Raw genomic sequence first — 115,343 nt, forward strand, 5'->3', positions numbered from 1 at the left:
AAGGCCATGTTGCTGCGGTTTCTGTCGGTATGCTTGGTCAAGATGTATTGTGTGACCTAGAGTACGTTGAAGACTCTGCTGCTGATACTGATATGAATGTGGTGATGACAGAAGATGGCCGCATGATTGAGGTACAAGGCACCGCAGAAGGCGAACCTTTCAGCCATGATGACTTGATGAAATTACTCGAGTCGGCAAAAACGGGGATTTGCGATATTGTCGCCGCGCAAAAAGCGGCATTAGAGCAATGATTTTTAAATAGCTTCCAACCTAGGAAGCTATTTTTTTATCTTTTGGAAGATGGCCATAGGCATTATTAACTTAGAGAGAGAGCAATGAAAGCATACCAGCGTGAATTTATTGAGTTTGCATTAGAGAAACAAGTACTAAAGTTTGGTGAGTTTACTTTAAAATCCGGCCGTAAGAGTCCTTATTTTTTTAACGCTGGTCTTTTTAATACAGGGCGAGATCTTGCTCGCTTAGGCCGTTATTATGCAGCCGCTCTGGCAGATTCTGGGATTGAGTTTGATGTGCTGTTTGGCCCTGCCTATAAAGGTATACCAATTGCTACCACAACAGCAGTCGCCTTAGCCGATCATCATAACCTAGATACACCCTATTGCTTTAACCGCAAAGAAGCAAAGGATCACGGCGAAGGTGGCAACTTAGTTGGCAGTGCACTCGAAGGGCGCATCATGTTGGTGGATGATGTGATCACTGCTGGCACAGCCATTCGTGAATCCATGCAGATTATCCAATCCAATGGCGCTGATTTAGCCGGCGTTTTAGTTGCTATTGACCGTCAGGAAAAAGGTAAGGGTGATTTATCTGCGATTCAGGAAGTTGAGCGTGATTTTGGTTGTGCGGTGATTTCTATCGTTAGCTTGGGTGACTTGGTGAGTTATTTAGAAGAGCAAGGTGATGCAACAGAGTATCTAGCGGCGGTGAAAGCCTACCGAGCTGAATTCGGCATCTAGATGGTAATCTGGCTCAGAAAAAAGGTTGACCTATGAGTCAACCTTTTTGCTTTTCAGTGTGCTTCTCTTGCTTTAGTTATCATAAATCGCGCGACCATCTCGCTGAGTTTTGAGTAAAGAGAGATTCCACATATATTGTTCAGGGTGAGGTCTTAACAGATCTTCAATGGCTTGATTCATTGCGCGCGCGTCTGACTCTTCATCGCCAGTGGGAAAGTTTTCTAACGCTGGCAGAATATGCACTTCATATTTACCTGTCTTATCGTTGTAAGCTGGTAAAACAGGCACGACTCTAGCTTTGGATAAACGCGCCATTTTGCCAAAGCCTTTGAGTGTGGCTTTTTCCGTACCAAAGAAGGGAACGAAGACGGAATTTTCAGCGCCAAAATCTTCATCTGGTAACCAGTAACCCAGGTAGCCATCTTTAATCGAGCGCACAAATGGTTTTACTCCTGCATCTCTTGCAAAAATACGCCCACCATATTGCATGCGCTGGACTTGCATTAACCAATCACCGATTGGGTTACGCTGAGGCTTCATAATAGTAGTGACTTTATAGCCTTTAGCCGCAAGCATGACAGCAGGATAGTCAACCGCCCAGGCGTGGGGAGCGAGAATTATCACCTTTTCACCTGCATCGAGCAGAGGGAGGATGTTATCCTCGCCTATCATTACGCCGCGATTTTGGTTGTGCTTGGTTGAGCGAACCAAAAACTCCGAATAGCCCAAAAGATACTGAGCGGCTTTTACAAAGGTCTCTTCTAATATCCGCTGACGTTCTGATTCGGATTTTTCAGGAAAGCAATACGCCAAGTTTACACGGGCACGGCGCACAACTCGGCCATTTTTTCTTACAATAAATACTGACAACTTACGAGCCAAAGTGTCACGCCAACGAAATGGAATAAAGGCGACAAGAGCCGCAAAGGCTATACCTAGCCATGTTCCCCAATGTTTAGGGTGCAAAAAAGCCCATTCAAACTTTGGGTTATGCAGATGTTTTTCGATGCTATTTTTATCTGGGTTGCTCATTGAAACTTATTGATATCTTGAATTGGTGAGTGAGTGATCGGGTAAAGATTTAAAGCGTTTATGTAACCACATCCATTGCTCGGGCGCGCGCATGATAATTTCTTCGACAAATTTATTCATATAGGCAGCGGCGGCATCTTCATCTTTGTGCGGAAAGTCTTGTTCAATCGACTTGTCCGCAATGATCTCGTATTTGCCTTGCGGGTTGCGAAAGCCTGAACCGGGCACAATGGCACTCTTGCTGGTTGAGGCAAGAATCCGCGTTCCCGTTGTTGTACAGGCTTCTTTAACCGCAAAAAATGGTACAAATACGGATTTGTTGTGCCCATAGTCTTGGTCTGGTAAGTAGAACAGTCTATGGCCTTGGCGTAGTACGCGTACCATTTGTTTTAAATCACGGCGATAAATCAACTGATTACCGTTGCGAGTACGGCCTCTGTACTGGATGAATTCATAGGCAGGATTACTGTGTGGCCGGTAAGCACCGTATCCAGGAAGGCCCAATACAGCAAAGGCTCGGGCGGTGATTTCAAGGTTGAGCGCGTGCACGCAGCAAAGCAGCACACCTTTTCCTGCGTCTTGGTGTTTTTGCAATTCATCAATATCTTTGGCAATCAGAATACGTTTAAAGCGCCATGTTGGCCAAAACCAAGTAATACCGGTTTCAATCAGAGCCATACCAGTATTTTTAAAGTTTTCCTCTACCATGTCGTCAATCTCTTGCGCTGACATGCTAGGGAAGGCTAGCTCAAGATTACGCTTAGCAATGTTTGCTCGTGACTTACCTATTTTGATGCCCAGAGAGCCAATCCCTCGTCCAATCTTGAGAAGTACAGTATAGGGAAGTATGTTCACAATAAGGGCGAGAAAGCCAAATCCTAGCCATACGCCCCAGTATTTTGGATGAAGTAAGCCTGCAGAAAACTCTGGTTTATCAAGGGTATTTTTTTTGCTCATGTTACAAACTACTTAATTTGTGCGCTCAGTAAAGCCCAATATTGTTCGAAATTGGCTGTTGGCTGATATTTAAAATCACTGCGGACAAAGCGATTTAAGCTACCTTCTACTTGACCTAGCAATTGCGCCGCTAGGGTTAGTTCATCGACAGGAAATGCTTTTCCTTCTCTTAATTGACGCTCACGCAGAATTTGGCGGATTGAAGTTTCGATACGTTCAAATAGCTGATTAATGCGTTCACGCAGGCGCTCATTTTCAAACATCAGAGCATGACCGGATAAAATTCGCGTTAAGCCAGGATTACGTTCGGCAAAGGCTAACACTAACTGAAGCACCAGGCGAATGCGCGTTAATGTGTCTTTTTCCTCATCGAGAATACGATTGATGCGTGACATCAGAGACTCTTCAATAAACTCGATTAGGCCCTCGAACATACGTGCCTTGCTCGGAAAGTGGCGATATAAGGCTGCCTCAGACACACCAACGTGCTTTGCAAGCTTAGCGGTTGTGATTCGGGAAGCTCCATCGTGAGATTCCAGCATCTGTGCCAGTGCTTGTAGTATTTCTTCCCGGCGGTTGCTTTTTTTTGTTCCGGCCATGAATGAGTTCCTTTTGTATCTCCACTGTTAATGCCAATAAACACAGGCATTCGCCCAGACTAGCAAACTAGGGTGAGCGGAATAGACAACGTTCTGAATATAAGGTTAGGGTCTGCTTATTTTTCTGAGTAAGCGTATACGACTAGGTTGCAGTCCCGTGATTTAGCTACTTATTTTTTCTGCAATGCACATGAGTATTTGCTGCGCAATTTTTTGCTTTGATGCAAGGGTAAGTGACTGCTCACCCTCTTTCCAGTATAGAGTAATTGCATTGTTGTTGCTGTTAAAGCCTTGCCCCTCTATTGAGACATCATTGGCACAAATCATATCTAAGTTTTTATTGCTGAGCTTACTGCGTGCGTAGTGAGCGACATCCTGCGTTTCTGCAGCGAAACCTACCGTGTATGGTCGAGCGTCGGTCATGTTGGCAACAGAAGCCACAATATCCGGATTTTTGACCATAGTAATGGTCATATGCTCGTTGCCGTCTTTTTTCTTAATTTTTTGCTCGGCAATCGATTCAGGGCGGTAATCTGCCACAGCAGCGCAACTGATAAAAATATCATGAGAAGGGGCATATTGCATAACGGTATTGTGCATTTCTAGGGCGCTTGCTACATCAATTCTGTTTGCGCCTACAGGTGTGTCTAGTGAAACTGGGCCTGCAACTAAGTTTGTTGAGGCGCCCAATTGCACGGCAGCTTGTGCCAGTGCAAACCCCATTTTGCCTGAGCTGTGATTAGAAATATAACGCACAGGGTCAATCGATTCTCGTGTAGGTCCTGCGGTAATGAGTACAGACAACCCTTTAAGTGGTTTGTCTGCCCAAAATTGCTCACATTCCTCGACTAATTGCATCGGCTCGAGCATGCGGCCTGGGCCAATGTCACCGCAAGCTTGCTCACCAGAGGCAGGTCCCCAAATATGTATGCCTCGTCTTTGCAGTGTGGCGATGTTTTCTTGGGTTGCCTGATTACGATACATTTGTTGATTCATGGCAGGGGAGACAGCAATAGGGGCGTCGCTTGCTAACACTAGCGTGGTAAGCAGGTCATTTCCCATACCTGATGCAATGCGAGCGATGAGATCTGCCGTGGCTGGTGCGAGCAGTATCAAGTCAGCCCATTTCGCCAATTCAATATGGCCCATTGACGCCTCTGCCGCAGGATCAAGAAGGCTATCGGAGACAGGCTTTCCTGACACGGCTTGCATGGTTAAGGGGGTAATAAATTCTTTTGCGGCTCTGGTCATTACAACTTGTACTTCTGCGCCTCTTTCGATTAAGCGTCGAGTCAAATCTGCACATTTATAAGCAGCTATACCACCACCGATACCAAGTAGGATCTTTTTGCCTGCGAGTGTTTGCATTATGTCATCCTTAAAAAATTCTGTGGCAAGATTACCATGCAGCAGTTTGAGACTCTAGAAATGGTGTCGTAAGTTTTACATCCCACCATGCTTTGGCTGCTTATTTATATACCTATTATTTACGCAAAATCTTTCACTTGCTCTAAGACAGCGTTGATTTGTGTGATTCAGTGCATAGCTATGATTATGCTAGTGTGGCGTTGTTCAAATTTAAGGTTTCGTTATGTTTTTACCTCCTGAGTCCATGCCAAGGGAAAAGTTGATTGCGCGAGGAGCACAATCCCTGACTGACGCTGAGTTGCTGGCAATCTTTTTGCGTACAGGCACTAAAGATATGAATGTATTGCAATTGGCGGACAAGCTACTTAAAGAGATGGGTTCGCTGCGCGGTTTGTTCTCAGCTGATAAAGTAGAACTATGCCAATATAAGGGCTTGGGAGAGGCAAAATACGTTCAATTACAGGCAGCATTAGAAATGACGCAACGTTACCTCCATGAGGCTTTGGTTCGCGGAGAAGCGTTAACCAGTCCAGAACAAACCAAGTTGTATTTGGTAAGCAGGCTGCGTGATAAAACTCGTGAAGCTTTCTATATCTTATTTTTGGATAATCAACACAGGGTGATTAAAGGAGAGGTTTTATTTGAAGGGACTATAGATAGCGCCTCAGTTTATCCAAGAGAAGTGGTCAAACGTGCGCTTGATCACAATGCTGCTGCACTGATACTGGCTCATAATCATCCTTCTGGGGTTGCAGAGCCTAGTCAAGCTGACCGTCGAATCACCCGTCGTATTGGGGATGCACTGGCTTTAGTTGATATTCGTGTGCTTGATCATTTTGTGGTTGGCGACGGAGAGGTGGTTTCCTTTGCAGAGCGTGGATGGATTTAAATCACATTACTAGTTGTGAGTTGCGTGAATTCTGCTACAATCCCCCGACATTTTTTGAACTATTATCAGCTCTGCCTAAAAAAGATCACGAAAACCTTGAAAAAGGATCTGTTCGGGTCTTGAGCAATGCTAGTCAAGTTAGTATAATGCGCGACCTTTGATAGCCTTGTATGGGTTTCCATAACGGTATAAGACCTCTAAATTCTTCTATGAGAAATAGAGAGGTTCGGCCACCAAGGTTGATATCGAGCTGAAACGATTTTGGAGAAGACATTCATGTCACGAGTATGCCAAGTAACTGGTAAGCGTCCAGTAACGGGTAACAACCGTTCACACGCACGTAATGCTACTAAGCGTCGTTTTCTGCCGAACCTACAAACTCATCGTTTCTGGGTAGAGAGCGAAAAACGTTTTGTTAAACTACGTCTATCTGCTAAAGGTATGCGTATCATCGACAAGAAGGGCATTGATGCTGTTCTTGCTGACATTCGCGCAAACGGCGAAAACGTTTAAGAGGAAATAGGCAATGGCAAAGAAAGGCGTACGTGAGAAAATCCGTCTAGTATCTTCTGCAGGTACTGGTCACTTCTACACTACTGATAAGAACAAGCGTAATATGCCAGGCAAATTTGAGATCAAAAAGTTTGATCCAGTTGTTCGCCAGCACGTTATGTACAAAGAAGCGAAAATCAAGTAATTGATTTCTCTTCTCAGCTTCTTTAACGGAAGTTCATACTAGAAACCCAGCATATTTGCTGGGTTTTTTGTTTTTCTAAAGCTATCAATATACTCTGGCCTGCGCAGTGTGTTTGATCTCCGTTTCCCTCCATTCTGTTTTCTGCTACCTTTTATTACAGTCACTTAAATGGAAAACTCAACTCATGCGTGTTTCTACATCCAGACGTCGCCGCTGGAATAACATCATGATTCTGGGCATTATTGCCTTTATTATGATCCTTAACCTGCCAACGATTATTAAGACTTATCTTATAGAAGATGACTCGGCAGTGATGAGTGGTGATTACCCTTATTTGCTCGATCCATCATCTGAGTTGCGGGCCTTGTATTTCTCTAACTGGTCATTAGAGTTCCAAGGTGGGCAGTGGAGTATGACTAGGCAAGGTAGCGTATCTGCCGCTGAGTTAGCCAAGCGCTGGGGAAGCTTGGTGGGTACTAGAGTCGACGTTCAGACGTTTGATAGCCTTAAACCTCAACTCAGCTCACCCAGCACTATAGAAGTTTGGTATCAAGATCAGGAAGAGCCACAAAGGATCACTTTCTATCAAGCCCCGAAATTTTGGCTGTTAAAAAACTGGCAAGATCAATGGATCGCGATTTCAGTTGAACCTGAATATTTGTTACCTTAACCAACCTTATCCAATCTGGAATAAAAGAGCATAATGCCTGAGTTACCTGAAGTTGAAGTGAGTCGTCTGGGCATCACACCACATCTCATCGGACAAACAGTTGCCAAACTGACCTTTCGTACACCCAAATTGCGCTGGGATATTCCAAAGGCACTAAAAAATATCGAAGGCCAAGTAATACGTAATATTTCTCGCCGAGCTAAATATTTGCTGATTGAAACCAATGCAGGTAGTGCTATTGTCCATTTGGGGATGTCTGGATCGCTGCGTGTGTTAGACGCAGAAATCGCACCAAGCAAGCATGATCACGTAGATTTGAAGCTCACTAATGGCAAAGTGCTGCGCTATAACGACCCAAGACGCTTTGGTGCTTGGCTGTGGACAGAAAATGGAGAGCACCAAGTACTGGATCGCATGGGGCCAGAGCCATTAACCAATGAGTTCGATGCAGCTTACATTGCGGCTAAAGCTGTCAATAAGAGAGTGGCCGTAAAACAGTTCATCATGGACAATAAGATAGTGGTCGGTGTGGGTAACATATACGCGAATGAATCCTTGTTTAGCGCTCAAATTCATCCAACTCGACCTGCTGGCTCATTAACCGATAATGAATGGTTAGGGCTAGTCAAAGAAATTAAGCAAGTTCTTGATACCGCGATTAAGCAAGGTGGGACAACGCTTAAGGATTTTGCTCAAGCTGATGGTAAGCCTGGATACTTTGCTCAAGAGCTACAAGTATATGGTCGTGCGGGCGAGCCCTGTCCGAGCTGCGCTGAGGCCATCCAAGAGCAGAAAATTGGTCAACGTAACACATTTTTCTGTGACACCTGCCAGCACTGATCTCAGCGGCGTTTGCCGCTGAATTTATACGTGCGCCTTACTTTTAAGGGCTTTTGCGACTATCTCAGGGACAAAGTTAGTCACATCACCACCGTGAATTGCAACTTCTCGAACTATGGTAGAGGAGATAAACGCATGCTCTTCTGCTGGTGTTAGAAAGACGCTTTCAAGTCCAGGCATTAATCTGCGATACATATTGGTTAAACCAAATTCATACTCAAAGTCGACAGTGGTGCGCAAACCGCGTATCAGAACGTTGGCATTTTCTTGCTTAGCAAAGTCGACCATCAAACCAGCAAAACCTTTTGAGCTGACATTATCCAAATGCTCGGTAACTTGCTGAGTAAAAGCAACGCGCTCTTCAAGTGTAAACATGGTGTTTTTACTTGGGCTGGCAGCGACGGCGATCGTGACTTGGTCAAACATATCCGCCGCCCTTTCTATTAAATCTAAGTGGCCGTTGGTAATAGGATCAAAGGTTCCTGGGTATATCACTCTGGAGAGACGCTTTTTACTCACTGTTAAGTACTCGATGGATTTATTTATCTCGCTTAATGGTAACAAAAAGGCTCACATTTACCCAACTTAGCCGTTATCATTGAGACAAAAGATCGAACGCTGGAAATGTAATGAAAAAAATACTGGTTGTCCGAAACGATAAAATTGGCGACTTTATGCTGGCTTGGCCAAGTTTTGCCATGCTCAAAAACTCTCTCACTCATTGTCAGATCACGGCGCTAGTTCCCAACTATACAGTGGCTCTTGCCAAACTTTGCCCTTGGATTGATGAGGTTCTGGTTGATCCGACAAGCAAAGGTTCCAAGCAAGCCCGGTCAGCTTTGGTCGAAATACTAAAGTCGGAACACTTTGATGCATCGATCAATCTATTTTCGACAACCTACAATGCCAAATTAGTCTGGAAAGCAAAGATTCCGTATCGTTTGGCGCCTGCTACCAAGCTAGCACAAATCTTTTATAACAAGCGTATAAAACAGAAACGCTCGCAATCAGCCAAACCTGAATATGAATACAATCTTGATTTAGTGAGGGCTTTCCTCACCGATCTCGGTAAAGACATAGTTGAACCTAAGGCGCCTTATTTATCTTTTTCATCCCAAGATATTGATAGTCAGAAGCAAAAACTCGCGCAGCAACTTGGCATTAGTATACATAAGCCTTGGTTTTTTGTTCATGCAGGCAGCGGCGGCTCTGCAAACAACCTTTCACTTACGCAATACACCCAGTTAATTTGTAGCTTGTCAGGAGAGTTTGAGGTGGTGTTAACCGCAGGTCCTGGCGAAGAGCAAAAAGCGGCAGAGCTGAATACCCTAGTGCAGCAGCAAGGCAGAAGCTGTGTGGTGTATGACAAGAATCAAGGCTTAATCGATTTTTCTCTTGCAATTGCATGCGCTGACTTGTTTATCGCAGGTTCTACAGGGCCACTGCATATTGCCGCGGCTATTGATGTGCCAACGGTGGGTTTTTTCCCTAGCAAGCGCTCGGCGACGCCTCTGCGTTGGCAGCCGATTAACTCTGTCAATAATCACATTGCATTTTGTCCACCACCAGCAAATGATCAAGCTAGTCAGGAAGATATGGCCAGAATTGATATCAGCTCGGTTGTTAACGACCTACAGCCATGGTTAGACGGTAAGGTTAAATAAAGGGCCAAAGGCGCCCATTTTTGCCTTTGGCTGCCAAGCAAAATGCACTTAAAACGTGTTTGGCATCTTGTCTGTTTCGCTTCTAATCCAGAGATCGGCATATTTAACAAAGGTCGAGTGTGCTGATAGCAAAGAAAGCAGCAAGCCTTGCTTACCGTCAAGAAATCCTGCTTTTAGGACATACATTTTCAAAAAGCAGCCAAGAGCATGCAATATACCTTGTAAGATGCTGCTCTTTTTGCCTTTTTTCTCTCTCTGCTCGGCCCATGCTTTGGCATAACCTGCCGATTTGACTAGGTAATGGTTCATATCATTGTACGTGAAGTGAATCAGGTCGCCTTTGAGTGTTTCCACCTTCATTGATTTGGATACTTCGACTTTTTCATGCACCAGCGCATCATTGTAGCGTGTGAGTTTGGTTGGGTATAAGCGCAAAACCTTGTCTGGATACCAGCCACAGTGTCGGATATAACGGCCGAACACCCAACTGAGACGTGCGGTTTGGTATATGGTGTCTGGTTGGTTAGCACTTACTGCCGATATGATGCTGTTTTTAAGTTCTGGCGTGACGCGCTCATCGGCATCAAGCCACAGGACGTAATCAGATTCTATATGAGATTGTGCCAATTGGCGCTGCGGCCCAAAACCAGGCCAATCGGGATTAACAAAAAATTTATCGGTGAAGCTGCGGGCGATAGCTTCGGTATTATCTGTGCTACCAGAGTCTAGCACCACAATTTCGTCAACCCAGCTATGTACGGTTTCAAGACAGGCTTTCAGATGCTGGGCTTCATTTTTTACGATCAAGGCGACCGCAATACTTGGTTTACTCATACGGGCACCTTATTGGTTTATACTTTGGAGCGATTCGTTAGTCAGGTTAAGCTCGTTAGTGACATTATCAAACATGGCAATGACCTGTTGTGGCTTGATGCGCTGCATCGCTGTTTTATCTTTCACGCGAGATCGCCAGCTTAGCTTGTTTGCAGATTTTCCTGTCTCAGCCAAGATGGCTTCTTCATAGACTGAAACCACATACTGACGATATTGATAGGGCCCTGTTCGCTCTGGGTTATGGTGAGCATAGAGTCCTATCACTGGGGTATTTACAGCATTGGCCATATGAGCAGGCCCAGTGTCAGGCGCAATAACTAAATCAGCGCAGTCAATCAGAGCAAGCATTTGTTTGAGTGAGCTTTGGCCCACTTGATTATTGAGCTTAGATTTTGTTTTGCTTTCAATTTCAGCGGCCAAATCCACTTCTATTTGGGCTGGGCTTCCTGCCAAGATGATTTGCCAGCCTTGCAGATCAACATGCTCGATTAAAGCTAAGTAGCCTTGCAGCGTCCAGTTTTTATATGCTTTGCTTGCCGCAGGAACCAGAACTAGGTTTCTTTTTTCAGTTGAAAGCTGGTCTCTTGCCCACTTTTTATCTTGGTCAGAATAATCGAGCGACCAAGAGGGTGTCATATCACGAATTCCCAGTGTATGACCAAATGCCAGCAAGCCATCGAGTACATGCATCGAATCTGGAGAAGGAACTTTGATGTTAGTAAACCAGGTTTGCAAATCTTGACTTCTTAGCTTGTCAAAACCGAGTTTATATGTGGCTTTAATACCCAAAGTGGCAAGACTGGCTCTAAAGGCATATTGCATATGCAAGAGAGCGTCAAACCTGCGTCCCTGCAATGCTCGCCATAGTTTTTGATATCCTTGCCAGCCGCCCTTTTTATCAAATACGATAACTTCTATATCTTTTATTCCTTCAAGTAGCTTGGCTTCAAGTTGACCTGTAATCCAGACAATGTGAGTGTTGGGCCACTGCCTCTGAATCGCCTGTACTGCGGATACGGTGTTACACACATCACCAATGGCAGATAAACGCAGAATGCAGAGAGAATTGGGCGGAGATAGAAAAAGAGCCATATTATGTGGTGTGTGGTGAAAGATGATCAAAATTATGCAGATGAGTAGATGAAATGTAAATTATTTCCGTGCTGCCGGATGGCTTTTATGGTATTTGATTTATCCATCTAACAGTGACAAATAGAAAAGTGATAATATGAAAGTTTTTGTAATCAATCTGCCATCATCGCTAGAACGTAGGGAAAAAATATCTCAATCTTTTAATGATATAGGTATAGATTTTGAGTTTTTTACCGCTATTGATGGACATCAAGGATTACCACCGGAACTCGTTAATTTACCAGATGACAAGCATAGAATTTTTTTTAGAAGTAGACCTTTATCTCCTGGTGAAAAAGGGTGTTATGCTAGTCATTACAAACTTTGGCAAAAATGTCTTGAAATAGACGAACCTATTCTGATATTGGAAGATGATGGCATACCAACTGAAAACTTTAGTGAGGTATTGACCAGTCTTCCAGAACTACACCAAAAAGGCTATGAGTACCTTAGAGTTGAAAAACAAGAACGAGGCTGTAAGCAAATTGATAGTTACGGTGATTTAAATATAGTACTGTGGGCAGATAATCGTTCGGGTGCTCGTGGTTATAGTATAAGTCCTAGTGGTGCTAAAAGACTGCTTAAGTATAGTAATAGATGGGTATGTGCGGTGGATAACTACATAGGCGAGTCTTATCGGACAGGGCTAATATGTGCTGGTGTTCAACCCTATGCTATTCGAGACGATGGTGCAGATCAGGTAAGCACAATTCGGCGATGCAATGATAAATCTCGAGTTCCTCTATATTTTAAGTTGCTACGTGAACTCTATCGTTTCTATCGATTTAGTAGAATGACGTTAAATTTTCTTCAATATAAGAGCAATGAAAAATTTCAATAAAGTAAAATATTTGATGCCTGAGGTATAGTTTGTATAAAAAGCTATCAATTAACAATGAGACTATTTGGTACGACCCCGTTCTTCTTGTAGAAGATCCTGCAGATGTTTTTGAGCATAACTTCTGGAAGGTCAACAATAATATTATCGGTAAAGCGCATGGTCGAGGCACCACTTGGTTTGTGCAAACACGTTCGGTACAAGCAGCTTTAAGGCACTACCGCCGAGGAGGCTTGGTTGGGAAATTAATTGCTGATAGTTACTGGTTTTCTGGTTGGGAAAAAACACGTAGCTATCAAGAGTATGCACTGCTTACTAGTTTACATAAAGCCGGTGTAAATGTACCCAAACCTCTGGCTGCTAGAGCCATTCGTAAAGGATTAACATATAAAGCAGATCTTCTGACTGAGAAAATACCAAATGCTCGGGATTTGGTTTCTATCCTAGCCGAAGGTTCTTTAGCTACAACAATGTATCAAAAGATTGGTCAAGAAATAGGAAAAATGCATCATGCCCAAGTTAACCATACTGACCTCAATATTCACAATATCTTGATAGACAATAGTGACAAAGTGTGGTTGATTGACTTTGATAAATGCTTTCAACAGACAGGCGATAGGTGGAAGCAGGCTAATCTTGATAGACTTAAGCGTTCCTTCAAGAAGGAAGTGGCTCGCCATCAAATCCATTGGCATGATGCAGAGTTAAAAGTGTTATTGGAAGGGTATGAGAGTGTGACTTAATGTTACCCAAAGAGATTGGGTTAGAGTATCATCTCGACATCAACATATTACTAGCGCCTTTTTGTCCCCCATTTTTAGACGAAGAACTTATGAAAAAAACACCCGTAGAGTTTATTTTTCTCGCATTTGGAGAAAAAACACAGTATCACAGTCAGTTAGTATACTCGATGACGAGTATAGCGGCACATATGCCTACTGATAGAGATTATAATTTTACTATTGTTACTGATAGAACTGAATTTTATCAGTGGCTGGGTGATAGGTTCGATGTGGTTGGAGTCGACAGTAATACTCTACAGTACTGGCGTGGTGATGTTGATTTCTTTTGGCGGATTAAAATCAAGGCAATATTATCCATTGCTGACAGTAAACCTGAATGTCATTGTGTGTATCTGGATACTGATACCATTGCCGATAAGTCGCTTGATAAGATGATGGAAGAGCTGGATAGTGGCAATAACCTAATGCATATCCGAGAATTTGATTTTCATGCTCCGTTAGGGAGAACCGGAAAAAAGATGCAAAGCCATGGTATAGGTAAGACTTATGGCGAATTTGTTATGACGCTTGATAGTGCCATGTGGAATGCTGGTGTTGTTGCAATATCTAAGTTAAGGGATCCATCGAAGGTATTATCATCAGCTTTGGTGGCATGTGATGCCATGTGTAAAGATGGAATGGAGCGTAGGCTCGTTGAGCAGTTTTCCTTGTCGCTTGCACTACAATCAACCTCCATTTGTGAAGCAAAACATTGGATACGACACTATTGGGGTAATAAGCCTCAGTGGGATGCATTGATCTCCTCTTTCTTCGCTAAAGTGCTACTTCAGGGGAAAAATTTCGATCAAGCTGTAGAGATGTTTAAAGTTCAGCAGCATGATATAGCAGATGTCATAAAAGATACTAAGGTACAGAAGTTCAGAAATAGTGTTGTAAAACGTTATAAACGATTGACTGGTGCCTAGGGAATCCTCCCTACTAACTTATGTATGCTAGTGTTCTCGCAACTGCACCACTGTTTAACTTGACAAACTTCTTACTAGCTTCACCAGCTTCTTTTAAGTGCATTTGATCATTTAGTGCTTCACTAATTGCAGTTGCTATTTCTGTAGAGTTGTTGACTACTTTGCATCCACCAATTTCGATAAGGGAGTTGGTCACATCTTTAAAATTATAATAACTTGGGCCTGTGAGGGTTGGAAGCCCAAGCGCTGCGGGTTCAAGTAGATTGTGGCCTCCTACTTTCTTTCCTAAGAGGCTTCCCCCCATAAAACAAATATCAGCCGTACCTAAGAGCAGCATCATTTCACCCATAGAGTCACCTACGTATACCTGGGTGCTCAAGGAAACTTTTTCTCCGCTGCTGCGTGTAATGGTGGTGAATTTTCCAGCACAAAGTTTGGTTACATCGACAAACCGTTCGGGATGCCTTGGTACCACGATTAGGAGTGTGTCTGGGCGGGATTCTAATATTGTGGAGTGGGCTGATAATAGTAACTCGTCTTCACCAGCATGAGTGCTTGCTGCTATCCAAATCGGCCTAGACCCGCCTAAAGTATCTCGAAGTTTATTGCTAGCTAAGATACTCTCATTAGTGATGGTGATATCAAACTTTATTGACCCGGTAATCAGTACGTTGGCAGTTGGAACTCCCAGTTTGATAAATCGCTCGGCGTCATCTTCAAACTGACATAAAACTCGAGATAGCTTTTGAGCCATTGAGCTAAAGATAGGAAGAACTCTCTTGTAACCAAGGTAGGACTTTTCGGAGAGCCTTGCATTAAGTATAGTAATTGGTATTCCTGCCTGGTGGGTATAGTGGATTAAGTTCGGCCACAGCTCGGTCTCGACAATTAAAAGTTTTTTGGGATTGAACCTCTTTAAAAAGCCTTTTATTGCAAAGGGAAGGTCAACTGGAGCGTATCTGTGTTCAACCAACTCGGATAGGCTTTCTGCTTGCTTAGCACCGGTTGGGGTTGTAGTAGTAAGAAGTATAGTTTGTTTGGGGTTTTGCTTCTTAAACTCGCGTATAAACTGCGTAACAGCGATTATTTCACCAACTGACGAGGCGTGAATCCACACAGGCTCATTACCATGACTTAATTTGGCAGAGTATCCAAAGTGTTCTTTCCACCTCTTTCCGACATTTGGCTTTCCTGGCTTTGTTCGAAATAATCCATACAACAAAAAAGGGGCAGCTAAACTGAGTAAAACAGTGTATAGAGTTCGAATAATCATTTCTTTTTAACAAGTTCGTTGAGATTTATGTGGGTCCATTTACCGCGTGGTTTATCTATATATTGAAAATGCTCGTTAGTAAAAGTGCCTTGAATACAAACATACTTCCTATCTTTCGAATTAATATCTTTCCTATCAATTAGAAGGTTGTGCAAGACAGTTGGGCCAGTGCAATGATAAACCCCCATAGAAGGCTCATAGTGATTCACATTATAAACGACTTGATCAATTGCCCGTTCTAGGTCTAGGTTATTGGGCGAAGAAGCCAGAAAATAGTTAGTAAATCGAGTATTTTTACCAATTTTTATATACAAAGATTCATGTTGATTACCAAGAAGTTTATCCAAAGGCCAAACAAGAGTTGCATCAATATCCATGTAAACCCCCCCTTTATGGTTTAGCACAAACAAGCGCCATAAATCAGCTTGAGCTGCTCCATTCGTGAGTCTAGAGTATGCATCGTAAACTTCTTCAGATGCATGCTTTTTTAAGTATTCTCCGCGAGCTTCGGTACTTACATAGTTGTAATTACAGTTCAAGCTGAGCAAGCGATTGAAAAGATAATTTAGGTAAACAGGAAGCGCTACTTGATTGGTGAAATTGGTTTGCCAGATCTCTCTAGGAATCCTCCTAGATCCCGAGAGTCTTACCTTTGCAGCAGACCGTTCTGGGATCGTAAAACGTTTATTTGGCATTAGATAATGAAACGGATATGACAATATTTTAAAAATATTGCCAGTCAAGCGAATCAGACGATTGGCAATTAAGGTTGATAGGTTGCTCATTTTATAGTTCCCAATATATCAACCGAGAAAGTATGGATTAGCTTTGCAGTGATTGTTTAATCGCCGATGTAATCTGCTCGGTTGAAGGTATATCTCCATTAGCGTTCATAACGATTGTATGACGCTCATATAAAGGAGTGTACCTGAATGGCACGGTCGCATAAAATATGCCAACCGTAGGAGTGTGAGTTGAGATCGCAACATTTCGTACTCCTGTGTCAGGTGCCACCATTAATGTTGCCTTTGCTGTTAATTCAATAAGCTCTTCCAGTGGTAAGCAAGCTTGAATTTTAAAGTTGGGATATTCGAGAAGCTTTTTGAAAAAATCTCCTTTTTCAAAGTCGTTTTTCCCTTCCAGATACACATGGGTATGGTTTGGGTTTTCTTGAATCGCTTGCTCAAGCACAGCATACATCTGTTTTTTGGATAAAATTTTTCTTAGCTGAGATGCACCGTTAAAATACAGAACAAATGGGGTTTGAGTATCTTTGAGAGATCGGTGATCAGGGTATCCAAAATCCAGAGGGCGCTGCGGTGAATGGCCAAGTAATTTGAGCATATCCAACATGCACTCAACTTCAGGCTGAAAGTCTGAGCGAAATACGGCCATATTAAATAACGTACCGCGTAAGTAGGGCTTGTATGGGAAGCCCATTTTTATTTTTGCTTTACTGAGAGCTACCATCCAGTGTGATCGATTCGTGCTGGCTAAATCAAAAATAATATCTTGCTCGCCTAGTTGTCTTATGTTGTCAATTTTGTCTTTAAATGAGGTTTGTGATCTTTTGTCTCTTCCTGGCATGACCAGTGTTTTGTCTACTAAGTCGTTTGGCATACCATAGGTATAGTTAGATACACCTACCAGGGTTATTTGGGCGTTGGGGAAAAACTTACGCGCTTCGATTAAGAAAGGGCGAACAATAACTTGGTCGCCAAGTGCAGCATGGCGGATAACCGCTATTTTGGTGACTTTTTCGGGAGAGAATTCGGTTTCGATATAATGGCGGGCTTTTTTGGAAGCATACGCGCCTCGTTCAAACCAGAGGTGTTTCATACAGTGTTACTCAAAAATCGTTTTAATTTAGAAATCACGCGCTCGGGTGTGAGCTTGTTTAGACAGTCCTGATGACCCAGCGGGCACTCACGTTTGAAACATGGCCTACACTCGATATCAGTATGTACCATTTCTAATTCTGTTGTCAGAGGTGGCGTGTATTTCGGTGAGCTGGAACCATAAATAGCTACAATGTTACAGCCTACAGCTGCAGATACGTGCATTAGCCCAGAATCATTAGACACCACAGTATGGCAAGCAGCTAGTAAATCAACGGCTTCAATTAGTGATGTTTTACCAGCTAAATCAAAACAGTATTGCTGCTCTTCTGCTGTGAGAGCTGATCTGATTGCTTGTGTGACTAGTTTGTCCTTTTCAGAACCAAATAGCCAAATTTGCTGACCTTGACCAATAAGATATTTTGCTAGCGTGGCATAGTGCTTATCTGGCCAGCGCTTAGCCGGTCCAAATTCAGCTCCAGGACATAGTCCTATAATCGGGCGAGACTTATCTAAACCTAATCTTAATAAAGCAGAATTTTGGCTGTTACTGTCGACAAGTAGTTTCGGTTTGGGGCTGTTGTGTAAAGATACTTGAGTTTGCATCTCGGCTTTACTGGAGGCCAATGCAACATACCTTTCTACCATGTACTGAAAAATATGCTTGTCTGGGCGAAGATCTGTTAAAAGGCCATAGCGGAGCTCACCTTTCCAACCTATCCGGTTGGGGATCTTTGCAAACCAAGGAATTAAGGCAGATTTGGCTGAGTTTGGTAACACATAAGCGTGAGTGTAGTTGTTTTTGCTCAATAAACGTCCAAGGGCACGCCTGCCTAAAATATTTAACTCACCGTGCCCAATAGGCATTTCAATTGCTTGGTTGACTTCTGGCATGCGCTGCAAAATTGGTTTGCACCAAGCAGGAGCAAGAACATCAATCTCGCTTTCTGGGTAATTTGCTTTCAAAGTAGTATACAAGCTTTGCGACATAACCATATCGCCTACCCAAGATGGGCCAATGATGAGGGATTTCATTTAGGGAATAATAGTCAATCAGTAAGTAAGTTCATCTCGCCATGATACTTCATTGTGTACCACTTTGGCAGGGTTGCCGACAGCAATAACATTTGCGCCTATGGATTTAGTTACAGTTGAATTTATCCCAATAACAGAGTGCCCTCCAACATTAACGCCTTTTAATACTGTGACGTTGTCTGCAAGCCAGACACCACTACCGATATGTATGCTTCGAGCAGCATTGATTCGCTGGCCATTTCGAATTATATCATGGCCATCGCTTGTCATTATCTTCACATTTCGAGAGAGCATGCTTCCCTCTCCGATGATAAGTTCCGTATTGGTTTCTCGTGAAGATATATAAGAGTTATGGCCAATCACAGTACTGTCACCAATAAGCAAGGTGCAGTTGTTTCCATCAAGTTCAAGCTCACAGTCTCTTAACTTGACGTTGGCGCCTATGTGCAATCTGTTATTTTTCCCTTTTACTACAATCTTGCATCCTCTTAGTTTTGCTGTTGGGTCTATAGATATGGCGTGAGTTCCTCTGATCTTGAATCTATTTCTAACCCTGAGAGCGAATCTGACCATTGTCCACCTCTTTATGGTTTTTAATTTCTTGTTGTGTTACAGCAAAAAATAAAGCTAGCATAAAGCCATAGAATGTGCTGATAAGGTTTTGTTGTAAGGGGGCTTCAGTGAGACAACATATAGAAACGGCAAGGACGAAAAATACCCCCACATACGCAGCGTTGGACCGATTTCTGTGTCGGAAGAAATAAATCAGTGGAATAAGAAGCATACAGGCTAGTGCAATAACACCAAGGATACCTCCTGATGCTAATTGTTCAAAGTATTGACTGTGGGCATGCCCCCTTTGAACGGTTGCAGTCCAACTATTAACGATACCTTTTTTATATAGCTCTTTATTTAAGCTTTCTCGCTCAGAATATGTAAGTCCGGTTATAGGGCTAACTTTTATGGCCTCTACAGAGGCTTTCCAAAGCATTAATCTCCCTCCAGATGATACAGCAGATGATACATGTCCGGTTAGAATATTGTGAGCTTCTTTAATGGTAAAACTTATTCTATTCTGGAAACTAGTTGAGCTATGATATATGAGCGTCAATGCAGATAAGCATGTAACTACGATGATAGTGATTTTTCTCAAGCCCAGAGCCTTATACTCAAAAATAAAATACAAAAGGAGCGCTATTGGGATGACAATAATAGCTCCCCTTGTCAATGTCATTAGAGTGGCTGAAGATGCGAGAATTATACTTAAAATTAAGAGCCAACGATGTCTCTTTAGTTTCAATAGCGCGATACATAAAACGGCTAATAGACTGGCCAAGTAACCAAAGTTTATACTAAAAAGAAAACCTCCAGCTCTTCCTACTTCTTCAATGAAAAACTGATAGGATGCGATTAGAAACGCGCCTAAAGACCCTACTGTCGCCCCCCAAATTACGGTCGAAGCATAATTTTTTTTTATTGAAATACAATGTTTTAAAAAAATATATATAGGAATACATAATATAATACGAGATGCCCCTTTAAAGTATCTGAAATTCCAATCATCAATAACAAACAAAGGAACATTTGACAACAAATATGCACTTAAACATATAACAACAAGAGTGTCCTGTTTATCCCATTTTATGTTGTTTCTTTCTTTTATAATAGAATAAATTGACACTAGCAATAATAAGCAGACAATAGCGACAGAGAAATTTTTAGTTATTAGTAGTAAACTTAAAACTAAAAATGCAGACAAAGCTGCTATTTTTTCATTGCTTACTTTGAAATTTTGTAAGTTCATATTCTTCAGTGTAATGAGTTTCTAGGTTGGTAACGTGCTTATCCATAGAAAATAGCTCGAGAGCTCTTTGATATGCTAAAGTGGATTTTCTCTGTATTAAGTCTGGTAATGTCAGGTATTTTTCAATTTCTTGTGAAATATTATTGGGGTCAAAAGGATTACAAAGTAGCGCTGCGTTCCCCAAGACCTCTGGTAGAGAGCCTGTGTTTGCACCGACGATGGCCTTTTTAGCCGCCATAGCTTCAATAGCCGTAAGGCCAAAAGCTTCGTTATGGTTCGGTAAGCATACGATATCCATAACGCTAAGCATGCGTGCAGTATCTTTTCTAAATCCAGCTAGGTGGACACGGTTATTGAGATTAAGGTCTTTAATTCTCTCTTTGATAGATGCAACAAAACTGTTTTCAGACCCTTCTGATGCATCCATTCCACCAACGAGCAAGAGATGGCTATTGGGAAAAATAGCGCTGATCCTAGAAAAGGCTTCAAGTAGTTCAGCTTGCCCCTTTCCTACACAAATTCTCCCCACATTGCCAATTACAATACTATCTTCAGGAATGTTAAGTTCACTCTTTATCTTGGGGATATCAAATGTGGATAACGATGATTGCAAAGGCACATCAGTCCCTAACCACAGTTGGTTGATCTTATTTGCCTCAACAGGTAGAGCTTTTAGGTTGCGACGATAGGTTTCGTTACTGATCGAGAAAACTCGATATAAATGAGAGTAAACCCACTGATGAAAGAGGTCTTTTTTCGGTCTGGTCACTCCCATATGCTCAGTGAAAAAAGAATAACGCTTTGAGAGTAAATGCAGCAATGCGGAGACAAAGACATCTCCGGATTTATGACTATGTACGATGTGAACGTCACGCTTTTTAAGCCAATGGTTCAACAGGAGGATTTGATGTGAGAATAGAGATTTTTTGTTATTCACCTCGAAGGTTTCAATGCCATTCTCCTGCATATCTTTGGCTACTCTACTCCCTTTTATACATAAACCATATACTTGGTAATCACGTTTTAAAAACTCTGAGCCTATTCTTATTGGATACATCTCGAGTCCTCCCCAACCTTGAGAAAGACAAATATGCAAAATTGAGGGTTTGCTCACACTTACGTTACCGTCCTTAATGAAAGAACATTAGTTTATCAGAGACATGTACTCAGCAACACCTTCTGCAACTGTTTTGAAACTATACTTACAGCCAACGGAACGAAGTTTAGTTAAATCGGCCTCTGTATATTCTTGATATGCACCTTTTAAATGCTCGGGAAACGGGATAGTTTCGATAGTGCCTTTTCCGTGGTATTTGATTACTGCTTTGGCGACTTCTTCAAACGACTCAGCGTTACCAGAGCCTAAATTGAAAATGCCTGAAACGCCACTTGTCATAAACCAAAGGTTAACAGCTGCAACGTCACCTACATAAACGAAATCACGTTTGAAGCTTTCGCTGCCTGCAAACAATTTCGGATTTTCACCTGCGTTCATTTGATTATTTAAGTGGAAGGCTACGGAAGCCATAGAGCCTTTATGCTGCTCTCGAGGGCCATAAACATTGAAGTAGCGAAAGCCTGTGATTTGAGATAGTTTCTCTCCGTGCTTTTCCGCATCCTGCCAAATACGACGAACATAATTATCAAATAGCTGTTTAGAATAGCCGTAGACGTTAAGCGCACCTTCATATTTTTTTTCTTCTATGAATTTATCTGTTTCACCATAGGTAGCAGCAGAAGATGCGTATAAAAAGGGGATTTCACGCTCAAGGCAATAATGAAGCAGTTCTTTTGAATATTCATAATTGTTAAGCATCATGTATTTGCCGTCCCACTCTGTAGTGGCAGAGCATGCGCCTTCGTGGAAAATAGCTTCGATGGGGCCGAAGTCATCGCCGGCCATAACTTGGGCTAAGAAGTCATCACGATCCATGTAATCAGCAATATCAAGGTCGACCAGATTTTGAAACTTTTTTCCATTTTTAAGGTTGTCAACGACTAGTATGTCGTTAACTCCTTGTTCATTAAGTGCTTTTATGATGTTACTGCCAATCATGCCAGCGCCGCCAGTTACGATGAACATATTTTACTTCCTCAAAGATGGTTCATTGCGATTATATCAGTAAAGATTGCCCTATCCTAGGTGTTGAAGCTACCTGTTATACGATCATTCATCGACAAATATAATCTACCTCTCACATGAAGACATCAAACATAATTGCAAGGTGTTCTAGTTCGTAACTTAGAGTAGTATGTGATAAAAGTAGTTTCATATCGTGCTTGTGTTTTAGTAGTTTTAGTCTGCACAAGTCGGTTTGATGTTACTCGAAGCATTCAAAAAGGATTTGTAAAAATGGAAAGGAAAGAATCCTTATCATATTCCAATATTTCAGAGGAAATCTATAGAACTTCTGAACGGTCTGGTGATATTGATCTTGTGGAGTTTTTCAAACAACTATGGAGAGAGAAGTGGCTCGTAATCACGGTAGTAGCATTATCAACAATAGGTGCATTTATATACGCCAATAGTCAGACTGTTACATGGACCACGACAGCTAAGGTTAATCAGGCTCAAGATAAAGATTTATCCGCGTTTTTGCTTGAAGTTAACAGGTACAAAGCATTTTTTGAGCAGTCTAGTCAACCAAATGGGGTTCGAATGATCCGTGATATAGATATGGTTATCGATAAAGAAACCCTTTTTAAATCTTTTATCGCATCATTTAACTCCCAATCAAATAAGTTAAAATTCATTGAAAATTATGATTTTTCGGACAAGTCAATAGTATTGAATTATTTAGCTGCCGAGCCAGTGAATAAGCGAAAAAAAGATATCTATCTACTCAGATTTCGAAGCGATACCAAGCAAAAAAGTTTTCAAGTACTAAATGAATACATAAACTTTGTTACTAAAACCGTATCCAACCAGGCATTAGGTAACTTGAAAGCTATAGTTGCATCGCGAGTTATGGAACTAGCAAAGGAGAAAAAAGTACTTGTAAGCCAAGCAAAAAACAAACTGAATAGTGAACTGATCAGAATAAAACTTGCTCATAAAGTTGCCAGTAATGCAGCTGTCATCAATCCAATTAAAAATCTTGATAAGGGAAATACCCTATTTGATTTTCAGGTAGGTACTCAAATTCTGGATGCCAAGCTGAAGGCTCTGAATGAAATCAAAGATATTGAAATTTTTGAACCTAGGTTGAGCGTTGTCAACGCTATGCTTGATACCCTAAAGAGTGAACCAGTTAATCAAGATATTACTTTTCAAACCTATCACTTCATTATCGAACCTGTAGAGCCGATGGAAAATGACAATCTAGATAGATTCAGGATTCAAATAATGTTGGGTTTTACTATGGGACTTTTTGTAGGAATTGTTGTTGTATTGGCGCGATTTATTTTTTTGCGTTAAGACAAAAAAATTATTTATTTTAAACAGAAAAATTCATGAATGAAATATTCCACTCATTGACACTGTTATATTTTGTTGGTGAAAATTTTGTGATTAAAGGGTTAATTTAATGTTGAAATTTGCACTAGTAGGATGTGGAAGAATTGCTATAAGACATAGCGAGCTATTAGGTTATAACAATATAAGCAACGCGACTTTATCAGCAGTTTGCGACATTGACGAAGCAAAAGCTAAAGCAATAGCAGAACGATTTAACGTTCCCTATTTCACCGATATGGATGAAATGATGCAAAAAGAAGATATCGATGTTGTGTCAGTGTTAACTGAAAGTGGAAATCACGCCAGACATGTAATCAACTTGGCCAAGTATGGTAAGCCAATTGTGGTAGAAAAGCCAATTGCTTTAACTCTGATAGAAGCAGATGACATGATTAGAGCATGCGATCAAAACGGCTGTAAACTCTTTGTTGTTAAGCAGAACAGATTTAATGTACCGGTAGTGAAACTGAGAGAAGCTATTGATAAAAAAAGGTTTGGCAAACTGGTGCTGGGTACGATTAGAGTAAGATGGTCTAGGAGTCAAGATTATTATGATCAAGCATGGTGGAGAGGGCGTTGGGATATGGATGGCGGGGTCCTGACCAATCAAGCAAGCCATCATGTTGATCTCCTCGAGTGGATGATGGGAGACGTAGAGTCTGTTTTTGCAAAAAGTACGACCGCACTGGTAGATATTGAAGCAGAAGATACAGCAATTGTTACACTTAAATTTAAAAATGGAGCTCTTGGGATTATAGAGGCTACTACAGCAGTTAGACCAAAAGATCTAGAGGGCTCGATATCGATTTTAGGGGAAACTGGAACTGTAGAAATTGGTGGGTTTGCGGTAAACAAAATGTTGCACTGGAATTTCACATTACCCGAAGATGGAGATAAAGAGGTGATGGAGAAGTATTCAGTAAATCCCCCCAATGTATATGGTTTTGGGCATAAAGCATATTATGAACATGTTGTTGATAGTGTGATTAATAACAAAGTTCAGCTTGTTGATGGTCTTGAAGGAAGAAGAAGCCTAGAGCTTATATCTGCAATTTATGAATCAATCGAAACCGGTAAAGAAGTATATTTACGCTTCAAACCAGAAAAGTGCAAGCTAGGTATATCAAATGAATAATAGGCCGAAACTAGATAAATCGAGAATTAAGGATGTTTCGTTTGGCTGTAATGTTAGGGTCATAAAACCTTCCAACATATACGGTTGCTCTATCGGTAATAATACTTTTGTAGGCCCATTTGTAGAGATTCAAAAAGGTGTTGTGATTGGTGAAAACTGTAAAATACAGTCCCACAGTTTTATTTGTGAATTGGTCAATATAGGTGACGATGTGTTTATTGGGCATGGCGTTATGTTTATAAATGACCTTTTCTCTCAAGGTTTCCCAGCAAATGGTAATAAAGATTTTTGGTTAGAAACCAAGATAGAAAATAAAGTTTCAGTTGGATCAAATGCAACAATTCTTCCGGTTAGAATATGTAGCAATGTTGTTATTGGGGCTGGTGCAGTCGTGACAAAAGACATAAATGAACCAGGAGTTTATGTTGGGAATCCAGCAAAGAAAATTAGGGGATTATAGTCAATGGTTAAGTTTTTAGATTTGCAAGCTCAATATGATTCTTTGAAAAAAGAAATTGATAATGCAATTAGTAATGTCGTGGCGGACGCTGCCTTCGTTGGTGGTAAATATGTAGATTTATTCGAGAAAGAGTTTGCAGAGTATCAATCTGCAAAATACTGTGTAGGCGTCGGCAATGGTACAGACGCGTTGGAGATTGCTATTGAGGCACTGGCTTTTCCTTGTGGCAGTGAAATTATTGTCCCAGCTAATAGTTTTATCGCATCATCAGAAGCAGTCACTAGATCTGGTCATAAGGTAGTATTTTGCGATTGTGACGATGAAAACTATACAATATGCTTGACCAGTCTGGAATCTAAAATCACCCCTAAAACTAAGGCCGTCATGGCCGTGCATTTATATGGCCACCCATGTGATATGGATGGTTTACTAGACTTGGCTGAAAAACATGATTTGAGAGTTATCGAAGATTGTGCACAGGCTCATGGAGCAAAGTATAAAGGCAGAGATGTTGGCTCAATAGGTGATGTGGGTACGTTTAGTTTTTATCCGGGAAAAAACCTAGGGGCATATGGTGATGGTGGTGCTATTACGACCAACGATAAAGAGTTAGCTAATAAGTGTAGGATGATTGCAAATCATGGACGTATAAAAAAGTATGAACATGATTTTGAAGGACGTAACTCTCGATTGGATGGAATTCAGGCTGCTATTCTATCAGTCAAGCTTAAACATTTAAATGATTGGACAAATAAAAGGATTGAAGTTGCAAACTATTATTTGGAAAGCTTAAAAGATATAGATGGAATATTCCTACCCAAGCGAGAGATATGGGCTATGCAAGTTTATCATCTATTTGTAATAAGAGCTGGGAACAGAGAATCTTTAAATAAACATTTGATAGAAGATGGTATTCAAACAGGCATACATTATCCGATATCATTGCCTAAATTATCAGCATATAAGTATCTAAATCAATTTGATGAATCATTTAATGCTAATAAAAATGATAAATTTATTCTAAGTCTTCCTATTGGTGAACATTTAACTCTCGAAGAAATTGAAAAAGTGGCTAATTCCATTAAGAGTTTTTACAATAGGAAAAAAAATGATTTACTTTGAGATTCGGAAAAAATTAATATTAGACCCTAAAATATGGTTGGTCACAGGATGCGCGGGTTTTATTGGTTCCAATCTTGTTGAAGAACTTTTGAAGTTAAACCAAAAAGTCATTGGACTTGATAATTTTTCTACTGGTTATCAGCACAACCTTGAGCAAATAAAAAGAACTGTTTCTCTTGAACAATGGAGGAAGTTTGAGTTTATTGAGGGCGACATTACAGATTATGAGGTTTGTGCTCAGGTCACTAGGGGGGTTGATGTCGTCCTGCATCAAGCTGCCTTGGGATCTGTTCCTCGCTCATTAGAACGTCCAGTGGATTCAAATGCTGCCAATGTTAGCGGTTTTTTAAATATGTTAACTGCAGCGAAGGATAATGACGTCGGTAGGTTTGTGTTTGCTTCTAGTTCCTCTGTTTATGGTGATAGTCAAGAGCTGCCTAAGTTAGAGAAGAACATTGGTCGTTTACTGTCTCCATATGCAGTGACTAAGTACGTTAATGAACTTTATATGGATGTTTTCTACAAATCGTATCGTTTTGAGTCCATTGGTCTAAGGTATTTTAACGTATTTGGAAAAAGACAGTCTGCGCTTGGTGCATATGCTGCTGTTATGCCCAAATGGATAGCATCAATGATAAAAAACCAGCCTGTCTTTATTTATGGTGATGGAGAAACAAGTCGTGATTTTACCTATATAGACAATGTAGTTCAGGCTAATATCTTGGCAGGCACTACGAAGAACCCTAAAGCCATGTCACAATCTTTTAATATTGCAGCTGGTGGAAGAGAGACGCTAAATAACTTATATTCTTCGATCAGAAGCCATCTGAATACTTCTCAGTCTGAACTGATATATAAAGATTTTAGGCAAGGTGATATTCGGCATTCCAATGCTAATATTGATAAGGCCAAAGAACTATTGGGATATATGCCTACTCATAACTTGGAACAAGGGTTAATAGAGTCTATTGACTGGTATGTAGGCAACCTTTCTGAGACATATTATGAAAAGCAATAGAATATGTATAATCGGGCTAGGCTATGTCGGCTTACCATTAGCCCATGCATTTAGTTTTAAGTACGATGTTATTGGTTACGATATCGATAAGAATAGAATTGAACAACTTCGAAATGGTATTGACTGCACACTCGAGTTAGAGTCCGTACAAGTTAATGAAGCGATATCAAATAATATTGTTTTTACTCATGTTTTGGATGAAATAAGTAGCTGTGATATATATATTGTCACAGTACCTACGCCAATTGACAAAAACAATCAGCCATATCTAGAGCCTCTGATAAATGCGAGTAGAGATGTTGGTAAAGTTTTAAATAAAGGTAATATTGTAATATACGAATCAACAGTCTATCCAGGTGCAACTGAAGAGGATTGTGTACCTATTATAGAAAAATATAGTGGATTAAAATTTAACACTGATTTCTTTTGTGGCTATTCTCCTGAAAGAATTAATCCAGGTGATAAAGAGCACACAGTTACAAAAATATTAAAAATAACCTCTGGTAGTACGCCTGAGATTGGAGTCTATATAGATGAACTATATAGAAGTATTATAACTGCAGGTACTCATTTAGCACCATCTATTAAAGTCGCAGAAGCAGCTAAAGTTATTGAAAACTCCCAGAGAGATATTAATATAGCTTTTGTAAATGAGTTGGCAATTATATTCAATAGGTTAGGTATAGACACCAGAGATGTTCTAAAAGCTGCAGGGACGAAGTGGAACTTTTTACCATTTAAACCTGGATTAGTTGGTGGGCATTGTATTGGTGTCGATCCCTATTACCTTACTCATAAAGCTCAGCAGGTAGGATATAATCCTGAAATCATTTTGTCTGGGCGAAAACTGAATGACAATATGGGTGTTTATGTAGCAAATCAAGTGATTAAACTGATGATAAAGCATGGTTATCAAATAGATAAGTCAAATGTTTTAATTCTAGGTATGACTTTTAAAGAAAACTGCCCTGATATTAGAAACTCTAAGGTAATCGATATCATTAAAGAGCTAGAAGAGTTTGGTTGTAATGTTGACGTTTCGGACCCTTGGGCAGATAAAGATGAAGTAAAAAGAGAATATAATATTAATTTGGTAGATGAAATAAAAAATGTCAAATATCAGGCTGTAGTAATGGCAGTAGCTCATGATGAGTATAGGGATTTTAAACCACTAAATGATGGTCAAATTACTTATGATATTAAGTCTTTTCTAGAGAGTAGCGATGGTAGATTATAAGATTTAGGAATGCTGTTTAAATATAAATATCTAAAGATTAACATTGGCTTTATTATAAATTCATAGGAACTATTAATAATGTTTTCATCTGATAAAAAGGTAGCTTTAATTACAGGAATTACAGGACAGGATGGATCTTACCTCGCGGAGTTTCTTTTAAAAAAAGGATATATAGTTCACGGAATAAAGCGTCGTAGCTCACTATTCAATACTGATAGAATTGATCATTTATATCAAAATCCACATGTGGAAAACCGAGACTTCATACTTCACTATGGTGATATGACCGATTCAATGAATATAACCCGTATTATTCAAGAGACTCAGCCAGATGAAATATATAATTTAGCAGCAATGTCTCATGTTGCAGTATCATTCAATACGCCAGAATATGTTGCTAATGCTGATGGTACTGGAACTTTGAGAATTTTAGAGGCAATCCGCCTACTTGGATTACAACATAAGACTAAAATATATCAGGCTTCGACGTCAGAGCTGTATGGAAAAGTTCAAGAAACGCCACAAACAGAAGCTACACCATTTTACCCTAGAAGCCCTTACGCAGTTGCTAAAATGTATGCATATTGGATCACGGTGAACTATCGGGAAGCATATGATATTTTTGCTTGTAACGGCATTTTGTTTAACCATGAAAGTCCTGTGCGGGGAGAGACTTTCGTGACAAGAAAGATTACGAGAGCTGCAGCTAAAATTGTACTGGGATTACAAGACAAACTGTACCTTGGTAACCTCGATGCTAAAAGGGATTGGGGGCACGCTAAAGATTATGTGCGAATGATGTGGATGATTCTTCAACACGATAATGCTGAGGATTGGGTTATTGCAACTGGCCAGACGACCACGGTAAGAGATTTTGTTAAGCTTGCCTTCGCATATGTAGGGGTAGACTTACGCTTTGAGGGCTCGGGAGTTAATGAACGTGGCCTAATTGCGTCTATTGATGACAGCAAAGCAGAACAGTGTGATATGGACTTAGGTACTCTTGCTATTGGACAGGAGGTAGTGTGCGTTGACCCTCGATATTTTAGGCCTACAGAGGTGGATTTGCTATTGGGTGATCCAACCAAGGCTGAGAAAAAATTGGGTTGGAATCGAGAGTACGATTTAAAAGATCTCGTTGAAGATATGATGAGTAGCGATCTTAAATTGATGTTAAAGGACCAATACCTGAAAGAAGGTGGCTATAAAACGATGAACTACTTCGAATAGGTTCGCGCATGAGAAAGGATAGTAAGATCTTCATAGCTGGACATAAAGGCTTAGTTGGCAGTGCCATTTTAAAAAGACTAGAAATTTGTGGCTACAAAAATATTATAACTCGAAATCGAGATAAATTGAATTTACTGGATCAGAATGCAGTAGAAGAGTTTTTTAAAGAAGTTCGGCCTGAATATGTAGTGTTGGCTGCGGCAAAAGTTGGCGGAATTATCGCAAACAACACTTATAGGGCCGATTTTATTTATGAAAACCTACAAATACAAAATAATATAATTCATCAAAGTTACGTATATGGTGTTGAGAAGCTACTTTTTCTAGGTAGTACATGCATCTATCCAAAGAATGCCCCACAGCCGATGAAGGAAGATTGCCTGTTGTCATCGCCGCTGGAGTATACCAATGAACCGTATGCAATAGCTAAAATTGCAGGGCTCAAGATGTGTGAAAGTTATAACTTACAGCATGGTACAAACTTTATTTCTGTTATGCCGACCAACCTCTATGGGCCAAACGATAATTTTGATCTTCATACTTCTCATGTTCTTCCCGCTTTAGTCAGGAAAATACATCTCTCTAAGCTTTTAAAAAATCGCGACTATGACTCGGTGATACATGATTTAAAGGTTGATAGTAGAGAAGAAGCACTTAAATGCTTATCTCAAATGGGCATCACACAAGAAAAAGTAACGATATGGGGCTCTGGTAATCCCAGAAGAGAGTTCATTCATTCAAGCGACATGGCTGAAGCTTGCATCTTTTTATTGGAAAATATCGACTTTTCAGACATCTTAGCGCTTGGGAATCATGATTGCTATCAAGAGGCTTCTCACCATCCACATATCAATATCGGTAGTGGGGTCGATATATCAATTGGTAACTTGGCTGAATTAATAAAACAGATCGTAGGTTATGATGGTGAGTTAGTGTTTGACTTAAGTAAACCTGATGGGACATATAGAAAATTAACAGACCCGACTCGCCTTAATAAATTAGGTTGGAAACCAACTATTGGGTTAGAGGAAGGCATACAGCAAGTATATAGTTGGTACTGTTCACAAAACTATACAACTTAAACTTTAATCGAGAGCCTTAAGCACTACACTCATTATACAGTCAGTTTATAGGTAACTACTTAATGAAATTTAATAAAGAGATTTTTATCGGTGATAAAGTTATATCCACTTCTTCTGCTACATTTGTTATTGCTGAAGCAGGTGTAAATCATGGTGGTGATTTGGCTGTAGCTAAAAAGCTTATCGATTTAGCTAGTGAATCAGGCGCGGATGCTGTCAAGTTTCAAACATTTAGTGCTGATGACTTGATTTTAGATAATGTCGAGAAAGCTCCTTATCAAAAGAAAACAACCGCTGTATCAGAAAGCCAAATGGATATGCTCCGTAAACTCGAAGTAACAAAGGAACAGAATGTTGAGTTAAAGAGTTATAGTCAAGAAAAAGGAATTATTTTCTTAACTACCCCTTTCGATGAAAATAGTCTCGAGCAAATAGATTCATTAGACTTACTAGCTTATAAAGTCGCCTCAACGGATACTACTAACCTTCCTTTCCTAAAGAAAATTGCAAAAAAAGGAAAGCCAATTTTTCTCTCTACTGGGATGACTTATCTATCGGAAATTGAATTAGCTTTAAGAACCATTTATAAATTTAATCAGAATGTTGTATTGCTACAATGTACTGCTAATTACCCGATAAGAGATGAAGAGGCGAATCTTAAGGTTATAGATACATTCAAAGAAAATTTTGATGTATTAGTTGGGTATAGCGACCATTCAGTGGGAGTAGGTGCGGCGCCATTTGCCATTCCGATGGGTGCTAAGGTTGTTGAGAAACATTTTACTCTTGATAAATCACTTGAGGGCCCAGACCATGAAGCATCTTTGTCTCCCGAAGAGTTGAAAGACTTTGTATCCTTAGTAAGGAGGGTTGATTCATATATGGGGACCGCAGTAAAGACTCCAAATCTCTCAGAAACTAGAACACGTGCATCTTTACAAAAGTGTTTAGTTGCGGCTTGTGATATTAAACAAGGTGACCTGTTCACTGAAGAAAATATTGTTGCTAAGAGAACAGGTGGTATTGGAATCTCTCCTATTTATAGTATTGATATTCTTGGCCAGATTGCTACAAGAGATTTCAATACAAATGATATTATAGAAATCATATGAAAATAATTTACTGTGGATTTGGTAGAGCTGGACTTGAATGTTTATATCAGCTATTAAATATTGTTAACATAAAAATAGAGGATATTGTCGTGTTCACTCACGACAGTCCTGAAAATAATACATTCATAGAGCATGTTAATAATATGAATATTACTTTTCATTATACTAGCATTAATGAACATGATGATTTTCTGAGAGGGTTTAATCCTGATTTTTTAATATCTGTCTACTATAGGTACATTATAAAGCCAAGAGTTTTGGAAATTGTTGGTTATAAAGCTATGAACCTTCATCCTTCTTTATTACCTGCTTATAGAGGGACCAAGTCTAGCGTGTGGGCAATTTTAAATAATGAAAAGAAAACAGGTATATCATTTCATTATATAAATGAAAAAATAGATGATGGAAATATTATTCTCCAAGATGAAATTGATATATCAAAACATGACACCGCATATAGTTTATATAATAAGTTGATATCTCTTTTTGTCTCAAATTTTAGAGTGGCTTTTAATAGGTTGATTGATAAATATAATGGAGAAGCTCAATGTGGGGAAGCCTCTTATTATAAGAGAGAGCTACCATATGGTGGAGTAAGGGAAGTAAGTAATTGTACTTTTTCCGAAGCTCAGCGGTTCGTTAGGGCCATGTACTTTCCACCTTTTAAAGGAGCTATTTTTACCGATAATGATGGTTTTACTATCGAGGCTAACAGTATCTATGATTTAGAGAAAATTAAACATAAGTTTAAGGTAGGGTAATGATTTATATATCTTCATCATGTGTAAAAAATGATAGTATCAAAAATTCAGTCAGTCAGTTAGCTAATGCTGGATTTAAGAACATTGAGTTATCAGGTGGAACTGAGCTTTATGATGGGTTTGAACTTGATTTACTAGAGTTAAGAGATAAGTATAAATTGAATTACTTATGTCATAACTACTTTCCTCCACCGAAAGAGCACTTCGTTCTAAACTTGGCTTCCTTGAGTGATGAGATATTTGATAAGTCAATTGAGCATCTGACTAAGTCGATACAATTATCTCAGAGGCTAGGAGCAAAAAAATTTGGTTTTCATGCTGGATTTTTTATCGACATAAAAGTTAAAGAAATTGGTAAGAAAATATCTAAAGATAAGCTATTTGACAAAGAACAATCGATAATGCGCTTTAAGCAAGGTTACAAAAGACTACTGGAGTATTCTGACGGAGTTGATTTATATATAGAAAATAATGTTTTTTCATCTACTAATCATATTACATATAAAGGTGAAAACATATTTATGCTTACAGAGTCAAAAGAGTTTAATGTTTTAAACTCTGAGATGAAATTTAACCTATTGCTTGATGTCGCTCATTTAAAAGTCAGCGCCAAAACTCTTGGTTTAAACTTCGAAGAGGAATTTTCTTTATTATTTCCTAAAAGCTCATATATCCATTTAAGTGATAATGATGGCTTTCATGATTTAAACTTGGCTATTAAGAAAGACTCGGACTTATCGTGTCTTTTGAAGAAATTTGATACAAAAAATAAAGATTTTACATTAGAAGTTTATGAAAGCATTGATAAAATAAAAGAAACCTATGACTTAATACAAGGAGTTGTAGAATGATTAAGAAACTAGTGTGTAATTTGAACTATAGCTTGATCGAGGTGATGAAGGTTATTAATGAAAATGCAATGAATATAGCATTTGTTGTTGATGAAGACCTTATCATGCATGGAGTTGTGACAGATGGCGATATTCGCAGGGCTCTTCTAAATGACACTGGGTTGCAAGAACCTGTTCGAAAAATACTTTCTCCAAGCTTTTCATATGGTTATACGACTGATAGTCATGAGAAATTGTTAAGTAAGGTTAATGAAGCCATAAGAGTGATTCCGATTGTTGATGAAGATTTTCATCTTGTGGACTTTTTCGAGTGTAAACGAGGTTCACAGTTTCCTGTGGCAATACCCAATTTAAGTGGTAACGAGTTTAAGTATCTCACCGATGCATTTATGAGTAGCTGGATCTCAAGTAGTGGTGAGTATATTGCAAGATTTGAGGGAAAATTTTCAGGGTATTCAGATTGTGAGTTCGGTGTTGCTGTTTCAAACGGAACAGCCGCTATCCATTTAGCATTGCTAGCGCTTGATATTGGAGAAGACGATGAAGTTATTGTCCCCGATTTAACGTTTGCTGCAAGCATTAATGCTGTTCTACATGCTAATGCTACTCCAGTCATTGTGGATGTGGAAGAGGAGAGTTGGTGTATTGACCCAATTAAGATTGCAGAAGCAATCACTCCTAAAACCAAAGCAATAATTCCAGTGCATTTATACGGCCAAGCTTGCGATATGGAAAGTATAATCACGTTAGCCAATCAGTATGACTTAAAAGTAATTGAAGATTGTGCTGAAGCTCATGGTGCTATGTATCAAGGCAAAAAAGTGGGTAGTTTTGGTGAAATAGGGTGTTTCTCTTTCTTTGGCAATAAGGTCATTACTACTGGTGAAGGTGGTATGTGTGTAACAAATGATGTTGTGCTTGATCAGAAAATGAGAGTTTTACGAGATCATGGTATGAGTAAAACGAAAAGATACTGGCACGAAGTAGTAGGCTATAACTACAGAATGACCAACTTGCAAGCAGCAATTGGCCTTGCACAGCTAGAGCGAATAGATGACATTCATAATAATAGAAACCTCTACGAACAAGCATATAGAAGTGTATTAGATAGTAAAAGTTTTACATTTCAAAATGATATTAATGGCAGAACCAAAATTACTTGGCTAGTAAGCGTTTTACTAAAAGATAATATCAGTAGAAATGCTTTTATAAGTATATTAAAAGATAGGGGAATTGATGCTCGACCATTTTTTTATCCTTTAAGTGCTATGGATATATATAAAAAATATTGTAAATTTGAAACTCCGGTTGCTCATAAGATTTCAAAAATTGGGCTGAACTTACCTACATATGAAAGCTTGAAAGATGTTAATGAAATTAGAGGTATTATGGTCGATGTACAAAAATAAGTCTTTTTTGGCCATAATTCCTGCTAGAGGTGGAAGCAAAAGGTTACCTGGCAAAAATATAAAGGATTTAAAAGGGAAGCCCCTTATAGCTTGGACTATTGAATCCGCATTAAGCAGTATATATTTAGACGAAGTTATGGTTAGCACCGATGACTCTGAAATAGCTAAAGTTTCGACTCAGTTTGGTGCCGAGCTACCGTTTATACGTCCGGCAGAACTGGCTGATGATTTTTCCACTCGAACGGATGTTATTAAACATACAATTACTTTTTATCGCGAGAAGTTAGGCAAAAATTTTGATTATCTAGTTTACTTACAGCCTACATCCCCTCTTAGAACAAAGTGCCATATAGATGAAGCTATTGAATATCTATTTTGTAAGAGCGCTGATGCTGTAGTCTCCGTTTGTGAAGTGGAGCATCCGATTCAGTGGAGTGGAATCCTTCCTGAAGATAACCAAATGTCTAATTTTCTTGAGAAGGTATCTATAGCTTCTAGAAGTCAAGACTTAAAGACTGGTTATAGACTTAATGGTGCGATATATATCTGCGATGTTGAAAAGTTTCTAGAGCATAATTGTATTTTTATTAATGAGAATATATATGCATATAAAATGAGTCAAGAAAGTTCAGTTGATATTGACAGTAAACTAGACTTTAAATTCTCAGAGGTCTTAATTACAGAAAGAAATAATGAAAATTAAAGTGTTAATAGTGTCAGGTCAGCCTCAAAGATTTCTTGATGAACTTGATCTTGCGCGTAGTTTAGTAAAACATTCAAGCAGTATGTCTGTTTGTTTTTTTATTAGTGATAATGTCTATCATAAATACTATGACATCATAGAAAATATGGAGTTCAATGTTGTTAATAATTTAAATATTAAATGTAAAACTAGAAGAAAAAACATTAACCTAAATTTAAATATGAAAAAAATATTTTTTTCATTAGTACCGTTTGGATTAAAAAATAAGATAATAGATTTAATTAAATATATTAGATCATCAAAGTTTTACACCAAAAAACTTTTTTCACAAGAAGACGAAATCATAAGTAAATTATATGATTCCTACCTTTTTGCAAAAGATATAGTTTCAAAACATGATTTTAATGTAATGTTTGTCAATGGTGATAGGCACCTTGGTATTGAACCTGTATTTTTGAAAATATCTAAGGAACTAAATATTACATCTATTATTCCTTATTTAGTAGATTACTCTGATGAGGAGAGGATCTTCTTTAATAACCCAGAAACAAAATATGTCACTCCTGATCTGTTTATATCGAATTATGTTAAAAAATCGCAGAAAGAATTTATTCATACGTCTGCAAGAGGTTACTATTACTATCGTCACCCTGTGGCTAGCGCGTTGAAAAAATTTGGAGTGCTCACTTCTGACCCATTTGTAATGGGAAAGGGTAAAAGTGATATATTATGCTTAAATAATAATTATTATGCTGATCAGTATATTGAAAAAGGTGTAGACGAAAGAAAAATAAAGGTTGTAGGAGATATATCCTATGATACTTTATATCAAGCTTATATTAAAAAGAACGATATAGTTAGCATGGTCATTAGTAAATATCATCTAGACCGCAAGAAAAAAACTGTCATCATTGCCTTACCACAGCTCGGTGAACATCATATACTTCCCTGGGATAGGCACTGGGAGGAGGTTAGGTTCATACTCTCATCGGTAAGTAAACTAGAGGTAAATGTACTAGTTTCTTTGCACCCCAGAATGATCAGAAGTGACTATCAATTTATAGAGTTAGAGTTTGGGTGTCATATTCTCGAAGAACGACTGGCTAATGTTATTGTTGTTGCCGATTTGTTCGTTGCTACATACTCATCCACCGTAGTTTGGGCAGTTCTCTGTGGGATAAACTCCGCTGTCCTAGATTTTTATGATCTAGGCTACAACATGTATGATTTTTTAAATAGCATTATTAAGATAAAAGATAAACAATATCTAATAAAGGGTTTGAAATCTGGATTGATTGATCATAGAGATTTTTCTGAGGATTGGTTCAACCTTTCTAAGGAAGACGTTTTTGATGGTAATACGATAAGTCGCTATGTTAACTTAATTAGTGAGGTTTCATCAAAGTGAGTAGTAAGGTATTTAAGAACTCATATTACTATATGTTAGCTGCATTTTTGCCAACATTAGTAGGTTTCTTGATGTTACCAGTGTATACCCAATATTTAACACCTGAAGATTATGGTATTATCGCATTAGTAATGAGTTTACAAGGTTTTTTGCCATTGCTAATGACCTTACAAATACCCTCATCTTTAACTCGTTTTTATTTTGAATACCATAATGATATTAGATCTTTAAAGGTATTTATATCTACAATTCTATTTTTTTTGTTTTTTATATCAACAGTAGTCACGTTACTTTTGATATTATATTTGTCTGATATAGTATATTTTGTTTTTCCTAGTTTGATTGACCATGAGAAACTTTTCTTTATTGGCGTATTATCTTCTTATTTTGGGATATTTACTTCATTATTTTCTAGCCTTATAAGAGTTCAACAAAAAGCAAAGCTGATCATGAAAATATCTCTTGGTTTATTTTTGTTTTCTTTGCTAGTTAATATTATGGAGGTTATAGTACTAAAAAGAGGAGCTTATGGAGTGATTGAAGGTACATTTATATCGTCAATAGTAACATTTCTTACATATTATATCGTCACTCGTAAATTTATTATATTGAGTTTTAACTACAAACTACTTATAGAGCCACTGAAATTTTCGATTCCACTTATACCCTACAGTATTTCCGGGTTGATTTTTTTATACTCAGATCGAATCATTATGGAGAAGTATGTTTCCATTAGTATTGTTGGACTATATATGTTTTCTGATAAGATATCTAGTATATTTAAGATGATGGCCAATGAGTTTAATAGTGCATTTTTGCCATACTTTAATAGTGTAAGTAAGAAGTCTAAGGATCAAGCTATCATCGAAACTAGAAATATTGCTTTAGTTTTTTTGTATATTATTTCTATGTTTATAACTATTCTATCCTTATTTTCTTATGAGATGGTTTTTCTATTGTTTAATGATGACTATTTGGAAGCATGGCAATATATACCATTTCTTAGTTTTGCTTATATTTTTCGTGCTCTATATAATTTCTCTAGTTGTGCTTTATTTTACGATAAAAAAACTGGTAGGATTGCATTTGTAAATATATTTTCAGGAATTGTAAATATCTCATTGAATCTTTGGTTAATCCCAATTTATGGAATTAACGCCGCTGTCTTAAGCACTTTAATATCTTTCATTTTTAATTATATTATCTCTGAATTTATTTCTTATAATTCCTATGGGGTTATACTTTTTCATAAGCAGTTGTTCATGGTTATTACTTATTCTTTTTCCACTCTGATATTATCATATTGGATAAATTCAAACTTTATAAATATAACTATAATTGATTACGTTTATAAACTGATATTGGTGTTTTTGGGATTATTTATTGGTTATAAAATGAATATAATGAAATTATCTATTTTCAAATATAAGGCTTAATTTGATGAAGGAAACCTATATTATTGCTGAATTAGGCAATACCCACGAAGGCAGTTTAGGACTTGCTAAATGTTTCATAAAGGCAGCTGCACAGACTGGTGTTGATGCTGTAAAAATGCAAACTCATATATTTGAAGCAGAAAGCTTACCTGATGCCCCCAACCCACCCTACTTTAAGGATGAGTCTAGAAAAGAGTACTTTGAACGCACGGCGTTTTCTCTTGAAGATTGGCGTGAACTCAAGCGATATAGTCAAGAGGAACTTCATATAGACTTCTTTAGTTCACCTTTTTCTCTAGAAGCTGTTGAGCTGTTGGAAGCCGTAGGAGTTAGCACATACAAAATAGCTTCCGGTGAGGTCAATAATTTGCCATTGCTAGAAAGAGTAGCGAGAACGGGTAAGCGTGTTCTCTTATCTAGTGGAATGAGTAGTTGGCTAGAGCTCGACCAAGCTGTTGAAACGCTCAAAGAGAATGGGTGTAATGATCTGGTTGTTCTCCAATGCACATCTGAATATCCATGCCCACCAGAATCGGCTGGCTTGAATATTTTAGAGGAACTCAAGAATAGATATGATGATATAGAGGTTGGCTATAGTGACCATACACTAGGTGTGGCTGTACCCCTAGCAGCTGTCATTAAGGGCGCCACTGTAGTAGAGAAACATTTTACTTTATCAAAAAAAATGTATGGCAGTGATGCGATGAATTCTACAGAGCCTGATGAATTTAAGCGTTTAGTGCAGGAAATTCGTCAAGTGGATATCGCTCTGAACTGTGACGTAAACAAAGATCAAAAGGTTGCATCATTAGGTGGTATGAAGATAACCTTTGAAAAGTCTATCGTTGCTGAAAAAGATTTGGATCCTTCGCACAAGTTAAGTATTGAAGACTTGGCTTTTAAGAAGCCGGGGGATGGTATACCGGCGAAAGAATATAAGAGCCTTCTTGGTAAAAAGCTAAAGTGTAAAGTCCATAAGAACCATAAATTTAATTGGGATGATGTCTGTTAAATGTATATGGTCTAAAACTAATTTTAATTTTGAGGTTAAGGTTTACCATGCGGAAAATATGTGTTTTTGTAGGTGGCAGAGCTAACTATAGCAGTATCAAATCAGTTATGAGCGCTATAGATTGCCATCCTAGGCTCAAATTGCAAATAGTTCTGGGTGCATCCGCGGTTTTGGAGCGTTTTGGTAGGGTGGAAGCTCTGATCCGAAGAGACGGATTTGAACCTGATTATGTTTTTCACAACATCGTAGAAGGTGAAAACCCAGCTACTATGGCTAAATCTACAGGATTAGGCCTTATGGACGCGGCAATGGTATTCGATAACCTACAACCCGATATGTTAGTGGTGGTCGGTGATAGATATGAGATGATGTCGGTTACTTTAGCTGCAGCCTATATGAACATAAGAGTTGTTCATACTATGGGGGGGGAAGTCACTGGAACAATTGATGAATCAATTCGACACGCGATTACAAAATTCGCACATATTCATTTTCCTGCTAATGAGGACTCCAGAGAAAGAATCATAAAAATGGGGGAAGATGAAAAGTATGTATTTAACGTCGGTTGCCCCAGGATGGACTTAGTTGCCGAAGAGCTAACGAATGATAGTTATTCTGCACTAAAGGATTTGTTTGTGAATTACGGTGGAGTCGGTGAAGTTCTCGACTTGAGTATGCCTTTTTTAGTGGTTTCACAACATGCTGTTACTACTGAGTTTGGAAATAATAGGCAACAAATTGAACAAACGCTTAAAGCGTTGGAAGAACTCCACCTGCCTACAATAATGTTGTGGCCGAATTCTGATGCTGGAAGCGATGATATTAGTAAAGGAATAAGAACTTATCGTGAGAAGCACAATCCATCTTGGTTGCACTTATTTAAGAATTTGCCTACAAAAATGTACATACATTTAATGAACACAACTTCATGTTTAGTTGGAAACAGTAGTTCTGGTATTCGTGAGTGTGCTTTTATCGGAACTCCTGTTGTTAATATTGGCACTCGTCAAAACAAACGTTTACATGCTAATAATGTTTTACAGGTCGACTATGACTATAGAAAAATAAAAGATGCTATAATTAGCCAGCTTGAACATGGAAGGTACGAGCGTAGTAATATATATGGAGATGGTACTGCTGGTAAAAAAATTGCTAATATTTTAGCTGATTGTTCACCACCTGTACAAAAGACGATTACATACTAATATGGATATACTTGGTATCATCCCTGCGCGTGGTGGAAGCAAAGGGATCCCGAAAAAAAATATAAAGCTCCTAAAAGGTAAGCCTCTAATATTTTACACAATAGAGGCGGCGAAAAATTCTAATCTCAGCCGTGTCGTTGTGTCTACTGACTGCAATGAAATAGCGGAAGTTTCTGCTAATTATGGTGTGGAAGTAATAAAACGTCCAGCGGAGCTTGCTAAAGATGAAACACCAACTTTACCAGTTTTACAGCATGCAGTCAATAAAATGGCAGATAACTTTGATGCAGTAATGACTTTGCAGCCAACTTCTCCCCTTAGAGACCAAGCAGATATTAACGAAGCAATAGCGACTTATTCTGCAGATATTGAAGTAGATTCTTTAGTTAGTGTAGTGGAAGTGCCCCATATTTACATGCCTGAAAAATTGATGGAATTAGATGGAAATTACCTAAAGATAAACGAGAAAATAAAAAGAAGACAAGAGGTATCAACTAAATACGCAAGAAATGGTGCGGCTATTTATATAACTCGTAAAGAAAGATTGAATGACTATATTTTGGGCGGGAAGATCCTTCCATATTTTATGACCAAGCTAAATAGTTTTGATATTGATGATTACGAAGATTGGGAAATTATTGAAAGGCTTATAAGATGAAAAAGCTACATATTGGTGCCGGTAGTGACATTAAACCAGGATGGATAAATCATGATGTCGCTGCTTTGGAGGGTATAGACATTGTTCATGATCTCGGCAATTATCCTTGGCCTTGGCAAGATAGTAGTATTGATGAAATATTCATGAAAGATGTATTAGAGCATTTGCCAGATACAATCAAGGTAATGGAGGAACTACATAGGATTTGTAAACCAGGAGCAAAGATTTACATTGCTGTTCCATTCTGGAACAGTTATGAAGCTATTACGGATCCTACCCATACAAGTCAGTTTAATGAGTTTACATTTGATTTTTTTGATCCAAGTAAAGATCGTTGTAAAAATCGACCTTATTATACATCAGCTAGATTTAAGATAAAAAAGATTGGATTTGGCGTGAGTTTTCTTAGACCTTATTTACAAATTAGGCTATTAAGTCGATACTTTGTCATTTATAACCCTATAGGAAAATGGGTTCTAGGATTTATGGCATCATTATTAAACAACATAATAACTGGCTTGGAAATACATCTTGAAAAATGAAAGTCTATTAATACCTATTTTTATGGGTATGAGCTATAGAAATATTATTACATCCGGTGTTATCGATGAGGTAGAAGATAATTATGATGTGACATATATTACTCTTAAAGATTCCCAAATAGATTATATTCTAAGAAATAAAAATAAAAAGGTTGTTTCATTTAAAATAGGAATTTTTCAAAAAATATTAAGGAAGATATTCTTACCTCTGGAGAAATTACAGCTATACTCATTCTATCAAAAGCATAAAACTAAAACACTTGATAAATATATAAAGAGGGATCGTCAACTATTTCTATTTGTTTTATATTTTAATCTCTCTAAAATACTGGGTAAGTTCTATGGGAAGTATGATTTTTTCTCTTCACACTATCCCTTATTTTTACCTAGAAAAATAAGAAGTCTAATCGCTTTGTCAAACTATATACTTGTACTTAGTTCTGACGATCCTATTGATAAGGCCATTCTGAAAACAGCGTACAATAAATCAACCTATTCTACATTACTAATACATAGTTGGGACAATTTGCCTGCACGTGGTTTTTTTTCTGCTAGTCCGAATCGAGTTCTTGTTTGGAACGAGGTAATGAAACAGCAGGCTGTTGAGCTACATGGTATATCGAGCGACTCAATCAGTATTATAGGTGTCCCTCAATTTTTCGGGTACAAGAAATTTGCCGATATGGTAGATAGAAAGTTTTTCTATGAGACATATGGTTTAGAGAAAGGTTATAAGGTCATCACATACACTTGTTCCGCCAGTAGAGTTTTTCCAGATGAACCTCTGTTTATTGAATATCTTATTGATATTATGAGAAACGAAGATGTATATATTATTATTCGTCTACATCCTACTGAAAGAATATCACAATATATTAGTTTTTTCTCTGGAATAGAAAAAGTAATAATTGACGAACCCAGTGGAAATTTTGCCGCAAAAGTAAATGATAAAATTTCTGATAGTAAAGAAGATATTTATAAATTCATTTCGTTAATGAAATATTCAGATGTTGTTATTAATTTGGCATCAACAATATCTCTTGATGCTATAATATTCGATTCTCCCGTAATATGTATAGCATTTAATATAGATAGCTCTATATCCAAATCCTCATGGAATAATGCAAATGAATGGTATAAAAGTACACATTATGATTTCATAGTAAAATCTGGCGCAATTTCTATTGTGACTGATAAGAAGCAACTATATGAATGCATTAGTAGACATATAGAGAACCCAGATTTTGGTCACAAGCAACGATGTGATTTGAGTCGTTTTTTCTGTAACTATGAATTTAATGTCAAACACAAGTTGGTTAACTCACTCCATGACTAGAATACTTATATCAGGTTATACAGGTCTAGGTAATTTTATCCTAAAGACCCCCGTAATTAAGGCGTTAAAGGTATACTTTCCAAATTCTGATATTGATATAATCGCAGGTAATGGGTATGGAACAGAGTTTGTACTGGATAACTCTAATCTCGTGAACAAAATTTATCTGCTAAAGGAGAGTAGCTCTATCATAGAAAAGTTAAAATTTTTCTACAAGATAAGAAAAAATAGCTATGACGTTTTATTATTACCTTTTGATTCAAACAAGAGATTTTTATTTTTTGGCTCTTATTTATCGGGTATAAAGCAAAGGTTGATTCATGTAAATGTACAAAGCTTAAAAAAAATATTTTTCTTTTCTATGATGCCAAATAATTTACTAGTTCCATTGTTGCCAGGAAGGCATGAAATTGATTTAAACTTTGATCTATTAGAGGCATTGGTCGACGGCCCAATTATTCGTAATAAAACGACATTCATTAGTATAGAAAATGATATTACTTTGTTAGATAGATTTAAATTAACCCCACATGATTATGTGGTGCTTCAAATTGGTGCGGCAAATGGCTCTGTTAGTGCAAAAAAATGGCCAGCATCCAACTTCGTTAGCCTTATAGAAAAACTTTCGTTTCGTTTCCCGCAACTTAAGATAGTAACAGTTGGAGATACAGGTGATTACGAAAACGATATAAAACCTATCCTAGAGCTAGGGTTACCTATAGTTAACACAGCTGGTCATACCTCGATTGGAGAGGTGGCGAGTTTGTTAAGCTACTCAAGGTTAGTAATTGCACATGACAGCGGCATAATGCACATGGCCAACGCATTAAGTTGCACTTTAATTGCTCTTTATGGACCAACAGACTTCACAAGAACTAGACCTCTAGGAACAAACTCTACTGTACTGTACTCAAAAACTGAATGTTTTTGTAAAATGTATAACTTTAAAGGTAACGAACAAGAGCTTCAAAAGTTATATCCAGGTTGCATGGATGGTATCACTGTAGATGGAGTCTTCGAAGAGGTAAAAAGGATTTTGCATGGTGAATAATAAACAGCGCTATAGGGAGTTTTGCGAATCTAAAAATGATATACCTATATTTAGTCAGCACTGGTGGCTTGATATAGTATGTGAAAACGGGTATTGGGACGTTGCTTTATTCGAAGTCGGAGGAAAGATAGTCGCCAGTATGCCCTATTATCTAAAGAAGAGATGGCCTTTTGAAATTATAACTATGCCAAGGCTCACACATACTTTGGGCCCTTACATTAGGTATCCTAGTAAGCAAAAAAGCTTTAAGCGTCTATCTTTTGAAAAAAGTGTGTATCGTAATTTGATATCTCAAATACCCAAAAATGATTACTTTCAGCAAAATTTCACCACGACAGTAAAGAATATCTTACCTTTTTTCTGGTCCGGTTATAATTCAACCATCACTTATACTTATATTGTAAATGCTACTTCTTCCGAAGAATTAGAGAATATGTTGGACCCTGACATTAAAAGGCGAAGAAAAAAAGCGCTGGCAAAAGGTGTTGTAGTTAGTGAAAGTTGTGACGTAGAACAATTCTATGAGTTGAATAGAGAAACTTACACTAGGCATAATAAAAAAATTCCCTATAGTTTAGAATTGGTTAAACGGCTTTATAATGCTTGTAGTGAAAGAGCTTCAGTCAAGTTACTTATTGCTAATTATAATGATAGATTTGTTGCTGGAGGTTTCTTTGTATTTGACTCAAATAAAGTTTATTATTTGATGGGTGGCGTTGATACTGAGTGTAAAGGTATTGGAGGTATGGATTTAATTTTGCTTGAAGCCATCAGTTTTGCAATTAAAACTGGAAGAAAATTTGATTTTGAAGGTACAATGGTAGAATCAATTGAAAGTTATTTCAGAGGGTTTGCTACTATACAGACGCCTATGTTTCAAGTAAGAAAAATTCAGTCTTTTGCTTTGAGATTAAGAGATTTTGTTAAGAATGATTAACATTTATATCGGTAGTGATATAAACTTAAACTCTGCTGTTTATACATTTGAAGAGCTCTTTAGATATATAGATATTAACTTTAGAATTGTTAATAGCACAGATGATGCTCACATTATATATGATATTTCAATCAGTAAAACTCAATCCAAAAAAATAATCATAGAGGCCAATTTTAGTTTTTGGAAAAATTATTTAAAAGAAGAATCCATGCCTCGTTCACCTTTGGGAAAGGACGAGTCTAATAATACATATGCAATTTCAAATGATATAATTGCAAGTGCATTTTTTTTACTATCTGGTTATGAAGAATATATTAATACTAGAAGAGATAGATTTGATCGTTTTCTTTATCAATATTCTCTTTATAAAGATGATAATTTGTATAATAATCCTCTTGTAGATACTTATAGGGATAGTATCGTATTGCTATTAAATGATAATGGAATTAAATGTAGCAAGGTTAATATTTGGAGTGATAAAGCGGGAATATTTTTAACTCATGACGTTGATGGTATTTATAAATATAGATATATTATTCCTTCAATAATTAAATCTATTCTTAAACCAAGTAAATTTAACATAATAGAGCTTGTTCAAAGTAAGAGTGACATTGAAAAAGATCCCTATTACCATGGATTCTATAAAATTATTCAAACTTCTTTGAATCTAGGTTTTAAATCAACATTCTTTTTTATAACCAATCCTACATGTAAATTAGATAATTTTTATCATATCCATGATAAAAATATTGTTAATGCTATCAATTTAATACTTAACTATGACTTTGAAGTTGGAATACATGGTTCTCTCAAATCATATGATAACGATAAACAATTTCTGTTTGAGAAGTCTCTGCTAGGTAAGAATGTGCTAGGGGGAAGGCAACATTACCTAAAGTATACTTGTTCTAGAACATCTAAAATTCATGGTGAACACCTTTGTTATGATTCTACTCTTGGGTTTCCTGACATGATAGGCTTTAGAAGAGGGACTTGTATGCCATTCAAAGTTTTTGATCTAGAAAATAATACAACCATCGATATTTTTGAATTTCCACTATTAGTAATGGATCAGACACTTAAGGGTTATATGAATTTAAATACTAGCGTGGCTTATCAAATGGTTTTTGAAATACTCCAAAAAGTTGAGAAATATCACGGGTTATTTACATTCCTTTGGCATCCTGGTAACTGTAGTGATGAGTGGGATGAATGGTTCAATGATGTCTATATACCTATTTTGAAATCAGCTAAGTCAATGGGTTTTCAAAGTGTTACAGGTGCTGATTTACTATCTAAAATCATCAATGAATCGATATAGCTTGTTATTATGAATATACAGAATAAAATAATACAAGAAGTACTTCATACTGCTGTTATATCTAGTAGTATTCTAATATATTTTTCATCTAGAGTAGACCCTAATTTTTTCAAGTTAGTATTTATATTCTTCTTTTCTATAGTCTTGATCTTTAAAGTAAGAGATGGTTTTAACTTTTCTTCTGGCTTCGTTTTTTTTAATTTTTTCGTATTGTTTAATGTTATATTTATTTCAGATCAATATTTAAGCAATATTAAGACGTTAGCATATTTTTCTATTATTTATTGCTCATATTACTATTATTTCGAAAAACAAGATTTAGTCGCAATCATTAACTGTTACTTCAACATTGCCTACTTCGTGTCTCTTGTTGGTATTGCTCAGGAATTGTTATTTCTGATTGATAGCGAATTTTTATTTTATTTGTCGAAAGGCAAAAACCCAGATTTTTGGCATTTTCAAGATCTAAAGATTCTCAGAATCGCATCACTATTAGATGAGCCTTCCAGACTTGGCATGTATATACTTCCGGCTATTCTTTTAGGGTTCGCTAAACATTACTTTAGAGGAATGTTATATAAGGCAAATTTTTTTAAACTTATTATAATTTTTGCTGCTTTTATCCTGACTTTTTCTGCACATGCATTTCTTTCTTTAATTATTTCTATTCTTATAGTTATTACGTTTTCTAATAAAGTAAGTAAACTTAAAAAGTATGTAGCTTTTACTATATTTATGTCAGTTTTTCCATTTATTCTCTCTCAAGATGCAGTGTCTGAAAAGTTGATAAATTCAGGGTTATTCTTTAATGAACTTGATTTAAGTAGTAGTACTATTGCAACCAGCTCTTTATTTTACATTGGAGCTAAAAGTATAGCTGAAACAATCTATGATTTTAATGTATTTGGCGTAGGAATGGGAAATTACAGTGACATTGCCGAGAGTCATTGGTTAAAAATAGGTATGATTGTTGATGATGATGGAAGTACAATAGGATTCGCTCGTATCATGGTAGAGTTTGGATTAATAGGTATTGGATTATTTTTTTATTTTCTTTGGTATTGCATTATTAAATCTAGTATAAATCATGATACGTCAAGCTATATTAAGACAATTGTTGTTATAAATCATATATCAGCTTTGTTTATATTCACTAATTTATTTAGAATGGGGTTTTATATTAACCCTCCCACAATATTATTCTTAGCATTATTGTCAGCATCGATATTGCAGTATCATAAATTGATAAAAATATAAAAATATGAAAATATTACACGTAATTAGTTATTATCAGGAAGGAATGGGTTATCAAGAGAATTGGTTGCCCTACTTTCAAAAAAAACTTGGTCATGAAGTACTAGTTGTTACGTCTGACCGGTATTTTCCATTTCCAGATTATGATAAAAATGTAGGTAAAATATTGGGAATCAGGTTGAAGGAGCCAGGCCTTTATTACTGTAAAGGAGTTAAAATATTGAGATTGAAATCCATATTTGAAATTGAATCTAAAGCATCTGTGGTTTTTAATTCTAAAAAAGTAATTATCGATTTTTCTCCAGATATAGTTCATTTACATGGAATTACGAACCTGAATTTTTTTCAGTTCATACTATATTCATTACACAAAAAATATAAATTATTTATCGACTCTCATTCAGACTATCAAGTATCAAACTATCAGAGTTTGACAAATAAAGTTTATTATAAAATTTGGAGTTTTTTTTATAGATTATCTAAAAATCGAATAGCTTGTTTTTTGCCAACAACAAGTGAAGCTAAAGAGTTTCTTAGAAACGAATTTTCTATCATAGATAGAGATGCTAAGATCAACCATTTAGGAGTTAATACTGATAGGTTTTATTTCGATGAATCAGCTAGTAGAAGAGTAAGAGAGCAGTTCAACTTAAATCAAGGTATTGTGTTTGTCAATGCTGGAAAACAGAATGAGTCAAAGAAAATAGTATTCATTTTAAAAGTTATTAAAGAGCTTATTATTAAATTTTCTCATGATGATATATTTATCATTCTTATCGGTGATGCAGATGATGATTATAATAAATTGTTGTCAAATGAATCATCCGATATATCAGAGCACGTGATTAGGGTCCCTTTTCAAAAAAATGAAAAATTGAGAGACTTTTATTCTGCAGCTGATATTGGTATTTGGCCAGGGGTACCATCAAATACCATTCAGGAAGCTATGGCTTGTGAAGTCGCAATGATTCTTCCTAACAATAAAACTATCGATCATCTTATTGATGAAAACGGAATTATAATGCCTGAGTTATGCTTTGAAACTGTGGCAGAACATATTCATAAGATTATTAAAAGCAACTGCCTAGAAAAATACAAAAAAAAATCTCGTGAAATAGCTCTAAACTACTCTTGGGAAAATATTGCGAAAAAATCGGTAAGTATATATGAAGAAAAGTAAGGATATTTTATTTGTTGGTCCTATTTCTCCTCCAGTGACAGGGCAGTCAATAGCATTTTCTACTCTTTTACATGAATTAAAAATTAGTAACAAAGATATTATTAATACTAATATTGATACTAGATATAGTATTTTTAAGGCAATGATATACATTTTAAATATTTTTAAAATAATTTTTTTTCTATTGTCAAGAAATTATGATGTTGTGTACTTTACTTGCAGTCGATCATTTATGGGCAGTATTAAAGATGTTATTCTTATTAATGTTTGCTCTCTCTTAGGTGTAAAGTTAATTAACCATTTACATGGTTCAGACTTTTATGATTTTGTTAGATCATCTTCATTTTTTTATCGAAAGATACTGATCAAATCTTATCATAAGGTTCACACTTCAATTGTGTTACTTGACGTTATGGTAGAGCAATTCCGAGATTTTCCTAGTATGAATATAGAGGTGGTTACTAATTTCTATGATAGCGAAATAGATGATAAATTTAATAAAAATAATCAAGATAGATTTGAAAATATTAGATTAATATATCTGTCAAATATTATTGCTACAAAAGGTATATTCGAGTTGATGGAAGCGTTTAATATTATTTGTCAAAAGTTCGATAATGTAGATCTTTTCATTGCTGGAGAATTTATGTCAGATGAAAAAATGAGTGCTGATGAAGTTGAGAAAAAGTTTGACATATTGTTGGAATCTAACGTTCGTATTAAATACCTGAGAGGAGTCTATGGCGAAGATAAAATTGAACTGTTACTCAACTCTGACATATTTGTTTTGCCCAGTTACTATAAGTCGGAGGCATTCCCGATCTCTATTATTGAGGCAATGGCTACAAAAAATGCTATCGTAACTTCAAATTATCGTTATCTACCGTATATTGTTAATTCAAGTAACGGAGCTTTGGTCATCCCCGGTTCTTCTCAAAAGCTTGCGGAAGCGCTTGAAGAGTTAATTGTGGACCGTGATAAATTAGAATCGATACAAGTTTTTAATCGATACCACGCTCGGAATCATTATAGTTTACACAACTATATAAACAAATTGTCAAAAATCATTTTAAGCTAGCAGCTAGCTTGTTTTAGCATAGGATTTACTGTGCCGGATATACTTGGTAGCAATGTATCATGTAATTTGCTCATTGCATTTTAAAATCACAAAATTGTAGGTAAGAAAAATGGTTTTACCTGTCATTATGGCTGGCGGTTCTGGAACGCGATTGTGGCCGTTATCACGAGATTCTCACCCTAAACAGTTTATCAGTTTGGCTAGCGACAAATCAATGTTGCAAGACACGCTCCTTCGGATTCAAGGTATTGACCATCAGCCACCAGTCATTATTTGTAATGAAGAGCATCGATTTCTTGTTTCTGAGCAACTGCGGCGCATTGATATCAATCATAGTGGCATACTGTTAGAGCCTATAGGGCGTAATACTGCCCCAGCTATTGCTCTAGCAGCAAAATTTGCGCTGTCTGGCGGTGAGGATACCTTGATGTTGGTTCTCGCTGCTGATCATTTGATTAAGGATACTGAATCTTTTCATCAATCTGTGCAAGCAGCGATTCCTTATGCTCAGCGTGGGGATATGGTAACTTTTGGTATAAAAGCTAGCACACCAGAGACAGGCTACGGATATATTAAGGCTGGCGATATGGTTACAGCCGATGATGAAAGCCGCGGTTTTGTTGTTGATGATTTTATTGAAAAGCCTAACCTGAAAACGGCAAAGCAGTATCTAGCGGATGGAAGGTATTTTTGGAACAGCGGGATGTTTTTATTTAAAGCGTCTACCTATCTCGAAGAGTTGGCTAAGTTTCGGCTTGATATTTTCAACGCGTGCGAGAGTTCTTATGAAAGTCACTTTAAAGACCTAGACTTTATTCGCATGTCATCCGAGTTATTCTCTCAGATTCCCGATGAATCAATAGATTTCGCGGTAATGGAAAAAACAGAAAAAGCCATTGTTGTGCCAATGGATGCTAATTGGAGTGATGTTGGTTCTTGGTCTGCACTGTGGGAGGCTAGCCATAAGGATGAGGGCGATAATGCTATTCGTGGTGATGTACTAACTGAGAAGACTAGTAACAGCTATATTTATTCACAACATAAGCTTGTAGCTACTGTTGGCGTGGAAAATCTTATCATCGTAGAAACAAAAGACGCGGTACTTGTGGCAGATAAAGATAAAGTTCAAGACGTAAAATCGATAGTAAATCAGTTAAAGCAACAGAACCGAGCAGAGTGCCAACAGCATCAAGAAGTATACCGACCATGGGGTTCTCATGAGACAGTATCTCAAGGTGAGCGTTACCATGTTAAGCAAGTATTAGTGAAGCCGAAACAAAAAACAGCGCTACAGATGCATCATCATAGAGCTGAGCACTGGGTTGTGTTATCAGGTACGGCGAAGGTGACAAAAGGTAATGAAACTTTCCTTCTTACTGAAAATCAGTCAACTTATATTCCAGTTGGGACTCCTCATTCTGTAGAAAATCCAGGGCAGGTACCTTTAGAGATTATAGAAGTCCGCTCTGGGTCTTACTTAGAAGAAGATGATGTTATTCGCTTTGATGAGCAAGCATCGAAGTTTGGCGGTGACTACTAACTACATATTGAGATAAGAAATGACGGAAACAAGATTAATTAGTAGCGAGGTGCTTAATGCTTCAGGCGTTCAATTTGGTACTAGTGGGGCACGGGGTTTAGTTACTCAGTTTACATCGGATGTATGTGCCGCATTTACTCATGCATTCATTGCTTCAATCCGTAAGGCTTTCACCTTTACTCAAGTGGCCGTTGCGATCGATAATCGCCCAAGCAGTCCAGTTATGGCTCGTTCAATCATTCAAGCGCTTATCGACGCAGGGATTGAGCCAATTTACTACGGGGTTGTTCCTACACCGGCTTTGGCTTATACCGCCATGCAAGATAATATGCCTTGTATTATGATCACTGGATCTCATATTCCATTTGATCGCAATGGAATCAAGTTTTATCGCCCTGACGGAGAGGTCACAAAATGTGATGAACATGAAATTCTATGTGAAAAAGTTGAATTTAGTACCATCAAAGCTCAGCCTGAGCTAGTGGTTAATGTTAGGGCAGCTGAGTTATATAAAAATCGTTACACTAGTTTATTTGATGCTGATTTTCTGATTGGAAAACGTATTGGAATTTATGAGCATTCTAGTGCAGGTAGAGACATATACCAAGAACTGTTCGAGTCACTTGGAGCTGAAGTCATCTCATTGGATCGCACCAGTAAGTTTGTACCCATTGATACTGAAGCTGTTGCTGAGTCAGACAAAGAGAAAGCACGTTTATGGTCTAAGCAGTATAAATTGGATTATATTTTCTCGACGGATGGAGACGGAGATCGTCCTCTAATTGCCGATGAAAACGGTGAATGGTTGAGAGGTGATATCCTAGGCTTACTTTGTTCGAAAGCTCTTCAAATAGAAGCCTTAGCAGTGCCTGTAAGTTGCAACACTATTATTGCTGAGAGTTCTGAATTTAAAGCTGTTGCTAGAACTCGTATTGGCTCTCCTTATGTTATTGCTGAAATTTCTAAGTTAGCAAAAACTTATAGTAAGATTGCAGGTTTTGAGGCAAATGGGGGATATTTGTTAGGAAGTGATATCTCGATCAATGGGAGGGTTTTAAAATCTTTGCCGACACGGGATGCAGTTTTGCCTGCACTAATGTTGCTTTTCCTCGCGAAAAAATCATCTGTTGAAAGTTTAGTCAGTAATTTGCCACCTCGCTTCACACATAGCGATCGAGTTCAAAATTTTTCTACAGAAAAGAGCCTTAGAATATTGGAATATGGTCGTCAAAATGCTCAAGAACTAATAGAGCTTCTGGGTTTTGATAACCTAAGTGTAGTCAAGGTTGATCATCTTGATGGTTTAAGGTTAGAGCTGTCGGATAATAATATTATTCATGTACGTCCATCAGGTAATGCGCCTGAGCTTCGTTGCTATGCGGAAGCAGGACACCATGAACAAGCCGTGACCCTAGTTAAACGAGTGTTGGGTAATGTCCGAATGATTTAGACACTATATGTAAGAAACACTGCATGGTGTAGTTTCACTAACTTGCTGAGCTTCAATTTCTATGATTTATACGTTAAAAAATCCAATAAAGAACTTTCCTTGGGGAAGCCGCACGGCAATTAGTGACCACTTTAGTATTGCTAACCCAAACCTAGAGCATCAAGCTGAGCTTTGGATGGGAGCTCACCCTAGTGCTAGTTCGAGAATCACTCTAGAAGGTGTTGATGTTCCTCTTTGCGATGCTATTACAAACAATCCAAGCTATTGGTTGGGCAATTGTTTGCAGTCGAGTACACCATCACTTCCCTTTCTTATGAAGATTCTAGCGGCAGAGGAACCACTATCCATACAAGTCCATCCTTCAAAAATCGCAGCTGAAATAGGTTTTACTACGGAGAATGAGCAAGGTATACCCTTATACGCTGGAAATCGCAATTATAAAGACGCCAACCATAAACCGGAGTTCATCTATGCTATTACACCCTATCTGGCCATGAATGGCTTCAGAGAGTTTTGCCAGATCATAGATAACTTTGACTTTCTTGAACTCTCTACACTAAAAGACATTTTTCAACCTTTTAAACAAGATCCGACTCCATTGACATTGGCCTCCTTTTTTTCTTCTGTACTCGCGTTAAAAGGGGATCTTAAAGTACTAGCAATTAATGAGCTTATTTCTTCGATAAAGACAGTAGATAAGGAACATTTTTTGTATCAAGCTTCTGAACTTATTTCTCGTCTCTATATTTTGTACCCAGAAGATGTCGGGATATTTTCGCCGCTGTTGTTAAACGTAATTGAGCTTCAGCCCGGGCAAGCCATGTTTCTGCATTCTGAAACTCCACACGCATATATCCACGGCTTGGGAATTGAGGTAATGGCAAATTCAGACAATGTTTTGAGAGCTGGTTTAACGCCGAAAAATATTGATGCTGATGAGTTAGTCAAAAATACTCTATTTCAACCGATTGCTTTCGAAAAATTGCTTTTGCAGCCTTGTAATAATGATTTGGAGCGGAAAGTTTATCCGATCCCTGTGGAAGACTTTAATTTTGACATGTTGAACCCACAGTACTCAATGACACTCAATACATCTTCACCAGAGATATTACTTTGTTTATCCGAGCAAGTTACAATTACGACAGGCACAGAGACGAGAGAGTTATCGAAAGGTGAGTCAGTAATTCTCCCTGCTACGTTAGGTAGGTACCATATTTTAGGAAAAGGCTCAGTAGCAAGAGCTTATTGTTAGGTGGCTATGAAAGTTTCAATTATTACCGTTTGTTATAATTCCGAACGAACAATTAAAGATACGATCGAGTCGGTTGCAAGCCAAATCCATGATGACATTGAGTATATTGTTATAGATGGTAATTCATCCGACAAAACTATGGAAATCGTGAATCAGTATAGGGATATTATTGATGTTATTGTCTGCGAAAAAGATAATGGCCTCTATGACGCTATGAATAAAGGTCTATTGTGTGCTTCTGGAGACTTGATCGGAATATTAAACTCAGATGATATATTAGCTAGAAAAAGCACAATTGCGAATATTGTTCATCATATAGGAGATGTAGGAGATGTAGATGGTGTATATGGTGATGTCGGGTTCTATAATTTTTTATTCACAAAAAAAACAAGGCACTATTCATCCAAAGGATTCTACAAATCAAAGTTTTCTAGAGGGTTTATGCCTGCCCATCCCTCATGCTACTTTAGGAAGGAGCTTATTGATAGTATTGGATTATATAGCTTAGACTTTAAAATCGCCGCAGATTTTGATTACTTGGTTCGAGCATTCTCTTTCCCTGACGCTAACATATCATACTTACAAGAGGAAATCGTTAGGATGAGAGAAGGTGGCGTTAGTACCTCTGGCATATCGGCAAGTATATTACTCAATAAAGAAATAATACAGTCGTGCAGAAATAATGGCTTGCCTTGTTCTTGGTTATCTGTGCTTAGTAAGTACCCAGAAAAAATAATGGGGTTGATATTTAAATGATTTTGATTACTGGCTCCAATGGATTCCTCGGCTCTCGTATAGTTGAGTTATGTGAAAACCGAGAATTATCGCTGCTTGATCGAGGAGAAGAAAACAAACATAAGGCTCACCGATTTCAACGCGCAGAAATAAACCCTCATGATGATTACTCATTGGCTTTAAGTGGCTGTTCAACGGTAATTCATTGTGCTGCGCGCGTCCATTCCATGAAGGATAAAGCTTGTGATTCGCTAAAGGAATATAGAGATGTCAATACAAAAGGGACTATTAACCTTGCTAAACAAGCGATTAAGGCCGGAGTTAAACGGTTTATTTTTATCAGCAGTATCAAGGTCAATGGAGGGAAAACAAAGCATAATCATCCTTTTCGGATGGATGATGACCATGATCCAGTTGATAATTATGGATTATCCAAATCAGAAGCAGAGCTTGAACTGAGGCTCTTGGCTAAACGTTCAGAAATGGATATTGTTATTATTAGGCCTACATTAATATATGGCCCGGGTGTTAAGGCTAATTTCGCTTCTTTGATGAATTTAGTGTCGAAAGGCGTTCCTCTGCCTTTTGGTTGCATTACGGGAAACAGTCGCAGCTTGGTTTCTCTTGATAATCTTGTTGACCTTATTGTCACCTGTGTCGATAGCGAAAAGGCTGCGAATCAAGTTTTTCTAGTTTCCGATGACCATGATATTTCTACGTCGAGAATGGTTCGAGAAATGGCGCGAGCTCTAGGTAAATCAGAAAGACAACTCCCTCTTCCTGTTTGGTGCTACATTCTTATTGGTAAGCTGTTCAATAGAATGGATATCATTGATAGATTGACGGGCTCTTTGCAAGTGGATATTAAACATACAAAAGATACGTTAGGATGGACCCCTCCACAAACATTACAAGAAGGCTTTGCAAAAGCAGCTAAAGCTCTCCTACATACTAAAAAGTGGTAAGAAATGATTCGTTATATTGATTTTTTTGCAGCTCTGCTAGGGTTGATCTTTTTATTACCTATACTATTCATTGTTACTATGATTGGTTTTTTCGATACAGGTTCACCCATTTTTGTTCAAGAGAGAATGGGACGTTATAAGAAACCCTTTAAGTTAGTAAAGTTTAGAACTATGCCTGTGGAAACTAAATCGGTAGCTAGCCATCTTCTCGGTGGCACTTCTATTACTAAGTTTGGACGTTTTTTACGTAGAACTAAGATCGACGAACTCCCACAACTAATTAATGTATTCAAAGGAGAGATGAGCCTAGTCGGACCTCGCCCCAACTTAGTTAATCAGCAGGAATTAATTATTAAGCGGGATGCACTTGGTGTTTACGATGTATTACCTGGTATTACTGGCTTAGCCCAAATTCAAAATATCGATATGTCAACACCTGATTTGTTGGCAAAGGTTGATAAACAGATGATCGAGACACTTAGTCTAAGAGAGTATTTTAAGTATATATTAAAGACAGCTACAGGAAGTGGCGGTGGAGATTCGGTTAAATAGTAATATCCCCGCACATATGGATCTTATACAGGGAAAGCACTAAAAAGAGTATTAGTATGGCTAGTCTAAACCACATTTGGAATTTACCTAGAGTTTATAAACACATCATTAGTATCGCGATTGATGCTTTTTTTGTTGTAGTTTCTTTCTTTGCCGCTTATTGGAGTCGGATCGGTAACGTAAAACCGTTTGAAAGTTATTTGACCTGGTATGTAGTAATTGGAACCTTGCTAGTAACAGTTCTTTCTTTTAGCAGGCTTGGGCTATATCGAGCAATTCTTAGGTTTCTTACATTTCACGCTCTAGCCGTTGTTAGCATAGGTACTGTTATTTCCGCAGCTTCTATATCCGTTTTAGCTTTTTACTTTGATGCTCCTGTTCCTCGCTCTGTACCAATCATTTATGGTGCTTTTTTATGCTTATTGTGTGGCGGTTCTCGCTTAATCATTCGGGTTTTAGTTGCACAAGCTAACGATAAAAGTATGAAGCGAGTACTGATATATGGTGCAGGGGCTGCAGGTCGTCAGTTGGCTTTAGCGTTACGATCTTCAGACACTCACCGAGTTATAGGTTTTATCGATGAGGATAAAGCTATACATAATTCCATTATTATGGGGCTTAAAGTAAAAAACTTGAGTGATGTGGAAAGGTTAGTATCTAAACACTCAGTGGGACAAATACTACTTGCAATTCCAAGCGCTTCTCGTTCTAAACGAAAGCAAATACTTGAATCTCTGATGTATCTTCCAGCTGAGGTACTGACAGTACCAGATATGAAAGATATAGTTGAAGGTAAAGCCAATATTGATGAACTTAAAGATGTTCAAATCGAGGATCTTCTAGGGAGGGATTCAGTAGTACCTAACAAGACTCTTTTGGAATCAAATATAAAAGGCAAAGTAGTGATGGTTACTGGTGCTGGGGGTTCAATTGGTTCTGAGCTTTGCAGGCAAATTATTTTCCAGCAACCTAAGACTCTTGTTTTATTTGAACTATCGGAGTTTGCCCTTTACCAGATAGATAGAGAGCTTAAAGGGTTGTTAGTTAACCATGATATAGACCTACAAATAATTCCTTTACTCGGTTCTGTACAGACTGTTAATCGACTGCGTACAGTAATGGAAGGCTTCTGTGTTAACACTGTATATCACGCTGCAGCATACAAGCATGTCCCCTTGGTGGAGTATAATGTGGTTGAGGGGGTACGTAATAATGTGTTTGGAACGTATTATACTGCTAAAGCTGCGATTGAATCAGGTGTTGAGTCATTTGTTTTAATTTCAACAGATAAGGCTGTCAGACCAACCAACATCATGGGGACGACTAAGCGGATGGCAGAACTGGGTTTGCAGGCTTTAGCCGAGCAAGAAGGTAATAAAGAAAATGGCACTCGATTCTGTATGGTGCGCTTTGGAAATGTTTTAGGCTCGTCTGGCTCAGTGATACCTTTGTTTAAAAAGCAAATTGCATGTGGTGGTCCTGTGACAGTGACGCACCCAGAAATTATTCGCTACTTTATGACCATTCCTGAAGCTGCACAATTAGTTATTCAAGCTGGTGCTATGGGTAAAGGCGGGGATGTTTTTGTGCTTGATATGGGAGAGCCAGTAAAAATAGCAGATTTAGCGGTAAACTTAATTCAGCTATCTGGGTTAGAGGTTAAAGATGCATCTAACCCCTATGGAGATATAGAGATTCAATTTTCTGGCCTTCGTCCAGGAGAGAAACTTTTTGAGGAGCTTCTGATTGGTGATAATGTATCTCGTACTGAACATCCAAGAATTATGACCGCCAACGAAAGGCACTTGACTATTAATGAATATAGTGAATTACTCAACTCACTAGACAGTGCTTGCCACAGCTTTGAACATGAAAAGATTAGAAAACTGTTGATTGAAGCACCTACGGACTTTAGCCCTACAGATGGTATTAGTGATCTTGTTTGGAAAAAGTTACACGCTCTTAAAGATGAATCTTTAGATAGTGTTATCCACTGAGTACAGTTGCTAACTTCGTGTTACAAAATCTGCTTCAATACTCTATCCGCTTTAACACGGGTAATCTGTCGGATAAGTTTTTGAGCGGCTTCTGGGTAATCCTCAGCTTTCTCTAACTGTCTGTAGGTACAAATGAGTTGAGTATGCTGCAGGATGTTTTCTACTTCTTTTTCAAATTGTGTGTCTAGATGTTGGTGTTTATCTTGGATGAGAATGGCATTTTCTAAATCCAAGCTCCAAGCTCTTGGGTTTAAGTTGCTGCCAGTGATCAGCATATAGCGTTTATCAACCCAAACTCCTTTGAGATGAAAGCTGTTATTATCGTGCTTCCACAAATGGATAGAGAGTTTACGACTCGCAATGTGTGCTTCATTTGCTTTGGCAAATAGGCGCAGATTTCGTTCATACAGGTAAGGTAATCCACCTATTGTTTTGAACTCTTCTTCGGGAGAGATATAAAAGTCATTCGCTGTCTTATCGCCCACCACTATGGTTACTTTTACTCCGCGTCTAATCGCTTTTTTTACTTCTCTGGCAACGCTGCGAGGAAAATTAAAATAGGGAGTACAGATGAAGATCTCTTCTTTTGCTTGCGCGAGTAGTTGATTAACCGTTTGGTTAAGTTTGTTGCGCTTTTTACCCACGCCCACAAGAGGGGTGAGTGCAACTTGGTCTTGAGAAATAGTTTGTGGTTCGTATTGATAGCTGGCTTTTGCCAATGAAGCTCTTAACTGCCGGATCTGAGTTCTGATTTGTTTTGTGTTAGGTTGGTTTGGAGAAGAAAGGTCATGAACCGCAGGATGTTCGATCATTTCTGTTTCAATAAAACGGACCATGCTATCGGCAAGAGATTTATTATTCAGTACCTGATAGCGGTCAAAGCGGTAGCGTTCATTATAATTAAGGTAAATATTATTCAAACTTGCGCCGCTATAGATGACTTGATCGTCAATAATGAAACCTTTTAGATGCAATACACCAAAGACTTCTCGACCTCTGACTGGAACGCCAAATATAGGGATTTGATGAGTGTATTGCGTGGCGAAATTCTTATACATAGTAGCATTGGTTTCGCCAGGCTCTGCGCCAATTAAGCCTCTTTGTGCTCTGTGCCAGTCAACACACACTTTGATGTCGAGCCCTGGATTGTTTTGTTTTGCTTGGTAAAGCTCGGTTAAGATCTCTCTTCCCGCTTCATCATCTTCTAGGTAAAGAGCGACGAGGTATATTCTTTTACTTGCCTGACGAATCGCTTCAATTAAGCGAATTCGAAAGTCTTTGGCTGTAAACAGTGTTTCTAACTGTGTTGGGTCTTGGGCCAAAGTAGGAAGTTGGTCGAATAAGTTCCTGCGAGTCATCATGTTGGACTAAATGCCTTTACTGAAAATGGACAAGGATAGTAGCAAAATGTGTTAGTGGTTCCTAGCGGTCAGCTCTTAGTTCTCGCTGCACAATTGTAAAACTTGTTCTAGCGGTGAGGACGTAAGCTAATTTCACCACCGATGAAGGTTTCAATCCCGCATTCGGTTTCAAGTAGTACTGCGCCCTGTTCATTTATACCGCGTGATATACCCATGATTTCCCTTTGACCCATGATAAGCTTTATTGGGCGATGAATAAAATTGTCTAAACGATTCCATCTATCAACGAAGCCTTGCATGCCTTGTTGCTCGTAGTCTAATAACGCCCGATTTAACGTTTGAATCATAGTGATTGCAAGTTGATTGCGGTCAATATCCTTATGACCTGCGACCTCAGATAAACTTGCCCAGGGTTGGGTGATTCCTTCCGTTTGCTCTGTCATCATAAGATTAAGACCCATGCCTATAACAAGGTTAGCAGCGCCTCCTGCCTGTCCAGACATTTCGACCAGAATACCCGCTAACTTTCGATCTTGGTAGTACAGATCGTTTGGCCACTTTAGCTTCACTTCTTTGAGATTTAGCTGCTCTAAAGCTTCAACTATCGCAACGCCAACAACCAAGCTTAACCCCATTGCCGCCGCCATACCGGCATCGAGTCGCCAGTACATAGACAGATATAAGTTCGTCCCAAACGGAGAGATCCATTCTCTGCCTCTTCGGCCGCGGCCTTTCAGTTGATACTCAGATAAACACACAGAACCTGAGTCCAACCTATTGATATTATCGAGTAAGTACTGGTTGGTGGAGTCAATAATGGGTATAAGATCTACATGATTATTTGTTTGGGCTTGTATGATATCTTGATTAAGCAGTTGCATGGGATTTGCTAATTGATAGCCTTTACCTTGGACTCGAAAAACATCGACCCCCCATGCTTGTATACCCTTGATATGCTTGCTGATAGCGGCTCTTGATATGCCAAACTTCTCGCCAAGGTCTTCACCAGAATGAAATCCTCCTTGAGATAATGACTTTAATATCGAAAGTTTAATAGAATGCTCTTTCATTATAATGTCTCTATCAAGTTAGCTAAGTGTGTTTCTGAGTGAGAGCCAATAAAGCGCACTTCATGCTCAAGTTGAATTTGGAATTTTTTAAACACTTCGCAATAAACTTTAGCGGCAAGTTTTACTACATCATCACTGCTAGCTTTGCCTTTATTCACCAGAACAAGTGCCTGATTTTGGTGGACTTCAGCCCCTCCCACAGCTACACCTTTGAGTTGGCATTGATCGATTAACCATCCAGCGGCAATTTTTACCCCTTGTGGGGTAGAGTAGGCGACAATCTCTGGGTATGTTTGTTGAAGTTCTAGAAAATGTCGCTGAGAAATAATGGGATTTTTAAAAAAGCTTCCAGCGTTGCCAAGCTTTGCAGGGTTGGGAAGCTTTTCACTGCGAACTTGGCATACTCGCTCAAAGACTTGTTTCGCGGTGAGCCCATTATTATCTAGGGTTTGAAGAGGGCCGTACCCGGTATTGGGCTGCCAATTTTTAGCGAGCCTAATGCCTATTGCAACTATTACAACTTGCTGGTGGAGATCATGTTTAAACACTGAATCTCTATAACCAAACTCGCATTTCTCCGCACTAAGCCTTTTAACCTCGAAATTTTTCAAGCACAAAACATCAACATATTCACATAAGTCTTTAAATTCAACACCATAAGCGCCAATGTTTTGAATGGGCGCTGTACCAGCACAGCCAGGAATGAGGGCAAGATTTTCTAATCCCAAGTAGCCTTGCTTAATACTCCATTTGACCAAGTCTGGCCAGTTTTCGCCACCTGCTATGTGTAAATGCCACGAGTCAGCAGTTTCGGTAACTGTTTTCCCAAGTAATTGGTTGATTATAACGACGCCTTGATATGGCTGAGTAAAAAGCACATTACTGCCTTTGCCAAGCATTAATTTGGGTAAGTTTAACCATTTCGGGTTCTGGTAGACGTCTTTAATATGGTCAAGGGTTTTCACTTTCACTAAGTATTGACAGCTTTGTTCTATCGAGAATGTATGAAAGCGACTAAGGTCTGCATTGGCTAAAATTTGCATTGGATTTATCGAGTAATCTAAACTGCCTTCATTCTACCCCAATTTGCAGTTTGGTGATAATGAGTCCTATCCAGATAGAAGTGTTAGATCCTGTAAAACTCCCACTCGTATCTCGCTTGTATAAATCCTATTACCGATCCGGTAAAGCGAAAAAAGACGAATTGACAATTGTCGGAACCGTAGACAAGCAGATGATAGCCGTAGTTCGTTTTAAAAGTGTTGAAGAGAGCCGACTATTGACAGGCATGCTTGTTGTGCCTGAGTTTAGGAGCCAAGGCCTGGCTCATCGACTGATGTCATATTGTGAGCAGCATGTGCTTCAAAGTGGGGACTTTTGTTTTGCCTATTCAGAGCTGGAAAGCTTTTATCAGCAGCATGGGTTTGTCACGCTTGGTTCCGATTCTTTGCCAAATACTCTCAGGGGACTGTTTGAGCGCTACAGTCAGAAAAAATCACTAGTTGCAATGAAATACGGCTGATGTATGAACATCAGCCGTAGTCTATGCATCTTCCTAGTTAACTGAACTTGGTCTTTGGAACCAAGGTGAGCGGGCATCTGTTTCGTCAAATAGGTTATGCTTCTTGCGTAGCATCTGGCCACCATCCCTAGTTAAAGGCTCCCAGCTTATTACCGCGCGATTGGTACTTGGCTTAACCGTGAGTATGTCGAATGGAATCGAGATATAGAAACCTTTATTATAACTACCTTCACCATACTCTTCGGCGGTTAGATCTGTTTTTGTTGCATAGACACCAACTATGATTCCAGTGTCGAATTGTTTAGACACATCAACTCTCGCACCTACGTCACCTCCCAAGAATTTACCTGCACTGACTTTAATCAAGGTACTATCAAGGAATGACCAAGTCGGCATATAGTAGCCAGTCACATGCCCTGTTGTACCTCGGCTCAAGACATAGGCTTGGCATGAAGGAACTCGAGCGTCACATTTTGCCTCATCATAAAAGAAATAGTCATCTTGATATACGCCGAACCAAGAATCAGGGTCTCTTTGGCTAACGACATTAAAGTCCACTCCAAGCGCCCAGTTGGTGTTGAGAGGGCGGTAGAGAACTTCACTACCCACACCAGCAAACATCATTTCTAGATAGCCGCCATACATTTGGGTGTAGACTTCTTCCATTGGCTGTTCAAACCAAGTTAGCTGGAGGTTTTGTAGTCTTACTGGGTTGTCATCGACATAGGCACGGAACATGGTTCTAACCCTAGGTGTCGAGTAATTTCTAACGTGAGGAGAGTTTTCGACATAGTTAAACTTATCGTAGTTATCGACAAGATTGAAATATAATGAGCCGCCTAATTCTAAGTTGTCAGTTAGCCAGTAGTTGGACTTAGCGCTTAATCCTATGCTGTATAGATAAAATGATTCAGGTCCACCAATGCTTTGCTGCAAGACTGGATCGATGCCGTAATCCCAGTTGTTTTTACTGGTGGCGACTCTTACTTTTGAAGACTGATCAGGCTCTGAATATGACAGGCTGTCTGCTATATTGGCATCTGGGGATTGATAGTTAGATGCATCAACAAAGGCTTTCCTATCAACACTTGTTTGAGTTAGATCCATACCGTTCTTTTGTTCAACAATGTTAATGACTTTAATTGATTCATTGGCATGGTGAGTCAGTATGGTTGCCGCTCTATCAACTGCTTGCTCTCTATCTCTGTATTTGACCTGCTCACCTTTAAGTGTCACCACGTCTTTATCTACGGAAATGGAGTTATTGCTATAGCCAGCATTTTTCTCGATTTGCTCAGCTACTTGCTGCCAATCTGTGTCGTCTACTGTTGGTCGCAATTGGCCTTGAGAGTAAAGCTTATCTTCATCTCGCCAGTTCGGCTTGATGTCATTAAAGTTAGCGTATAAATTTAGGCCAAACACTACCGTGTTTCCGCGCTGATAGCTTAGCTTGGCATCCCCCCAATCTCCCAGTCGATAGTTCACGCCAAAGTTCCACGGCGTACTTTGTACCATGGGTTTAGATGCATTTCGTGTGTTGGGAAAATCTTCAGAGTAGTCGTTACCTTCATATTCAACTTTAAGACGCAGTGGCTCGTAAGGTGTTTGATATTCTATGCCACCAAACAGTGCCGATGGACCTTTAAACCAACGCTGAGTATCGAATTCACCGCCACTGCCGTTAAAATCGCTTGGCCTTGTGCAATAGCTATCGCTCAGTTTACAGGCTGGGTTTGAAATATTTCCGCTTTGTCCTAAGTATCCCCAGCCTAAACCCAACGTGAAATCTAAACTGCCAAATCGCTTAGTCGCAGCAATATACTCGCCATCAAACAGGCCTGTGCCAGCAAAATCTCTCACACCAATGGAGGTTTCAGGGAGATAATAACTTTCTTCCAATAGCCTAATTTTAAAGTCAACACCCCTATCCGTGTATAGGTTGTCACCACTATAACTAGGATCGCTACTGAAAGGAACGTCGGGTACGCGGGTATAGCGAAGCGTAGTTTCTAACCATTCCATCAGTTGTAGAGATACCATATAGTGCTGGTAATCATTACTCATGGTGAGGCCGACATTAAATTCCCCTTCTTTTGCCATTCGCCCTGTCGGTGTTTGCATCAGGCCTGTACCACCAAAATCGGATTGGGAGACTTTCCAATCTGCAGAGGTGTCAGACCATGTTGCACCAGATAACAATAGGCATAGAGGGGTAACAAAACTCAGAGTACTACGTGTGTTCATTAGATACTTCTTCTCATGCTGATGAGTTTGATAATGTCTTTTTCAAGGGAACGGATGAATTGAGACCCAGAGTCAAAACCGACAAAGATAACTGTGCTTGGTGGTAAATGTGTCTGACTATTATTCCAATAGGCATAACCACTTTTTGTCGTGTGGCCGTCAGGATAGATCAGCCATACAAAGCTCTTGTCTGCGCCAGCCAATGGCTGAGCAATACTGATTGAATCAGAAAGTGATGGAGTGTCAGAAACATCGATCTCTGAAGGTTTCTCAACCAAGCCTTCTATATAAGAGAAGTGGTTGCGCTTTGGAAAGGCTAACTCATACTCTCCTGATAATTTCGGGTCTAAATTGTTTTTGATACGGATTTCATCGTAATCTAAGGGAATGAATAATCGATAGCCAACTTGCCAGCTTTCAATTTGTTTGATTAACGCACTCGCGAGCACGGCATTTTCGCCCTCTAACTGGCTAAGCCGTTTTATGACACTTTCTTTTAACTCAATAGCTTTGTCTAATTGAGCTTTATCAAAGATTTGGTTAGCGATAAAGTAGGAATCACTGTAGCTATTGGTATTCTCTTTGACATCTTGAATAACTTGGCTGAGCCGTGCAGGATTCTTGTATTCAAACAGCACACTCTGCTGTGGGACTTGAACTATCAGCTTGTTTGCGAAAGCATTGATAGATAGAAATAAAGCTAGCAAGGCTAGGATACGTGAGAGCATAGAATTTTAGCCTATGTAGGGTTTTAGAATTTCGAGTTCAATCATGAGACGTTCAGGGATGGCCCACTGAATGCTCTTTACGACCTTGCCTTGTTCATCTACCCAGAATGTATTTTGATAACTCTGGTTGTTTTTATCTGGAGTTATAATTTCGGTAACTTTCTTAGTATTTTTTTGCCAGATGAGGGAGGTGAGAAACTCTTTACCTACCACAGAAGATTGAACACTTGCTTCTTGCTGTAAGTGATACCCTGGTTGCCAGTCGTAAGAGATTTTCCAAGAGTCCGACTCTGCTTTGGGTTGATAATAGGACTCTGAGGTGGTGACATTGAGCAGGTTATAATTGGGCAAATGGAGCGTTTTTACTACACGACCATTTTCTGTGGCTATCATCGCGCCATCAGAAGAGAGCCATTTTAATCTTGTGTTACCAGTGTCTGTATTAATTTCTGCAAAGGCTAAGACCATGAAAACTCGCGGTCCATTGTTTACTCGTGCATAAATACTGGCATAAGGCAGCGCTTCCACTTCATCTTTAGTCATATGAGTATCGGGTAAGCCTGAATATGCTTCTTTAATGGTTGCGCCAGTATCTTTTATATACTGGCTACAGCCTGCAATGGCAAAAAAAAGCAGAATGGTTAGAACTCTGAAATTATTCATGGTAACAGCATTAACTTCTAATTGAGTGTTCCGAGGAATTGTCGTGAGGGTATGGAAAACACCCTGAAATTACGTTCAGGGTGCAAATGCAGGAGTACTATTTTGTTGTTCCGTCAGTACCACTTGTTCCATCGTTATTGTTAGCAGCAGCGACAGCTACCGCCGTGATCGCAACTGCACCTACAGTTACGGCCGTTGCTGTTACGGTGCCAGTAGCTGCAGTTGTGGCTGATGACGCGCCAGCAGCACCACCAGTTGAAGTTGCTGAAGCAGTAGTTGCTTCTTCACCGGCAGCTAAAACGTTTGTAGACATACCAAGAGTACAAAGAATTGCAAGAGCGGCATTTCTCATTGTTGAATTTCCTCCAAAAGTAAATATTAAAGCGCTTGTGGAGCGTATAAAGAAACACGCTCTATGTAATTCTATGAGATACTTAGCAGGATGTAAAAAGAATTACGCCTACAATAAGATCATTTCTAAATAAAGATCACCTAATAGTTGATGTGCGGGTATCTTTATAATTTTAAAAAGTACTACACTCCCATGATTTAAAGCGTATATTGTGTTGTGTAATCCCTAGATTAATAGAAATAATGTCAATCTTTTATGTTTTAATGCATGATTTGGTTGTTATTTTGAAGCTCCTTTTGGTATATGCTGCCTGTAGATAATTTCTCAATTACTTTCATATTATCATGTACTTATGGTTTTTTTGTTTGTCTTGTACTAATGTCCCTTCATTTACATTCTTACTTTTAAGAACTCAACAATAAACCTATAATTTAAGTTGACACTAATATTAACTAAGGAATGCAAAGGATTATGGTGAACGCTTTTGTAAGTGATAAAGAATAAAATCCTTATCTATATACATATTATTTGTTATTTTTTGTCAATAAAGTTAGTATACTGTATTCAAACTATCCTTAGGCAAAAATTAAGCAAGATCTACTAGGTCCTGGATCTAGCCTAAGGTTGTTTTAAAGTTTATTTTGTAACGTTTATGTTACATTTTTGGGTGTCCGTTATTTGAGCTTATCATAAGCTCGATAAATATTTTTGTGCTTGCTTATTCAATTTGGCCCGTAATGAAGATCAATATAAACCGTTGTTTAATTGCATTGCTACCTGTAATGCTAGCTGGATGTGCTGTGCCAGGCTCGCATTTATCGACCAGCGATAAAAACTTAGTGCCAGTCTCAGCAGATAACCAAAGTGACAACATATCTGATATGGTTAATCTTTACCCTATCTCTGCACAGACTGTATCTAGTTACCAAACAAAAGAACGTTTGACTCCGCAGTCTAACCCGGATCTTGACCTAAAAATTGCCAATTACCAATACAAAGTGGGAATCGGAGATATACTAAACATCACTATTTGGGACCACCCTGAGTTAACCATACCAGCTGGCTCTTACCGTAGTGCTTCAGAAGCGGGTAACTGGGTCCATGCAGATGGTACGATTTTTTACCCTTATATAGGCGTTGTTCAGGTTGCCGGTAAAACCGTAGGAGAGATCCGCGTAGATTTGGCTGAGCGTTTGGCTAAATACATAGAAAGCCCGCAAGTTGATGTCAATGTTGCCGCATTTCGCTCTAAAAAAACTTATGTAACTGGTGAGGTTTCAAAACCCGGCCAACAAGCTATCACCAACATACCGCTGACCTTACTCGATGCAATAAACCGTTCTGGTGGTCTTTCAGAGAATGCAGACTGGCGAAATGTCACCTTGACAAGAAATGGCGTTGAAGAACATGTTTCTCTTTATGGATTGATGCAGAAAGGGGATCTTACTCAAAATAAGCTTTTGCAACCTGGCGATATTATTCATGTTCCCCGTAATGACGGACAAAAAGTATTCGTGATGGGTGAAGTTAATGAACCTAAGCTGCTCAGAATTGATAGAGCAGGTATGACCTTAACAGAGGCGTTAAGTAGTTCAGGTGGTATTAATGAGTTGTCTGCTGATGCAACCGGTGTATTTGTCATAAGAACATCAGATAACAAATCAGAGCGTATGGCAGATGTGTATCAACTTAATGTGAAGGATGCATCTGCATTAGTTGTCGGCACGGAATTTGACCTTCAGCCATATGATATTGTGTATGTAACGGCTGCACCAATTAGTCGCTGGAACCGTGTTCTAAGACAGTTCCTACCTACAATTACTGGCTTTAATGACTTGAGTGAAGGGGTTCTTCGCATCCGTAATTGGCCTTAAATTTTAAATCTAGACTTTATTTTAGAGGCTAGGGCTAGCCTCTAAAGCTTAGCTGAGGACTCGTAAGTGTTTAACAATATTCTGGTAGTATGTGTGGCTAATATATGCCGTTCTCCTCTTGGTGAGGCGCTTCTTCAGAATCTATTACCTGATATCAGAGTCTCATCAGCAGGATTGGCAGCAGAAAAGAGCAAATTTGTAGGTAAACCAGCCTATGATAAATCTATTCTAGTCGCGCAGGAAAATGGTATTGACATATCAAATCATCGCTCTAAGCAGGTAAGTTCGAGTCTTTGCTCAGAGTTTGATTTGATATTGGTAATGGAACAAGAACATATTGAAGCGATAACCAATATTGCTCCAGAAGTTCGTGGTAAGACCATGCTATTTGGACAGTGGATAGGTCAGAAAGACATCCCCGATCCTTACAAACAAAGCAAAGAAGCATTTGACTATGCCTATCAGCTTATTGACCAAGCAGCGCAGGCTTGGGCGAAGAAATTACAGTAATTCATCCTTAATTGGGTATTTAGGACTTTATAGACAATGGCCACACAGCAGATTAAGCAGCGCATTGAAAGTGCTTCTGATGAGATTGACTTAGCAAGGCTTTTTGCCCTTATTATCGACGGTAAGTGGATAATTATTACCGCAACCATGCTTTTTGCAATTTTTGGTATCGCTTTTGCGCTTCTATCAACACCTATTTATAAAGCCGATGCTCTGATTCAAATTGAGCAAAAAAGCTCGGGTGGTATATCGGCTATGGTTGGCGATATGGGAGAGCTTTTTGCACAAGAGTCCTCCGCAACCACTGAAATAGAGATCATTAAATCTCGAATGATATTAAGTGACACCGTAGATAAATTTAACTTAACCACTGTTGTGGTACCCGAATACTTCCCTCTAGTAGGCAAAGGTTTTTCTCGTCTTATGGGGGTTCAACCGAGTATTCATGTTGCCAAGTTTGAGGTACCATCGCACATTCAAGCATTGCCGCATCAAATCGTAGTTACTGCCCATGATAAGCAGTCATACCAACTTGTTGATCAGGATGGAGGAGTTATTCTTTCTGGCTATGTAGGAAAATGGGCGAAGTCAGATGGATATAAATTATTCGTATCTGAGTTGGATGCTGAAACTGGTGCGACTTTTAAGATTAGCAAGCGCAGTTCTTTGGAAGCTATTAAATGGCTGAAAGACAATTTATCGATAAGCGAGCGCGGTAAGCAAACAGGTATTGTTGAGTTGTCTTTTGTCGGTGAAGACCGAGCGAAAATCCAATCGATATTAAATGATATTAGCCAAAACTACTTTTTACAAAATGTAAAACGCAACTCAGCAGAAGCGGAGAAAAGTTTGGCATTTTTGAAAGATCATCTGCCTTCAGTCAAAAGCGATTTGAATAGTGCTGAAAATAAGTTAAATACCTATCGCCAAGATAATGAGTCAATTGATTTAAGCTTGGAAGCTAAATCAACGTTAGAAGTGATGGTAAAACTTGAAGCGCAGCTTAATGAGCTGACATTTAAAGAAAGCGAAATTAGCCAAAGATTTACAACAGATCATCCGGCTTATAAATCTCTTTTGGATAAGCGGCAAGTTTTGCTTGAAGAGAAGCAGCGTTTAAACGGTCAAGTGCAAAAGTTACCTAAAACTCAACGTGAAATTCTGCGTATGACTCGTGATGTTGAAGTTAACCAACAAATCTATATTCAGCTTCTGAATAAGGTTCAAGAGTTAAACATTATTAAAGCTGGCACTGTAGGTAACGTTAGGATACTAGACAAAGCGCAAGCTTTCGATCGAGCGGTCAAACCTAAAAAAGCGCTTATTGTAGTGCTTGCTACTATGCTTGGTGGAATGTTGAGTGTTGCGTATGTACTACTCAAAGCCGCCTTTCATAAAGGTATTGAAAATCCGAGCGATATTGAGGAGATTGGGTTATCAGTATATGCAAGTGTTCCAAAGTCTGCACTGCAGGCTGAGTTTATTACGAAACAAATTGGAAGACTTAAAAAGAGAGATAGTTCGGCTAAAATGCTGTTAGCAGAAAGCAATCCATTAGATCTATCAATTGAAGCATTGAGAGGTCTACGTACTAGCTTACACTTTGCCATGTTGGAAGCGAAAAATAACGTTTTGATGATCTCAGGTCCTGCTCCCAATGTTGGTAAAACTTTTGTATCGACTAATTTTGCAGCGGTTGTTGCTAAAGCAGGGCAGAAAGTACTGTTAGTTGATGCAGATATGCGCAAAGGGTACTTACAACAGCCATTTGGTCTGAAAGCTGAAGACGGTTTATCTGATTACTTGATCGGTAATCTTGAATGCTCGTCGGTAATAAAAAGTACAGACATGGATAACCTTAACATTATTACTCGTGGCGTGATTCCCCCAAACCCTTCTGAGCTACTGATGCACCAAAGGTTTACAGAGTTAGTTGAATGGGCATCTGATAAATACGACTTAGTGATTATTGATACTCCTCCTGTTCTCGCTGTTACCGATCCAAGCATAGTAGGGATGCATGCGGGAACCACTCTGATGGTGACACGTTTTGGTGTAAATTCAATCAAAGAGATTGACGCAGCCAGATGCCGCTTCGAGCATGCAGGGATAAATGTTAAAGGTGTGATTTTTAATGCTGTAGAACAGAAAGCTTCTACAGACTATGGCTATTACAGTTATGCTTATACGAATGACAAATAATATCTCTTATTCTATTTAATAATGTAGATTTATATTGGTTTAGATTTAAATCTGAGTAATAAGGTTTTATCAAATATATAGCGAGTAAAATTCGGCGAAGATATAAGCTTTTGGGGGCTGCAACCCAAGGGCGGTAGCGTTCTTTTTTATTATGCTATATATTCTATTTAGGTTGTTATTAATATGCCTAATATCATAGGTGGTAATTTTTTTATGAATGATATTCAGAGCAAAAATCAAAGTAAAGAATGGTTTCTAGTTAAATGCAAGGCTAGACAAGAGCAGCGCGCCAGTTTGAACTTTGCTAACCAATCAATTCCCTCTTACTATCCGCTTGTTGATGTGGTTAAAGTGCGACGCGGTAAGAAAGAAGTTGTTCGCGAAGCACTTTTCCCAGGCTATATTTTTGTTTATTTAGATTCTTCATCTATTCTAGCTTCCAAAGTAAAAAACACCATTGGAGTATACGACTATGTTAGGTTTGCCGGAAAACCACAAGTTGTTCCTGATGCTTTAATAACAGACTTAAAGCAAAGAACTCACCTAGTGGTGGATGAATCAATTCAGTCTGGTGAAAAGGTGTTGGTTAATAATGGCGTATATAAAGATACTAAAGGGATCTTTGTAGAAGCTGATGGTGACAAACGCAGTATTATATTAATCGATATGTTAAGCCAACCGATCAAGCTCACCGTTGATAATAAAAGTATTTTAGCTTTGGAATGTTGATGTATTTCTGCAAGCTATCTAAGTTGCAAATTGAATAACTTTTTAAAGCTAGAATAATTTTATATTTTGATGATAGCTAAATTGGTTTTTATGACGCCTATTGGGACGGTGTTAAAAAGGCAAGTAAAATCTATGATTTGTAAAGGATGAGCTAGATTCGTCTATCTCAAAATGAATAATATATATCTCAGGTTGCTAATTTAGTGATATTTTTCATGAAGTTGAACCTAGAGAACTCTACACATCTCCAAGTTCGTGAGTTGTTCTAAAAAATATACTACAAGAGAAAACTATGAAGATCCTCGTCACTGGTGGTGCTGGTTTTATCGGCTCTGCAGTCATTCGTCATATTATTAATAATACATCTGATAGCGTTGTAAACGTTGATAAGCTCACTTACGCAGGTAATTTAGAATCTCTTCGCGAAGTGGATTCGTCTGAACGTTATGCATTTGAGCAAGTCGATATTTGTAATCGTGCAGAACTTAATCGTGTTTTTCTTGAGCACCGACCAGATGCGGTGATGCACTTGGCAGCCGAATCGCATGTCGACCGTTCAATAACAGGGCCTGCCGCGTTTATTGAAACCAATATCCTTGGTACTTATACCTTGTTAGAAGCGATTCGAGAATACTGGAATACACTTGAAGAAAGCACAAAGGCTAAGTTTCGTTTCCATCATATCTCTACTGATGAAGTGTATGGCGATCTTCCTCATCCTAATGACGTTCCCGAGGGAGCAGACTTACCGATGTTTTTAGAGACAACCTCATATGAGCCATCTAGCCCATACTCTGCATCGAAAGCATCGAGTGATCATTTAGTGCGTGCATGGTTACGCACTTACGGTCTACCAAGCATAGTAACCAACTGCTCGAATAATTACGGTCCGTATCACTTCCCTGAAAAGCTGATTCCACTAGTGATCCTCAATGCGCTTGAAGGAAAAGATTTACCTATTTATGGCAAGGGCGATCAAATTCGCGATTGGTTGTTTGTTGAGGATCATGCTCGTGCACTATACAAAGTGGTAACCGAAGGCAAGGTTGGTGAAACCTATAATATTGGCGGCCACAACGAAAAGAAAAACAGTGAAGTTGTGAACACGATTTGTAACATCTTGGATACGCTAGTGCCGAAGGACACCAAATACGCAGAGCAAATTACTTATGTTCAAGATCGCCCTGGCCATGATCGACGATACGCCATTGATTCATCTAAAATGCAGCGCGAACTGAATTGGACGCCAGAAGAAACCTTTGAAACTGGTCTTCGCAAAACAGTGCAATGGTATCTAGATAACTCAGCATGGTGCCAAAACGTGCAAGATGGTAGTTACCAACGTGAGCGTTTAGGTATAGAAACAACAGAAGCAAAGGTGAGCAAATAATGAAAGGTATTGTTCTCGCTGGTGGATCAGGTACACGTCTATACCCATTGACACGCGGGGTATCTAAGCAACTCTTACCTATTTACGATAAGCCAATGGTGTTTTACCCAATCTCTACATTAATGCTTGCTGGTATTAGAGATATTTTGATTATTACCACACCTGAAGATAAGGCGGGTTTCCAATGTTTGCTGGGTGATGGCTCTGATTTTGGTATTAAACTAGAATACGCGATTCAACCAAGCCCTGATGGCCTAGCGCAAGCGTTTATCATTGGTGAAGAGTTTATTGGTGATGACAGCGTGTGCTTAGTGTTGGGTGATAACATTTTCTATGGCCAATCTTTTAGCCGTCAATTGACGAGAGCTCGAGAGCTTACATCAAAAGGGCTATCGACAGTATTTGGTTACCAAGTCAAAGACCCAGAACGCTTTGGTGTCGTCGAGTTTGATAAAAACATGAAAGCGGTATCTATCGAAGAGAAGCCAGAAACACCAAAGTCTAATTATGCGGTTACAGGTTTGTATTTTTACGACAATCGTGTGGTTGAAATGGCCAAGCAAGTGAAGCCATCTCACCGTGGGGAACTAGAAATTACCACAGTTAATGAAATGTACCTAAATGATGGTTCATTGAATGTAGAGCTATTAGGTCGCGGTTTTGCGTGGTTGGATACTGGAACTCACGAAAGCCTTCATGAGGCATCTTCGTTTGTACAAACTATCGAGCATGTACAAGGCTTAAAAGTCGCATGCCTAGAAGAGATTGCTTGGCGTAACGGTTGGCTATCAAATGATGAGTTAACAAAGATTGCATCTCCAATGATGAAGAATGATTACGGCCAGTATTTGACAAACCTTGTCCGAAATGTCTGTTAGTGGAGAAATGTAAGCGTGGAAGTAATTCAAACAAAGTTAGCAGGTTGTGTAATTATAAAACCTAAAGTCTTTGGTGATGACAGAGGCTTTTTTCTGGAGTCATTTCATGCAGAAAGATATAAAAAAGTAGCTGGTATAAAAGAGATATTTGTTCAAGATAATCGCTCTCGATCAATTAAGAACGTACTTCGAGGACTTCATTTTCAAAAAACAAAACCTCAAGGTAAATTAGTAACAGTAACCTCAGGTGAAGTTTTTGATGTAGCAGTTGATCTACGTCCAAATTCACAAACTTTCGGTCAATATGAATCGGTTGTATTGAGTGGCGACAATAAACTGCAGTTTTATGTCCCACCAGGATTTGCACATGGGTTTTGTGTGTTGAGTGAGTCGGCCGATTTTCAGTACAAATGTACTGATTATTATGACCCTAATGATGAAAGTGGTTTGTTGTGGAATGATCCGGTCATCAATATTCAATGGCCTCTAAAAGCACCTGTCTTATCGGAAAAAGATAAAATTCAACCACTATTGAGTGAGATTGAAGCTAAAATTAAACAAGGCTGGGTATAGCATGAGTAAGTTTACTGTCTTTGGTGGACGAGGCTTTATTGGTTCTGCGTTTGTAAAAGACCTTAAAACACAGGGGCATGATGTTTTTGTTCCTGAGAGAGAAGACTTAAGTATTTTTGAGGAAAACTTAGGAACGATCATTTATAGTGCTGGATATGGTGATTGCCAAAAAGATCCATTTAACGTTCTCCATGCCAATATAACATTATTAAGTTCATTGTTGGAAAAAGCTAGATTTAACAAATTAGTTTACATATCTTCAACAAGAGTATATATGAACCAATATGATTCTTCTGAGAGCTGTGATTTAAAAGTTAGTTATGATGATGACCGAAGGCTTTTCAATTTAACAAAATTGGTATCAGAGGAGCTATGTCTAAAAAGCAATAGGGATTGTTTGATCATTCGTCCTAGTAATGTATATGGATTAGCGAAAAATAGTCCTCTTTTCTTACCATCAATAGTAAGAAGTGCCATTACTAATGGTAGCATAAATATGTATGTTACTCGTGATTACTCTAAAGACTATGTTTTTGTTGGTGATGTAGTTAGATATACTTTGGATTTGCTAAATAAAAACGCTCAAGGGTTATTTAATTTGGCTTCTGGAACTAATACATCGGCAAAAGAAATAGCAGACATAATAGTTGATAAAACAGGTTGCAATGTTAACTGGTTAGTTGAAGAAGATATTGATTTTTTCCATGAGATTGATATTACAAAAGTTGTGAATACTCTGGACTACAAACCAAATAATGTTATTGATGACCTGAAGAAAATGATTGAAGATTTTGAAAATTTTTTCAAAAAACACAAAGGGTAAAAATTGGCCATAGTCAAAAAAGAAAGAAAGATGGGAGTTGTCCTAACTTACTTGAACATCTTTATTAATACAGGGGTGATGCTTGCATATACACCGTTTGTTTTAAGATATTTGGGGCAAGAGGAATATGGTCTATATGCATTAGCCATGAGTATATTAACATATATTGCTCTTTTAGATTTCGGTTTTGGTAATGCAATTGTAGTTTTTACATCTAAGTACTTGGTTAATGGGGATAATGAAAAACTAGTAAAATTATATAGTACCATTTTATCATGTTATTTTGCAATTAGTTTAGCCTCAGTGCTCTTAATGGTACTATTTTATTACAATGTAGAATGTTTTTTTGTAAATAGTATGACTGCTAGCGAGATTGAAACATTTAAAAAAATGATCATTATTATCGCAATAAATATCGCATTATCTGTCCCTGGTAATATGTTTAGGTCAATTCTTACTGCTTATGAAAAATTTATTCTTCTAAACATTGTCAATATAGTAAGAACACTATCAATACCTTTACTAATTGCGATTTCTATCATCTTTGATCAAAGTGTCATTACAATGATAACTATAGTTACGCTTGTAAACCTCGCTGCGATATTAACTTTAATCATTTATTATGTTTTAAATATTAAGGTTCAAATAAAACTATTTAAATTTGAGTCTGATGTTTTTCTAAGATCTTTTAAGTTCTCAATATTTGTCTTTATCGCTACTATTGTTGATCAAGTTAATTGGAACTTCGGGCAATTAATGATCGGTTCATATTTGGGAACTAAAGATATAGCAGTGTTTTCAATAGCTATTTTATTCAGTACTACATTCATAATGCTTTCGTCTGGGGTTAGTCGTGTACTTCTTCCTAAGGTATCAAAGATGGTTACAGCGGGTGCTTCAAACAAAGAACTAACTAATGAAATGACAAAAATTGGTCGTTTGCAGGCATATGTAATATTCTTAGTTCTTCTTGGTTTTACAATATTTGGTGACTATTTTATCATTTATTGGGCTGGCAAAGAGTATTATGATGCATATAAATTAACTTTGATTATTATGACACCTTTATCAATACCATTAATACAAAACTTAGGATTGACAATTCTAAAAGCGAGAAATAAATTTCATTTTAGAGCAATAGCTGCACTTATTATGTCTATCTTAACTGTTGTACTATCTATTATGTTAGTTGAAGAATATGGATATTGGGGCGTTGCAATTTCAATCTCAGTGACTTTTACTATACTGAATGGCATAGTAATGAACATTTACTATTGGTATATAGGTGTTGATATATTATCTTTTTGGAAGCAAATATTGAAAGTTTTTATCCCGATGCTTCTTGTTTTTATATTTTCTTATGGAGTAAAAGGAATTGCAGGAATTGATGATTTATTTGATCTAGTGGTAGGCTGCATTATTTTTTCTGTCTTAACATTTTCTTTTTCATTCTTGTTAACAATGAATGATTATGAAAAGGGATTAATCAGACGTCTTATTTAAATACTCGAATATTAATATTTAAACTAATAATGTTTACAAATACATCCTTTAGGTTAACTTATTAATTAGTTAATTGTAGTATCAAAAAATTACTTCTTGATTTTATCAGGATATAATAATCATATCACGGCTTATAGTAATCTTTTACTATAACTTTAACGTCGATAGCATATTTTAAATTGTTATTTAATGTCGGTGTTAAATATCATTGTTCTTATTTTATAAAATTACGAGATTTAAATGAAAGTAGAAGAATTCAATTCAAAAAAAATTTATAGTGATGTCAGTGGTGTTTCATCTTATATTGATAAAAGAATAAAGATTGAACTAAATTCATATGGCTTATATGAAGAAATAGTCGATGCTGATATTAGTGGAGATATAAGCCCTTTAGTCAGAAAAGTTTCCCCCTATTTAAATAGTAAACTAAGCGTTTGTGATGTCGCGAGAACCTTGTTTTCTAGATATGAGAATATAAAAAATGATGTTCGTATTGGTTACTATCAATCATTATTTGTAGGGTATGTAAAAGAAGGTGAATACAGGGTAAATGCAAGTTCTGGGGGCATGGGTACTTGGATTTTTAAAGAGTTATTTGAGAAAGGACTGATTGATGGTGTAATTCATGTTAAAGAAAACCCCGATAAAAAATCATCAACTTTATTTAAATATGGGATTTCAAAAACTATTGAGGAAATAAAATCCGGAGCAAAGACTAAATATTATCCTGTTGAACTATCTGAAGTGCTTGATCTAGTAAAGAATTGTAAAGGTAAATATGCTATAGTTGGTATTCCTAGCTTTATTGAATCAATTCGTTTACTTGCTTTAAATGACACCATAATTAAAGATAGGATTATTTTTACAGTAGGTTTAATTTGCGGGCACCAAAAAAGCTCTAAGTTTGCTGATTACATGGCTTGGCAAGTCGGTATTAAACCAGGTGATTTAAAAAATATTGATTTTAGACATAAGCTTGATGATGCTAGAGCCGACTCATATGCAATTAAAATGACAGGTATTATTGATGGTAAAACAAAAACTATTATTAAATCGAAAAATAGTCTTAGTGGTCAAAATTGGGGCCTTGGATATTTTAAACCATTAGCTTCTGACTTCACAGACGACGTCTTCAATGAAACAGCTGACATTGTTGTTGGTGATGCTTGGCTACCCGAGTATCAAAATGATAGTAATGGTAATAATATAGTGATTATCCGTAACCCGATCATTAATGATATAGTCACAGAAGCGATTAGCGAAGGTAGACTTATTATGAATGATGTTGATTCAGATACTATTTTTAAATCACAAGCTGCGCACTTTAGACATACTTTCGATGAACTATCCTATAGAAAATACAAAAAAGACAATAACAACCTGTGGTATCCAATAAATAGAGTTAATGCTGAAAACGAAATAAGTTTTTTTAGAGGGAAGGTTCAAGATATAAGGATGGAAATATCTTCAAAATCTCATGAGTATTTTAAAATGGCTGTAGATAGGGATGATTTGTCATTTTTTGAAAATAAAATGAAAATTCTAAATAATAAATATAAAATTATATACTATCTTATGGCTATACAAGGTAAAGGTTTAGCTGGTATTATTAAAATTATTATAGGTAAATTAAAGAAATAATCGATTTATGAAAGAAAATAACTTTAAAAAAAATATAGCCGTTATTACTTTTCCTCTTATAAATAATTATGGTGGTATAATTCAAGCTTATGCTCTTATGTCAGTGCTAACTCAATTGGGCCATAATCCTACTCTAATTAATCTTAAAAGCGAAAAACGATATATATCTGTTGCTAAATATATATTTAAAAAATATTTTTTGTTTTTCTTAAAGAAATATCGTCTAGTTACTTTAACAGTAAAAGATCGTAAGTTAGAAGAATTTGTCAATAAGTACATTGAATCTAAGTCAGCTAGTATTTGGAATAGCAAGCAATTACATAGACATTTCATGTCCAAAAAGTACGATGTATGCATTGTAGGAAGTGATCAAGTTTTTGCAAAGATGGGTTATCCGAAATTCGAAAATGACTATTCACTTGGGTTTGTTGATGATGAAACAAAAAAGCTGTCTTATGCTGCATCTTTTGGAGGGAGTGATTTTTTGGGTGATATAAGCTCAGTTAACTATCATAAGGAAAATTTAAGTCGGTTTGCTGGAGTATCTGTAAGAGAGAAAAGCGCAGTTCAAGTATGTTTTGAACGTTTTAATGTAAATGCGAAACATGTATTAGATCCCACTATGTTGATTGATAAGAAGCACTATATATCTATCATTAATAGCCCTCTTGAACAATTGGAAGAAAAAAAGCTTTTTGCGTACGTGCTAGATTCTGACTGGGAAAAAAATGACCAAATGTCTCAGTTTGCTGATCGAAAAGGAATGACTATTAATCAAGTTAATGATGGAAATAGTTCAAAAAATATTATTTCTATGCAACAGTGGTTAGGCTCAATCTATTTTTCAGAGCATGTGATTACGGACTCGTTTCATGGGTGTGTGTTTTGTATCATTTTCAATAAGACTTTTAATTGTTTTGTTAATAAAAAAAGAGGTGCTGATCGTTTTTACTCATTGCTTGGCATGTTTGGGCTTGAAAATAGAATAATCAATTCTGATATTAATGACGACCCGATCGACTGGGTTAGTGTTAATTCAAAATTAGAAAAATATAAGAAAGATTCATTAAATTTCTTGGATTTAAATTTATAATCTTTTTTCTTTTACATAGCGTCTTTAATTTTATGACATTCCATAATCTCTATTACTTAATTTAAAAACTAAGTAAAATTATTATAAGTAAATAAAATGATATATTTATTAGTTCTTGATATTGAATTGAATGGCGGCATAGAAAAATCCACGTTGAACTTAAAAGATAATTTGGTTAGTTTTTATGGTGAGGATAACGTTAAAATTGTATCCATAAGAAATGATAATAAAGATAGTATTTTTTCAAATATCTCCTTCCTAAAGCAGTTGTCAAGAACTTTTAAAAGTGGTGATGTTGTTATTTCAATGTATGACAGAATATCAATATTATTGTCTATTATTTTTGGTATTGGCTTTCGTAATAATAAAAAGCCCAAGCTGATTTCTTTTCAGCATGCAGATTATTATGCTCATTCTTTATCAGTTCGCTTATTGAGGATATTATCTTATAAATTTGTTGATAAGATAGTGACTCTGACTAAAAAAGATGCTTCTCTTTATCATAATAAGAAAGCAGTGTGTACGATTCCCAACAGTATTCCAGATATAACTATGGAGACTCCCCACTGGCCGGATAGAAACATTGATTTTATTTCTGTAGGTCGCTTAGTTGAAGTTAAGCAATTTAATTATGTAGTAGATCTTATTCCAATCATCAACGATGAAGTATCGTATAGATTTAATATTTACGGTGATGGTCCTGAAAGGACAAATCTGGAAAAGAAAGTTGTGAATCTTGGGCTAGAAGTAGATGAAGTTTTAAAGGGTAATATTGATAATGTCTTTTTGCCAATGAAAAATTCAAAGGTTTTATTAGTTACTTCTCAAAGAGAAAGTTTTTCAATGGTAATAATAGAAGCAATGTTATGTGGTTGTATTGTTATATCATTCGACTGTGAAACGGGACCGAGAGAAATTATAACAGACAACCATGACGGCTTTCTAGTTAGACCGAATGATCTTAACGCTATTAAAGAGATTTTTGATTTCCTAATAAGAAATGTAGATGAAGCAGAACGGATATCTGCCAACGCTAAATTGACAGCTGAAAAATATAAGAATAGTAATGTCTTAAAAAACTGGATAGAAATAATTTAAATGTTTATTTATATATTATTCTTTCTGGCATTTGTTCTAGTGAGCTTATGTGAATGGATAAATAAAAATAAGATTGCTACAAATCTGCTATGTATATTTCTCATTATAGGTCTTTCTCTTCTAGTTGCACTTAGAGTCGATGTTGGTACTGATTACTCATCATATGTTCGTATCTTTGAAAAAGTAACATCATTTTATTCTTCCGATTATTCAGGTCTTGAAGCTGGTTTTATTTCCTCCATATCTCTGTTTAAGAGTATAGGACTTAATGTAAATTCTTATTTTGGATTCTTTTCATTCCTTCCTCTTATGATGATTTGTTATGTATCTACAAAGGAAACTAAATATTTAGCTATTGTTATGCTGATATATTTTTCTGATCTGTTTTTTTATTACAACCTAAGTGGGTTCAGACAATCAATTGCAATGGGGTTTGTTTTTTTATCTTTTATTTTTATTCGAGATAAAAATCCTTGGAGTTTTATTTTCACAATATTAGTTTCAGCACTATTTCACAAACCAGCGATTGTGTCTTTAATATTGTACCCTATGGTTTGTAGGTTAAGTCATCGATTCTTCTATTTTACTTGTTTACTTATTCCAATTGTTATACAAGTTATAATTGGTTTTGGATTTTTTGATTTTATTGATTCTCTAAGTTATTTTAGAAATACTTCTCTTTATGTAAGTGATGAATATAATAACTCAGACATTATGAATATGCTAAAAGGAACGATTAAAAGGTCGTTTCCAATTATACTTTTGTTTATAATGATGATAATGAAATTAGAGTATAAAAATGTATTTAAGTCTAGTGTCTTTAAGATTTATTTTTTAGCATTAGTGACGTATTGTTCATTATATTTCAGCTATCCGGATTTAACTGTAAGGCTAACTAGTTATTGGTTTGTTTTCATGCCATTAACGATCGCTATAATATTTGAATATGTCAAACAAAAATTTCAGTTATTTTTCTTATTATTGATACTTTCTTATTCTTTCTTATCACTCTATGTGTATTTATGTTTGGATGTGTATCAATATAAAACTATAGGGATTTTCTAAGTGATAAAGAAATTTTCAAGTCTATATGAGTGTTATGGTTTCATTGGTGTTTTTTATCTTTTTATTTGTATTATTTATACTAAGCTAAGTTTTAGACAGGCGCGTTTAATTAGATTACCATTTGATATAAGGAATCGAAGCTATATTAAAATAGGTAAGAACTTGACCACAGGGCGAAATTGTAGGCTGGAAACATATAATAAAAATAAGGTAGGCCTGATACTAGGTGATAATTGTGAGCTTAATGATAATGTCCACATAGCATGTGCGGAAAGCATTGTTATCATGGATAATGTTCTTATTGCTAGCCGTGTGTTTATTACCGATCTAAATCATGGTTGTTATAGTAATTCTTCCCCTTCTTTGCCTGAATCCATTGTTTCTAAAAGGCCTCTAGATTCATCTAAAGTTGTTATTGGAGATAATTGCTGGCTAGGTGAAGGTGTGGTTATTACTAAAGGTGTTCAACTGGGTAAAAACTGCATAGTGGCTGCAAATTCAGTTGTGACTAAATCTTTTCCTAAAAATAGTATAGTAGGTGGTGTCCCTGCTAAAGTTATTAAATTTTATGATGAGGATTCACAAGAGTGGAAAACAGCGAACTAGCTAACAAAAAAGTACTGCTTATATCTCCTTCTTTTTTTGGCTATTCTAATAATATAATGAAGGAATTGGAGAGAAAAGGAGCGATTGTATCTCTTTATGATGAAAGACCATCAAATCATGTATTTTTAAAGTTTATCTTTAGAATAAGAATTTTAAATGATTTTTTCGCTAGAAGAGTTATAAATAATTACTTTGATAGCATTTTTTCAGATTTCTTAGAAGATAGTTTTGACTATTTATTGATAATTAACCCAGAATGCACACCCGTTGAGTTTTTGTCTAGGGTGAAAAAAGCCAACCCTAAGTGTAAAACTATTGTTTATATGTGGGATTCGGTTTTGAATAAACCATCAAGTCAGAATTACATTGAAATTGTAGATTCTTTCTTCTCTTTTGATAAGCGAGATTGTTCTGATAGAGTTAAATTTCAGCCATTGTTTTATACTAATAAACCTATCGATGGTGAGAATGAGTCTGTCAATAAATATCAATTTTCATTCGTTGGTACTCTTCATGGGAATCGAGAGAAAATATTGGTTAGGATAGTATCTCAGACGTTGGGTAATAAATATTATATTTATGGCTTTTATCATAGTAAAATTTTACGTATAATTAAGAAAATATTGACTTTTGATTTTTTTACTAACCCTCCATTTAAAGTTGAATTTAAGTCTTTATCCTATCCTAACTATCTTAAATCTCTTTCTGAATCTAATGTTGTTATAGACTTACCCAGTCAAAATCAGACAGGGCTTACAATGAGAAGTATAGAAGTTCTTGGCTTTAAAAAGAAGCTTATAACAACAAATCAAGATATAGTAAATTACGACTTTTACAACCCGAATAACATTTTTATAATAAGTGGCGATAATTTTTTAATTCCAGATGACTTTTTTTATTCAGCCTATGAAGATATAGATTGTGACATTTATGAGCAGTACAGTATTAGTTCATGGGTTGATTCGATTTTTGGTGTAAATAATGTCCAGTAATAAATTTTCAATAATAATTCCTGTATTTAACTCAGAATGTGTAATTAAAAAGACTATAGCTAGTATAACATCACAGAACCATTCATACTATGAAGTCATTATTGTGGACGACGGTTCTACTGATTCATCATTGGAAATCTGTCGAGAGTTGGAGTTAGAAAACAAAAGAATCAAGGTTTTTTCTCAAGAAAATAGCGGGCCGAATGCTGCAAGAAACTTAGGTATTGAAAATGCTGTTGGTGATTATATTCTTTTCTTAGACTCAGATGATAATCTTACTAACAACGCACTATCTAATTTAAGTGATTTGATTGATTCGTCTATAGATGTTGACTACTTTAACTGCTCCGTATCATTTTATTATGATAATAAAAGTGAAAATCAGCTATGTTTTGAAGAAAAGATACTACTTAAGAATGAAATAATAAACGAAAGTTTCATGGGGAACTCTCTTAAAGGCATCTGTTGGAATAAGTGTTATTCTCTAAATTTTTTGATGGAAAATAACATTAGATTTAAGGAAGATAAGTTACATGGCAGAGATATTCTTTTTTCAAGGTTGTGTGCCTATCATGCAAAAAAGGTAGTAGTATCAAATATTTGTATTGTCAATTCACATGTTAGGGAAGGAAGCTTTTCACGTAGTTTTTCTTTGAAGAATTTGGAATCTGCTTTAGATTTAATATCACAACATGAAATTTATTTTATCAATAAAGTGCCAAAATCATTTTTAGAAAATTTTGCTTATAAACATTTGTCCTATATTTTAATTGTGGCTATTTTTCGATGTGATACTAAAGAACAATTTTTTGAGTTTCACAAAGTAGTAAAAGATAGTTTAGAGCATAATCAGTTTTATAAACTATTTTTTAAACCCAATGTGAAATTATTTATATTTAACTTTATAATATTTTTCAAGCGTCCCTCATGGTATCTTGCTCGTTTAGTTTCATTGTTTGGGATAAAACCATATTAATATTTGGCGGTTAAGTTTATAGTTAAATACTAAAGTATTACTAATAAACCTGAATAATACTTTCCATTTCATTTGCACGATTTATTAAAAGTTATTCTGTTTTATAGTATCGATCTCTTATTTCCATATTAGTTCCTTAAAGGGCATTATTTATGAATACTGTTAGAAGGCTATTGAAAAATAGTCAGTTTCTTTATTTATTAGTTAGAAAAGCAAGATTGTTCGTAAGAGGTGTAAAGCTAAAGCTAGTTAACGAATCAAACGCAAGAACGTTTAATGAGAAACTTCTGTTGCGTATAAAAATGACCGAAAACGATGAAATTGCAAAGAAAATGAGCTTTTATGCGGATAAATTTCTTGTTAAATCCTATGTTGAAAGTCAAGTTGGGGCTAAATATGTAATCCCTTTACTTGGTGTTTGTGATGAATTAAATAAAGCTCTCTGGGATGAGCTTCCAGAAAGGTTCGTAATAAAAACAAATTTCGGTACTGGAGAACTCCACTATCATATCGTTTTAAATAAACATATGGAAAATTTTGAAGATGTTAAAGCCAAGTTTGATATAGCTTTAAGAGATGATTGGTATAATGTTACTAACGAACATACTTATAAACATATAGATCGAAAAATAATTTTAGAGGAATACATGCCAGGGGGAGATGGTAAAACTTCACCTGATGATTTTAAATTACATATGTTTCGGAATGAAGATGACTCCTTCGATGTTGTGATTCAAGTAGACACAGGTAGGTTTGAGAGGTTAGCAAGAAATTTCTACGATAAAAAATTTAATCTTTTGGATATTAGTTATACAGGCTCTTCAAATTTCGATTTTGATTTTCCGAAACAAAAAGCCCAAGAAATGATAGATTTATCAGAAGTTCTCATGGGTGACCTAACCTACGCAAGAATCGATTGGTACTATGTCAATAATACTATTTACTTTGGCGAAATAACACATACACATGTAGCCGGAAACGCAATATTTAGTCCTATGAGTGCAGACCGTTTCTTGGGAGATAAAGTCAAGTTTAACAGTATATTTTGCAAATAAGCTCATTAGGTTTATTTATTACGCAATGTAGTGCAAATGAAAAGTAAGTATATTTAATGTTTTACTAATAACCAGTAACAACTTACGTTCCTACTTGAGATAAAGGTCTCTAGTCCTAAAAGTCACATCATTCTTTAAGTTAAATATTTTCTCTTTTTTTTTCAGTTATGGTAAACGCTATGTATTAAGCTGGTACGTCTGATAAATTTGATAATTACCCACTAAATATTACCTAGTTTTATTATCTTTCAATATTAATTATGGTTAATATATGGAGATTGCAATTCCGGTACCGATTATGTAGGCATTGTCAAATGCTATGCCATAGGCCCAGCATCATGAGGTTATCGCGGTCGATATTATCGAAGAAAAAGTAAACTTACTGAACGGTAGTTTATCGCCAATTGTTGACGCAGAAATAGAAGACTTTCTGATTAATAAGCCATTAAACTTTGCCGCACCCCTCAATAAAGAATCGGCGTATTCATATGTTGATTATGTGGAGATTGCTACACCGATTGACTACGATGTAGAAATCCACTACTTCAACACCTCTTCTGTTGAAGCGGTGATTAAAGATGTAATGGCGATTAACCCAAATGGGGTGATGGTGATCAAACCTATCGTTACTGTGGGTTATACCGAGCGTATTAAACAAGAGTTAGAGTATGAAAACCAGATATTCTCGCCAGAGTTCTTACGTAAACGTAAAGCGTTATATGATAACCTGAACCCATCTCGCATTGTTGTGGGTGAGAGTTCTGAGTGTGTGAAGGTATTTGGGAGCTTGTTGTTAAAAGGCGCGGTGAAAAAAGACGTTGAAATTCTGCATACCGATTCAACAAAAGCGGAGGTGGTAAATCTATTTTCAAACAACTGCGCATGATCTATTTGGTATAGATTAAGGAATAAGTGATGAAATATTTGGTAACAGGCGCTGCGGGCTTTATCGGTAGTACTGTGGTTGAGCAGTTAACCGTCAAAGATCATCAGGTGATTGGTGTTGACAACCTGAATGACTATTATGATGTCGATTTGAAGCAAGCAAGTTTAACGCGTGTTCAACGCGATAACTTTAGATTGGTTGACTTAGACATCGCTGATCGCTTGTTTTCAGAGGAGCAACTTGATCAAGTGATCCATTTAGCCGCACAAGTAGGTGTTCGCTACTCACTAGAGAACCCGCATGCGCATGCAGATTCAAACCTAGTGGGCCACTTAAACATCCTAGAAGGATGCCGCCATAATAAAGTGCAGCACTTGGTGTATGCCTCTTCAAGCTCGGTGTACGGATTGATTGCGAAGACTCCGTTTTCAACGTCAGATACAGTCGAGCATCCAGTGTCACTGTATGCGGCGACAAATAAGTCGAACGAGCTAATGGCCCATTCTTATTCGCCTCTTTATGATATCCCTACTATAGGTCTTCGTTTCTTTACTGTCTATGGACGATGGGGCCGCCCAGATATGGCACCATTTATCTTCACTAAAAAGATATTGGATGGTGAAACAATAGACATTAATAACAACGGTGATATGTGGCGTGATTTCACTTACATCGATGATATTGTAGAGGGTGTAGTTCGAATTTCCGATGTGATTCCACAGCCAAATAAGAGTTGGACTGTCGAAGGAGGGACTCCAGCAAGCAGCTCCGCTCCTTATGCGGTATACAATATTGGTCATTGTAGTCCGATCAATCTTATGGACTTTATTAAAGCTATAGAAGATGGACTCGGCGTAGAGGCATCGAAGAACTTTAGAGAGATGCAACCCGGTGATGTTTATCAAACCTATGCAGATACCGATGATTTATTTTCTGCTACGGGTTATAAGTCTATGGCTGGCGCAAAAGAAGGCGTTCAAAAGTTTATTGATTGGTAAAAAAAATATTATCAAAAATAAAACTAAATTATTTAGTGGTTGGAGCTCATGAAAATAGCAGTTGCCGGAACAGGTTATGTAGGCTTGTCAAATGCGATGTTGTTGGCACAGCATCATGAAGTTATTGCGATTGATATCATTGAAGAAAAAGTCAAGCTTCTCAATGAAGGTTGTTCGCCTATTGTTGACCCGGAGATCGAGGACTTTCTTACAAATAAGTCGCTCAATTTTGTTGCAACATTGGACAAAGAGTTAGCGTACAAAGATGCAGACTTTGTTATTATCGCCACCCCGACAGATTATGATGTCGAAACTAATTACTTTAATACTTCATCGGTAGAAGCAGTAATTAAGGACGTTATGGTTATTAATCCACAGGCCGTTATGGTAATAAAGTCTACAATACCAGTAGGGTATACTGTGGGTATTAAGAAGAAACTTGGCTGTGATAACGTGCTGTTCTCTCCTGAGTTTTTACGTGAGGGAAGAGCTTTATATGACAACTTGCATCCTTCTCGTATTATCGTGGGCGAAAGAAGTGAGCGTGCTAAAGTTTTTGCAAGTCTACTCGCTGAAGGAGCAGTTAAGCTAGATATTGAAGTCCTATATACAGACTCGACAGAAGCTGAAGCAGTTAAACTGTTCTCAAATACCTATCTAGCACTTCGAGTGGCTTATTTTAATGAGCTAGATACCTATGCAGAAACTCATGCTCTTAATGCTCGTCAAATCATCGAGGGCGTTTGCTTAGACCCGCGGATTGGTAATCATTATAACAATCCTTCATTTGGTTATGGAGGTTATTGTTTGCCCAAGGATACCAAACAGTTACGAGCCAATTATGCAGATGTGCCGAATAATATTATTGGCGCAATTGTCGATGCCAATACAACGCGTAAGGACTTTATTGCAGACTCGATTTTGAAGCAAAATCCCAAAAGAGTTGGTATCTATCGTTTGGTGATGAAGTCTGGTTCCGATAATTTCAGAGCTTCTTCTATTCAAGGTGTGATGAAGCGGATTAAAGCTAAAGGTGTAGAAGTGGTCATTTACGAGCCCGCACTAGAAGAAAAAGAGTTCTTTCATTCTATTGTGCTAACTGATCTTGAGCAGTTTAAATCCGCGTGTGACATTATTGTGTCTAACCGTATGGTCGAAGAAATTCAAGATGTCGCAGATAAAGTCTATACACGTGACTTATTTGGTTCTGATTAGTCTTCATTCAGTCTAGAGTAGCTTTCTGGTTGCAAATCTATAGCAGCCAGAAATTTGTATTAAATTATCTTATCCTCTTTATATCCAGATAGTCTCACTAGTTAAGATCCCTTTAATGCTTAAAATATGAGTTCCATTATTTAGCTATTGTCAAGTGTTTTATTTTTTGTATTTATGTATAAATTTCGTCCATTCTTGCGTTGTAATTATGATAGATTCTTATAGATCGACCACTTTGGCGGTATAATTAAATCTCATTTTTGATAATTCTGACAGAATGTCTTATTTTTATAGATATATTGCTCAAATCCATATAGATAATATGATAGATTAGGTGTCAAATTTTGATTATCTCCACCTAATGTAGTAGTTATATGTTCTCAGAAATATTAGTAGTGAGCTTTTGCTCACTATTTTGTCTTTTTTTAATGCGACGAGTTGCGCTGGTTATTAACTTGGTTGATAAACCAAACGCGAGAAAACTCCATTCTGGTGCAATTCCTTTGGTTGGTGGGGTTTCAATCTGCTTCGCTGTGGTTCAGTTTATCTTATTTAATCCTGAGCTATTTCCTCATAGTTCATTATTTATTGTTTGTATTTCAACACTGATTATACTTGGTGTTTTCGATGATAAATATGATATTAGCTTTAAGGTTAGACTTTTAGTTCAAGCTATATTGTCCGCTTTGATGATATATGTTCCGCATATTCAGCTGAGTAATGTCGGTGATATCTTTGGCTTCGGTAGTATTGATTTAGGTGTGCTGAGCCCACTTATTACCGTGCTCGCTGTAATTGGAGCCATTAATGCTTTTAATATGATGGATGGTATTGATGGTCTGCTAGGAAGTCAGGCTATTATTACATTATCTGGGGTAGGTTTGTTGGCCATGCAAAATAACACGGCGGGTTTAGCTTACTTAAGTGTTGCTTTTATTGCGGCTTTGCTCCCTTATGTATTAATGAATCTTGGTGTATTTGGAATAAAACGAAAAGTCTTTATGGGTGATGCAGGTAGTATGATGATTGGCTTCACCGTCATTTGGCTTCTGCTGGAAACGAGCCAAGTAACCGCTGAACATTCTCTGCGTCCAATCACCGCACTTTGGTTAGTTGCGTTGCCATTGATGGATATGGTGACTGTTATGTGCAAGCGCGTACTCCGCGGTGATTCGCCATTTAAACCCGATAGAGAGCACTTACACCATATATTGCAGCGTATTGGTTTAAGCTCTCGTCAGACTCTTATTGTAATTTCTTTGCTTGCAACATCTTTTGTCGGTTTTGGCGTTTTTGGTGAGTTCACAAGTATGCCAGAGCCAGTCATGTTTGCTGCCTTCTTGGTATGTTTTGTACTGTATAAAGCAGTAACTGATTACATTTCTAAAGCGAGCACAGAAACCTCGTATTCACATCAATTAGATATGCAATAAAGTAGCTTTGCAGAAACATTAGGTTATTTCTTAATGACAGCCTAGTTATAAACAGGTTCTAGGCTGTCTCGCTACATTAGATATAATCAGCTCATTCTTCCCTCTGGTTGCACTCACATTCCTTTTTTAACTAGTATTTGGTGAGAATGCTCTCTTTGCCCACCTCCTAAAACTCTTCTTTCATTTGCGTCAAAACCGAATTCGCACAACCCCAGCAAACCGTCTATATTTTAATTGATAGATTTGTTACTTTGTTTTGGGGGCTTTATGAACTCACCGTTAATTAATCAAACTCTTCCTTCCTTTGATGAGCTAATCGACCTTGCAGAAAACAACCCTGAAGGGTTTGCTCAATTCAAACATGACATGTGTAAAGAGATGATTATGTCGGCATCTGAAGAGATGCAAGGTAGACTCTGGGCTCAGCAAAGTCATATAGATAGAGTGGTTGATAACTGCAAAAATCCTAATCATGCAAACGTCGTTCTCATGCGTGAGCTTGTTTCTCAAATGGTTAAATTTCAAGATGTACTCGAAGGTGATTCGGCCGAGACCGAGGAATACAGTAGTGCACAAATCATTCCTCTTGCTGACTGGCGCTAACACATCGAGTTAGCGCTAAGCTTTCCAAAGCCGCATTTCAAAGTTCTTCTCTGAACTCGATCACAAAAATCTTTCATATCCCCCTTGGGTTTCAGCAAAACGTCCCACATATAGATAACACAAGACTTTAACGCCTTGTGCTATTGCGCTAGGTAATTATCCAACAACATGGAAATTTTCAGGAGAGACGACCGATGAACATTCGTCCATTACACGACCGAGTTATCGTAGAACGCCAAGAAGTTGAGTCAAAATCAGCGGGTGGTATTGTTTTGACTGGTTCTGCTGCCGAGAAGTCAACTCGCGGTGTAGTTTTGGCTATTGGTAAAGGCCGCATTCTAGAGAATGGCACTGTGATGCCTCTAGATGTCAATGTTGGCGACACAGTGATTTTTGCTGAAGGCTACGGTACGAAAACTGAAAAAATCGACGGTAAAGAAGTTCTAGTGATGTCTGAAAGTGACATCATGGCTATCGTTGAGCAATAAGCTAGCAATCATTGAGTAATTTTTTGCTCAGATTCATTTGTTAATTAAGTAAAACTAAAGAATTTTAGAAAAGGAAACTAAAGATGGCTGCTAAAGACGTTAAATTTGGTAATGACGCACGTATTAAAATGCTAGAAGGTGTAAATGTTCTAGCAGATGCAGTAAAAGTAACGCTAGGTCCTAAAGGCCGTAACGTTGTTCTCGACAAGTCATTTGGTGCACCAACTATTACTAAAGATGGTGTATCTGTTGCGCGTGAAATTGAACTAGAAGATAAGTTCCAAAACATGGGCGCACAAATGGTTAAAGAAGTCGCCTCTCAAGCAAACGACGCTGCGGGTGACGGCACAACGACTGCGACAGTTCTTGCCCAGTCTATCGTTAACGAAGGTCTTAAAGCGGTTGCTGCGGGTATGAACCCAATGGATCTTAAACGTGGTATCGATAAAGCTGTTGCAGCAGCAGTGAAAGAGCTTGGTGAGCTTTCTGTTGACTGTAAAGGTAGCAAAGAAATCGAGCAAGTTGGTACTATCTCTGCAAACTCTGATTCTAGCGTAGGTAAGATTATTGCTGAAGCAATGGAGCGTGTAGGCCTAGACGGTGTTATTACTGTTGAAGAAGGTCAAGCACTTCAAGATGAGCTGGATGTTGTAGAAGGTATGCAGTTTGACCGTGGTTACCTATCTCCATACTTCATCAACAACCAAGAATCTGGTTCTGTTGAGCTTGATAATCCATTTATCCTACTGATTGACAAGAAAGTATCTAACATTCGTGAGTTGCTTCCAACTCTTGAAGCAGTAGCAAAAGCTTCTCGTCCTCTGCTTATCATTGCTGAAGATGTTGAAGGTGAAGCGCTAGCGACACTAGTGGTTAACAACATGCGTGGTATCGTTAAAGTTGCGGCTGTGAAAGCACCTGGTTTTGGTGATCGTCGTAAAGCTATGCTTCAAGACATCGCTATCCTAACAGGTGGTACCGTAATTTCTGAAGAAGTAGGTCTTGAACTAGAGAAAGTTGTTCTAGAAGATCTTGGTCAAGCGAAGCGCGTTGCTATCACTAAAGAAAACACCACTATTATCGATGGTCTAGGTGAAGAGTCTATGATTCAAGGCCGTGTTGCTCAAATTCGCCAGCAGGTCGAGGAAGCAACTTCTGACTACGATAAAGAGAAGCTTCAAGAGCGTGTTGCTAAGCTAGCAGGCGGCGTTGCGGTTATTAAAGTTGGCGCAGCAACTGAAGTTGAGATGAAAGAGAAGAAAGACCGTGTTGAAGACGCGCTTCACGCAACTCGCGCAGCAGTTGAAGAAGGCGTTGTTGCAGGTGGTGGTGTGGCTCTTATCCGCGCGGCTTCTAAGATTGTTGATCTTCAAGGTGACAATGAAGAGCAAAATGTTGGTATTCGCGTAGCACTGCGTGCTATGGAAGCGCCAATTCGTCAGATCACACAAAACGCGGGTGACGAAGAGTCTGTAGTTGCTAACAACGTTAAAGGTGGTGAAGGTAGCTACGGTTACAACGCTGCAACTGGCGAATACGGTGACATGCTAGAAATGGGTATCCTAGATCCAACTAAAGTGACTCGTTCTGCACTTCAATTTGCTGCATCAGTTGCAGGTCTAATGATCACAACTGAAGCTATGGTTACAGACCAACCACAAAAAGATGCGCCAGCAATGCCAGATATGGGCGGTATGGGCGGAATGGGTGGTATGGGTGGAATGATGTAATCCATACAGCTTAGCTGAACAAGAAACGGAGACTTAGGTCTCCGTTTTTTATATCCGGATTAATAGTCTAAAAGCTATAACACAAGCTCTCTGACTTGAGGATCTTTACGTTCTAGGTAGTGGGTTGATTTTATACGCCTGATTGTTCGGCAGCGCCCCCTAATTAGAAGAGTTTCTGTGGTTGCAATGTGCCCTTGACGTGTCACGCCGTCGAGTAAATCACCTTTTGTGATGCCAGTTGCAGAGAAGATAACATTATCACTCTTTGCCATCTCTTCCATGGTTAACACCCGATTGGCTTCCACGCCCATTTTTTTGCAGCGATTGAGCTCATCAGCGCCATGAATACGATTTTCTTCGTTATCGCCTTTGACATGATGGCGGGGCAGTAAACGTCCGTGCATGTCGCCATCGAGTGAGCGAATTACAGCAGCAGAAATCACCCCCTCTGGAGCACCTCCAATACCATACATGACATCAACTTCACTCTCAGGCATACAGGTTAAAATTGACGCTGCTACATCACCATCGGGTATAGCAAAAACTCGCACACCCATGGCTTGCATTTGCGCGATCACTTCATCATGGCGCGGTTTGGCAAGGGTAATAACGACTAATGTATCGAGTGTTTTATCTAGTGCTTTGGCTATGTTTTCCAGATTTTGTTTAAGAGGTTTATTAAGATCAATACAGCCTTTGGCTCCTGGACCCACAACCAATTTTTCCATATACATATCTGGGGCTTTGAGAAAGCTCCCTTTCTCTCCTGCTGCCAGTACTGCTAGAGCGTTTGATTGCCCCATTGCTGTCATTCGAGTTCCTTCAATGGGATCAACAGCAATGTCGACTTCCTCTCCCCCGATTCCGACCGTTTCGCCAATATACAGCATAGGAGCATCATCGATTTCTCCCTCACCAATCACCACTTGGCCATCAATTTCTGTCTGATTTAACAAAATACGCATTGCTTCAACGGCTGCTCCGTCGGCGGCATTTTTATCGCCGCGACCCAGCCATTTATAACCGGCTAAGGCTGCACCTTCTGTTACTCTGGAAAATGCCATTGCTAAATCACGCTTCATAAATGCTCCAAATGAAAATTAAGCTGAGGAAAGGGATGCTGCGCGAATTTTAGCATAGCTGGATCTGGCAAAAAACATAACTGAATCCCGATTAAGCATAGGTTTACTAAACTATCTTGAAATCATAAGTCTGGTTATGCGCTAAACTATCGGTTTTAAGGAAGCAGCCCCTTAATCCGCTTGAAGGCTGAGTTGGTTAGCCATAGCTGAAAATATGGTGTGTTTGTGTAAACGTTTGGGATATCAAATCAGGTAACTGGATGAAAACATTTCACTTTCGACAAGTCTTTATTTCTACTGCCGTGCTTTTTGTTATCTTGTTCTGCTCAGCTTATTTGCTTGATGTCTATTTGGTTTTTCCATTTTTTGCTTTTTTTGCCTATAGCAGCTTAATTGCTGGGTTACTTTGGGCTCTGACTTTGGCCCAAAAGAGGAGGCAGTTTATTGTCACAGCAATAGGGCTGATTTTTCTTGGCACCTTTGCCTCGGTTGATATATTGCTTGCCAGTGATGATGCGATTGAAGCCTTTATGAGATTGCCCAATCATGATATTTCACGCGATACCTTGCGCAACTTGACACAAGTATTATTGGTTTTAGTGAATATTTTCACTGGCAGTTTAGCCGCCAATGTGCTGTTTCAAGGGTTATGTAAGACTATTAGACAATAGATAGACGATCGTTTAGGAGATAAGTGTTAAGGCTCTGTGTTGATTCCTGCATGTTTTTTAATGGGTTATTTAGATCTAAATTCATAAAAATCCGATCAAAACTAATAAAAAATGTGCTTTGAGTCCTTCTCCGTCAGTGCATTGTCAGGGTATGCTGTTTTTTTAATCGAATGATACCAAATATACAATATAGAGCGTGTTTCTCTCTCTCTGCCTGAGTAGAATGAGGGCATAAGGTGAAGTGAAGCGCTTTACGGTAAATCGGATAATACAAGGTAGGCCAAGATGTCTTTTGAAGTACTAGAAAAATTAGAAGCAAAAATACAAACTGCAGTTGACACTATTGCTCTTTTACAAATGGAAGTCGAAGAGCTGAAAGAAGAAAAAGAAAAGCTTTCTACTGAAGCCAGTGAACTGCGTTCAAGTCGAGAAGAAATGGAGCAAAAGGCTGAACAAATGCAGCAAGAGCATTCAGCATGGCAAGACCGCATCCGTAACTTACTCGGCAAGATGGATGAAGTCGAATAATGACGAACATTAAGTAAAAAGGGTTGACCATGGTCAACCCTTTTTGGTTGTTTTTGTTCATTTAGTTTTGAGGTCTTACGCCCAAGGTATGGCAAAGGGCGTAAGTCATCTCTGCGCGATTGAGAGTGTAAAAGTGAAAATCTTTCACACCTTCACGGCTTAACACTCGAATCATATCTATAGCTTGGCTTGCGCCCACGAGTTGTCTGGTGGTTGGGTCATCATCCAGCCCTTCAAATTGCTTCGCCATCCAACTTGGCACCTTGACGTTGTTTTGCGCCGCAAAACGAGAGGCTTGTTTGAAGTTGGAAACAGGTAAGATGCCAGGTACGATTTCTACGTCTATTCCCGCAGCAACGCAACGATCGCGAAAGCGCAGGTAACTTTCTACATCAAAGAAAAACTGGGTGATCGCACGGTTTGCTCCTGCTTCCACTTTACGTTTAAGATTGAGCAAATCCGCCTGAGCGCTTTTGGCTTCTGGATGAACTTCAGGAAATGCGGCTACCGAGATATCAAAGTCATGGCGCTGCTTGAGCAAAGTAACCAGATCGGAAGCGTACATTTCAGGTTTGCCACCACCAAGAGGAATATCACCGCGAAGGGCCACAATACTTTGAATGCCGTTGGCCCAGTAGTCTTCAGCAATAAGAATAAGCTCTTCTCTGGATGCATCGATACAAGTTAAATGAGGCGCTGCCACTAAGCCAGTTTGCGCTTTGATTTCTTTAATGATGGAATGAGTGCGATCTCGCTCGCCAGAATTAGCGCCATAGGTGACGGACACAAACTTGGGCTTCAAAGTCTTTAACCGATGAACTGAGCTCCATAGTGTTTCTTCCATTTTTTCACTGCTGGGCGGAAAAAACTCAAACGATACATTGATATTGTCGGCAAGTTCAGCAATGTTCTGATTTAGGGCGTCAATGTGGCCAGCGTGTGTATATCCCATCTTACTTTCTCCATGTGGTGTCGCATGACCACAAAAATACAAATTGTTTAAATTTACGTTTAGACGTCTATATGTCTAAATCATGTAATGAATAGGGTTTAAAGTCAACCGTGCCATCATGAATTTTTCTCAAGTTTAATATTAATCGTTTTCAACATGGGGGCTTTACGTTGGGAAATAAAAACGCAGCCAATGGCTGCGTGATAATTTAGAGTAAACTGGCCAGTAAATTGAGGTCAGACTGTATGGCTCCGGCGGTAACCTCTCGACCTGCTCCTGGGCCTCTTATCACCAGAGGGTTATCTTTGTACCATTTACTCTCTATGGCAAAAATGTTGTCGCATGGCAATAAATTGGCCAGCGCATGGTTTTTATCAAGCGCCTCAATGCCGACAGTAGCTGAGCCATCCTTTTCTAGCCGAGCAACATAGCGCAGCACTTTATCTTCACTTTGAGCCTGCTTTAGGCGCTCTGCCATCTGTTCGCTGAGTATTTGCCCTTGGTCGAGGAATGCGTCGAGTGACAAATTGGCGAGCTCTGGTGGTACTAAGCTTTCTACTTTGACTGATTCAGGTTCAAGGTCGAGCTCTGCTTCTCGAGCGAGAATGACCAGTTTTCGCATCACATCTGAACCATCGAGGTCACAGCGAGGATCCGGTTCTGTGAGTCCTTGCTGCCAAGCAAGATCAACTAGTTCTGCAAAGGGCACGCTACCGTCATACTGTTGAAATAGCCAAGAGAGTGTGCCGGAGAATATGCCTGATAATGCGTGAATATCATCGCCGCTTTGGCATAGGTCTCTTACGGTATGGTTAATTGGTAGCCCAGCTCCCACAGTGGCGTTATAGAACCAGTGCCGATTAATCTTGGCAAATGCACTTTGCACTTGGTGGTAGTATTGACTAGACGCTGAGCCAGCCACCTTATTGGCGGAGATTAGGTGCATGCCTTGTTCTGCAATTTCCACATAGCGATTGGCAAGTTGTTGACTGGCGGTGACATCCAGTACTATGACCTCATCATAACCCTGAATAGAACCGAGCTTTTGAACCCACTCATCTCCTTGATATTCTATTGCCTCTTCTTCATAGTGGTCACTCACACTAGTTGGATCAATACCTTTGGGGTAGAACCAATAGTTCTGGCTATCCACTATGGCGACTAACTCAAAGCTTATTCCGTGACGCTTTTCAAGCTTACTTTTTTGTTTGGCGAATAGTTCAAGCCAACTTGAACCTATATTTCCTTTTCCACACAGAGCGATACCTACGCGTTTTTGTGCCTGAAAGAGCTGGCTATGAATAGATTTGACTAAGCCTGAAGTCTGAGTGCTGCGCAATATAGCAACTAGGCTCAAACCTGATTGAGATTCGGCGATGAACTCAACAGGGGCCGACTTTAGCTTCTGATAAAACCCGTAGCAATGGTTGGCATTTTTGGTCACACCAGCCCCAACCGCTGCAACTAAAGAAAAGCCTTCTTTGAGTTTAATCTCAGCTTCGATAGCGGCATCTTGCAGATACTCTAATGCGCCACCAGCAATTTCAGAGGTGTAGGCCAAACGAAGAGTTTGTTGGTCTTCTTGCGCTTCATAGGTGAGAGGCTCAAGCTGAGCGCGTTTTAAACCGCTCAATGCTTCTTGTTTGAGCCTTTCAAAGTCATGCCCGGTTGAAAAATGAAGCTGAATGAGCAGCACTTCATCCAGCGAAGATATGATTTTGGCGCCTCGTCCAGAAGCGAGCACTCGCTCGATGCGAGTTGAACCAGCTTCAGGGTCATAACTGCAGCGAAGGTGAAGATCCATCGAGCTTTGGGCAACAGGTTGTAAAGTGCGACTATGCAGCACTGGGGCAGCTAATCGTGCGAGCTCGTTGGCTTCATCAAGGCGAAGCAAAGGCAGTAGACAGGCATCGGAAACCAAACGAGGGTCTGCGCTATAGACACCGGCTACATCGCTCCATATGGTGACCTTCGAAGCTTCTGCTAAAGCGCCGATGACGGTTGCTGAGTAATCGGAACCATTTCGCCCAAGCAACACAGTATGGCCTTGCTCATCTTGAGCCATAAAACCAGTAATAACAATACGATGTTGGACATGCTGGGCGAGTACCTCTTTGAGCAAAGGGTAGGAGTCGCCTCTGTACACCTCTGGTTGAGTCCCTGCTTGTGCGCGAAGAAATGCTCGAGAGTCTTGAGCAACTGAGGGCATTCCATTTTGATTGAGCAAGCTTGCAAGCAAGCGTGCCGACCATGTTTCTCCATGACCAAGCACTGAAGATCTTTGCGCGGCGCTTAAAGGCGCTATTAGCTCTCCTAGGGTGCTAAATTCATCATTTAGAGCTGAGATAAGCTCGTTTTGTAACTCGCCTTGCAGTAGTTCTGTGACTAACTGGGTTTGAAATTGCCTCAGAGATTGCAGGATTTCGTGGGCAATACGGCCATCTTTGTTTAGAGCATCCAAGAACTCAATCAAGCGATTGGTTGTTTTCCCTGCTGCTGAGACTACGATGAGATCATCTGGGTTGGAGTACTCTTTGAGTATCTTGGCGACTCGGTGATAACACTCAGGATTTGCTAGACTGCTTCCGCCAAATTTATGTAGTTGTCGCGATGGGTTCATTGATGCGACTCCTTGGTTTTATTAAATGCTTGCTCTAGATCGTTAATGAGGTCATCTGCATCTTCCAAGCCAACCGATAAGCGTAAGAGTTGCTGTGATACCCCTGCTTTTTCAAGCGCTTCTTCGCCCATGGCTCTGTGAGTCATAGAGGCTGGGTGACAAATAAGGCTCTCGACACCTCCGAGAGATTCAGCCAAAGAGAACAATTGTAGCTCGCCAACGAAATACTTAAGCTGCTCAAAACTTCCAGAAAATTCAAAGCTGAGCATAGAACCAAACCCTGATTGCTGTTTCTTAGCAATCTCATGGCCTGGGTGCTCTGGTAAGCTAGGATGATAGATTTTTCCAACCAGAGATTGCGATCTCAGATAGGCTAAAATGTGGTTAGCACTGTCTTCATGGACTCTCATTCGAGCTGCAAGAGTTCTGATTCCGCGTAAGGTCATATAGCTATCAAACGGTGTACCTGTCGCGCCAATACAATTACCCCACCAAGCTAAATCTTCACTATCCTTTTGATGTTTTGTAATAATGACACCACCAATCACATCGGAATGACCATTGATGTATTTTGTGGTGGAGTGAATCACGAAATCGGCGCCCAGCTCCAGCGGCTTTTGGAAAATTGGGGTTAAAAAGGTGTTATCTACGGCTACCTTTGCGCCTGCTTGATGCGCTTTCTCACACACCTGTGCAATATCTACGACACGCACCAGTGGATTTGATGGTGTTTCTAAAAGGATGAGCTTGGGTTTTTGTTCAAGGGCTAAATCTAGGGCTTGAGTATCTGATTGATCGACAAAAAGAACATTGAAATCCCCTTTTTGAGCACGAGTGTTGAACAATCGATAGGTTCCACCATAACAATCATGTGGAGCAATGATAAGATCATCTGGCCCAAGAAATGTGGAAACCCATAAATTAAGCGCTGAAGTGCCGCAATTGGTGACTACGGCGCCAGCGCCAGATTCTAATTCAGAGAGAGCCTGCTCTAATAGTCCACGATTAGGGTTGCCTGAACGTGTATAGTCATATTTGGGTACTTCGCCAAAGGCGGGAAAACCAAAGTTTGTCGAGAGATAGATAGGCGGCACGACAGCATGATGCTGAGTATCTGACTCAATGCCTGTACGCACTGCAATTGTGGCTGTTTTACGGCGGCTCATAAGTGTTTCCTTTCGAACAGTAGTGACCTCTTTGGAGATAACACTATACCTTTTCGTGGATGTTAGAGATATGTTATTCCAATCAACTCTTTTTACTTTACCTTGAGTTTTTTTGGACGTCAATATATCTAGACGTCTATATGTCTTTGCTTGTGGCCATAAATCCCGCTAAAATTACCTTTTGTAATTTTATACATAATCAAACATAAAGGTGCGCAATGGCAGATTGGAACGGTGAATACATAAGCCCGTATGCTGAACATGGGAAGAAAAGTGAGCAAGTAAAAAAGATAACAGTATCTATCCCACTGAAAGTATTAAAGGTATTAACCGATGAACGTACCCGTCGTCAAATTAATAACCTGCGCCATGCGACCAATAGTGAGCTGCTTTGTGAGGCTTTCTTACATGCCTATACTGGCCAGCCACTGCCAACGGATGAAGACTTAAGAAAAGATCGCCCTGATGATATTCCAGCTGAAGTGAAAAAATTGATGACTGAGATGGGTATCGCTTTTGAGTCTTATGATGAAGACTAGCCAGAACAAGATACTTGCGTTGCCAATGTTTAGATCAATAAATCACACGATAGGCTAATCGTCATTTCATTATGTCTAGAATAGAAAAAGCCGCTGACTGGGAAGTCAGCGGCTTTTTTCAAAGCTGCATCATCTATTACTGCATATAGTTGTCTGGCATATCGATACGAGCGACGCCTGATTCTACAGCGGCATTAGCGACCGCTTTGGCGACTCTTGGCAACAAGCGAGGATCCATAGGCTTAGGTATTATGTATTCTGGCCCAAACTCAAGTTTATCGACTCCAGCTGCTTTTAATACTTCAGCGGGTACGGCTTCTTTAGCTAGGTCTCGGATAGCCTCTACCGCCGCCAGTTTCATCGCGTCATTAATTTCGCTCGCTCTTACATCTAGAGCGCCGCGGAATATAAATGGGAAACACAACACATTGTTGACTTGGTTCGGGTAATCGCTGCGTCCGGTCCCCATGATGAGGTCGTTACGCACTTGATGAGCAAGCTCTGGTTTGATTTCAGGATCTGGATTAGAACAAGCAAATACAATCGGCTTGTCTGCCATTAACTTAAGCGCTTCAGGTTCAAGCAGGTTTGGTCCAGAAACCCCAAGGAAGAGATCCGCACCTTCAATCACATCTTCTAGAGTGCGTTTATCTGTGTTGTTGGCAAATAGTTGTTTGTATTGGTTGAGGTCATCACGGCGTGTATGAATCACGCCTTTGCGATCCAGCATGTAAATCTTTTCTCGCATAGCGCCGCACTTTATCAAAAGCTCCATACAGGCAACCGCCGCCGCCCCTGCACCCAGACAAACAATGATAGCGTCTTCGAGTTTCTTCCCTTGTAACTCAATGGCGTTAAGCATGCCTGCAGCAGTGACGATAGCGGTTCCATGCTGGTCATCATGGAAAACAGGCACATCACAGCGTTCAATAAGCTGTTTTTCGATTTCGAAGCAGTCGGGAGCTTTGATGTCTTCTAGGTTTATGCCACCAAAGGTATCTGCGATGTTGGCAACAGTATCAACGAACTCTTCAATAGTGCGGTGTTTCACTTCGATATCAATTGAATCTAAACCTGCAAAGCGTTTGAATAATAGCGCTTTCCCTTCCATGACAGGTTTTGAAGCAAGCGGTCCTAAGTTACCAAGGCCTAAAATGGCAGTGCCGTTTGAGATAACAGCAACCATATTGCCTTTTGCTGTGTATTTATAGACATTCTCAGCATTTTGCGCAATTTCACGCACAGGCTCAGCAACACCGGGGCTGTATGCTAGCGATAGGTCAGCGGCGGTTTCTGCTGGTTTTGATAGCTCTACAGAAATTTTGCCTGCTGTTGGGTAGGCGTGGTAATCCAAGGCTTGCTGACGAAATTGCTCTTCAGGAGAAAGTACTTGGTTGTTGTCATCGGACATGGGGGTAGACACTCATTTTAATAATAATTTAGATAGGGAAAAATCATTCTAGATTAAGTCAGTCAAGCTGCAAAGGCGAGAGAGCAAGCTAAATTAACAAATCTGGTTAAATGATAGGAGATAAGACCAGATAGTGAGAGATAGCTCAACTGAATGATTGTATGGAACTGCTAGTGAGCTGGGCTGTGACAGTAAACAAAAAAGGACGCCACAGCGTCCTTTTTACTTCTAAGACAAAATTACTTCTTAGAAGCAAGAGCACCAAAGCGCTTGTTGAAGCGATCAACACGGCCACCAGTATCAACGATACGCTGTTTACCAGTGTAGAATGGGTGACATTTGTCACATACATCTAGGTGGATTGACTCTTTAGTTAGAGTTGAGTTGAACTCAAAAGAGTTACCGCAAGAACAAGTTGCTTTAACTGCTTTGTATTCTGGGTGGATACCAACTTTCATGGAAAACCTCTAAATATAGGCCGTGTCGCTATCCGATTCTATGCCGGACACCACACGTAAGTTAATAAAATTTTACCTTGGACACCGCTTGACCATACAAGCCATATCACTAAGGCGCGACATTCTAATCAATAGCTGATCTATGATCAACCGATTTACGTGTGAAAGTGCTACTTTTTTAACCGTAGACTAGAACCAATTTAATCAAATAGACGGTGTTTCTTTCCCGTCGGGCGGTTTTCACATAGACTAGACTGGTTTTTTTGAGTTGGTGTTAATTCGATATGCGCCCGACGATTGTCCGAGTAGCCTTGCCTGTCCCTATAGATAAGCAGTTTGACTATCAGATCCCTTCTGGTGTAAATCCAGTAGTTGGTGGCAGAGTATCAGTGCCGTTTGGCCCCAAGACAATGGTTGGCTTGGTCACGGAATTGGACGACAAGTCTGATTTCGATTTTGACAAGCTTAAAACGATCAAACAGGTATTGGATACTGAGCCAGTGTGGCACGGTAACCTATACGAACTGCTTGTTTGGTGCGGTCAATTTTATCAGTATCCACTGGGTGAGACCTTATTTAACGCTTTACCTGCTCAGTTACGTAAAGGAAAACCAGCCGCTTTTACCCCATTAATTGAGTGGCATTTAACGTTGGAAGGTCGTGAACAACTCACGCGTGGATTTGGGCGTGCCATTCGACATGCTCAGGTGATGGAAACCCTTTCTTGTGGTCCTACTTTTCATCAAGATTTCATTGATCAGAACATTACTTCCGGCGTTTTACAAAAGTTAGAGCAAAAGGGATGGATTGAATCGGCCGAATGTATACCAAGGTTTAATTTGCCCGATAATGTTGAAGCGCAAGTTGACAAGCCAAAACTCAACCAAGAGCAAGCTATTGCTATTGCTACCGTAAATAATCACCAAGGTTTTGGTTGCTTTTTACTTGAGGGTGTGACGGGCTCTGGTAAAACAGAGGTTTACCTTAATCTTATAAAGCAAGTACTTGAGGCTGGTAAGCAGGCTTTAGTCTTAGTACCAGAAATTGGGTTGACGCCACAAACCATCAAGCGTTTTAGGAAACGTTTCAACCTTCCTGTTGAGGTGATTCACTCAGGCTTAAACGATAGTGAAAAGCTAAACGCATGGTTAAGTGCGAGAGATAAAATTGCGGGAATTGTTATTGGCACTCGCTCCGCTTTGATGACTCCTTTTGCTGATCTTGGCATTATCATCGTTGATGAAGAGCATGATGTTTCCTACAAGCAGCAGGACAGCCTACGCTACCATGCGCGTGATGTTGCTGTTATGCGAGCGAGTAAAGAGAACATTCCCATTGTACTAGGCTCAGCGACTCCAGCTTTGGAAACGTTACACAATGCCTTGTCTGGCAAATACCATCATTTGATACTGTCGACGCGCGCAGGAAAAGCTTTGCCTACGGTCAATAAAGTCATTGATGTTAAAGGTCAGTATTTAGATAGCGGACTTTCTGCCGCTTTGATTGCTGACATGCGAAGACATCTTGAATCAGGCAATCAGGTGATGCTCTTTCTCAATCGCCGAGGCTATTCTCCTGCCTTGATGTGTCATGATTGTGGTTGGATAGCAGAGTGTAAGCGTTGCGATGCTTATTATACCTATCATCAATCGACTGATGAAGTCCGTTGCCACCATTGTGGCTCTCAGCAAGCAACTATCAGGCAATGTCCTAATTGCTGCTCTTCCCAGTTAGTAACAGTAGGTGTTGGGACTGAGCAGCTGGAAAAGCAGTTATTGGCGCTTTTTCCTGACTTTAAAACCATACGTATTGATCGCGATAGCACTCGGCGAAAAGGGAGCTTAGAAGCCGTCTTAGACTCAATCAGCAAAAAGGAGTTTCAGATTCTTATTGGAACTCAAATGCTGGCCAAGGGACATCACTTCCCTGATGTGACTCTTGTCGCTTTACTGGACGTTGATGGTTCTCTTTACAGCAGTGATTTCAGGGCGCCCGAGAGATTGGCTCAATTATTTATTCAAGTCGCGGGTCGGGCAGGGCGTGCCAGTAAACAAGGGGAGGTGGTACTTCAGACTCATCACCCTGAGCATAGCCTATTGCAAACCTTGCTTACCAAAGGCTATCGGTATTTTGCTGAGTTAGCATTGAAAGAGCGAAAAGGTTCACATTTGCCGCCCTATTCGTTTTTAACTTTATTCCGTGCAGAGGCGAATCAAGTCCAGCTGGTTGAAGATTTTTTACGTCAGGTGCGTTTCACTCTCGAAGTACATCCTCTTTTCAAGGAACATTGCCAGATTCTTGGGCCTACTCCAGCGCCGCAAGCTAAAAGGGCAGGTAAGCATCGCTGGCAACTCATGCTACAGACGACAAGTCGTCCCATTATGCAAAAACTACTTTTTGGTGCAAAGCCTGCGATCAATTTGTTACCGAATTCGAAAAAAGTGCGTTGGTCGATTGATATTGAGCCGCAAGATTTAAGCTGATTTCAGCTTTTTCATTTAATTGTGATTCACATCTCGAAGCTAGTCTGATTTTTGTTAATCACCCCGTAATATTCTGCGCTGAAATGAATAAACTATGAATTGATTTTAATAATTTATTTTAATGATACGTGGTAGATAAACGATTTGTCTGGAAGATAGTCGTTTTGATGGAGGGCAGTCCATCACTATCGATTAAGGTAGCGAGGCCGCTACCATGTTTGGAAAATAAAGAGGGTAATAAATTTATGGCGACAATGAAGGATGTTGCTCAGCTGGCTGGCGTTTCAACTGCGACTGTATCGCGTGCGCTAATGAATCCGGAAAAAGTATCTTCAGCCACAAGGAAGCGAGTCGAGGATGCGGTGTTAGAGGCAGGGTATTCACCTAATTCTCTAGCACGTAATTTACGTAGAAATGAATCTAAAACCATCATCGCGATTATTCCTGATATCTGCGATCCTTATTATACCGAGATTATTCGAGGTATTGAGGATGCGGCTGTGGAGCATGGTTATATTGTGTTACTTGGCGACAGTGGGCAGCAGAAAAAACGCGAAAGTTCTTTTGTTAATTTAGTTTTTACCAAGCAAGCCGATGGCATGTTACTGCTTGGTACCGACTTGCCTTTTGATGTGAGTAAACCAGAGCAAAAAAACTTGCCTCCTATGGTAATGGCATGCGAATTTGCCCCTGAACTTGAGCTACCAACCGTACATATCGACAATCTTACTTCGGCTTTTGAAGCGGTAAACTATTTGACTCAAATGGGTCATAAACGTATTGCTCAGGTTTCTGGCCCCGAATCGGCTGTCTTATGTCAGTTCCGCCATCAAGGTTACCAACAAGCACTCCGCCGGGCTGGGATCACAATGAATCCGAACTATTGCATTCAAGGCCGTTTTTCTTTTGAAGATGGTTCTAAGGCAGTCAGACAGCTACTATCTCTTCCTGAGCCGCCGACGGCTATTTTTTGCCATAATGATGCAATGGCGATCGGGGCGATTCAAGAGGCGAAAAAATTAGGTTTGCGTGTTCCTCAAGATTTGTCTGTGGTGGGTTTTGATGATATTCACTTCGCTCAATATTGCGATCCACCATTAACGACGATTTCTCAGCCACGTTATGAGATAGGCCGTCAAGCTATGTTGATGATGTTGGATCTCTTGCGTGGTCACGATGTTCGTGCGGGCTCACGCCTACTTGAAACTCAATTAGTTGTGAGAGACAGTGTCGCACCGCCAAGAAGTTGCTAGAGAGCATGATTACATACACCGCTAGCATTGGTGTTTATTCTAACTGTGTATTCACATTGTCTAAATAATTTATCTTATCAATGGGCGATGCATTTTGATGTGTCGCTTCCATTTCCTCCCTGTCATCGCAGGACAATCTGGATTACCATAGCGATAGAGGTAATAGACATTGATTTATAGCAGTGGCAAATAGAGATTACGTAAAACGCGGTCGCGGTAATAGCGGCAAAAAAACAACGTCCAAAAAATCCCCATCAAGAAAACCATGGCGAAGTGGTCTGCTTGCTGTGCTCTTGGTCGGCATCTTCGGCTATGGGCTTTATACATTGAGTAATGACCCAGAACCGCCCCAACCTGTCGTTAAGCAGGCTAAGCCAAAACCTAAGCCTAAGAAGATTTTACCAGCCCCTCCTGAGGAGAAGTGGGATTACGTTGAATCCTTACCTAATCGGGAAATAGAAGTGACGGCAAAAGAGCAAGTAGTGTCTGAGATCCCTTACATTATGCAGTGTGGGGCTTATACCAACGCAGCGCAGGCTGAAGCTCGTAAATTGGACATAGCGTTCCAAGGCATCAATAGCAAAATACGTAAAAAAGAGGGCAGCAAATGGTACCGAGTTGTTCTTGGCCCATATAAATTAAAAAGAGATGCTGAAAGAGATAAACACAAGCTACAACGAGCGAAAATTGAACCTTGTGCCATTTGGAAAGATTCTCAGTAAATTATTCTTTTGTCATTTATGGCTGTAATTTGTTTTAAAAATATAATCATATGTTTTAAAACGGATAATAGTGAAGTGACCACACATATCGTGCCCAGCAAACAGCTGGTATCGATGTGGTTCAAACTAGACTGAGATTATTTGAGGATACACACTCTTCCCTTGAATTTGTCATTTAGTAACCTCATATACTTTCTAACATTGGAATTAAAATAATGATGAGGTCCACTCGTGACTACTATTGTATCTGTACGCCGAAATAATAAAGTCGTTATCGCAGGTGATGGACAGGTATCGCTGGGTAATACTGTAATGAAAGGAAACGCACGTAAAGTTCGTCGCCTATACAATAATAAAGTGTTGGCTGGTTTTGCTGGCGGTACGGCCGATGCGTTTACTCTCTTTGAGCGTTTTGAGAGCAAACTACAAATGCATCAAGGTCACTTGACCAAAGCCGCAGTTGAGCTTGCCAAAGATTGGCGCAGCGATCGAGCGTTAAGAAAACTGGAAGCTCTATTGGCGGTGGCAGACGAAACCGCTTCGCTTATTATCACAGGTAATGGTGATGTTGTTCAGCCAGAAAACGATTTGATTGCGATTGGTTCAGGCGGAAATTTCGCTCAAGCTGCTGCGACGGCATTATTGGAAAATACTGAGTTGGACGCACGTGAAATTGCAGAGAAGTCGTTAACAATTGCAGGCGACATCTGTGTGTTTACTAACCAGCATCACACTATCGAAGAACTAGAAACTCCAGAAGCTAACGCTGAATAAACAAAGATAGTGGTTATAGAATTTAAGGAATTGGATTATGTCTGAAATGACCCCGCGCGAAATTGTTCACGAACTTAATCGCCATATCATTGGCCAAGACAAGGCTAAACGTTCAGTTGCCATCGCTTTGCGTAATCGCTGGAGAAGAATGCAACTAGAAGAGAGTCTGCGCGTTGAGGTTACTCCCAAGAATATTCTTATGATTGGCCCAACAGGTGTAGGCAAAACGGAAATTGCGCGTCGCCTTGCCAAATTGGCTAACGCGCCTTTCATCAAAGTTGAGGCGACCAAGTTCACAGAGGTTGGTTATGTTGGTAAAGAAGTCGAAACCATCATTCGAGATCTGACCGATGTAGCAATAAAAATGACTCACCAACAAGCAATGGAAAAGGTCAAATTCCGCGCTGAAGAGCAAGCGGAAGAGCGAATTCTTGATGCTCTTTTACCACCAGCACGTGATGCTTGGGGGCAAAATGAGCAAACGGAGGAAAGCTCCAACACTCGTCAGACTTTTCGTAAGAAATTGCGTGAAGGTAAGTTAGACGACAAAGAAATTGAAATTGATGTTGCGGCCCCGCAAATGGGGGTGGAAATTATGGCTCCCCCTGGTATGGAAGAAATGACAAACCAGCTTCAAGGTATGTTCCAAAATTTGGCCGGTGATACTAAGAAAAAGCGCAAGCTAAAAATTAAAGATGCCTTTAAGACGCTGACTGAAGAGGAAGCGGCCAAGCTGGTGAATCAGGAAGAGCTAAAAGAGCAGGCCATTTTTAACGTTGAAAACAATGGCATTGTATTTATTGATGAAATCGACAAAATTTGTAAGCGTGGTGAAAGTTCTGGTCCGGATGTATCTCGTGAAGGCGTTCAAAGAGACTTGCTACCATTAATTGAAGGCAGTACGGTTTCCACTAAACATGGTATGGTGAAGACGGATCATATTTTGTTTGTTGCTTCAGGTGCATTCCAAGTGGCTAAGCCTTCAGATTTAATCCCAGAGCTGCAAGGTCGCTTACCTATCCGTGTTGAGCTTGAAGCGCTCTCTAGTGATGACTTCAAACGTATTCTTACTGAGCCGAAAGCGTCACTAACGGAGCAGTACGTGGCATTGATGAAAACCGAGCAAGTGGACATTGAGTTTGCTCAAGATGGCATCGCTCAAATTGCTGAAGCTGCTTGGACGGTGAATGAAACGACGGAAAATATTGGTGCTCGCCGTTTGCATACCGTGATGGAGCGCTTAATGGATGAAATTTCTTTTGAAGCAACAGATAAAGCTGGTTCAAAGATGACCATTGATGCGCAATACGTAAAAGAAAAGCTAGGCGATACCATAGAAGATGAAGATCTGAGCCGTTTTATCCTCTAGCCTATCTACGCAGCCTTTATTCGCGAGTAAAGCCGATCACAAGATCGGCTTTTTCTTTTCCTGTCTCTTTTGATAAAAGTTGCTCTGACTCTCAGTGCTGCTCTCTGATATTTCTTTATCTATGCACCTATATGGTGAATCGCTATAGTGGATTGATATTCATAGTGTAAGGAAACCGTATGTCGCCTTTAGAATCTCACTACCCACTTGATGATTTTATCGAATTTCCGGCTGAGGAAATGTCTGCTCGCGCTAAGAAAAATTATCAGCAGCTAAAACGTCGCCACTCAATTCGTAAATTTTCAGATCGGCCTGTTGCTAAAGACATTATCGAAAACTGTATACGCGCCGCAGGGACGGCTCCAAGTGGTGCGAATCACCAGCCATGGTATTTTGTTGCCATTAACAGCGGTCAAGTGAAAGGGCAGATTAGACAAGCTGCAGAAGAGTTAGAGCGAACGTTTTATCAAGGACGAGCGGGTCAAGAGTGGCTAGATGCATTAAAACCATTAGGTACTGATGCAGATAAGCCATATTTGGAGAAGGCGCCTTGGCTAATCGCTGTATTTTCGAAGAAAAAAGGTGGGTTGGCTAATGATGGTGAGCAGGCGAACTACTATGTGCATGAATCTGTGGGGATTGCGACTGGCTTCCTGATCCAAGCGTTACATAATGCAGGGCTGGCAACGCTAACCCATACTCCTAAGCCCATGAGCTTTTTGACTGGTATATGCGGTCGCGATCCAAATGTTGATAGACCCTATATGTTAATAGTGACGGGTTATCCAGACAAAGACGCCACCATACCAGAGCACGCATTAAACAAAAAAGTGCTCGAAGACATCGCTACTTTTATTGAATAAGAGTGTCGAGATTAAGTTCCTTCATCTCTGCACCCCTTATGCATGGGGTGCAAGTCTATACGCTGGCTACAGCATTATGATAAATATCACTGCCAAGGCTGAGATTAACCCTGCAAAGGCGTAACAGGCTACTTTACCAGTCAATCCAGCATGGATCTTGAGATCGTGCATACCATGATGAATACGATGCATCGCGTGCCACATGGGCAGAGCCAACGTGGCGATGATAAATAACCCGCCTATCAAGCTGCTACTAAAGTCTTTGACACGTTGATAATCTAATGCCTCTGAATCAATGACTCCCATGGGAATCAAGACTCCCAACACAAGAATGGTTACTGGAGTTACCATAGCAAACCATGTTCCTCCAGCGCCAAACAAGCTCCACCAGATTGGCTCATCGGAGCGTTTAGGAGCAGTATTTACTGAAAAATTCGGCTTCATAGTCATGGCTCCTTAGATCACAACAAGTACAATTAGGGAAATAAATATCGCGGCTGTCCACTGAGCCATTATGATAAGCTTTTTGTCGATGAGCTTATCTTTGAGCCGAATAGGCACCACTTGAGGCATCATGCTAAAGAAGGTTTGTGCATGGAAAAGGCTGCCGATTAACGCAACGATATTAATCAAAATAACAATAGGATTAGCCATAAACTCAAGCCACGCTTGCCATGCTTCAGGGCCTTTCACCAGCGAGCCTAAGCCAATCAGCAGACAAATAGTAAATAACACTAAGGGCAAAACGGTTGCTTCTCTCAACATATAGAAGCGGTAGAAGGGATGACTTTTCCACCAAGTTGGGGTCATTTCTCGGACATAAGGTTTTCGATTACTCATCCTCAGGCCTCCTTCGCTGTTAACTTGCCATCGGGTTTAAGCATTGCAATAACAAAATCCATCGATGATTCGACCTTGCCTTGGTTGACTGCGGCCGCAGGATCGACGTTTTTGGGGCATACCTCAGAGCAATAACCGACAAAGGTACACCCCCAAGCTCCGTTAGCACCATTAATCATCGCCATACGCTGCTCTTTACCATTGTCTCGGCTATCTAGGTTATAGCGATGGGCTAAAGTGAGCGCAGCAGGTCCGATAAACTCTGGGTTGAGGCCAAATTGAGGGCAGGCCGCATAACATAATCCGCAGTTAATGCATCCGGCAAACTGTTTATATTTGGCCATTTGCTCTGGGGTTTGTCTGTTGGTTCCGTCTTCAGGCTTACGGTCATTGCCAATGATATACGGTTTTATTGCTTCGAGTCGTTCGATAAAAGGCGTCATATCGACGATCAAATCTTTTTCAATTGGGAAGTTAGCCAATGGTTCAATTTTGATGCCGTCTGGGTAGTCACGCAAAAAGCTTTTACATGCCAGCTTTGGCACTCCGTTAACCATGATGCCACAAGAGCCGCATATCGCCATTCGGCATGACCATCGATAGGAGAGGTTTTTGTCCAAATTATCTTTGATGTAACCGAGCGCATCTAAGGTAGACATGGTGTTATCAAAGGGAACATCAAAGCTTTGCCAGTGTGGCTTTGTGTCTTGCTCAGGATCGTATCGCAAAATCTCTACTTTTTGGATTCGATTTTCAGACATTAGACGCCCTCCTGTACTGATTTTTCATTTTCTTGTGCTGCCGCTTTTTCGGCTGCTTCGCCATACAGACGAGCTTTGGGTTGTGATTTGGTAATAGTGACGTCACTGTAATCAATGCGAGGCTCTGAGTTTTGGCGGTAAAAAGCGAGTGAGTGCTTTAAAAAATGGATGTCATCTCTTTCAGTGCATCCATCATCGAGGCGCTGGTGGGCGCCTCTCGACTCTTTGCGTAATATGGCTGAATGCACCATGGCTTCAGCTACCTCTAAGCCATAGCCAACTTCAATTGCATACAGCAGGTCGGTATTAAATACTTTTCCTTTGTCTTTTATACTCACACGTTTGAAGCGCTCTTTGAGCTCGGCAATCTTATCTATGGTTACTTGCATCAAATCATGTTGACGGTAAATGCCGCAGCCTGCTTCCATAGCATGGCCCATTTCATTGCGTATTTCGGCCCAGTTCTCATCACCTTCTTGATTGATTAAGTCGGTGAGGCGCTTTTCAATAGATTGAACTTGTTCAGATATAGATGCTTGGTTCCAATCTTTGAAATTGGTCGCATGTTTGGCTGCTTGCTCACCAGCAACTCGGCCAAATACGACGAACTCAGCCAATGAGTTAGAGCCGAGACGATTTGCGCCATGAAGCCCTACTGATGCACATTCACCAACAGCAAATAAGCCTTTAATCCGAGTTTCGCAGTTTGGGTTTGTCTCGATTCCACCCATAGTGTAATGGACGGTTGGACGGATAGGTATTGGCTCTTTTGCTGGGTCAACATTGACATAAGCTTTAGCGAGCTCACAGATAAAAGGTAATCGCTCTTGCAGGTAATCTTCGCCCAAGTGGCGCAGATCTAAGTGGACGACGTCTCCAAGAGAGTGCTTGATGGTGTTGCCTTTTTGCTGCTCATGCCAAAAGGCTTGTGAAACCTTGTCGCGAGGACCCAGCTCCATGTATTTGTTTTTGGGCTGGCCAACAGGCGTTTCAGGCCCCATGCCATAGTCTTGCAGATATCGATAACCATCTTTATTGACTATAATCCCTCCTTCACCACGACAACCCTCAGTCATTAAAATACCTGTACCAGGTAAGCCTGTTGGGTGGTATTGGACAAACTCCATATCTCGCAATGGCACACCGTGGCGGTAAGCCATCGCCATACCATCCCCAGTCACAATACCGCCGTTAGTATTGCAGTGGTAAACACGGCCAGCTCCGCCTGTGGCTAATACAACAGATTTGGCTTTGATGGTGATGAGTTCACCTTCTGACATCTGAATGGCAACCAATCCTTGTATTTCATCTTGATCGACAAGCAGATCGACAACAAAGTACTCATCTAACCTTCTAATATTTTTGTACTTAATTGAGGTTTGAAATAGGGTGTGCAGCATATGAAAGCCAGTTTTATCGGCCGCAAACCAAGTTCGTTCGACTTTCATGCCGCCAAAGCGTCTTACGTTGACTTCACCGTCTGCTTTACGACTCCAAGGGCAGCCCCATTGCTCCATTTGGATCATTTCGCGAGTTGCATTTTCTACAAAATATTCAACGACATCCTGTTCACATAACCAATCTCCGCCTCCTACGGTATCGTTGAAGTGGTTATCTAAGCTGTCTTCATCCTTGATAACTGCTGCTGAGCCACCCTCTGCCGCCACTGTATGTGAGCGCATAGGGTAAACCTTAGAAATCAGTGCAATGTCTAAGTCTGGGTTTGCTTCAGCGGCTGCAATGGCAGTACGAAGACCGGCGCCGCCTGCACCAATGACTGCGATATCTGTGGTGATGATTTTCACAGTTACCCTCCGGTAGGAATCGGCGGAGTGAACCGCCTGTTATTGTCAATAGAGAAAACCTTAAAAAGGCTAGGGTTAGTGTAAAAGACAGGCATAAAGCAAATATTGATGTATTTAGGTTTTTGCTTCAGTAGTCAGGAGGTTTGAGTGAAAAATGCGCGTAATGTGAGGGCTGTCACGGCATACCTTTACTTCACTTGTCGATCCCCAAGATACGCTAAAGTTGACTAGAAAAAGCTAAGGCTAACCTTTTCCTTGTCGGCGAGATAAATTACGTGTTGATTGGTTAGTCATCAAAACTCGCTTACAAGTGGCTTAAACTTGCAAATTCAAGCAAAGATGATAGTTTCCCATCTCACTTTATACACATGAGTAGTCAGACATGCACACACCTTGGCAACCTGCGGCGTCGCTTGAGCTGCTTAAATTGAGGGCCAAATTATTTGGTCAGATACGTCAGTTTTTTGCTGATCGTGCAGTATTGGAAGTGGATACCCCAGCCTTAAGTCATGCCACAGTAACAGATAGGCATTTGCATACTTTCAAAACTGAATTTGTTGGTCCCAATTATGCCAATGGGCAAGCTTTGTATTTGATGACTAGTCCAGAATTTCACATGAAGCGCCTATTGGCCTCTGGAAGCGGATGTATCTATCAGATTTGTAAAGCGTTTAGGAATGAAGAAAGCGGGCGTTACCACAACCCTGAGTTTGCTATGTTGGAGTGGTATCGGGTTGGCTTTGACCATCATCAGTTAATGGATGAAATGGATGAGTTACTTAAAGCGACTCTCAAAGTAAAATCAACCTATCGCATGACATACCAACAGGCTTTTCTAAACCAATTAGGAGTATGTCCTTTAGAAGCTTCGATGACTGAGTTAAAAGAAAGAGCGTATGCTCTTGGGCTTGGTGATATAGCAAAAGATGAGACTGACCGAGATACGCTACTTCAACTGCTCTTTACTCTTGGTATTGAATCTCAGATTGGTCAGGAACAGCCAGTGTTTATCTATAACTTTCCTGCATCACAAGCGGCGTTGGCTAAAATTAGCCCGCAAGACCCTAGAGTTTCTGAGCGATTTGAGGTCTATTTTAAAGGGGTAGAACTGGCGAATGGTTTTCATGAATTAGATAGTGCTGCTGAACAGCTAAAGCGCTTTGAAGATGATAATCTTATGCGACAATCTTTAGGCTTACCCGAACAACCGATTGACTATCGATTACTTGAAGCATTAGAGGCTGGTTTGCCTCAGTGCGCAGGTGTAGCTTTGGGCATAGACAGGTTAATGATGTTGGCAAACCAAGCCGATCACATTGAGCAAGTATTGGCTTTTCCTTTCGAAAGAGCGTGATTCTAAAGCTTATGTCTCGCTAAGCGAGGACATCCTCGTTATACTGCCACTCTAAATTTACATTTCAGAGCCGCTGTCGATTAGCGGCTCTAGTATCGAAGAGCGCAGGACATGCAAGAGTACATCGCATTTTTTCAAGAAAATATGATCCTTTCTTTGGTTTGGGTAGGCATATTGATTGCCCTTATCATGAATATAGTGAAATCAAGCACAGCAGCTTATAAAGAAATTACCGCCTCACAGACCACATATTTGATGAATCGAGAGCAAGGCGTTGTGGTTGATATTCGCAGTAAAGAAGACTTCCGAAAGGGGCATATTACGGACGCAGTTCACATTTTACCTTCCGACATTAAAGCTGGTAACTTGGGTAAACTTGAAAATCAGAAATCTAACCCAATTATCGTGGTATGCCAGACAGGCCAATCATCGCAAGAAAGTGCGAATCTTCTTGCAAAAGGTGGATTTGAAAATGTCAGTCTACTTAAGAATGGCCTTATTGCTTGGAATGAAGCAAACCTCCCCTTGGTGAAAGGCAAAAAATAATTTTCAATAGTTTTAGACGTTGCTTGATATCGTAGCGTTTGTTTAAGAGGCGTGAGCTCATAATTATCACTGAGTTCGTGAGTAAACCTCTCTGTAAGTCTAAAGTAGACAACTCGATTACAAAGGATTTTAAAATGGCTGAAGCAGCACCACAACAAGAAGCTCAAAACTTCGCAATTCAACGTATCTTTCTAAAAGATGTGTC

Annotated in this window: 112 protein-coding genes and 1 pseudogene (2 of these 113 cut by a window edge); 81 read left to right on the forward strand and 32 right to left on the reverse strand. The window is 39.0% G+C overall.

Annotated elements, in window-relative coordinates; all coding sequences use genetic code 11:
* Together rph and pyrE are read left to right on the forward strand one after the other, a co-directional pair.
* Positions 1 to 251: the end of a ribonuclease PH gene (gene rph, locus MHN79_RS08940; RefSeq protein ID WP_152429295.1), read on the forward strand. The gene continues 466 nt to the left of window position 1, outside the view; only the last 251 of its 717 coding nucleotides appear in the window; the start codon falls outside the window, past its left edge; it ends in the stop codon at positions 249 to 251.
* A gap of 84 nt (positions 252 to 335) precedes the next feature.
* Entirely contained in the window at positions 336 to 977 is a 642-nt protein-coding gene (gene pyrE, locus MHN79_RS08945; protein WP_239172602.1) for an orotate phosphoribosyltransferase, read from the forward strand.
* Between the two features lie 72 nt (positions 978 to 1,049).
* Here the strand turns inward: pyrE and lpxM are convergent, their stop codons facing one another.
* From lpxM to coaBC, 4 genes are all read right to left on the reverse strand, one after another.
* The gene (gene lpxM / locus MHN79_RS08950) at positions 1,050 to 2,009 is read right to left on the reverse strand and encodes a lauroyl-Kdo(2)-lipid IV(A) myristoyltransferase (RefSeq protein ID WP_239172603.1); all 960 of its coding nucleotides are present in this window, start codon (positions 2,007 to 2,009) and stop codon (positions 1,050 to 1,052) included.
* 6 nt (positions 2,010 to 2,015) lie between these two features.
* Positions 2,016 to 2,966, reverse strand: coding sequence for a Kdo(2)-lipid IV(A) acyltransferase (locus tag MHN79_RS08955; RefSeq protein WP_239172604.1), 951 nt, complete (start codon positions 2,964 to 2,966; stop codon positions 2,016 to 2,018).
* A gap of 8 nt (positions 2,967 to 2,974) precedes the next feature.
* Positions 2,975 to 3,565 (reverse strand): nucleoid occlusion factor SlmA, encoded by a 591-nt coding sequence (gene slmA / locus MHN79_RS08960; RefSeq protein ID WP_114785895.1) that lies wholly within the window; start codon positions 3,563 to 3,565, stop codon positions 2,975 to 2,977.
* A 162-nt stretch (positions 3,566 to 3,727) separates the two neighbouring features.
* Complete coding sequence (gene coaBC / locus MHN79_RS08965) at positions 3,728 to 4,933, reverse strand: bifunctional phosphopantothenoylcysteine decarboxylase/phosphopantothenate--cysteine ligase CoaBC (protein ID WP_239172605.1); 1,206 nt, start codon at positions 4,931 to 4,933, stop codon at positions 3,728 to 3,730.
* 223 nt (positions 4,934 to 5,156) lie between these two features.
* Here coaBC and radC point away from each other — a divergent pair, with 223 nt between their 5' ends.
* The 5 genes from radC to mutM all read left to right on the forward strand — a co-directional run bounded on the left by radC (position 5,157) and on the right by mutM (position 8,029).
* Entirely contained in the window at positions 5,157 to 5,822 is a 666-nt protein-coding gene (radC, locus tag MHN79_RS08970) for a DNA repair protein RadC (RefSeq protein WP_202408670.1), read from the forward strand.
* Positions 5,823 to 6,098: 276 nt separating this feature from the next.
* A complete protein-coding gene (rpmB, locus tag MHN79_RS08975; protein WP_006881432.1) occupies positions 6,099 to 6,335 on the forward strand; it encodes a 50S ribosomal protein L28 in 237 nt (78 codons plus the stop codon).
* A gap of 13 nt (positions 6,336 to 6,348) precedes the next feature.
* Complete coding sequence (gene rpmG, locus MHN79_RS08980; RefSeq protein WP_004410866.1) at positions 6,349 to 6,519, forward strand: 50S ribosomal protein L33; 171 nt, start codon at positions 6,349 to 6,351, stop codon at positions 6,517 to 6,519.
* A 184-nt stretch (positions 6,520 to 6,703) separates the two neighbouring features.
* Positions 6,704 to 7,189 carry a hypothetical protein gene (locus MHN79_RS08985; protein ID WP_239172606.1) on the forward strand — a complete coding sequence of 162 codons (486 nt, stop codon included), beginning with the start codon at positions 6,704 to 6,706 and terminating at the stop codon, positions 7,187 to 7,189.
* Positions 7,190 to 7,222: 33 nt separating this feature from the next.
* Positions 7,223 to 8,029, forward strand: coding sequence for a bifunctional DNA-formamidopyrimidine glycosylase/DNA-(apurinic or apyrimidinic site) lyase (mutM, locus tag MHN79_RS08990; RefSeq protein ID WP_239172607.1), 807 nt, complete (start codon positions 7,223 to 7,225; stop codon positions 8,027 to 8,029).
* Between the two features lie 24 nt (positions 8,030 to 8,053).
* Here mutM and coaD read toward each other — a convergent pair whose 3' ends face one another.
* Positions 8,054 to 8,548 carry a pantetheine-phosphate adenylyltransferase gene (gene coaD, locus MHN79_RS08995; RefSeq protein WP_114786019.1) on the reverse strand — a complete coding sequence of 165 codons (495 nt, stop codon included), beginning with the start codon at positions 8,546 to 8,548 and terminating at the stop codon, positions 8,054 to 8,056.
* 110 nt (positions 8,549 to 8,658) lie between these two features.
* Here coaD and MHN79_RS09000 point away from each other — a divergent pair, with 110 nt between their 5' ends.
* Positions 8,659 to 9,693, forward strand: coding sequence for a glycosyltransferase family 9 protein (locus MHN79_RS09000; RefSeq protein WP_239172608.1), 1,035 nt, complete (start codon positions 8,659 to 8,661; stop codon positions 9,691 to 9,693).
* A gap of 48 nt (positions 9,694 to 9,741) precedes the next feature.
* On the opposite strand, the gene MHN79_RS09005 is transcribed toward MHN79_RS09000, so the two are convergent.
* Both MHN79_RS09005 and MHN79_RS09010 read right to left on the reverse strand, forming a co-directional pair.
* On the reverse strand, positions 9,742 to 10,527 hold the full coding sequence (locus MHN79_RS09005; protein ID WP_239172609.1) for a glycosyltransferase family 2 protein: 786 nt from the start codon (positions 10,525 to 10,527) through the stop codon (positions 9,742 to 9,744).
* A gap of 9 nt (positions 10,528 to 10,536) precedes the next feature.
* Positions 10,537 to 11,619, reverse strand: coding sequence for a glycosyltransferase family 9 protein (locus MHN79_RS09010; protein WP_239172610.1), 1,083 nt, complete (start codon positions 11,617 to 11,619; stop codon positions 10,537 to 10,539).
* A 136-nt stretch (positions 11,620 to 11,755) separates the two neighbouring features.
* On the opposite strand from MHN79_RS09010, the gene MHN79_RS09015 reads away from it, so the two are divergent.
* The 3 genes from MHN79_RS09015 (at position 11,756) to MHN79_RS09025 (ending at position 14,204) form a co-directional block, all read left to right on the forward strand.
* On the forward strand, positions 11,756 to 12,499 hold the full coding sequence (locus tag MHN79_RS09015; protein WP_239172611.1) for a glycosyltransferase family 25 protein: 744 nt from the start codon (positions 11,756 to 11,758) through the stop codon (positions 12,497 to 12,499).
* Positions 12,500 to 12,528: 29 nt separating this feature from the next.
* Positions 12,529 to 13,239 (forward strand): 3-deoxy-D-manno-octulosonic acid kinase, encoded by a 711-nt coding sequence (locus MHN79_RS09020; RefSeq protein WP_239172612.1) that lies wholly within the window; start codon positions 12,529 to 12,531, stop codon positions 13,237 to 13,239.
* Positions 13,240 to 13,328: 89 nt separating this feature from the next.
* Positions 13,329 to 14,204, forward strand: a complete 876-nt coding sequence (locus MHN79_RS09025; RefSeq protein WP_239172613.1) for a hypothetical protein — start codon at positions 13,329 to 13,331, stop codon at positions 14,202 to 14,204.
* Between the two features lie 13 nt (positions 14,205 to 14,217).
* On the opposite strand, the gene waaA is transcribed toward MHN79_RS09025, so the two are convergent.
* The 8 genes from waaA to rfaD are packed head-to-tail and all read right to left on the reverse strand — an operon-like array spanning position 14,218 to position 22,237.
* The gene (gene waaA, locus MHN79_RS09030) at positions 14,218 to 15,477 is read right to left on the reverse strand and encodes a lipid IV(A) 3-deoxy-D-manno-octulosonic acid transferase (RefSeq protein ID WP_239172614.1); all 1,260 of its coding nucleotides are present in this window, start codon (positions 15,475 to 15,477) and stop codon (positions 14,218 to 14,220) included.
* On the reverse strand, positions 15,474 to 16,262 hold the full coding sequence (locus MHN79_RS09035) for a glycosyltransferase (RefSeq protein WP_239172615.1): 789 nt from the start codon (positions 16,260 to 16,262) through the stop codon (positions 15,474 to 15,476). The genes waaA and MHN79_RS09035 overlap by 4 nt, the downstream gene beginning before the upstream one ends.
* A 37-nt stretch (positions 16,263 to 16,299) precedes the next feature.
* The gene (locus MHN79_RS09040; RefSeq protein ID WP_239172616.1) at positions 16,300 to 17,316 is read right to left on the reverse strand and encodes a glycosyltransferase family 9 protein; all 1,017 of its coding nucleotides are present in this window, start codon (positions 17,314 to 17,316) and stop codon (positions 16,300 to 16,302) included.
* The gene (gene waaF, locus MHN79_RS09045; RefSeq protein WP_239172617.1) at positions 17,313 to 18,350 is read right to left on the reverse strand and encodes a lipopolysaccharide heptosyltransferase II; all 1,038 of its coding nucleotides are present in this window, start codon (positions 18,348 to 18,350) and stop codon (positions 17,313 to 17,315) included. The genes MHN79_RS09040 and waaF overlap by 4 nt, the downstream gene beginning before the upstream one ends.
* Before the next feature lie 18 nt (positions 18,351 to 18,368).
* The gene (locus MHN79_RS09050; protein ID WP_160931715.1) at positions 18,369 to 18,923 is read right to left on the reverse strand and encodes an acyltransferase; all 555 of its coding nucleotides are present in this window, start codon (positions 18,921 to 18,923) and stop codon (positions 18,369 to 18,371) included.
* Entirely contained in the window at positions 18,898 to 20,154 is a 1,257-nt protein-coding gene (locus MHN79_RS09055; protein ID WP_239172618.1) for an O-antigen ligase family protein, read from the reverse strand. The genes MHN79_RS09050 and MHN79_RS09055 overlap by 26 nt, the downstream gene beginning before the upstream one ends.
* On the reverse strand, positions 20,123 to 21,268 hold the full coding sequence (locus tag MHN79_RS09060; RefSeq protein WP_239172619.1) for a glycosyltransferase family 4 protein: 1,146 nt from the start codon (positions 21,266 to 21,268) through the stop codon (positions 20,123 to 20,125). Before MHN79_RS09060 ends, MHN79_RS09055 begins: the two co-directional genes overlap by 32 nt.
* A gap of 30 nt (positions 21,269 to 21,298) precedes the next feature.
* Positions 21,299 to 22,237 (reverse strand): ADP-glyceromanno-heptose 6-epimerase, encoded by a 939-nt coding sequence (gene rfaD, locus MHN79_RS09065; protein ID WP_239172620.1) that lies wholly within the window; start codon positions 22,235 to 22,237, stop codon positions 21,299 to 21,301.
* 270 nt (positions 22,238 to 22,507) lie between these two features.
* Here rfaD and MHN79_RS09070 point away from each other — a divergent pair, with 270 nt between their 5' ends.
* The 33 genes from MHN79_RS09070 (at position 22,508) to MHN79_RS09230 (ending at position 58,640) form a co-directional block, all read left to right on the forward strand.
* On the forward strand, positions 22,508 to 23,572 hold the full coding sequence (locus tag MHN79_RS09070; protein ID WP_239172621.1) for a Wzz/FepE/Etk N-terminal domain-containing protein: 1,065 nt from the start codon (positions 22,508 to 22,510) through the stop codon (positions 23,570 to 23,572).
* Between the two features lie 109 nt (positions 23,573 to 23,681).
* Complete coding sequence (locus tag MHN79_RS09075; protein ID WP_160931706.1) at positions 23,682 to 24,746, forward strand: Gfo/Idh/MocA family oxidoreductase; 1,065 nt, start codon at positions 23,682 to 23,684, stop codon at positions 24,744 to 24,746.
* A complete protein-coding gene (locus MHN79_RS09080) occupies positions 24,739 to 25,206 on the forward strand; it encodes an acyltransferase (RefSeq protein ID WP_239172622.1) in 468 nt (155 codons plus the stop codon). The genes MHN79_RS09075 and MHN79_RS09080 overlap by 8 nt, the downstream gene beginning before the upstream one ends.
* Before the next feature lie 3 nt (positions 25,207 to 25,209).
* On the forward strand, positions 25,210 to 26,328 hold the full coding sequence (locus MHN79_RS09085; RefSeq protein ID WP_239172623.1) for a DegT/DnrJ/EryC1/StrS family aminotransferase: 1,119 nt from the start codon (positions 25,210 to 25,212) through the stop codon (positions 26,326 to 26,328).
* Entirely contained in the window at positions 26,315 to 27,346 is a 1,032-nt protein-coding gene (locus MHN79_RS09090) for an NAD-dependent epimerase/dehydratase family protein (protein ID WP_239172624.1), read from the forward strand. Before MHN79_RS09085 ends, MHN79_RS09090 begins: the two co-directional genes overlap by 14 nt.
* Entirely contained in the window at positions 27,333 to 28,583 is a 1,251-nt protein-coding gene (locus MHN79_RS09095; protein WP_239172625.1) for a nucleotide sugar dehydrogenase, read from the forward strand. Before MHN79_RS09090 ends, MHN79_RS09095 begins: the two co-directional genes overlap by 14 nt.
* A gap of 78 nt (positions 28,584 to 28,661) precedes the next feature.
* On the forward strand, positions 28,662 to 29,813 hold the full coding sequence (gene gmd / locus MHN79_RS09100) for a GDP-mannose 4,6-dehydratase (protein WP_239172626.1): 1,152 nt from the start codon (positions 28,662 to 28,664) through the stop codon (positions 29,811 to 29,813).
* 8 nt (positions 29,814 to 29,821) lie between these two features.
* Positions 29,822 to 30,895 carry a GDP-L-fucose synthase gene (locus MHN79_RS09105; RefSeq protein WP_239172627.1) on the forward strand — a complete coding sequence of 358 codons (1,074 nt, stop codon included), beginning with the start codon at positions 29,822 to 29,824 and terminating at the stop codon, positions 30,893 to 30,895.
* A gap of 62 nt (positions 30,896 to 30,957) precedes the next feature.
* On the forward strand, positions 30,958 to 32,007 hold the full coding sequence (locus MHN79_RS09110) for an N-acetylneuraminate synthase family protein (RefSeq protein WP_239172628.1): 1,050 nt from the start codon (positions 30,958 to 30,960) through the stop codon (positions 32,005 to 32,007).
* On the forward strand, positions 32,004 to 32,768 hold the full coding sequence (locus tag MHN79_RS09115) for a formyltransferase family protein (protein ID WP_239172629.1): 765 nt from the start codon (positions 32,004 to 32,006) through the stop codon (positions 32,766 to 32,768). The genes MHN79_RS09110 and MHN79_RS09115 overlap by 4 nt, the downstream gene beginning before the upstream one ends.
* Positions 32,768 to 33,619, forward strand: a complete 852-nt coding sequence (locus MHN79_RS09120; RefSeq protein WP_239172630.1) for a TIM barrel protein — start codon at positions 32,768 to 32,770, stop codon at positions 33,617 to 33,619. The genes MHN79_RS09115 and MHN79_RS09120 overlap by 1 nt, the downstream gene beginning before the upstream one ends.
* Positions 33,616 to 35,028 (forward strand): aminotransferase class I/II-fold pyridoxal phosphate-dependent enzyme, encoded by a 1,413-nt coding sequence (locus MHN79_RS09125; RefSeq protein WP_239172631.1) that lies wholly within the window; start codon positions 33,616 to 33,618, stop codon positions 35,026 to 35,028. The genes MHN79_RS09120 and MHN79_RS09125 overlap by 4 nt, the downstream gene beginning before the upstream one ends.
* Positions 35,015 to 35,731, forward strand: a complete 717-nt coding sequence (locus MHN79_RS09130; RefSeq protein WP_239172632.1) for an acylneuraminate cytidylyltransferase family protein — start codon at positions 35,015 to 35,017, stop codon at positions 35,729 to 35,731. Before MHN79_RS09125 ends, MHN79_RS09130 begins: the two co-directional genes overlap by 14 nt.
* Complete coding sequence (locus tag MHN79_RS09135) at positions 35,721 to 37,139, forward strand: hypothetical protein (RefSeq protein WP_239172633.1); 1,419 nt, start codon at positions 35,721 to 35,723, stop codon at positions 37,137 to 37,139. The genes MHN79_RS09130 and MHN79_RS09135 overlap by 11 nt, the downstream gene beginning before the upstream one ends.
* Positions 37,136 to 38,575, forward strand: coding sequence for an oligosaccharide flippase family protein (locus MHN79_RS20980; protein WP_239172634.1), 1,440 nt, complete (start codon positions 37,136 to 37,138; stop codon positions 38,573 to 38,575). Before MHN79_RS09135 ends, MHN79_RS20980 begins: the two co-directional genes overlap by 4 nt.
* Before the next feature lie 4 nt (positions 38,576 to 38,579).
* Positions 38,580 to 39,587: an N-acetylneuraminate synthase family protein gene (locus MHN79_RS09145; protein WP_239172635.1), complete on the forward strand. Its 1,008-nt coding sequence runs from the start codon at positions 38,580 to 38,582 to the stop codon at positions 39,585 to 39,587.
* A 47-nt stretch (positions 39,588 to 39,634) separates the two neighbouring features.
* On the forward strand, positions 39,635 to 40,792 hold the full coding sequence (neuC, locus tag MHN79_RS09150) for a UDP-N-acetylglucosamine 2-epimerase (protein WP_160931665.1): 1,158 nt from the start codon (positions 39,635 to 39,637) through the stop codon (positions 40,790 to 40,792).
* Between the two features lies 1 nt (position 40,793).
* On the forward strand, positions 40,794 to 41,450 hold the full coding sequence (locus MHN79_RS09155; protein ID WP_239172636.1) for an acylneuraminate cytidylyltransferase family protein: 657 nt from the start codon (positions 40,794 to 40,796) through the stop codon (positions 41,448 to 41,450).
* A complete protein-coding gene (locus MHN79_RS09160; RefSeq protein WP_239172637.1) occupies positions 41,447 to 41,992 on the forward strand; it encodes a methyltransferase domain-containing protein in 546 nt (181 codons plus the stop codon). Before MHN79_RS09155 ends, MHN79_RS09160 begins: the two co-directional genes overlap by 4 nt.
* Positions 41,982 to 43,328 carry a hypothetical protein gene (locus MHN79_RS09165; protein ID WP_239172638.1) on the forward strand — a complete coding sequence of 449 codons (1,347 nt, stop codon included), beginning with the start codon at positions 41,982 to 41,984 and terminating at the stop codon, positions 43,326 to 43,328. The genes MHN79_RS09160 and MHN79_RS09165 overlap by 11 nt, the downstream gene beginning before the upstream one ends.
* Positions 43,321 to 44,379, forward strand: coding sequence for a glycosyltransferase family 9 protein (locus MHN79_RS09170; protein WP_239172639.1), 1,059 nt, complete (start codon positions 43,321 to 43,323; stop codon positions 44,377 to 44,379). The genes MHN79_RS09165 and MHN79_RS09170 overlap by 8 nt, the downstream gene beginning before the upstream one ends.
* On the forward strand, positions 44,369 to 45,316 hold the full coding sequence (locus MHN79_RS09175; protein WP_160931655.1) for a GNAT family N-acetyltransferase: 948 nt from the start codon (positions 44,369 to 44,371) through the stop codon (positions 45,314 to 45,316). Before MHN79_RS09170 ends, MHN79_RS09175 begins: the two co-directional genes overlap by 11 nt.
* Positions 45,309 to 46,637 carry a hypothetical protein gene (locus MHN79_RS09180; RefSeq protein ID WP_239172640.1) on the forward strand — a complete coding sequence of 443 codons (1,329 nt, stop codon included), beginning with the start codon at positions 45,309 to 45,311 and terminating at the stop codon, positions 46,635 to 46,637. The genes MHN79_RS09175 and MHN79_RS09180 overlap by 8 nt, the downstream gene beginning before the upstream one ends.
* 360 nt (positions 46,638 to 46,997) lie before the next feature.
* Positions 46,998 to 47,894 (forward strand): hypothetical protein, encoded by an 897-nt coding sequence (locus MHN79_RS09185; RefSeq protein ID WP_239172641.1) that lies wholly within the window; start codon positions 46,998 to 47,000, stop codon positions 47,892 to 47,894.
* A 43-nt stretch (positions 47,895 to 47,937) separates the two neighbouring features.
* Positions 47,938 to 49,071: a glycosyltransferase family 4 protein gene (locus tag MHN79_RS09190; RefSeq protein WP_239172642.1), complete on the forward strand. Its 1,134-nt coding sequence runs from the start codon at positions 47,938 to 47,940 to the stop codon at positions 49,069 to 49,071.
* Positions 49,058 to 50,149 (forward strand): glycosyltransferase family 4 protein, encoded by a 1,092-nt coding sequence (locus MHN79_RS09195; protein ID WP_239172643.1) that lies wholly within the window; start codon positions 49,058 to 49,060, stop codon positions 50,147 to 50,149. Before MHN79_RS09190 ends, MHN79_RS09195 begins: the two co-directional genes overlap by 14 nt.
* Positions 50,150 to 50,258: 109 nt before the next feature.
* On the forward strand, positions 50,259 to 51,689 hold the full coding sequence (locus MHN79_RS09200) for a mannose-1-phosphate guanylyltransferase/mannose-6-phosphate isomerase (RefSeq protein WP_239172644.1): 1,431 nt from the start codon (positions 50,259 to 50,261) through the stop codon (positions 51,687 to 51,689).
* A 19-nt stretch (positions 51,690 to 51,708) separates the two neighbouring features.
* Positions 51,709 to 53,139, forward strand: coding sequence for a phosphomannomutase (locus tag MHN79_RS09205; protein ID WP_239172645.1), 1,431 nt, complete (start codon positions 51,709 to 51,711; stop codon positions 53,137 to 53,139).
* Between the two features lie 61 nt (positions 53,140 to 53,200).
* Positions 53,201 to 54,391: a mannose-6-phosphate isomerase, class I gene (gene manA, locus MHN79_RS09210; protein ID WP_239172646.1), complete on the forward strand. Its 1,191-nt coding sequence runs from the start codon at positions 53,201 to 53,203 to the stop codon at positions 54,389 to 54,391.
* Positions 54,392 to 54,397: 6 nt separating this feature from the next.
* On the forward strand, positions 54,398 to 55,147 hold the full coding sequence (locus tag MHN79_RS09215) for a glycosyltransferase family 2 protein (protein WP_239172647.1): 750 nt from the start codon (positions 54,398 to 54,400) through the stop codon (positions 55,145 to 55,147).
* A complete protein-coding gene (locus tag MHN79_RS09220; RefSeq protein ID WP_239172648.1) occupies positions 55,144 to 56,091 on the forward strand; it encodes an SDR family oxidoreductase in 948 nt (315 codons plus the stop codon). Before MHN79_RS09215 ends, MHN79_RS09220 begins: the two co-directional genes overlap by 4 nt.
* 3 nt (positions 56,092 to 56,094) lie before the next feature.
* Positions 56,095 to 56,643, forward strand: a complete 549-nt coding sequence (locus MHN79_RS09225; protein ID WP_239172649.1) for a sugar transferase — start codon at positions 56,095 to 56,097, stop codon at positions 56,641 to 56,643.
* A gap of 56 nt (positions 56,644 to 56,699) precedes the next feature.
* Positions 56,700 to 58,640 (forward strand): nucleoside-diphosphate sugar epimerase/dehydratase, encoded by a 1,941-nt coding sequence (locus tag MHN79_RS09230; RefSeq protein ID WP_239172650.1) that lies wholly within the window; start codon positions 56,700 to 56,702, stop codon positions 58,638 to 58,640.
* Between the two features lie 20 nt (positions 58,641 to 58,660).
* Here the strand turns inward: MHN79_RS09230 and pssA are convergent, their stop codons facing one another.
* From pssA to murB, 3 genes are all read right to left on the reverse strand, one after another.
* Positions 58,661 to 60,001 (reverse strand): CDP-diacylglycerol--serine O-phosphatidyltransferase, encoded by a 1,341-nt coding sequence (pssA, locus tag MHN79_RS09235; RefSeq protein ID WP_239172651.1) that lies wholly within the window; start codon positions 59,999 to 60,001, stop codon positions 58,661 to 58,663.
* 107 nt (positions 60,002 to 60,108) lie between these two features.
* Positions 60,109 to 61,071: a bifunctional biotin--[acetyl-CoA-carboxylase] ligase/biotin operon repressor BirA gene (gene birA / locus MHN79_RS09240; RefSeq protein WP_239172652.1), complete on the reverse strand. Its 963-nt coding sequence runs from the start codon at positions 61,069 to 61,071 to the stop codon at positions 60,109 to 60,111.
* Complete coding sequence (gene murB / locus MHN79_RS09245) at positions 61,071 to 62,114, reverse strand: UDP-N-acetylmuramate dehydrogenase (protein WP_239172653.1); 1,044 nt, start codon at positions 62,112 to 62,114, stop codon at positions 61,071 to 61,073. The genes birA and murB overlap by 1 nt, the downstream gene beginning before the upstream one ends.
* 59 nt (positions 62,115 to 62,173) lie before the next feature.
* On the opposite strand from murB, the gene MHN79_RS09250 reads away from it, so the two are divergent.
* On the forward strand, positions 62,174 to 62,593 hold the full coding sequence (locus tag MHN79_RS09250) for a GNAT family N-acetyltransferase (protein ID WP_239172654.1): 420 nt from the start codon (positions 62,174 to 62,176) through the stop codon (positions 62,591 to 62,593).
* 33 nt (positions 62,594 to 62,626) lie between these two features.
* Here the strand turns inward: MHN79_RS09250 and MHN79_RS09255 are convergent, their stop codons facing one another.
* The 4 genes from MHN79_RS09255 to MHN79_RS09270 form a co-directional block, all read right to left on the reverse strand.
* The gene (locus tag MHN79_RS09255; RefSeq protein WP_239172655.1) at positions 62,627 to 64,837 is read right to left on the reverse strand and encodes a YjbH domain-containing protein; all 2,211 of its coding nucleotides are present in this window, start codon (positions 64,835 to 64,837) and stop codon (positions 62,627 to 62,629) included.
* On the reverse strand, positions 64,837 to 65,565 hold the full coding sequence (locus MHN79_RS09260; RefSeq protein ID WP_239172656.1) for a capsule biosynthesis GfcC D2 domain-containing protein: 729 nt from the start codon (positions 65,563 to 65,565) through the stop codon (positions 64,837 to 64,839). The genes MHN79_RS09255 and MHN79_RS09260 overlap by 1 nt, the downstream gene beginning before the upstream one ends.
* A 6-nt stretch (positions 65,566 to 65,571) precedes the next feature.
* Positions 65,572 to 66,228: a YjbF family lipoprotein gene (locus MHN79_RS09265; protein ID WP_239172657.1), complete on the reverse strand. Its 657-nt coding sequence runs from the start codon at positions 66,226 to 66,228 to the stop codon at positions 65,572 to 65,574.
* Positions 66,229 to 66,325: 97 nt separating this feature from the next.
* A complete protein-coding gene (locus MHN79_RS09270; protein WP_160931619.1) occupies positions 66,326 to 66,580 on the reverse strand; it encodes a hypothetical protein in 255 nt (84 codons plus the stop codon).
* A gap of 737 nt (positions 66,581 to 67,317) precedes the next feature.
* Between MHN79_RS09270 and MHN79_RS09275 the strand changes: the two genes are divergently transcribed.
* From MHN79_RS09275 to groL, 24 genes and pseudogenes are all read left to right on the forward strand, one after another.
* On the forward strand, positions 67,318 to 68,454 hold the full coding sequence (locus tag MHN79_RS09275) for a polysaccharide export protein (protein WP_239172658.1): 1,137 nt from the start codon (positions 67,318 to 67,320) through the stop codon (positions 68,452 to 68,454).
* A gap of 66 nt (positions 68,455 to 68,520) precedes the next feature.
* Positions 68,521 to 68,964 (forward strand): low molecular weight protein-tyrosine-phosphatase, encoded by a 444-nt coding sequence (locus MHN79_RS09280; protein WP_239172659.1) that lies wholly within the window; start codon positions 68,521 to 68,523, stop codon positions 68,962 to 68,964.
* Positions 68,965 to 69,000: 36 nt separating this feature from the next.
* The gene (locus MHN79_RS09285) at positions 69,001 to 71,166 is read left to right on the forward strand and encodes a polysaccharide biosynthesis tyrosine autokinase (protein ID WP_239172660.1); all 2,166 of its coding nucleotides are present in this window, start codon (positions 69,001 to 69,003) and stop codon (positions 71,164 to 71,166) included.
* Positions 71,167 to 71,379: 213 nt separating this feature from the next.
* On the forward strand, positions 71,380 to 71,895 hold the full coding sequence (gene rfaH, locus MHN79_RS09290) for a transcription/translation regulatory transformer protein RfaH (protein ID WP_239172661.1): 516 nt from the start codon (positions 71,380 to 71,382) through the stop codon (positions 71,893 to 71,895).
* A 292-nt stretch (positions 71,896 to 72,187) separates the two neighbouring features.
* Entirely contained in the window at positions 72,188 to 73,285 is a 1,098-nt protein-coding gene (gene rfbB / locus MHN79_RS09295) for a dTDP-glucose 4,6-dehydratase (RefSeq protein WP_239172662.1), read from the forward strand.
* Entirely contained in the window at positions 73,285 to 74,163 is an 879-nt protein-coding gene (gene rfbA / locus MHN79_RS09300) for a glucose-1-phosphate thymidylyltransferase RfbA (RefSeq protein WP_160931607.1), read from the forward strand. The genes rfbB and rfbA overlap by 1 nt, the downstream gene beginning before the upstream one ends.
* Before the next feature lie 15 nt (positions 74,164 to 74,178).
* A complete protein-coding gene (gene rfbC, locus MHN79_RS09305; protein ID WP_239172663.1) occupies positions 74,179 to 74,736 on the forward strand; it encodes a dTDP-4-dehydrorhamnose 3,5-epimerase in 558 nt (185 codons plus the stop codon).
* Between the two features lies 1 nt (position 74,737).
* On the forward strand, positions 74,738 to 75,559 hold the full coding sequence (locus MHN79_RS09310) for an NAD(P)-dependent oxidoreductase (RefSeq protein WP_239172664.1): 822 nt from the start codon (positions 74,738 to 74,740) through the stop codon (positions 75,557 to 75,559).
* Between the two features lie 30 nt (positions 75,560 to 75,589).
* Positions 75,590 to 77,062, forward strand: coding sequence for an oligosaccharide flippase family protein (locus tag MHN79_RS09315; RefSeq protein WP_239172665.1), 1,473 nt, complete (start codon positions 75,590 to 75,592; stop codon positions 77,060 to 77,062).
* 240 nt (positions 77,063 to 77,302) lie between these two features.
* Positions 77,303 to 78,703: a Coenzyme F420 hydrogenase/dehydrogenase, beta subunit C-terminal domain gene (locus MHN79_RS09320; protein ID WP_239172666.1), complete on the forward strand. Its 1,401-nt coding sequence runs from the start codon at positions 77,303 to 77,305 to the stop codon at positions 78,701 to 78,703.
* Between the two features lie 7 nt (positions 78,704 to 78,710).
* Positions 78,711 to 79,796 carry a polysaccharide pyruvyl transferase family protein gene (locus MHN79_RS09325; RefSeq protein ID WP_239172667.1) on the forward strand — a complete coding sequence of 362 codons (1,086 nt, stop codon included), beginning with the start codon at positions 78,711 to 78,713 and terminating at the stop codon, positions 79,794 to 79,796.
* A 96-nt stretch (positions 79,797 to 79,892) separates the two neighbouring features.
* Positions 79,893 to 80,894 (forward strand): glycosyltransferase, encoded by a 1,002-nt coding sequence (locus tag MHN79_RS09330; protein WP_239172668.1) that lies wholly within the window; start codon positions 79,893 to 79,895, stop codon positions 80,892 to 80,894.
* Positions 80,895 to 81,959, forward strand: coding sequence for an EpsG family protein (locus MHN79_RS09335; protein ID WP_239172669.1), 1,065 nt, complete (start codon positions 80,895 to 80,897; stop codon positions 81,957 to 81,959).
* The gene (locus MHN79_RS20985; RefSeq protein ID WP_239172670.1) at positions 81,960 to 82,565 is read left to right on the forward strand and encodes a DapH/DapD/GlmU-related protein; all 606 of its coding nucleotides are present in this window, start codon (positions 81,960 to 81,962) and stop codon (positions 82,563 to 82,565) included. It begins immediately after the preceding gene.
* The gene (locus MHN79_RS09345) at positions 82,547 to 83,557 is read left to right on the forward strand and encodes a hypothetical protein (RefSeq protein WP_239172671.1); all 1,011 of its coding nucleotides are present in this window, start codon (positions 82,547 to 82,549) and stop codon (positions 83,555 to 83,557) included. The genes MHN79_RS20985 and MHN79_RS09345 overlap by 19 nt, the downstream gene beginning before the upstream one ends.
* Positions 83,547 to 84,533: a glycosyltransferase family 2 protein gene (locus tag MHN79_RS09350; RefSeq protein ID WP_239172672.1), complete on the forward strand. Its 987-nt coding sequence runs from the start codon at positions 83,547 to 83,549 to the stop codon at positions 84,531 to 84,533. Before MHN79_RS09345 ends, MHN79_RS09350 begins: the two co-directional genes overlap by 11 nt.
* Before the next feature lie 152 nt (positions 84,534 to 84,685).
* On the forward strand, positions 84,686 to 85,588 hold the full coding sequence (locus tag MHN79_RS09355) for an ATP-grasp fold amidoligase family protein (protein WP_239172673.1): 903 nt from the start codon (positions 84,686 to 84,688) through the stop codon (positions 85,586 to 85,588).
* A gap of 319 nt (positions 85,589 to 85,907) precedes the next feature.
* Positions 85,908 to 86,462: pseudogene (locus MHN79_RS09360) on the forward strand (UDP-glucose 6-dehydrogenase); the annotation flags it as partial.
* A gap of 41 nt (positions 86,463 to 86,503) precedes the next feature.
* Positions 86,504 to 87,472 carry an NAD-dependent epimerase/dehydratase family protein gene (locus tag MHN79_RS09365; protein ID WP_239172674.1) on the forward strand — a complete coding sequence of 323 codons (969 nt, stop codon included), beginning with the start codon at positions 86,504 to 86,506 and terminating at the stop codon, positions 87,470 to 87,472.
* Between the two features lie 48 nt (positions 87,473 to 87,520).
* Positions 87,521 to 88,687: a nucleotide sugar dehydrogenase gene (locus tag MHN79_RS09370; protein ID WP_239172675.1), complete on the forward strand. Its 1,167-nt coding sequence runs from the start codon at positions 87,521 to 87,523 to the stop codon at positions 88,685 to 88,687.
* Positions 88,688 to 89,061: 374 nt separating this feature from the next.
* On the forward strand, positions 89,062 to 90,120 hold the full coding sequence (gene wecA / locus MHN79_RS09375) for a UDP-N-acetylglucosamine--undecaprenyl-phosphate N-acetylglucosaminephosphotransferase (protein WP_275436230.1): 1,059 nt from the start codon (positions 89,062 to 89,064) through the stop codon (positions 90,118 to 90,120).
* Between the two features lie 267 nt (positions 90,121 to 90,387).
* Positions 90,388 to 90,723 (forward strand): DUF3135 domain-containing protein, encoded by a 336-nt coding sequence (locus MHN79_RS09380; RefSeq protein ID WP_239172677.1) that lies wholly within the window; start codon positions 90,388 to 90,390, stop codon positions 90,721 to 90,723.
* A 194-nt stretch (positions 90,724 to 90,917) separates the two neighbouring features.
* A complete protein-coding gene (locus MHN79_RS09385) occupies positions 90,918 to 91,211 on the forward strand; it encodes a co-chaperone GroES (RefSeq protein ID WP_114785960.1) in 294 nt (97 codons plus the stop codon).
* Positions 91,212 to 91,294: 83 nt separating this feature from the next.
* Positions 91,295 to 92,941, forward strand: a complete 1,647-nt coding sequence (gene groL, locus MHN79_RS09390; RefSeq protein ID WP_160931567.1) for a chaperonin GroEL — start codon at positions 91,295 to 91,297, stop codon at positions 92,939 to 92,941.
* A 74-nt stretch (positions 92,942 to 93,015) separates the two neighbouring features.
* On the opposite strand, the gene glpX is transcribed toward groL, so the two are convergent.
* Positions 93,016 to 94,023, reverse strand: coding sequence for a class II fructose-bisphosphatase (glpX, locus tag MHN79_RS09395; RefSeq protein WP_239172678.1), 1,008 nt, complete (start codon positions 94,021 to 94,023; stop codon positions 93,016 to 93,018).
* A 260-nt stretch (positions 94,024 to 94,283) separates the two neighbouring features.
* Between glpX and MHN79_RS09400 the strand changes: the two genes are divergently transcribed.
* Together MHN79_RS09400 and zapB are read left to right on the forward strand one after the other, a co-directional pair.
* Entirely contained in the window at positions 94,284 to 94,694 is a 411-nt protein-coding gene (locus tag MHN79_RS09400; RefSeq protein WP_239172679.1) for a hypothetical protein, read from the forward strand.
* A 285-nt stretch (positions 94,695 to 94,979) separates the two neighbouring features.
* Complete coding sequence (gene zapB / locus MHN79_RS09405; protein ID WP_114785964.1) at positions 94,980 to 95,222, forward strand: cell division protein ZapB; 243 nt, start codon at positions 94,980 to 94,982, stop codon at positions 95,220 to 95,222.
* A 61-nt stretch (positions 95,223 to 95,283) separates the two neighbouring features.
* Here zapB and metF read toward each other — a convergent pair whose 3' ends face one another.
* The 3 genes from metF to MHN79_RS09420 form a co-directional block, all read right to left on the reverse strand.
* Positions 95,284 to 96,174: a methylenetetrahydrofolate reductase gene (gene metF, locus MHN79_RS09410; protein ID WP_239172680.1), complete on the reverse strand. Its 891-nt coding sequence runs from the start codon at positions 96,172 to 96,174 to the stop codon at positions 95,284 to 95,286.
* Positions 96,175 to 96,382: 208 nt separating this feature from the next.
* Positions 96,383 to 98,794: a bifunctional aspartate kinase/homoserine dehydrogenase II gene (locus MHN79_RS09415; RefSeq protein WP_239172681.1), complete on the reverse strand. Its 2,412-nt coding sequence runs from the start codon at positions 98,792 to 98,794 to the stop codon at positions 96,383 to 96,385.
* Positions 98,791 to 99,960: an O-succinylhomoserine (thiol)-lyase gene (locus MHN79_RS09420; protein WP_239172682.1), complete on the reverse strand. Its 1,170-nt coding sequence runs from the start codon at positions 99,958 to 99,960 to the stop codon at positions 98,791 to 98,793. The genes MHN79_RS09415 and MHN79_RS09420 overlap by 4 nt, the downstream gene beginning before the upstream one ends.
* Positions 99,961 to 100,178: 218 nt before the next feature.
* On the opposite strand from MHN79_RS09420, the gene metJ reads away from it, so the two are divergent.
* On the forward strand, positions 100,179 to 100,499 hold the full coding sequence (metJ, locus tag MHN79_RS09425; protein ID WP_152429345.1) for a met regulon transcriptional regulator MetJ: 321 nt from the start codon (positions 100,179 to 100,181) through the stop codon (positions 100,497 to 100,499).
* Between the two features lie 136 nt (positions 100,500 to 100,635).
* Here metJ and MHN79_RS09430 read toward each other — a convergent pair whose 3' ends face one another.
* Both MHN79_RS09430 and rpmE read right to left on the reverse strand, forming a co-directional pair.
* Complete coding sequence (locus MHN79_RS09430) at positions 100,636 to 101,910, reverse strand: malic enzyme-like NAD(P)-binding protein (protein ID WP_239172683.1); 1,275 nt, start codon at positions 101,908 to 101,910, stop codon at positions 100,636 to 100,638.
* A gap of 239 nt (positions 101,911 to 102,149) precedes the next feature.
* Positions 102,150 to 102,368, reverse strand: a complete 219-nt coding sequence (gene rpmE, locus MHN79_RS09435; protein ID WP_114785970.1) for a 50S ribosomal protein L31 — start codon at positions 102,366 to 102,368, stop codon at positions 102,150 to 102,152.
* Positions 102,369 to 102,652: 284 nt separating this feature from the next.
* Here rpmE and priA point away from each other — a divergent pair, with 284 nt between their 5' ends.
* The 6 genes from priA (at position 102,653) to MHN79_RS09465 (ending at position 109,832) form a co-directional block, all read left to right on the forward strand.
* A complete protein-coding gene (priA, locus tag MHN79_RS09440) occupies positions 102,653 to 104,851 on the forward strand; it encodes a primosomal protein N' (RefSeq protein WP_239172684.1) in 2,199 nt (732 codons plus the stop codon).
* Positions 104,852 to 105,096: 245 nt separating this feature from the next.
* Positions 105,097 to 106,104, forward strand: a complete 1,008-nt coding sequence (gene cytR, locus MHN79_RS09445; RefSeq protein ID WP_160931551.1) for a DNA-binding transcriptional regulator CytR — start codon at positions 105,097 to 105,099, stop codon at positions 106,102 to 106,104.
* A 182-nt stretch (positions 106,105 to 106,286) separates the two neighbouring features.
* A complete protein-coding gene (locus tag MHN79_RS09450) occupies positions 106,287 to 106,826 on the forward strand; it encodes an SPOR domain-containing protein (protein ID WP_160931549.1) in 540 nt (179 codons plus the stop codon).
* A gap of 231 nt (positions 106,827 to 107,057) precedes the next feature.
* Positions 107,058 to 107,600, forward strand: coding sequence for an ATP-dependent protease subunit HslV (gene hslV, locus MHN79_RS09455; protein WP_160931547.1), 543 nt, complete (start codon positions 107,058 to 107,060; stop codon positions 107,598 to 107,600).
* Between the two features lie 37 nt (positions 107,601 to 107,637).
* Positions 107,638 to 108,969 carry an HslU--HslV peptidase ATPase subunit gene (hslU, locus tag MHN79_RS09460; RefSeq protein ID WP_239172685.1) on the forward strand — a complete coding sequence of 444 codons (1,332 nt, stop codon included), beginning with the start codon at positions 107,638 to 107,640 and terminating at the stop codon, positions 108,967 to 108,969.
* A gap of 179 nt (positions 108,970 to 109,148) precedes the next feature.
* The gene (locus MHN79_RS09465) at positions 109,149 to 109,832 is read left to right on the forward strand and encodes a nitroreductase family protein (protein ID WP_239172686.1); all 684 of its coding nucleotides are present in this window, start codon (positions 109,149 to 109,151) and stop codon (positions 109,830 to 109,832) included.
* A gap of 66 nt (positions 109,833 to 109,898) precedes the next feature.
* On the opposite strand, the gene frdD is transcribed toward MHN79_RS09465, so the two are convergent.
* From frdD to frdA, 4 genes are read right to left on the reverse strand one after another with little or no spacing between them, the layout of a single operon-like run.
* Entirely contained in the window at positions 109,899 to 110,276 is a 378-nt protein-coding gene (gene frdD, locus MHN79_RS09470) for a fumarate reductase subunit FrdD (RefSeq protein ID WP_239172687.1), read from the reverse strand.
* Between the two features lie 12 nt (positions 110,277 to 110,288).
* Positions 110,289 to 110,672 (reverse strand): fumarate reductase subunit FrdC, encoded by a 384-nt coding sequence (frdC, locus tag MHN79_RS09475; RefSeq protein WP_239172688.1) that lies wholly within the window; start codon positions 110,670 to 110,672, stop codon positions 110,289 to 110,291.
* A 2-nt stretch (positions 110,673 to 110,674) separates the two neighbouring features.
* Positions 110,675 to 111,433, reverse strand: a complete 759-nt coding sequence (locus MHN79_RS09480; protein WP_239172689.1) for a succinate dehydrogenase/fumarate reductase iron-sulfur subunit — start codon at positions 111,431 to 111,433, stop codon at positions 110,675 to 110,677.
* Entirely contained in the window at positions 111,433 to 113,238 is a 1,806-nt protein-coding gene (gene frdA / locus MHN79_RS09485) for a fumarate reductase (quinol) flavoprotein subunit (RefSeq protein WP_239172690.1), read from the reverse strand. Before frdA ends, MHN79_RS09480 begins: the two co-directional genes overlap by 1 nt.
* A gap of 382 nt (positions 113,239 to 113,620) precedes the next feature.
* Between frdA and epmA the strand changes: the two genes are divergently transcribed.
* From epmA to secB, 3 genes are all read left to right on the forward strand, one after another.
* The gene (gene epmA, locus MHN79_RS09490; protein ID WP_239172691.1) at positions 113,621 to 114,592 is read left to right on the forward strand and encodes an elongation factor P--(R)-beta-lysine ligase; all 972 of its coding nucleotides are present in this window, start codon (positions 113,621 to 113,623) and stop codon (positions 114,590 to 114,592) included.
* Positions 114,593 to 114,703: 111 nt separating this feature from the next.
* Positions 114,704 to 115,138 carry a rhodanese-like domain-containing protein gene (locus MHN79_RS09495; protein ID WP_160931531.1) on the forward strand — a complete coding sequence of 145 codons (435 nt, stop codon included), beginning with the start codon at positions 114,704 to 114,706 and terminating at the stop codon, positions 115,136 to 115,138.
* A 134-nt stretch (positions 115,139 to 115,272) separates the two neighbouring features.
* A protein-coding gene (gene secB / locus MHN79_RS09500; RefSeq protein WP_114785983.1) for a protein-export chaperone SecB crosses the window boundary here: on the forward strand, positions 115,273 to 115,343 show its 5' end (the start). The gene runs 397 nt beyond the window's last position; 71 of the gene's 468 nt are visible here — the first part of the coding sequence; it begins with the start codon at positions 115,273 to 115,275; its stop codon lies off the right edge, out of view.

The organism is Vibrio sp. Of14-4 (genome assembly GCF_022347625.1).
Taxonomy (GTDB): domain Bacteria; phylum Pseudomonadota; class Gammaproteobacteria; order Enterobacterales; family Vibrionaceae; genus Vibrio; species Vibrio pristinus.

Bases quoted from the DNA above. Each gene is read 5' to 3' on its own strand.
- pyrE (WP_239172602.1), top strand. From the start codon at position 336: ATGAAAGCATACCAGCGTGAATTTATTGAGTTTGCATTAGAGAAACAA.
- lpxM (WP_239172603.1), bottom strand. From the start codon at position 2,009: ATGAGCAACCCAGATAAAAATAGCATCGAAAAACATCTGCATAACCCA.
- MHN79_RS08955 (WP_239172604.1), bottom strand. From the start codon at position 2,966: ATGAGCAAAAAAAATACCCTTGATAAACCAGAGTTTTCTGCAGGCTTA.
- slmA (WP_114785895.1), bottom strand. From the start codon at position 3,565: ATGGCCGGAACAAAAAAAAGCAACCGCCGGGAAGAAATACTACAAGCA.
- coaBC (WP_239172605.1), bottom strand. From the start codon at position 4,933: ATGCAAACACTCGCAGGCAAAAAGATCCTACTTGGTATCGGTGGTGGT.
- radC (WP_202408670.1), top strand. From the start codon at position 5,157: ATGTTTTTACCTCCTGAGTCCATGCCAAGGGAAAAGTTGATTGCGCGA.
- rpmB (WP_006881432.1), top strand. From the start codon at position 6,099: ATGTCACGAGTATGCCAAGTAACTGGTAAGCGTCCAGTAACGGGTAAC.
- rpmG (WP_004410866.1), top strand. From the start codon at position 6,349: ATGGCAAAGAAAGGCGTACGTGAGAAAATCCGTCTAGTATCTTCTGCA.
- MHN79_RS08985 (WP_239172606.1), top strand. From the start codon at position 6,704: ATGCGTGTTTCTACATCCAGACGTCGCCGCTGGAATAACATCATGATT.
- mutM (WP_239172607.1), top strand. From the start codon at position 7,223: ATGCCTGAGTTACCTGAAGTTGAAGTGAGTCGTCTGGGCATCACACCA.
- MHN79_RS09000 (WP_239172608.1), top strand. From the start codon at position 8,659: ATGAAAAAAATACTGGTTGTCCGAAACGATAAAATTGGCGACTTTATG.
- MHN79_RS09005 (WP_239172609.1), bottom strand. From the start codon at position 10,527: ATGAGTAAACCAAGTATTGCGGTCGCCTTGATCGTAAAAAATGAAGCC.
- MHN79_RS09010 (WP_239172610.1), bottom strand. From the start codon at position 11,619: ATGGCTCTTTTTCTATCTCCGCCCAATTCTCTCTGCATTCTGCGTTTA.
- MHN79_RS09015 (WP_239172611.1), top strand. From the start codon at position 11,756: ATGAAAGTTTTTGTAATCAATCTGCCATCATCGCTAGAACGTAGGGAA.
- MHN79_RS09025 (WP_239172613.1), top strand. From the start codon at position 13,329: ATGAAAAAAACACCCGTAGAGTTTATTTTTCTCGCATTTGGAGAAAAA.
- waaA (WP_239172614.1), bottom strand. From the start codon at position 15,477: ATGATTATTCGAACTCTATACACTGTTTTACTCAGTTTAGCTGCCCCT.
- MHN79_RS09035 (WP_239172615.1), bottom strand. From the start codon at position 16,262: ATGAGCAACCTATCAACCTTAATTGCCAATCGTCTGATTCGCTTGACT.
- MHN79_RS09040 (WP_239172616.1), bottom strand. From the start codon at position 17,316: ATGAAACACCTCTGGTTTGAACGAGGCGCGTATGCTTCCAAAAAAGCC.
- waaF (WP_239172617.1), bottom strand. From the start codon at position 18,350: ATGAAATCCCTCATCATTGGCCCATCTTGGGTAGGCGATATGGTTATG.
- MHN79_RS09050 (WP_160931715.1), bottom strand. From the start codon at position 18,923: ATGGTCAGATTCGCTCTCAGGGTTAGAAATAGATTCAAGATCAGAGGA.
- MHN79_RS09055 (WP_239172618.1), bottom strand. From the start codon at position 20,154: ATGAACTTACAAAATTTCAAAGTAAGCAATGAAAAAATAGCAGCTTTG.
- rfaD (WP_239172620.1), bottom strand. From the start codon at position 22,237: ATGTTCATCGTAACTGGCGGCGCTGGCATGATTGGCAGTAACATCATA.
- MHN79_RS09070 (WP_239172621.1), top strand. From the start codon at position 22,508: ATGGAAAGGAAAGAATCCTTATCATATTCCAATATTTCAGAGGAAATC.
- MHN79_RS09075 (WP_160931706.1), top strand. From the start codon at position 23,682: ATGTTGAAATTTGCACTAGTAGGATGTGGAAGAATTGCTATAAGACAT.
- MHN79_RS09080 (WP_239172622.1), top strand. From the start codon at position 24,739: ATGAATAATAGGCCGAAACTAGATAAATCGAGAATTAAGGATGTTTCG.
- MHN79_RS09085 (WP_239172623.1), top strand. From the start codon at position 25,210: ATGGTTAAGTTTTTAGATTTGCAAGCTCAATATGATTCTTTGAAAAAA.
- MHN79_RS09090 (WP_239172624.1), top strand. From the start codon at position 26,315: ATGATTTACTTTGAGATTCGGAAAAAATTAATATTAGACCCTAAAATA.
- MHN79_RS09095 (WP_239172625.1), top strand. From the start codon at position 27,333: ATGAAAAGCAATAGAATATGTATAATCGGGCTAGGCTATGTCGGCTTA.
- gmd (WP_239172626.1), top strand. From the start codon at position 28,662: ATGTTTTCATCTGATAAAAAGGTAGCTTTAATTACAGGAATTACAGGA.
- MHN79_RS09105 (WP_239172627.1), top strand. From the start codon at position 29,822: ATGAGAAAGGATAGTAAGATCTTCATAGCTGGACATAAAGGCTTAGTT.
- MHN79_RS09110 (WP_239172628.1), top strand. From the start codon at position 30,958: ATGAAATTTAATAAAGAGATTTTTATCGGTGATAAAGTTATATCCACT.
- MHN79_RS09115 (WP_239172629.1), top strand. From the start codon at position 32,004: ATGAAAATAATTTACTGTGGATTTGGTAGAGCTGGACTTGAATGTTTA.
- MHN79_RS09120 (WP_239172630.1), top strand. From the start codon at position 32,768: ATGATTTATATATCTTCATCATGTGTAAAAAATGATAGTATCAAAAAT.
- MHN79_RS09125 (WP_239172631.1), top strand. From the start codon at position 33,616: ATGATTAAGAAACTAGTGTGTAATTTGAACTATAGCTTGATCGAGGTG.
- MHN79_RS09130 (WP_239172632.1), top strand. From the start codon at position 35,015: ATGTACAAAAATAAGTCTTTTTTGGCCATAATTCCTGCTAGAGGTGGA.
- MHN79_RS09135 (WP_239172633.1), top strand. From the start codon at position 35,721: ATGAAAATTAAAGTGTTAATAGTGTCAGGTCAGCCTCAAAGATTTCTT.
- MHN79_RS09145 (WP_239172635.1), top strand. From the start codon at position 38,580: ATGAAGGAAACCTATATTATTGCTGAATTAGGCAATACCCACGAAGGC.
- neuC (WP_160931665.1), top strand. From the start codon at position 39,635: ATGCGGAAAATATGTGTTTTTGTAGGTGGCAGAGCTAACTATAGCAGT.
- MHN79_RS09155 (WP_239172636.1), top strand. From the start codon at position 40,794: ATGGATATACTTGGTATCATCCCTGCGCGTGGTGGAAGCAAAGGGATC.
- MHN79_RS09160 (WP_239172637.1), top strand. From the start codon at position 41,447: ATGAAAAAGCTACATATTGGTGCCGGTAGTGACATTAAACCAGGATGG.
- MHN79_RS09170 (WP_239172639.1), top strand. From the start codon at position 43,321: ATGACTAGAATACTTATATCAGGTTATACAGGTCTAGGTAATTTTATC.
- MHN79_RS09175 (WP_160931655.1), top strand. From the start codon at position 44,369: ATGGTGAATAATAAACAGCGCTATAGGGAGTTTTGCGAATCTAAAAAT.
- MHN79_RS09180 (WP_239172640.1), top strand. From the start codon at position 45,309: ATGATTAACATTTATATCGGTAGTGATATAAACTTAAACTCTGCTGTT.
- MHN79_RS09190 (WP_239172642.1), top strand. From the start codon at position 47,938: ATGGGTTATCAAGAGAATTGGTTGCCCTACTTTCAAAAAAAACTTGGT.
- MHN79_RS09195 (WP_239172643.1), top strand. From the start codon at position 49,058: ATGAAGAAAAGTAAGGATATTTTATTTGTTGGTCCTATTTCTCCTCCA.
- MHN79_RS09200 (WP_239172644.1), top strand. From the start codon at position 50,259: ATGGTTTTACCTGTCATTATGGCTGGCGGTTCTGGAACGCGATTGTGG.
- MHN79_RS09205 (WP_239172645.1), top strand. From the start codon at position 51,709: ATGACGGAAACAAGATTAATTAGTAGCGAGGTGCTTAATGCTTCAGGC.
- manA (WP_239172646.1), top strand. From the start codon at position 53,201: ATGATTTATACGTTAAAAAATCCAATAAAGAACTTTCCTTGGGGAAGC.
- MHN79_RS09215 (WP_239172647.1), top strand. From the start codon at position 54,398: ATGAAAGTTTCAATTATTACCGTTTGTTATAATTCCGAACGAACAATT.
- MHN79_RS09220 (WP_239172648.1), top strand. From the start codon at position 55,144: ATGATTTTGATTACTGGCTCCAATGGATTCCTCGGCTCTCGTATAGTT.
- MHN79_RS09225 (WP_239172649.1), top strand. From the start codon at position 56,095: ATGATTCGTTATATTGATTTTTTTGCAGCTCTGCTAGGGTTGATCTTT.
- MHN79_RS09230 (WP_239172650.1), top strand. From the start codon at position 56,700: ATGGCTAGTCTAAACCACATTTGGAATTTACCTAGAGTTTATAAACAC.
- pssA (WP_239172651.1), bottom strand. From the start codon at position 60,001: ATGATGACTCGCAGGAACTTATTCGACCAACTTCCTACTTTGGCCCAA.
- birA (WP_239172652.1), bottom strand. From the start codon at position 61,071: ATGAAAGAGCATTCTATTAAACTTTCGATATTAAAGTCATTATCTCAA.
- murB (WP_239172653.1), bottom strand. From the start codon at position 62,114: ATGCAAATTTTAGCCAATGCAGACCTTAGTCGCTTTCATACATTCTCG.
- MHN79_RS09250 (WP_239172654.1), top strand. From the start codon at position 62,174: ATGAGTCCTATCCAGATAGAAGTGTTAGATCCTGTAAAACTCCCACTC.
- MHN79_RS09255 (WP_239172655.1), bottom strand. From the start codon at position 64,837: ATGAACACACGTAGTACTCTGAGTTTTGTTACCCCTCTATGCCTATTG.
- MHN79_RS09260 (WP_239172656.1), bottom strand. From the start codon at position 65,565: ATGCTCTCACGTATCCTAGCCTTGCTAGCTTTATTTCTATCTATCAAT.
- MHN79_RS09265 (WP_239172657.1), bottom strand. From the start codon at position 66,228: ATGAATAATTTCAGAGTTCTAACCATTCTGCTTTTTTTTGCCATTGCA.
- MHN79_RS09270 (WP_160931619.1), bottom strand. From the start codon at position 66,580: ATGAGAAATGCCGCTCTTGCAATTCTTTGTACTCTTGGTATGTCTACA.
- MHN79_RS09275 (WP_239172658.1), top strand. From the start codon at position 67,318: ATGAAGATCAATATAAACCGTTGTTTAATTGCATTGCTACCTGTAATG.
- MHN79_RS09285 (WP_239172660.1), top strand. From the start codon at position 69,001: ATGGCCACACAGCAGATTAAGCAGCGCATTGAAAGTGCTTCTGATGAG.
- rfaH (WP_239172661.1), top strand. From the start codon at position 71,380: ATGAATGATATTCAGAGCAAAAATCAAAGTAAAGAATGGTTTCTAGTT.
- rfbB (WP_239172662.1), top strand. From the start codon at position 72,188: ATGAAGATCCTCGTCACTGGTGGTGCTGGTTTTATCGGCTCTGCAGTC.
- rfbA (WP_160931607.1), top strand. From the start codon at position 73,285: ATGAAAGGTATTGTTCTCGCTGGTGGATCAGGTACACGTCTATACCCA.
- MHN79_RS09310 (WP_239172664.1), top strand. From the start codon at position 74,738: ATGAGTAAGTTTACTGTCTTTGGTGGACGAGGCTTTATTGGTTCTGCG.
- MHN79_RS09315 (WP_239172665.1), top strand. From the start codon at position 75,590: ATGGGAGTTGTCCTAACTTACTTGAACATCTTTATTAATACAGGGGTG.
- MHN79_RS09320 (WP_239172666.1), top strand. From the start codon at position 77,303: ATGAAAGTAGAAGAATTCAATTCAAAAAAAATTTATAGTGATGTCAGT.
- MHN79_RS09325 (WP_239172667.1), top strand. From the start codon at position 78,711: ATGAAAGAAAATAACTTTAAAAAAAATATAGCCGTTATTACTTTTCCT.
- MHN79_RS09330 (WP_239172668.1), top strand. From the start codon at position 79,893: ATGATATATTTATTAGTTCTTGATATTGAATTGAATGGCGGCATAGAA.
- MHN79_RS09335 (WP_239172669.1), top strand. From the start codon at position 80,895: ATGTTTATTTATATATTATTCTTTCTGGCATTTGTTCTAGTGAGCTTA.
- MHN79_RS09350 (WP_239172672.1), top strand. From the start codon at position 83,547: ATGTCCAGTAATAAATTTTCAATAATAATTCCTGTATTTAACTCAGAA.
- MHN79_RS09355 (WP_239172673.1), top strand. From the start codon at position 84,686: ATGAATACTGTTAGAAGGCTATTGAAAAATAGTCAGTTTCTTTATTTA.
- MHN79_RS09365 (WP_239172674.1), top strand. From the start codon at position 86,504: ATGAAATATTTGGTAACAGGCGCTGCGGGCTTTATCGGTAGTACTGTG.
- MHN79_RS09370 (WP_239172675.1), top strand. From the start codon at position 87,521: ATGAAAATAGCAGTTGCCGGAACAGGTTATGTAGGCTTGTCAAATGCG.
- wecA (WP_275436230.1), top strand. From the start codon at position 89,062: ATGTTCTCAGAAATATTAGTAGTGAGCTTTTGCTCACTATTTTGTCTT.
- MHN79_RS09380 (WP_239172677.1), top strand. From the start codon at position 90,388: ATGAACTCACCGTTAATTAATCAAACTCTTCCTTCCTTTGATGAGCTA.
- MHN79_RS09385 (WP_114785960.1), top strand. From the start codon at position 90,918: ATGAACATTCGTCCATTACACGACCGAGTTATCGTAGAACGCCAAGAA.
- groL (WP_160931567.1), top strand. From the start codon at position 91,295: ATGGCTGCTAAAGACGTTAAATTTGGTAATGACGCACGTATTAAAATG.
- glpX (WP_239172678.1), bottom strand. From the start codon at position 94,023: ATGAAGCGTGATTTAGCAATGGCATTTTCCAGAGTAACAGAAGGTGCA.
- MHN79_RS09400 (WP_239172679.1), top strand. From the start codon at position 94,284: ATGAAAACATTTCACTTTCGACAAGTCTTTATTTCTACTGCCGTGCTT.
- zapB (WP_114785964.1), top strand. From the start codon at position 94,980: ATGTCTTTTGAAGTACTAGAAAAATTAGAAGCAAAAATACAAACTGCA.
- metF (WP_239172680.1), bottom strand. From the start codon at position 96,174: ATGGGATATACACACGCTGGCCACATTGACGCCCTAAATCAGAACATT.
- MHN79_RS09415 (WP_239172681.1), bottom strand. From the start codon at position 98,794: ATGAACCCATCGCGACAACTACATAAATTTGGCGGAAGCAGTCTAGCA.
- MHN79_RS09420 (WP_239172682.1), bottom strand. From the start codon at position 99,960: ATGAGCCGCCGTAAAACAGCCACAATTGCAGTGCGTACAGGCATTGAG.
- metJ (WP_152429345.1), top strand. From the start codon at position 100,179: ATGGCAGATTGGAACGGTGAATACATAAGCCCGTATGCTGAACATGGG.
- MHN79_RS09430 (WP_239172683.1), bottom strand. From the start codon at position 101,910: ATGTCCGATGACAACAACCAAGTACTTTCTCCTGAAGAGCAATTTCGT.
- rpmE (WP_114785970.1), bottom strand. From the start codon at position 102,368: ATGAAAGTTGGTATCCACCCAGAATACAAAGCAGTTAAAGCAACTTGT.
- priA (WP_239172684.1), top strand. From the start codon at position 102,653: ATGCGCCCGACGATTGTCCGAGTAGCCTTGCCTGTCCCTATAGATAAG.
- cytR (WP_160931551.1), top strand. From the start codon at position 105,097: ATGGCGACAATGAAGGATGTTGCTCAGCTGGCTGGCGTTTCAACTGCG.
- hslU (WP_239172685.1), top strand. From the start codon at position 107,638: ATGTCTGAAATGACCCCGCGCGAAATTGTTCACGAACTTAATCGCCAT.
- MHN79_RS09465 (WP_239172686.1), top strand. From the start codon at position 109,149: ATGTCGCCTTTAGAATCTCACTACCCACTTGATGATTTTATCGAATTT.
- frdD (WP_239172687.1), bottom strand. From the start codon at position 110,276: ATGAAGCCGAATTTTTCAGTAAATACTGCTCCTAAACGCTCCGATGAG.
- frdC (WP_239172688.1), bottom strand. From the start codon at position 110,672: ATGAGTAATCGAAAACCTTATGTCCGAGAAATGACCCCAACTTGGTGG.
- MHN79_RS09480 (WP_239172689.1), bottom strand. From the start codon at position 111,433: ATGTCTGAAAATCGAATCCAAAAAGTAGAGATTTTGCGATACGATCCT.
- epmA (WP_239172691.1), top strand. From the start codon at position 113,621: ATGCACACACCTTGGCAACCTGCGGCGTCGCTTGAGCTGCTTAAATTG.
- MHN79_RS09495 (WP_160931531.1), top strand. From the start codon at position 114,704: ATGCAAGAGTACATCGCATTTTTTCAAGAAAATATGATCCTTTCTTTG.